Source organism: Streptomyces sp. NPDC002838, assembly GCF_040295365.1.
GTDB lineage: Bacteria > Actinomycetota > Actinomycetes > Streptomycetales > Streptomycetaceae > Streptomyces.
The window spans coordinates 1-114654 of sequence record NZ_JBEOVF010000026.1; the positions used below are offsets into that span (position 1 = coordinate 1).

101 protein-coding genes, 2 tRNA genes, 7 pseudogenes and 1 riboswitch are annotated in these 114654 nt (G+C 70.3%); of the genes and pseudogenes, 73 read left to right on the forward strand and 37 right to left on the reverse strand.

What is annotated here, in order from left to right:
- Window positions 1-163: 163 nt before the first annotated feature.
- Window positions 164-1354 carry a zinc-dependent alcohol dehydrogenase gene (locus ABT063_RS29070; protein ID WP_351062269.1) on the forward strand — a complete coding sequence of 397 codons (1191 nt, stop codon included), beginning with the start codon at window positions 164-166 and terminating at the stop codon, window positions 1352-1354.
- A gap of 1 nt (window position 1355) precedes the next feature.
- Here ABT063_RS29070 and ABT063_RS29075 read toward each other — a convergent pair whose 3' ends face one another.
- Window positions 1356-2423 (reverse strand): ATP-dependent DNA ligase, encoded by a 1068-nt coding sequence (locus ABT063_RS29075; protein WP_351062271.1) that lies wholly within the window; start codon window positions 2421-2423, stop codon window positions 1356-1358.
- Between the two features lie 74 nt (window positions 2424-2497).
- Here ABT063_RS29075 and ligD point away from each other — a divergent pair, with 74 nt between their 5' ends.
- Window positions 2498-3535, forward strand: coding sequence for a non-homologous end-joining DNA ligase (gene ligD / locus ABT063_RS29080; protein WP_351062273.1), 1038 nt, complete (start codon window positions 2498-2500; stop codon window positions 3533-3535).
- Here ligD and ABT063_RS29085 read toward each other — a convergent pair.
- Together ABT063_RS29085 and ABT063_RS29090 are read right to left on the reverse strand one after the other, a co-directional pair.
- Window positions 3522-5684 (reverse strand): OmpL47-type beta-barrel domain-containing protein, encoded by a 2163-nt coding sequence (locus ABT063_RS29085; RefSeq protein ID WP_351062449.1) that lies wholly within the window; start codon window positions 5682-5684, stop codon window positions 3522-3524. The genes ligD and ABT063_RS29085 overlap by 14 nt on opposite strands.
- 44 nt (window positions 5685-5728) lie before the next feature.
- The gene (locus ABT063_RS29090) at window positions 5729-8218 is read right to left on the reverse strand and encodes a ThuA domain-containing protein (protein ID WP_351062275.1); all 2490 of its coding nucleotides are present in this window, start codon (window positions 8216-8218) and stop codon (window positions 5729-5731) included.
- Window positions 8219-8407: 189 nt separating this feature from the next.
- On the opposite strand from ABT063_RS29090, the gene ABT063_RS29095 reads away from it, so the two are divergent.
- A complete protein-coding gene (locus ABT063_RS29095; RefSeq protein ID WP_351062277.1) occupies window positions 8408-9430 on the forward strand; it encodes a multicopper oxidase domain-containing protein in 1023 nt (340 codons plus the stop codon).
- 117 nt (window positions 9431-9547) lie between these two features.
- Complete coding sequence (locus ABT063_RS29100; RefSeq protein WP_351062279.1) at window positions 9548-10585, forward strand: LacI family DNA-binding transcriptional regulator; 1038 nt, start codon at window positions 9548-9550, stop codon at window positions 10583-10585.
- 23 nt (window positions 10586-10608) lie between these two features.
- Here ABT063_RS29100 and ABT063_RS29105 read toward each other — a convergent pair whose 3' ends face one another.
- Entirely contained in the window at window positions 10609-11397 is a 789-nt protein-coding gene (locus tag ABT063_RS29105; RefSeq protein ID WP_351062281.1) for a VOC family protein, read from the reverse strand.
- A gap of 271 nt (window positions 11398-11668) precedes the next feature.
- On the opposite strand from ABT063_RS29105, the gene ABT063_RS29110 reads away from it, so the two are divergent.
- From ABT063_RS29110 to ABT063_RS29120, 3 genes are all read left to right on the forward strand, one after another.
- Complete coding sequence (locus ABT063_RS29110; RefSeq protein WP_351062283.1) at window positions 11669-11914, forward strand: WhiB family transcriptional regulator; 246 nt, start codon at window positions 11669-11671, stop codon at window positions 11912-11914.
- 183 nt (window positions 11915-12097) lie between these two features.
- Complete coding sequence (locus ABT063_RS29115; protein ID WP_351062285.1) at window positions 12098-12313, forward strand: hypothetical protein; 216 nt, start codon at window positions 12098-12100, stop codon at window positions 12311-12313.
- 446 nt (window positions 12314-12759) lie between these two features.
- Window positions 12760-12838, forward strand: a tRNA-OTHER gene (locus ABT063_RS29120).
- Window positions 12839-12858: 20 nt separating this feature from the next.
- On the opposite strand, the gene ABT063_RS29125 is transcribed toward ABT063_RS29120, so the two are convergent.
- The 4 genes from ABT063_RS29125 to ABT063_RS29140 form a co-directional block, all read right to left on the reverse strand.
- Entirely contained in the window at window positions 12859-13836 is a 978-nt protein-coding gene (locus ABT063_RS29125; RefSeq protein ID WP_351062287.1) for an acyl-ACP desaturase, read from the reverse strand.
- Between the two features lie 204 nt (window positions 13837-14040).
- Window positions 14041-14817, reverse strand: coding sequence for a dimethylargininase (gene ddaH, locus ABT063_RS29130; RefSeq protein WP_351062289.1), 777 nt, complete (start codon window positions 14815-14817; stop codon window positions 14041-14043).
- Window positions 14818-14913: 96 nt separating this feature from the next.
- Window positions 14914-17169 (reverse strand): ATP-binding cassette domain-containing protein, encoded by a 2256-nt coding sequence (locus ABT063_RS29135; RefSeq protein WP_351062290.1) that lies wholly within the window; start codon window positions 17167-17169, stop codon window positions 14914-14916.
- A gap of 10 nt (window positions 17170-17179) precedes the next feature.
- Window positions 17180-18802 (reverse strand): ABC-F family ATP-binding cassette domain-containing protein, encoded by a 1623-nt coding sequence (locus ABT063_RS29140; protein ID WP_351062292.1) that lies wholly within the window; start codon window positions 18800-18802, stop codon window positions 17180-17182.
- Window positions 18803-19095: 293 nt separating this feature from the next.
- On the opposite strand from ABT063_RS29140, the gene ABT063_RS29145 reads away from it, so the two are divergent.
- The 3 genes and pseudogenes from ABT063_RS29145 to ABT063_RS52330 all read left to right on the forward strand — a co-directional run.
- Window positions 19096-19746, forward strand: coding sequence for a GOLPH3/VPS74 family protein (locus ABT063_RS29145; RefSeq protein ID WP_351062294.1), 651 nt, complete (start codon window positions 19096-19098; stop codon window positions 19744-19746).
- A 64-nt stretch (window positions 19747-19810) separates the two neighbouring features.
- Complete coding sequence (locus ABT063_RS52325) at window positions 19811-20155, forward strand: isocitrate lyase/phosphoenolpyruvate mutase family protein (protein WP_502990906.1); 345 nt, start codon at window positions 19811-19813, stop codon at window positions 20153-20155.
- A 73-nt stretch (window positions 20156-20228) separates the two neighbouring features.
- Window positions 20229-20468, forward strand: a pseudogene (locus tag ABT063_RS52330) (isocitrate lyase/phosphoenolpyruvate mutase family protein); the annotation flags it as partial.
- A gap of 224 nt (window positions 20469-20692) precedes the next feature.
- Here the strand turns inward: ABT063_RS52330 and ssgD are convergent.
- Window positions 20693-21109 carry a spore wall synthesis regulator SsgD gene (ssgD, locus tag ABT063_RS29155; protein ID WP_351062296.1) on the reverse strand — a complete coding sequence of 139 codons (417 nt, stop codon included), beginning with the start codon at window positions 21107-21109 and terminating at the stop codon, window positions 20693-20695.
- A gap of 244 nt (window positions 21110-21353) precedes the next feature.
- Between ssgD and ABT063_RS29160 the strand changes: the two genes are divergently transcribed.
- The 5 genes from ABT063_RS29160 to ABT063_RS29180 all read left to right on the forward strand — a co-directional run bounded on the left by ABT063_RS29160 (window position 21354) and on the right by ABT063_RS29180 (window position 26631).
- Window positions 21354-22472 (forward strand): WD40/YVTN/BNR-like repeat-containing protein, encoded by a 1119-nt coding sequence (locus ABT063_RS29160; protein WP_351062298.1) that lies wholly within the window; start codon window positions 21354-21356, stop codon window positions 22470-22472.
- Between the two features lie 88 nt (window positions 22473-22560).
- Entirely contained in the window at window positions 22561-22890 is a 330-nt protein-coding gene (locus ABT063_RS29165; RefSeq protein ID WP_351062299.1) for a plasmid stabilization protein, read from the forward strand.
- A gap of 95 nt (window positions 22891-22985) precedes the next feature.
- Window positions 22986-24182, forward strand: coding sequence for a tyrosine-type recombinase/integrase (locus tag ABT063_RS29170; protein WP_351062301.1), 1197 nt, complete (start codon window positions 22986-22988; stop codon window positions 24180-24182).
- A gap of 107 nt (window positions 24183-24289) precedes the next feature.
- On the forward strand, window positions 24290-25150 hold the full coding sequence (locus ABT063_RS29175) for a hypothetical protein (RefSeq protein ID WP_351062303.1): 861 nt from the start codon (window positions 24290-24292) through the stop codon (window positions 25148-25150).
- A 473-nt stretch (window positions 25151-25623) separates the two neighbouring features.
- A complete protein-coding gene (locus tag ABT063_RS29180; protein WP_351062451.1) occupies window positions 25624-26631 on the forward strand; it encodes a tyrosine-type recombinase/integrase in 1008 nt (335 codons plus the stop codon).
- 130 nt (window positions 26632-26761) lie between these two features.
- Here ABT063_RS29180 and ABT063_RS29185 read toward each other — a convergent pair whose 3' ends face one another.
- Together ABT063_RS29185 and ABT063_RS29190 are read right to left on the reverse strand one after the other, a co-directional pair.
- Entirely contained in the window at window positions 26762-28036 is a 1275-nt protein-coding gene (locus ABT063_RS29185) for an ApeA N-terminal domain 1-containing protein (protein ID WP_351062453.1), read from the reverse strand.
- Between the two features lie 226 nt (window positions 28037-28262).
- Entirely contained in the window at window positions 28263-28691 is a 429-nt protein-coding gene (locus ABT063_RS29190) for an 8-oxo-dGTP diphosphatase (RefSeq protein WP_351062304.1), read from the reverse strand.
- Window positions 28692-28974: 283 nt separating this feature from the next.
- Here ABT063_RS29190 and ABT063_RS29195 point away from each other — a divergent pair, with 283 nt between their 5' ends.
- Window positions 28975-29361: a hypothetical protein gene (locus tag ABT063_RS29195; protein WP_351062306.1), complete on the forward strand. Its 387-nt coding sequence runs from the start codon at window positions 28975-28977 to the stop codon at window positions 29359-29361.
- Between the two features lie 63 nt (window positions 29362-29424).
- Here the strand turns inward: ABT063_RS29195 and ABT063_RS29200 are convergent, their stop codons facing one another.
- Complete coding sequence (locus tag ABT063_RS29200; protein ID WP_351062308.1) at window positions 29425-30300, reverse strand: hypothetical protein; 876 nt, start codon at window positions 30298-30300, stop codon at window positions 29425-29427.
- Window positions 30301-30578: 278 nt separating this feature from the next.
- On the reverse strand, window positions 30579-30914 hold the full coding sequence (locus ABT063_RS29205) for a hypothetical protein (protein ID WP_502990907.1): 336 nt from the start codon (window positions 30912-30914) through the stop codon (window positions 30579-30581).
- Between the two features lie 12 nt (window positions 30915-30926).
- Here ABT063_RS29205 and ABT063_RS29210 point away from each other — a divergent pair.
- Window positions 30927-31622, forward strand: a pseudogene (locus tag ABT063_RS29210) (transposase); the annotation flags it as partial.
- Window positions 31623-31745: 123 nt separating this feature from the next.
- On the opposite strand, the gene ABT063_RS29215 reads toward ABT063_RS29210, so the two are convergent.
- From ABT063_RS29215 to ABT063_RS29225, 3 genes and pseudogenes are all read right to left on the reverse strand, one after another.
- Window positions 31746-32027 carry a hypothetical protein gene (locus tag ABT063_RS29215; RefSeq protein ID WP_351062310.1) on the reverse strand — a complete coding sequence of 94 codons (282 nt, stop codon included), beginning with the start codon at window positions 32025-32027 and terminating at the stop codon, window positions 31746-31748.
- Window positions 32028-32442: 415 nt separating this feature from the next.
- Window positions 32443-33534, reverse strand: a complete 1092-nt coding sequence (locus ABT063_RS29220; RefSeq protein WP_351062312.1) for an ISAs1 family transposase — start codon at window positions 33532-33534, stop codon at window positions 32443-32445.
- Window positions 33535-34019: 485 nt separating this feature from the next.
- A pseudogene (locus ABT063_RS29225) lies at window positions 34020-34292 on the reverse strand (YciI family protein); the annotation flags it as partial.
- Between the two features lie 49 nt (window positions 34293-34341).
- On the opposite strand from ABT063_RS29225, the gene ABT063_RS29230 reads away from it, so the two are divergent.
- The gene (locus ABT063_RS29230; protein ID WP_351062314.1) at window positions 34342-35031 is read left to right on the forward strand and encodes an endonuclease V; all 690 of its coding nucleotides are present in this window, start codon (window positions 34342-34344) and stop codon (window positions 35029-35031) included.
- Between the two features lie 75 nt (window positions 35032-35106).
- Complete coding sequence (mmpA, locus tag ABT063_RS29235; protein ID WP_351062316.1) at window positions 35107-35253, forward strand: morphogenic membrane protein MmpA; 147 nt, start codon at window positions 35107-35109, stop codon at window positions 35251-35253.
- A gap of 9 nt (window positions 35254-35262) precedes the next feature.
- Here mmpA and ABT063_RS29240 read toward each other — a convergent pair whose 3' ends face one another.
- Complete coding sequence (locus ABT063_RS29240; protein ID WP_351062318.1) at window positions 35263-36450, reverse strand: saccharopine dehydrogenase family protein; 1188 nt, start codon at window positions 36448-36450, stop codon at window positions 35263-35265.
- A 91-nt stretch (window positions 36451-36541) separates the two neighbouring features.
- Here ABT063_RS29240 and ABT063_RS29245 point away from each other — a divergent pair.
- From ABT063_RS29245 to ABT063_RS29265, 5 genes and pseudogenes are all read left to right on the forward strand, one after another.
- A pseudogene (locus tag ABT063_RS29245) lies at window positions 36542-36650 on the forward strand (MmcQ/YjbR family DNA-binding protein); the annotation flags it as partial.
- Window positions 36651-36808: 158 nt separating this feature from the next.
- Entirely contained in the window at window positions 36809-37957 is a 1149-nt protein-coding gene (locus ABT063_RS29250; protein WP_351062320.1) for a CaiB/BaiF CoA transferase family protein, read from the forward strand.
- On the forward strand, window positions 37954-39096 hold the full coding sequence (locus tag ABT063_RS29255) for an acyl-CoA dehydrogenase family protein (protein ID WP_351062322.1): 1143 nt from the start codon (window positions 37954-37956) through the stop codon (window positions 39094-39096). Before ABT063_RS29250 ends, ABT063_RS29255 begins: the two co-directional genes overlap by 4 nt.
- A 22-nt stretch (window positions 39097-39118) precedes the next feature.
- Complete coding sequence (locus tag ABT063_RS29260) at window positions 39119-40333, forward strand: acetyl-CoA C-acetyltransferase (RefSeq protein ID WP_351062323.1); 1215 nt, start codon at window positions 39119-39121, stop codon at window positions 40331-40333.
- Window positions 40334-40372: 39 nt separating this feature from the next.
- A complete protein-coding gene (locus ABT063_RS29265; RefSeq protein ID WP_351062325.1) occupies window positions 40373-42550 on the forward strand; it encodes a 3-hydroxyacyl-CoA dehydrogenase NAD-binding domain-containing protein in 2178 nt (725 codons plus the stop codon).
- Between the two features lie 57 nt (window positions 42551-42607).
- Here ABT063_RS29265 and ABT063_RS29270 read toward each other — a convergent pair whose 3' ends face one another.
- Window positions 42608-43312 (reverse strand): MerR family transcriptional regulator, encoded by a 705-nt coding sequence (locus tag ABT063_RS29270; RefSeq protein ID WP_351062327.1) that lies wholly within the window; start codon window positions 43310-43312, stop codon window positions 42608-42610.
- Between the two features lie 321 nt (window positions 43313-43633).
- On the opposite strand from ABT063_RS29270, the gene ABT063_RS29275 reads away from it, so the two are divergent.
- A complete protein-coding gene (locus tag ABT063_RS29275; protein WP_351062328.1) occupies window positions 43634-44122 on the forward strand; it encodes a F0F1 ATP synthase subunit B in 489 nt (162 codons plus the stop codon).
- On the opposite strand, the gene ABT063_RS29280 is transcribed toward ABT063_RS29275, so the two are convergent.
- Both ABT063_RS29280 and ABT063_RS29285 read right to left on the reverse strand, forming a co-directional pair.
- A complete protein-coding gene (locus tag ABT063_RS29280; RefSeq protein ID WP_351062455.1) occupies window positions 44082-45011 on the reverse strand; it encodes an arginase family protein in 930 nt (309 codons plus the stop codon). The genes ABT063_RS29275 and ABT063_RS29280 overlap by 41 nt on opposite strands.
- A gap of 45 nt (window positions 45012-45056) precedes the next feature.
- A complete protein-coding gene (locus tag ABT063_RS29285; RefSeq protein WP_351062330.1) occupies window positions 45057-46592 on the reverse strand; it encodes a M1 family metallopeptidase in 1536 nt (511 codons plus the stop codon).
- 198 nt (window positions 46593-46790) lie between these two features.
- On the opposite strand from ABT063_RS29285, the gene ABT063_RS29290 reads away from it, so the two are divergent.
- Together ABT063_RS29290 and ABT063_RS29295 are read left to right on the forward strand one after the other, a co-directional pair.
- The gene (locus tag ABT063_RS29290; protein WP_351062332.1) at window positions 46791-48746 is read left to right on the forward strand and encodes a Xaa-Pro dipeptidyl-peptidase; all 1956 of its coding nucleotides are present in this window, start codon (window positions 46791-46793) and stop codon (window positions 48744-48746) included.
- Complete coding sequence (locus ABT063_RS29295; RefSeq protein WP_351062333.1) at window positions 48743-49987, forward strand: M14 family metallopeptidase; 1245 nt, start codon at window positions 48743-48745, stop codon at window positions 49985-49987. The genes ABT063_RS29290 and ABT063_RS29295 overlap by 4 nt, the downstream gene beginning before the upstream one ends.
- A 41-nt stretch (window positions 49988-50028) precedes the next feature.
- On the opposite strand, the gene ABT063_RS29300 is transcribed toward ABT063_RS29295, so the two are convergent.
- Entirely contained in the window at window positions 50029-50985 is a 957-nt protein-coding gene (locus ABT063_RS29300) for an FAD-dependent oxidoreductase (protein ID WP_351062334.1), read from the reverse strand.
- 66 nt (window positions 50986-51051) lie between these two features.
- On the opposite strand from ABT063_RS29300, the gene ABT063_RS29305 reads away from it, so the two are divergent.
- Together ABT063_RS29305 and ABT063_RS29310 are read left to right on the forward strand one after the other, a co-directional pair.
- Window positions 51052-52071: an oxidoreductase gene (locus tag ABT063_RS29305; RefSeq protein WP_351062335.1), complete on the forward strand. Its 1020-nt coding sequence runs from the start codon at window positions 51052-51054 to the stop codon at window positions 52069-52071.
- A gap of 48 nt (window positions 52072-52119) precedes the next feature.
- Window positions 52120-53760 carry an ABC-F family ATP-binding cassette domain-containing protein gene (locus ABT063_RS29310; protein ID WP_351062336.1) on the forward strand — a complete coding sequence of 547 codons (1641 nt, stop codon included), beginning with the start codon at window positions 52120-52122 and terminating at the stop codon, window positions 53758-53760.
- Window positions 53761-53794: 34 nt separating this feature from the next.
- Here the strand turns inward: ABT063_RS29310 and ABT063_RS29315 are convergent, their stop codons facing one another.
- From ABT063_RS29315 to ABT063_RS29330, 4 genes are all read right to left on the reverse strand, one after another.
- Window positions 53795-54352, reverse strand: a complete 558-nt coding sequence (locus ABT063_RS29315) for a putative glycolipid-binding domain-containing protein (RefSeq protein ID WP_351062338.1) — start codon at window positions 54350-54352, stop codon at window positions 53795-53797.
- A 67-nt stretch (window positions 54353-54419) separates the two neighbouring features.
- Window positions 54420-56789, reverse strand: coding sequence for a Tex family protein (locus ABT063_RS29320; protein WP_351062340.1), 2370 nt, complete (start codon window positions 56787-56789; stop codon window positions 54420-54422).
- A 102-nt stretch (window positions 56790-56891) separates the two neighbouring features.
- Window positions 56892-57023 carry an LPFR motif small protein gene (locus ABT063_RS29325; RefSeq protein WP_266820342.1) on the reverse strand — a complete coding sequence of 44 codons (132 nt, stop codon included), beginning with the start codon at window positions 57021-57023 and terminating at the stop codon, window positions 56892-56894.
- A 277-nt stretch (window positions 57024-57300) separates the two neighbouring features.
- On the reverse strand, window positions 57301-58170 hold the full coding sequence (locus ABT063_RS29330) for an SCO6745 family protein (protein WP_351062342.1): 870 nt from the start codon (window positions 58168-58170) through the stop codon (window positions 57301-57303).
- Window positions 58171-58296: 126 nt separating this feature from the next.
- Between ABT063_RS29330 and ABT063_RS29335 the strand changes: the two genes are divergently transcribed.
- Both ABT063_RS29335 and ABT063_RS29340 read left to right on the forward strand, forming a co-directional pair.
- Entirely contained in the window at window positions 58297-59259 is a 963-nt protein-coding gene (locus ABT063_RS29335) for a GlxA family transcriptional regulator (RefSeq protein ID WP_351062343.1), read from the forward strand.
- Between the two features lie 336 nt (window positions 59260-59595).
- The gene (locus tag ABT063_RS29340) at window positions 59596-60231 is read left to right on the forward strand and encodes a DJ-1/PfpI family protein (RefSeq protein WP_351062344.1); all 636 of its coding nucleotides are present in this window, start codon (window positions 59596-59598) and stop codon (window positions 60229-60231) included.
- On the opposite strand, the gene ABT063_RS29345 is transcribed toward ABT063_RS29340, so the two are convergent.
- The gene (locus tag ABT063_RS29345) at window positions 60218-60973 is read right to left on the reverse strand and encodes an enoyl-CoA hydratase/isomerase family protein (RefSeq protein ID WP_351062457.1); all 756 of its coding nucleotides are present in this window, start codon (window positions 60971-60973) and stop codon (window positions 60218-60220) included. The genes ABT063_RS29340 and ABT063_RS29345 overlap by 14 nt on opposite strands.
- A 297-nt stretch (window positions 60974-61270) precedes the next feature.
- On the opposite strand from ABT063_RS29345, the gene ABT063_RS29350 reads away from it, so the two are divergent.
- Window positions 61271-61780, forward strand: coding sequence for an ATP-binding protein (locus ABT063_RS29350; protein WP_351062459.1), 510 nt, complete (start codon window positions 61271-61273; stop codon window positions 61778-61780).
- 6 nt (window positions 61781-61786) lie between these two features.
- On the opposite strand, the gene idi is transcribed toward ABT063_RS29350, so the two are convergent.
- From idi to galE, 3 genes are all read right to left on the reverse strand, one after another.
- Window positions 61787-62380 carry an isopentenyl-diphosphate Delta-isomerase gene (gene idi, locus ABT063_RS29355; RefSeq protein ID WP_351062346.1) on the reverse strand — a complete coding sequence of 198 codons (594 nt, stop codon included), beginning with the start codon at window positions 62378-62380 and terminating at the stop codon, window positions 61787-61789.
- Window positions 62381-62590: 210 nt separating this feature from the next.
- Window positions 62591-63535: a cation diffusion facilitator family transporter gene (locus ABT063_RS29360; protein ID WP_351062348.1), complete on the reverse strand. Its 945-nt coding sequence runs from the start codon at window positions 63533-63535 to the stop codon at window positions 62591-62593.
- Window positions 63536-63692: 157 nt separating this feature from the next.
- Window positions 63693-64658, reverse strand: a complete 966-nt coding sequence (galE, locus tag ABT063_RS29365) for a UDP-glucose 4-epimerase GalE (RefSeq protein WP_351062350.1) — start codon at window positions 64656-64658, stop codon at window positions 63693-63695.
- A 289-nt stretch (window positions 64659-64947) separates the two neighbouring features.
- Here galE and ABT063_RS29370 point away from each other — a divergent pair, with 289 nt between their 5' ends.
- From ABT063_RS29370 to ABT063_RS29470, 20 genes and pseudogenes are all read left to right on the forward strand, one after another.
- Window positions 64948-66765, forward strand: coding sequence for a DUF5941 domain-containing protein (locus tag ABT063_RS29370; RefSeq protein WP_351062352.1), 1818 nt, complete (start codon window positions 64948-64950; stop codon window positions 66763-66765).
- Window positions 66762-67523 carry a phosphocholine cytidylyltransferase family protein gene (locus ABT063_RS29375; RefSeq protein ID WP_351062353.1) on the forward strand — a complete coding sequence of 254 codons (762 nt, stop codon included), beginning with the start codon at window positions 66762-66764 and terminating at the stop codon, window positions 67521-67523. Before ABT063_RS29370 ends, ABT063_RS29375 begins: the two co-directional genes overlap by 4 nt.
- The gene (locus ABT063_RS29380) at window positions 67511-68572 is read left to right on the forward strand and encodes an iron-containing alcohol dehydrogenase family protein (protein ID WP_351062355.1); all 1062 of its coding nucleotides are present in this window, start codon (window positions 67511-67513) and stop codon (window positions 68570-68572) included. The genes ABT063_RS29375 and ABT063_RS29380 overlap by 13 nt, the downstream gene beginning before the upstream one ends.
- Window positions 68550-69329 (forward strand): CDP-alcohol phosphatidyltransferase family protein, encoded by a 780-nt coding sequence (locus tag ABT063_RS29385; RefSeq protein WP_351062357.1) that lies wholly within the window; start codon window positions 68550-68552, stop codon window positions 69327-69329. The genes ABT063_RS29380 and ABT063_RS29385 overlap by 23 nt, the downstream gene beginning before the upstream one ends.
- A gap of 47 nt (window positions 69330-69376) precedes the next feature.
- Window positions 69377-70222: a glycosyltransferase family 2 protein gene (locus tag ABT063_RS29390; protein WP_502990908.1), complete on the forward strand. Its 846-nt coding sequence runs from the start codon at window positions 69377-69379 to the stop codon at window positions 70220-70222.
- Window positions 70223-70315: 93 nt separating this feature from the next.
- Window positions 70316-71251: an ABC transporter permease gene (locus ABT063_RS29395; protein WP_351062360.1), complete on the forward strand. Its 936-nt coding sequence runs from the start codon at window positions 70316-70318 to the stop codon at window positions 71249-71251.
- Window positions 71244-72032 carry an ABC transporter ATP-binding protein gene (locus ABT063_RS29400; RefSeq protein WP_351062362.1) on the forward strand — a complete coding sequence of 263 codons (789 nt, stop codon included), beginning with the start codon at window positions 71244-71246 and terminating at the stop codon, window positions 72030-72032. The genes ABT063_RS29395 and ABT063_RS29400 overlap by 8 nt, the downstream gene beginning before the upstream one ends.
- Window positions 72033-72419: 387 nt before the next feature.
- On the forward strand, window positions 72420-73322 hold the full coding sequence (hpnC, locus tag ABT063_RS29405; RefSeq protein WP_351062363.1) for a squalene synthase HpnC: 903 nt from the start codon (window positions 72420-72422) through the stop codon (window positions 73320-73322).
- The gene (hpnD, locus tag ABT063_RS29410; RefSeq protein WP_351062365.1) at window positions 73319-74269 is read left to right on the forward strand and encodes a presqualene diphosphate synthase HpnD; all 951 of its coding nucleotides are present in this window, start codon (window positions 73319-73321) and stop codon (window positions 74267-74269) included. The genes hpnC and hpnD overlap by 4 nt, the downstream gene beginning before the upstream one ends.
- The gene (locus ABT063_RS29415; RefSeq protein WP_351062367.1) at window positions 74269-74409 is read left to right on the forward strand and encodes a DUF6380 family protein; all 141 of its coding nucleotides are present in this window, start codon (window positions 74269-74271) and stop codon (window positions 74407-74409) included. Before hpnD ends, ABT063_RS29415 begins: the two co-directional genes overlap by 1 nt.
- On the forward strand, window positions 74406-75842 hold the full coding sequence (hpnE, locus tag ABT063_RS29420; RefSeq protein ID WP_351062370.1) for a hydroxysqualene dehydroxylase HpnE: 1437 nt from the start codon (window positions 74406-74408) through the stop codon (window positions 75840-75842). Before ABT063_RS29415 ends, hpnE begins: the two co-directional genes overlap by 4 nt.
- A gap of 62 nt (window positions 75843-75904) precedes the next feature.
- The gene (locus ABT063_RS29425) at window positions 75905-76972 is read left to right on the forward strand and encodes a polyprenyl synthetase family protein (protein ID WP_351062372.1); all 1068 of its coding nucleotides are present in this window, start codon (window positions 75905-75907) and stop codon (window positions 76970-76972) included.
- Window positions 76973-77092: 120 nt separating this feature from the next.
- The gene (gene shc / locus ABT063_RS29430) at window positions 77093-79081 is read left to right on the forward strand and encodes a squalene--hopene cyclase (protein WP_351062373.1); all 1989 of its coding nucleotides are present in this window, start codon (window positions 77093-77095) and stop codon (window positions 79079-79081) included.
- Entirely contained in the window at window positions 79081-79731 is a 651-nt protein-coding gene (locus ABT063_RS29435; RefSeq protein ID WP_351062375.1) for a 5'-methylthioadenosine/S-adenosylhomocysteine nucleosidase family protein, read from the forward strand. The genes shc and ABT063_RS29435 overlap by 1 nt, the downstream gene beginning before the upstream one ends.
- Before the next feature lie 5 nt (window positions 79732-79736).
- Entirely contained in the window at window positions 79737-80759 is a 1023-nt protein-coding gene (gene hpnH, locus ABT063_RS29440; RefSeq protein ID WP_351062377.1) for an adenosyl-hopene transferase HpnH, read from the forward strand.
- A gap of 4 nt (window positions 80760-80763) precedes the next feature.
- Complete coding sequence (gene ispG, locus ABT063_RS29445; RefSeq protein WP_351062379.1) at window positions 80764-81921, forward strand: flavodoxin-dependent (E)-4-hydroxy-3-methylbut-2-enyl-diphosphate synthase; 1158 nt, start codon at window positions 80764-80766, stop codon at window positions 81919-81921.
- A 27-nt stretch (window positions 81922-81948) separates the two neighbouring features.
- Window positions 81949-83844 carry a 1-deoxy-D-xylulose-5-phosphate synthase gene (gene dxs / locus ABT063_RS29450; RefSeq protein WP_351062381.1) on the forward strand — a complete coding sequence of 632 codons (1896 nt, stop codon included), beginning with the start codon at window positions 81949-81951 and terminating at the stop codon, window positions 83842-83844.
- Window positions 83841-85259, forward strand: coding sequence for an aspartate aminotransferase family protein (locus ABT063_RS29455; RefSeq protein WP_351062383.1), 1419 nt, complete (start codon window positions 83841-83843; stop codon window positions 85257-85259). Before dxs ends, ABT063_RS29455 begins: the two co-directional genes overlap by 4 nt.
- A 69-nt stretch (window positions 85260-85328) precedes the next feature.
- A pseudogene (locus tag ABT063_RS52335) lies at window positions 85329-85933 on the forward strand (XRE family transcriptional regulator).
- A complete protein-coding gene (locus tag ABT063_RS29470) occupies window positions 85930-86052 on the forward strand; it encodes a DUF6126 family protein (protein WP_351062385.1) in 123 nt (40 codons plus the stop codon). Before ABT063_RS52335 ends, ABT063_RS29470 begins: the two are co-directional and overlap by 4 nt.
- A 4-nt stretch (window positions 86053-86056) precedes the next feature.
- Here the strand turns inward: ABT063_RS29470 and ABT063_RS29475 are convergent, their stop codons facing one another.
- Entirely contained in the window at window positions 86057-86854 is a 798-nt protein-coding gene (locus ABT063_RS29475; RefSeq protein ID WP_351062387.1) for a tyrosine-protein phosphatase, read from the reverse strand.
- Between the two features lie 181 nt (window positions 86855-87035).
- Here ABT063_RS29475 and ABT063_RS29480 point away from each other — a divergent pair, with 181 nt between their 5' ends.
- From ABT063_RS29480 to ABT063_RS29495, 4 genes are all read left to right on the forward strand, one after another.
- The gene (locus tag ABT063_RS29480) at window positions 87036-89105 is read left to right on the forward strand and encodes an alpha-galactosidase (protein ID WP_351062461.1); all 2070 of its coding nucleotides are present in this window, start codon (window positions 87036-87038) and stop codon (window positions 89103-89105) included.
- A gap of 305 nt (window positions 89106-89410) precedes the next feature.
- Window positions 89411-89569: riboswitch (cyclic di-AMP (ydaO/yuaA leader) on the forward strand.
- 4 nt (window positions 89570-89573) lie between these two features.
- Entirely contained in the window at window positions 89574-90527 is a 954-nt protein-coding gene (locus tag ABT063_RS29485; protein ID WP_351062389.1) for a M23 family metallopeptidase, read from the forward strand.
- Window positions 90528-90721: 194 nt separating this feature from the next.
- Window positions 90722-91441, forward strand: coding sequence for a DUF6250 domain-containing protein (locus ABT063_RS29490; RefSeq protein ID WP_351062391.1), 720 nt, complete (start codon window positions 90722-90724; stop codon window positions 91439-91441).
- Between the two features lie 145 nt (window positions 91442-91586).
- Window positions 91587-92372: an SGNH/GDSL hydrolase family protein gene (locus tag ABT063_RS29495; protein ID WP_351062463.1), complete on the forward strand. Its 786-nt coding sequence runs from the start codon at window positions 91587-91589 to the stop codon at window positions 92370-92372.
- A 211-nt stretch (window positions 92373-92583) separates the two neighbouring features.
- Here the strand turns inward: ABT063_RS29495 and ABT063_RS29500 are convergent, their stop codons facing one another.
- Window positions 92584-93243: a TetR/AcrR family transcriptional regulator gene (locus tag ABT063_RS29500; RefSeq protein ID WP_351062393.1), complete on the reverse strand. Its 660-nt coding sequence runs from the start codon at window positions 93241-93243 to the stop codon at window positions 92584-92586.
- 845 nt (window positions 93244-94088) lie between these two features.
- The gene (locus ABT063_RS29505) at window positions 94089-95267 is read right to left on the reverse strand and encodes a glutamate dehydrogenase (RefSeq protein WP_351062395.1); all 1179 of its coding nucleotides are present in this window, start codon (window positions 95265-95267) and stop codon (window positions 94089-94091) included.
- A 191-nt stretch (window positions 95268-95458) separates the two neighbouring features.
- On the opposite strand from ABT063_RS29505, the gene ABT063_RS29510 reads away from it, so the two are divergent.
- The 6 genes from ABT063_RS29510 (at window position 95459) to ABT063_RS29535 (ending at window position 101398) form a co-directional block, all read left to right on the forward strand.
- Window positions 95459-96730 (forward strand): MBL fold metallo-hydrolase, encoded by a 1272-nt coding sequence (locus tag ABT063_RS29510; protein ID WP_351062397.1) that lies wholly within the window; start codon window positions 95459-95461, stop codon window positions 96728-96730.
- A 444-nt stretch (window positions 96731-97174) separates the two neighbouring features.
- On the forward strand, window positions 97175-99295 hold the full coding sequence (locus tag ABT063_RS29515) for a sensor histidine kinase (protein WP_351062399.1): 2121 nt from the start codon (window positions 97175-97177) through the stop codon (window positions 99293-99295).
- Window positions 99296-99363: 68 nt separating this feature from the next.
- Entirely contained in the window at window positions 99364-99798 is a 435-nt protein-coding gene (locus ABT063_RS29520) for a roadblock/LC7 domain-containing protein (protein ID WP_351062400.1), read from the forward strand.
- 2 nt (window positions 99799-99800) lie between these two features.
- The gene (locus ABT063_RS29525) at window positions 99801-100172 is read left to right on the forward strand and encodes a DUF742 domain-containing protein (protein ID WP_351062402.1); all 372 of its coding nucleotides are present in this window, start codon (window positions 99801-99803) and stop codon (window positions 100170-100172) included.
- On the forward strand, window positions 100150-100749 hold the full coding sequence (locus ABT063_RS29530) for a GTP-binding protein (protein WP_351062403.1): 600 nt from the start codon (window positions 100150-100152) through the stop codon (window positions 100747-100749). The genes ABT063_RS29525 and ABT063_RS29530 overlap by 23 nt, the downstream gene beginning before the upstream one ends.
- 61 nt (window positions 100750-100810) lie before the next feature.
- Window positions 100811-101398, forward strand: a complete 588-nt coding sequence (locus ABT063_RS29535; protein WP_351062405.1) for a GAF domain-containing protein — start codon at window positions 100811-100813, stop codon at window positions 101396-101398.
- Window positions 101399-101462: 64 nt separating this feature from the next.
- On the opposite strand, the pseudogene ABT063_RS29540 reads toward ABT063_RS29535, so the two are convergent.
- Both ABT063_RS29540 and ABT063_RS29545 read right to left on the reverse strand, forming a co-directional pair.
- Window positions 101463-101570: pseudogene (locus ABT063_RS29540) on the reverse strand (DUF4235 domain-containing protein); the annotation flags it as partial.
- 47 nt (window positions 101571-101617) lie between these two features.
- Window positions 101618-102679 carry a YihY/virulence factor BrkB family protein gene (locus tag ABT063_RS29545; protein WP_351062407.1) on the reverse strand — a complete coding sequence of 354 codons (1062 nt, stop codon included), beginning with the start codon at window positions 102677-102679 and terminating at the stop codon, window positions 101618-101620.
- Between the two features lie 211 nt (window positions 102680-102890).
- On the opposite strand from ABT063_RS29545, the gene tdh reads away from it, so the two are divergent.
- The 7 genes from tdh to ABT063_RS29580 all read left to right on the forward strand — a co-directional run bounded on the left by tdh (window position 102891) and on the right by ABT063_RS29580 (window position 107979).
- Window positions 102891-103919 (forward strand): L-threonine 3-dehydrogenase, encoded by a 1029-nt coding sequence (tdh, locus tag ABT063_RS29550; RefSeq protein WP_351062408.1) that lies wholly within the window; start codon window positions 102891-102893, stop codon window positions 103917-103919.
- 34 nt (window positions 103920-103953) lie between these two features.
- Window positions 103954-105147 carry a glycine C-acetyltransferase gene (locus ABT063_RS29555; protein WP_351062410.1) on the forward strand — a complete coding sequence of 398 codons (1194 nt, stop codon included), beginning with the start codon at window positions 103954-103956 and terminating at the stop codon, window positions 105145-105147.
- 53 nt (window positions 105148-105200) lie between these two features.
- A complete protein-coding gene (locus ABT063_RS29560; protein WP_351062412.1) occupies window positions 105201-106103 on the forward strand; it encodes a LysR family transcriptional regulator in 903 nt (300 codons plus the stop codon).
- 35 nt (window positions 106104-106138) lie between these two features.
- Window positions 106139-106729 (forward strand): helix-turn-helix domain-containing protein, encoded by a 591-nt coding sequence (locus ABT063_RS29565; protein WP_351062414.1) that lies wholly within the window; start codon window positions 106139-106141, stop codon window positions 106727-106729.
- On the forward strand, window positions 106729-107298 hold the full coding sequence (locus ABT063_RS29570) for a GNAT family N-acetyltransferase (RefSeq protein ID WP_502990909.1): 570 nt from the start codon (window positions 106729-106731) through the stop codon (window positions 107296-107298). The genes ABT063_RS29565 and ABT063_RS29570 overlap by 1 nt, the downstream gene beginning before the upstream one ends.
- 30 nt (window positions 107299-107328) lie before the next feature.
- Entirely contained in the window at window positions 107329-107688 is a 360-nt protein-coding gene (locus ABT063_RS29575; RefSeq protein ID WP_351062417.1) for an MmcQ/YjbR family DNA-binding protein, read from the forward strand.
- A 217-nt stretch (window positions 107689-107905) separates the two neighbouring features.
- Window positions 107906-107979: transfer RNA gene (locus tag ABT063_RS29580), tRNA-Pro, on the forward strand.
- A gap of 99 nt (window positions 107980-108078) precedes the next feature.
- Here ABT063_RS29580 and ABT063_RS29585 read toward each other — a convergent pair.
- On the reverse strand, window positions 108079-109296 hold the full coding sequence (locus ABT063_RS29585; RefSeq protein ID WP_351062419.1) for a tyrosine-type recombinase/integrase: 1218 nt from the start codon (window positions 109294-109296) through the stop codon (window positions 108079-108081).
- Window positions 109286-109615 carry a helix-turn-helix transcriptional regulator gene (locus ABT063_RS29590; protein ID WP_351062421.1) on the reverse strand — a complete coding sequence of 110 codons (330 nt, stop codon included), beginning with the start codon at window positions 109613-109615 and terminating at the stop codon, window positions 109286-109288. Before ABT063_RS29590 ends, ABT063_RS29585 begins: the two co-directional genes overlap by 11 nt.
- A 1370-nt stretch (window positions 109616-110985) precedes the next feature.
- Here ABT063_RS29590 and ABT063_RS29595 point away from each other — a divergent pair.
- From ABT063_RS29595 to ABT063_RS29615, 4 genes and pseudogenes are all read left to right on the forward strand, one after another.
- Window positions 110986-111753 carry a site-specific integrase gene (locus tag ABT063_RS29595; RefSeq protein WP_351062423.1) on the forward strand — a complete coding sequence of 256 codons (768 nt, stop codon included), beginning with the start codon at window positions 110986-110988 and terminating at the stop codon, window positions 111751-111753.
- A 98-nt stretch (window positions 111754-111851) separates the two neighbouring features.
- The gene (locus tag ABT063_RS29600; RefSeq protein ID WP_351062425.1) at window positions 111852-112244 is read left to right on the forward strand and encodes a site-specific integrase; all 393 of its coding nucleotides are present in this window, start codon (window positions 111852-111854) and stop codon (window positions 112242-112244) included.
- 57 nt (window positions 112245-112301) lie between these two features.
- Window positions 112302-112852, forward strand: a pseudogene (locus tag ABT063_RS52340) (hypothetical protein).
- A gap of 85 nt (window positions 112853-112937) precedes the next feature.
- On the forward strand, window positions 112938-113456 hold the full coding sequence (locus tag ABT063_RS29615; RefSeq protein ID WP_351062429.1) for a nucleotidyltransferase domain-containing protein: 519 nt from the start codon (window positions 112938-112940) through the stop codon (window positions 113454-113456).
- 542 nt (window positions 113457-113998) lie between these two features.
- Here the strand turns inward: ABT063_RS29615 and ABT063_RS29620 are convergent.
- On the reverse strand, window positions 113999-114598 hold the full coding sequence (locus ABT063_RS29620; RefSeq protein WP_351062431.1) for a sugar O-acetyltransferase: 600 nt from the start codon (window positions 114596-114598) through the stop codon (window positions 113999-114001).
- Between the last annotated feature and the right edge of the window lie 56 nt (window positions 114599-114654).

Here is a 114654-nt window from a genome sequence, read left to right on the forward strand (position 1 = left end):
CCTTTGTGCCCATTTTCTGCCAAAACCCGCCGGTTTGTTATGGCGGGGGGGAAATACACCTACCCGCCATTTTTGGGCGGTGGGCCGGCGGGGCCCCGGGGCCCCGGGCCCCCACCGCAGGACCGAACCGGACACGCGGACGTGACGGAGGGAGCGCTTCGCGATGAAGGCAGTGACCTGGCAGGGCAAGCGGGACGTCCGGGTGGAGGACGTGCCCGATCCGAAGATCCAGGAGCCGACGGACGCCGTCATCCGCATCACCTCCAGCGGGCTGTGCGGCTCCGACCTGCATTTGTACGAGGTGCTCACCGCGTTCATGACACCGGGTGACATCCTCGGCCACGAGCCCATGGGCATCGTCGAGGAGGTCGGCGCCGCGGTGCCGGACCTCGCGGTGGGCGACCGGGTCGTGGTGCCGTTCCAGATCGCCTGCGGCAACTGCTGGATGTGCCTGACGGGGCTGCCGACGCAGTGCGAGACCACCCAGGTCACCAGCGAGGGCATGGGCGCCGCCCTGTTCGGCTACACCCGCCTGTACGGCGCCGTACCGGGTGCCCAGGCCGAGTACCTGCGCGTCCCGCAGGCGCAGTACGGCCCGATCAAGGTCCCTCAGGGCCCGCCCGACGACCGGTTCGTCTACCTCTCCGACGTCCTGCCCACCGCCTGGCAGGCGGTCGCCTACGCGGACGTCCCGCAGGGCGGCAGCGTCGCCGTGCTCGGCCTCGGGCCGATCGGCGACATGGCCTGCCGCATCGCCCAGGTGCGCGGCGCCGGCCGGGTGTTCGGCGTGGACCTGGTGAGCGAACGGCTGCGCCGGGCACGGTCCCGGGGCGTCCAGACGTACGACCTCAGGAGCTTCGACAACGAGAAGGAACTGATCGCGGCGATCCGCGACGAGACCGACGGTCGCGGCCCCGACGCGGTGATCGACGCGGTCGGCACCGAGGCCCACGGCAGCGCCGCCGCCCGGCTGGCCCAGCATGCCTCGTCCCTGCTGCCCCGGAAGATCGGCGGCCCGCTCGCGGAGCGCTTCAGCGTGGACCGGCTCGCCGCCCTGCACACCGCCATCGAACTGGTGCGCCGGGGCGGCACGCTCTCGCTCACCGGCGTCTACGGCGGCATGGCCGACCCCCTGCCGATGCTCACGATGTTCGACAAGCAGATCCAGATCCGGATGGGCCAGGCCAACGTGCGCCGCTGGAGCGACGAGATCCTCCCGTACCTCACCGACGAGGACCCCCTCGGCGTCGACGACTTCGCCACCCACCGGCTGCCGCTCAGCGAGGCGCCGCACGCGTACGAGATGTTCCAGCGCAAGCGGGAGGGCGCGGTCAAGGTGCTGATGACGCCCTGAGTCAGGGGCCCCCGAAGATCTCCTCCAGGTCGTAGCGGACCGGCTCCTCCAGCTGGGCGTAGGTGCAGCTCTCCGGGGTCCGGTCCGGGCGCCAGCGGCGGAAACGGGCCGTGTGCCGGAAGCGCGCGCCGTTCTCCATGTGGTCGTACGCCACCTCGGCCACCCGCTCCGGCCTCAGCGGCACCCAGGACAGGTCCTTCTTGCCCGACCAGCGGCTGGGCGCGCCCGGCAGCCGGGCCGTCTCGTGCGCCGCCTCGTCCGACCAGGCCGCCCAGGGGTGCCCCGCCACGTCGTCCATGCGCAGCGCCTCCAGCTCCTCGACCAGCTCGGCGCGCCGCTTCATGGGGAAGGCGGCGGACACGCCCACGTGCTGGAGGGCGCCCCGGTCGTCGTAGAGGCCGAGGAGGAGCGAGCCGACCACCGGGCCGCTCTTGTGGAGGCGGTAGCCCGCGACCACGACATCCGCCGTGCGCTCGTGCTTGATCTTGAACATGGCGCGCTCGTCCTGGAGATACCGCACGGTGAGCGGCTTGGCGATGACACCGTCCAGGCCCGCCCCCTCGTACTGCTCGAACCACTTCCGCGCCACGTCGATGTCCGTCGTCGCCGGTGCCAGGTGCACCGGGGCCGTCACTCCGGACAGGGCGTTCGTGAGCAGCGGCCGCCGGTCGGCCAGCGGCACGTCCAGCAGCGAGTCGTCCGCCAGCGCCAGCAGATCGAAGGCCACGAACGAGGACGGCGTCTTCTCGGCCAGCATCCGCACCCGGGAGTCCGCCGGGTGGATACGCTCGGTCAGCGCGTCGAAGTCGAGCCGGCCCTCGCGGGCGATGACGATCTCCCCGTCCAGCACACAACGCTTCGGCAACCGCTCCCTCAGCGCCGCCACCAGCTCGGGAAAGTACCTGGTCAGCGGCTTGCCCGTACGGCTGCCCAGCTCGACCTCGGCGCCGTCGCGGAACACGATCGCCCGGAACCCGTCCCACTTCGCCTCGTAGTGCATGCCCGGCGGGATCCTCGCCACCGACTTGGCGAGCATCGGCTTCACGGGCGGCATCACCGGCAGATCCATGGTCCGATTCTGCTCTTGTACGGCGAGAAATGCCCGGTGTGCGAGGTTCGCGCGGTGCGCCTACCGTGGCTCGCATGGGCGAAGCGGTGGAACTTCAAGCGGGCGGCCGGACCGTACGGCTGTCCAGCCCCGACAAGATCTTCTTTCCCGAGCGCGGCTTCACCAAGCTGGACCTCGCCCAGTACTACCAGGCCGTCGCCCCCGGCATCCTGCGCGCCCTGCGCGACCGGCCCACCATGCTGGAGCGCTACCCCGAGGGAGTGACCGGCGAGTCCTTCTTCCAGAAACGGGCCCCGAAGAACATGCCCGACTGGATCCCCACCGCCCACATCACCTTCCCCAGCGGCCGCAGCGCGGACGAGATGTGCCCCACCGAGGAGGCGGCCGTGCTGTGGGCCGCCCAGTTCGGCACGCTCACCTTCCACCCCTGGCCGGTGCGCCGCGACGACGTCGACCGCCCCGACGAACTGCGCATCGACCTCGACCCGCAGCCCGGCACCGACTACGAGGACGCCGTCCGCGCCTCCCACGAACTGCGCGCCGTCCTCCACGAGTTCGGCGGCCTGCGCGGCTGGCCCAAGACGTCCGGCGGCCGGGGCCTGCACGTCTTCGTGCCGATCGAACCGCGCTGGACCTTCACCCAGGTCCGGCGCGCCGCCATCGCCGTCGGGCGCGAGATGGAACGCCGCATGCCGGACCACGTGACGATCAAGTGGTGGAAGGAGGAGCGGGGCCGGCGGATCTTCCTGGACTACAACCAGACCGCCCGGGACCGCACGATCGCCTCCGCCTACTCCGTACGGCCGCGCCCGCACGCGCCGGTCTCCGCGCCCCTGCGCTGGGAGGAGGTGGGCGAGGCCCATCCGCGGGACTTCGACCTCGCGACCATGCCCGCGCGCTTCGCCGAACTCGGCGACGTGCACGCGGACATGGACGAACACCGCTTCTCGCTCGAAGCGCTCCTGGAGCTGGCGCGCCGCGACGAGCACGATCACGGGCTCGGCGATCTGCCGTACCCGCCCGAGTATCCGAAGATGCCGGGGGAACCCAAGCGGGTACAGCCGAGCAGGGCGAAGAAGGCGGTACCTCCTCCGGGACCTACAGCTCCTTGATCCTGATGTCCCGGTACGAGACCACGTCCGTCGTGCCGTGCACCTGGAGCCCGATGTAGCCGGAGGCGAACCGTCGCCCGTCCGTGCCCGGGTCGTCCGAGCGGGGCGGGGTGAAGTCCTGGCCGCCGATGTTGTCGAACTCGTTGATCAGCACGCCGTTGCGGTAGACCGAGTAGTGCTGGTCGACCACCCGGATCTCGTAGTCGTTCCAGGTTCCCTTCTGGGTGACGCCGGCACCGGCGAGCCCCACCCGGTCGAAGCCGTAGACCGAGCCCGTCTTGTACATGTCGCCGTCGGGCCGGTCGAGCACCTGCACCTCGTGCCCGTACTTGATGGCGACCCACTCCGGCCGGGACTCCTCCGGGTGGTCGTGGACCCACGGGAACCGCACGAACACACCGGAGTTGGCGTTCCCGGTGCCCGGAGCGTCGTCACGCCACTGGAGCTTCAGCGAGAAGTCGCCGTACTTGCGCTGCGGGAACCACAGCATGCCCAGGCCCGCCTTGGTGGTGCCGCTGGTGATCGACCCGTCGGCGTTCAGCCCGAACGAACCGCCGCCCACCTGCTGCCACTTGGCGAAGGACTCCGCGCTGCCGTCGAGGATCGTACGGTAGCCCTCGGTCTGGCCGGGCTTGCCGATCCCGGACTGACGGGCGGCCTTCTGGACCGCGTTGAACTCGCGCTGATCGACGATCCCTTCCTCGAGCAGCTTGTCCAGGACGGTCCTCACGTGCTTGAGGAACAGCGCGTGGGACGTCCACTCCTTCTCGTCCTCGATCAACTCGTTGATCCGGCACCGGCTGTTGGTGACCCGGTTCGGCACACCCGAGTCGACCGTGCCGACGATCACCGTCAACCGCTCGTCGTACTCGGGGCAGTTGGGGGCCGGGACCTGGCTCGACACCACCGTGAAGGTCACCGTGCGTGCCGCGGAGGTGTTGCCCGCCTTGTCGGTCGCCCGGTACGCCACGGTGTGCGCACCCGCGCGGTCGACCACCACCGGGATGGTGTATGCGATGTACGGTCCGCCGTCGAGTGAATACTCGATCCGGTCGACACCCGAGCCGCCGTGGTCGTCGGTGGCGCTCACGGTGACCTTGGCGTTCCCGATGTAGGCCCCGTCCGAGTTCTTCGTGCCCTCGACGGTCACGCCCGTCACCGGCGGTGTCGTGTCCTGCGGTGGTGTCGCGACGACCGTGAACTCGACGCTCTTCTCGGCCGCGACGTTGCCCGCCTTGTCGGTGGCCCGGTAGCGCACGGTGTGCGTGCCGACCTGATGCACCATCACGGGGGCGGTGTACGGCTGCCAGGCGCCGGAGCCGACCGCGTACTCGATCGTGTTGACGCCGGAGCCGGTGTCGGAGGCGGAGACGGTCACCGTGGCCATGTCGATGTACGCCCCGTCGGCGTCCCGCTCGCCACTCATCGTCGCCGAGGTCTCCGGCGGTGTGGTGTCGTCGGAGGGCTGTGCGACGACGGTGAACTCGACGGTCTTCTCGGCGGAGGTGTTGCCCGCCTTGTCGATGGCTCGGTAGCGGATCTTGTGGCTGCCGACCTGGTCGACGACGACCGGTGCGGTATACGGTCGCCAGTCGCCCTCGTCGCCGACCGCATACTGGATACCGTCGACGCCGGACCCGCCGTCGTCCGTCGCGCTGACCGTGACGCTCGCCGAACCGACGTACTCACCCTTCGCGTTCTGCGCGCCGGTCACCTTCGCCGCCGTCTCCGGCGGCGTCGTGTCCTCGCCCCCGCCCTCGGTCACCACGAGGATGCCCTGCATCCGGCCGTGGCCGGGGATCGTGCAGTGGTAGAAGTACCGGCCGGGCGTGAGCGTGACCTCGGCGGTGTGGCGGCCGCCCTGTTCGTCGTTCGGGTTGGCCAGGATGTTGAGCTGGACGTCGTTGTTGAACTCGGGATCGCTGGTCACGAACGTCAGCGTGTGCGGCATGCCGATCGTGTTGCCGGTGGCCTCGCTGTTCTCGAAGACGATGGTCGCCGCGCCCGCGACGGCCGTGGCGGGCGCGGACGTGTACTTGTCGATGTCGTTGCCGGCGGTCCAGGTGAGCACCTGGGCGGCGGCCGGCTGCTCAGCACGCTCACCACGCGCGGTCTGAGCGGTGGACGTCGACTGCAGCCCGAGCATCATCAGTACGGCGGCCAACAGGGCCGTCCAGATTCTTCGTTGCCGTCTCACTGCGCCCCCCTGGCCAGCTGGTCGGCGGCCGGCGTCTGGCCGCCACCCCTGTAAGTGACGTGCCACAGCGCCGACTTGGCGTCCGAGGTGAAGAAGCCGCGGCCGTAGTCGAGGACGTACAGCGCGCCGTCCGGACCGAACTTCCAGTCCATGAGGTTCTTGATGCCGTCGTTGCCGACCGGCACGATCTTCTTCAGCGACTCCGCGTGGATCGGCAGACCGCCGGCGCCGTGGTTCTTCGGGTCGGTGATGACCGCGTGGCGCGGCTGGTCGGCGTCGTAGAAGTCGCCGACGAACCACTTGCCGTCCCAGTACGACGGCCACTTGACCTCACTGGTGGCCGAGACGTCGTCGTACCGGTAGACCGGCCCGTTCATCGCGGCCTGGCCGCCGCCCTTGAGCCACGGCAGCAGGTAGGTGGCCTCCTCCTGCTTGTAGGAGGGGACGCCGTTCGCGTCGCGCGGGTAGTCCGGTGCGCCGCCCTGGGGCGAGTACCAGATGTTGTTGCCGGTGACCGGCGGGAGGTTGACCAGGCCGTCGTTGTTCGGTGACTCGTTCTTCGGGTGGTCGCAGTCGTACCAGCCCAGCGGCTGCGTCGGATCGGGCAGATTACGGTCGCGGTAGGGCTGCTTGTTGCCCATGCAGTACGGCCAGCCGCGGTTGCCCGCCTCGGTGATCACGGCGAACGTGTCGTACTTGGCCGGACCCCAGGTCGGGGACGGCGCACTCGCGTCCGGGCCGACCCAGCCCGCGTACAGGACGTCGGTCCGCCGGTCGACGAAGATGCGCGCCGGGTTCCGTACGCCCATCACATAGATCTCGCCGCGGGTCTTCCCGCCGCCCTCCTCGGTCTCCCTGCCGGTGAACAGGTTGCCGTCCGGGAGGGTGTACGTCCCGTCGGGCTCCGGATGGATGCGCAGGATCTTGCCGTTGAGGTTGTTGGTGTTGCCGGAGGTGCGGCGCGCGTCGGCGAAGGAGACGCCCTTGTAATTGGGCTGGGGATTGTTGCCCGAGTAACCGCCGCTGAAGCCGCTGGAGTTGTTGTCCCCGGTGGCGATGTACAGGTTGCCCTTGGAGTCCCAGGCCATCCCGCCGCCCGCGTGGCAGCAACTGTGGATCTGAACCGGCCACTTGAGCAGCACCTTCTCGCTGCTCAGGTCGAGCTTGTTGGTGGCGAGGTCGAGAGTGAAGCGGGAGACACGCCGCTCGGCCATCCGGGTGTCGCGGTTGATCTGCGAGTGGGGCGTGTAGTGCAGATACACCCAGCCGTTCTGCTCGAAGCGCGGATCGAGTTCGATGCCGAGCAGGCCCTCCTCGACCTTGACCAGCTCGTCGCCGCCGCCCTTGTTGCCGAAGACCGTCAACTCGCCCGCGAGCGTGACCTTCTTGGTCTTCGGGTCGTAGACGTGGATCTCGCCCTTGCCCTTGCCGATGTCGGGGTTGTTCCAGTCGATGATCACCGGCTGGGAGGAGTCGGCGCCGCCCCGGCCGATGTAGAGCACGCGGCCGTCGGGCGCGGTGACCAGACCGTGCGGCTCGCCGATCTGGTCGTTCTTCCCCGGCTGGTTGGGCTGGGTGAGCCGCTCCGCCTTGTAGTTGCCGGTGATCGTCGCCTTGCAGTCTGCCTGCACCAGACGGGTGGTCCACATCAGGGCGCCGCGCAGATGCGCACGGAAGTCCGTCTCGTCGTACGACGACACCGTGCCGCCCATGCCCGTGTAGAAGGAACGGCCGCCGTCGTAGTCCCGGCACCAGCTGATCGGATGGTCCCAGCCGTTGGCGCTCGCACCCGGCCGGTATGTCGACTCCCGTACGCGGGCGACCGTATGCACGTCACCCGACGGGTTCTTCACCCAGTTCAGCCACTGGTCGGGGCGCTTCCACTGCACCGGCAGCTCCTTGGTGGCCGGATGCTGCCGATCGCCGACCTCAACGGTCGCGCGCTGCACGGTCGTAGGGCTGGACGCGGCAGGACGGGCGCCGACCAGACCGGTGAACCAGTCCGAGTACGGCTCCGCACGGGCCGCGTCATGGATGCCGACGAAACCGCCGCCGGCCTCCATGTAGGCCTCCAGGCCCGCCTCCTGCTCAGGATCGAGGACGTCTCCGCCGCCGGTCAGGAACACGATCGCGTTGTACCGGCCCAGCTTCGTGTCATTGGTGAAGACCGAGGCGTCGTCGGTGGCCTCGACCTTGAAGCGCTGGTTCGCCGGTCCGGACAGGCCGATCCTCTCGATGGCCTCGATGCCGGCGTTCACGACCGGCGCCTCGTCCCCGGCCGCGGCGGACCCGTGGAAGAGCAGCACCCGTACGTTCGCGCCGCCTGGCGGCGACTTGACGGACATCGTTGTCGGGGACGGTTCGGGGGCCGGGCGGGCGGTGGCCGCAGGGCCAGACAGCAGTCCGGCGGCGACGACCCCGGCGGTCACAGTGGCCGCCCAGGCCCGTCTTCTCGTGCTTGTTGTGCTCAACCCTCGTAAGTGCATGGGCACCTCCTCGGTCACAGCGACGGCGCCAAGGAAGCTAGACCTCTTTGCACCCCTAGCCAATACCTATGACCGCAATGGCACGAACTTTGTCCTGAGTGTGGATAAACAGGAGCGGGGCCGGTACCGTCGCACAGGTTCATCACAGGTACGTCTCCGCAAGTTCCGTATCAGGGTGGGGAGTTCCGCATGGACAGACGCGGATTCAACCGGCGGGTGCTGCTGGGCGGCGCGGCGGTCGTGGGTGGTGGGAGCGTCGCGACATCGTTGTCCGCGGCGTCCGAGGCCGCGAGCGCCGACGGACCGGCGAGGACGGCCCCGGCCGGCGGCCAGGTCAAGCGCATCAAGCTGTACGCCGAGAGGCTCGCCGGCGGACAGATGGGCTACGGCCTCGAGAAGGGGAAGGCGACGATCCCCGGGCCGCTGATCGAGCTCAACGAGGGCGACACCCTGCACATCGAGTTCGAGAACACGATGGATGTCGCGGCGAGCCTCCACGTCCACGGCCTGGACTACGAAGTCTCCAGCGACGGCACGAAGTTGAACAAGAGCGATGTCGAACCCGGCGGCACCCGCACCTACACCTGGCGCACCCACGCCCCCGGCCGCCGCAAGGACGGCACCTGGCGGGCCGGCAGTGCGGGCTACTGGCACTACCACGACCACGTCGTCGGCACGGAGCACGGCACCGGCGGTCTCCGCAACGGCCTGTACGGCCCGGTGATCGTCCGCCGCAAGGGAGACGTCCTGCCCGACCGGACGCACACGATCGTCTTCAACGACATGCTGATCAACAACAAGCCGGCGCACTCCGGCCCCGACTTCGAGGCCACGGTGGGGGATCGCGTCGAGTTCGCGGTGATCACGCACGGCGAGTTCTACCACACGTTCCACATGCACGGTCACCGCTGGGCGGACAACCGTACGGGCATGCTCACCGGCCCCGACGACCCGAGTCAGGTCATCGACAACAAGATCACGGGCCCGGCCGACTCCTTCGGCTTCCAAGTGATCGCCGGGGAGGGCGTCGGAGCCGGGGCGTGGATGTACCACTGCCATGTGCAGAGCCACTCCGACATGGGGATGGTGGGGCTGTTCCTGGTGAAGAAGCCGGACGGGACGATCCCCGGCTACGAGCCGCACGAACACCGAGCCGTGCCCGAGGCCGAATCCCCGCCCGGACCCGGGTCCGGGCGCGAGCACGAACACTGACGGACCATGGGTCGGTGACGCTGCGGGAAGGCCGTGGGTGAGGGTGTCGAGAGCGCTCTCACTCCGGTGGTCGGGCCAGGGCTATCCTGATCCGCACCCACCGACTAGGAGCCCCGAGTGACCGACACAGTGCCTCGCCCCACGCTGGAGGCCGTGGCCGCCCGGGCCGGTGTCTCACGGGCCACCGCCTCCCGCGTGGTCAACGGCGGGGACGGGGTGCGCGAGCCCCTCGTCGAGCGGGTGCGGCGGGCCGTGGAGGAACTCGGGTACGTACCCAACCAGGCCGCCCGCAGTCTGGTGACCAAACGCCACGACGCCGTCGCCGTCGTCGTCGCCGAACCGGAGACCCGTGTCTTCGCCGACCCTTTCTTCGCTCTGCAACTGCGGGGCATCAGCAAGGAGTTGACCGTCCACGACAACCAGCTGGTCCTTCTGCTCACCGAGGGCCGCGACGACCACGCCCGCGTCGGTCGCTATCTCGCCGGCGGTCACGTCGACGGAGCGCTGGTGTTCTCGCTGCACCTCGACGACCCGCTGCCGGAACTGATCCAACGGGCCGGAGTCCCGACCGTGTTCGGCGGCCGGCCCGGTTGGAGCGGCGACCGCCACGGTGTGGTGTACGTCGACAGCGACAACCGCGGCGGCGCCCGCGAGGCCGTACGCCATCTCGTCGGCCTCGGCCGCACCCGGGTCGCACACATCACCGGCGCCCTCGACCAGACCTCCGCGGTGGACCGGCTCGACGGCTACCGGGACGTCATGGTCGACACCGACCCGCGGCTGATCGTCGAGGGCGACTTCACCCCGGCCGGCGGCGAGCGGGCGATGCGTGAACTCCTCGACCGCCGCCCGGACCTGGACGCCGTCTTCGCCGCGAACGACCTCGCCGCCTCGGGAGCCCTGCGCGTGCTGCGCGAGCGCGGGCTGCGGGTGCCCGAGGACGTCGCCGTGATCGGCTTCGACGACATGCTGCCGGTCGCCGAGCAGACCGATCCACCGCTCACGACGGTCCGTCAGGACATCGAGGAGATGGGCCGGTTGATGGCCCGCCTGCTGCTGCGCGGCCTCGACCGGCGGAACACCCCCCAGGAGGCGGGAGCCACACCGTCCGGCGTCGTCCTGCCGACGACACTGGTACGCCGCGCCTCGGCGTGACCGCTACTCGGTCATGTACTCGGTCACGTCTGCGGTGGCGAGCTCTTGATCACCGCGAAGCGTGCTCCGTACGGGTCGGCGAGTTCGGCGATGCGGCCGACGTTCTCCAGGTCCGTCGCCGGCAGACGGACGACGCCGCCCCGCTCCTGCGCCGCGGTGACCGTGGCGTCCGCGTCCAGGACCTCGAAGTAGGGCAGCCAGGCCCCGGCCTTCTCCTTGGTCGCATCGTCCTCCAGCGGGACGATGCCGCCGAACATGGCATCCGACTCGATCCCCGCCGGGTGGACGGTGGTGTACGTGATCCCGGCGAACGTGAGGGCGGTGGTCTCCCAGCCGAACAACCTGTTGTAGAACCCGGCGGCCGCCGGGAGGTCCGGCGTGTACAGCTCCAGCCAGCACAGCGATCCCGGTTTCTCCACGACCTCCAGGCCCTTGTTGGCAGCGGGCTGCCAGATACCGAAGGGCACGCCCGCCTGGTCGGCGAGGATCGCCGTACGGCCCTGGTCCAGGACGTCCATGGGCTGCATGAGCACCGAGCCGTGCGCCTGCTCGGCCGACTTCGCCGTGGCGTCCGCGTCCGGGGTCTGGAAGTACACCGTCCAGGACGGCGGGCCCTGGTCCGGGGTGGTCTGCATGCCGCCCGCAGCCGTCCTGCCGTCGAGCTGGAAGAAGCCGTAGCCCCCCGTCTCGGGACCGCCCGAGCGGAACTCCCAGCCGAAGAGGCCGCCGTAGAAGGAGGAAGCGCCGTCGATGTCCGGTGTGCCGAGATCGAGCCAGTTCGGAGCGCCGGTGACAAAGCGGGTGGTGAGCATCTCTGCCCTCCTTTGAGAGGTCCCGGTCTTTGACGGGTCCCGTTGCCTGCACTGCCGAGTCTTGCACCGCCCACTGACAATCGCGCGGGCTTACTGCCCGGCCCTGATCACAGTGGGTGATCATAGAAGTTCATATCGTCGTCACATCCTCCCGCGCGCCGCCGTGCGCCCAGGTGCCCGACCGCGCCATGATCGGACGGCCGGAGGCCCTCAACGAGGCGTTGATCGGGCGTTGATCGAACGTTTTTCGCCGCCCGGCACGATTTCGCTCATGCACATCGACACGATCACCCCGGCCGACCTCGCCTGGCAGACGCAGGCGCTGTGCGCGCAGACCGGGGCGGACTTCTTCTTTCCCGAGCCGGGCAGTTCGGTGCGCGAGGCGAAGCGCATCTGCGGCATGTGCGAGATGCGCTCCGCCTGTCTGGAGTACGCGCTGGCGAACGACGAGCGCTTCGGCGTCTGGGGCGGCCTGTCGGAGAAGGAGCGGCTGCACCTGAGGCGTACGCCCCATTAGCCCGGCCCTCCTTGCGCTCCCTCTCGGCTGCAACGGCATCACCACGCAAGGCGCCTGCCGGATCGCCGACCGGCTGCGGGCTTCTCCGCAGGCGCAGGTCGTCACCGGTGTCTGGCTCAAACGCGATCCGTTGGGCAGCGGGGAGGGCGGGCGGCGGCCGAACTCCTCGGATCCCCACGGTCGTTGCGCACCCTGGGCCTCGTCCGGACGAGCCTCGACGCGGCGGGTGCCGCCGTCCTCGCCGACGGGCTACTGGCGGCGGCCGCGGGCGGGCGCGGTATCGAGCGGCTCTTCGTCGGCGGTAGTCCGCTGGGAGAGGACGGTGCGGAGCCGCCGGCCGAGGTGATCGCCGCGGGCGCGATCGACGAAACCGTACGTCTCCGCGGCCCGGTTGGGTGACGCCGGCGCTCTGCGCCTCGCCGACGCCCTGTAGCGGGCGCCGTACGGACGGCTCACCCGGCTGTCCGTCGCGAGCAACGGCATCGGTTCGCGGGCGGCGGCCCGGCTCGTGTCGGCGGCGACGGTGGCCGGGGTCACCCTGCTGGACCTTCGCCGGGTACGGGCGGCGGCGGTGCTCGGCGCGACCGAGAACCACATCGACCTGGCAGCCGCCGAGACGATCGCCGAGGCCCTCGCGGGCACTCCCCACCGCCTCCTCGACACCGCGCCCCGCACCATCAACCCGCTCAGTGCTGGGCCGGGGCATCGCCGCGAGCGTCAAGCGCCGCCTGGAGGCGCTCAGCGCGCACGTGCCCGCCCTGCCGGTCCCGGCCGACGTGGCCGCCGTACGCGGCGTGCACCGGACCGCCCACGAGGAGCGGCCGGTTCACCGAGCTGCCGTCAAGGGCGGGGTCGCAGCGCGGAGGCAGGCGCGCCGGTCTCCCAAAACTGGGACACGCTGGTTCGAATCCAGTCGCCCCGCCTCCCTGGACGGCACGGCAGTGTCAGGCGCTCGCCCGCGCCGCCATCCGCGCCTTGCGCGCCGCCAGCTTCTCGTCGAACTTGGAGGCCTCCGAGTCCAGGCCGCCCATGTACAGGCCGAGTTCTTCCTGCGCCTTGAGGCCCTCCGGGCCGAGACCGTCGATCTCCAGGACCTTCAGGAAGCGCAGCACGGGCTGGAGGACGTCGTCGTGGTGGATGCGCATGTTGTAGATCTCACCGATCGCCATCTGCGCGGCGGCCCGCTCGAAGCCGGGCATGCCGTGACCGGGCATGCGGAAGTTCACGATCACGTCGCGCACCGCCTGCATCGTCAGGTCGGGCGCGAGGTCGAAGGCCGCCTTCAGCAGGTTGCGGTAGAAGACCATGTGGAGGTTCTCGTCGGTCGCGATGCGCGCCAGCATGCGGTCGCAGACCGGGTCCCCGGACTGGTGGCCGGTGTTGCGGTGGGAGACGCGGGTCGCCAGCTCCTGGAAGGCGACGTAGGCGACCGAGTGCAGCATCGAGTGCCGGTGGTCGTGCTCGAAGCCCTCGCTCATGTGAGCCATGCGGAACTGCTCCAGCTTGTCCGGGTCCACCGCGCGCGAGGTGAGCAGGTAGTCCCGCATCACGATGCCGTGCCGGCCCTCCTCGGCCGTCCAGCGGTGCACCCAGGTGCCCCAGGCGCCGTCACGGCCGAAGAGGCTGGCGATCTCGTGGTGGTAGCTGGGGAGGTTGTCCTCGGTGAGCAGGTTCACCACCAGCGCGATCCGGCCGATCTCGGTGACCTTGGACTGCTCCTTCTCCCAGGCCTCGCCGTCCTCGAAGACGCCCGGGAAGTTGCGGCCGTCGCTCCACGGCACGTACTCGTGCGGCATCCAGTCCTTGGCGACGTTCAGGTGCCGGTTGAGCTCCTTCTCGACGACTTCCTCCAGCGCGTACAGCAGGCGGGCGTCGGTCCAGGCGGAGGACGGGCTGCCGAGGTGAGGGGAAGTGATCGTCACGGGTACTCCAGGGGACGCGGAAATGGGGTACGAGTCGGCGAGCGGTGCCGGCAACCTACGGAATCGTAGGCTACGAATCCGTAGGTTACGAAGCCGTAGGTTAAGTGTGGTGTAAAGACCCCTGATCAGCCGTGTTCCCCGGGCATGGCAAACGGCCCCGGGAACCGCAGGTCCGGGACCGAAAAGGGCAGTGTGCTCACTCTGTCACGCATACAAATCCCGCAGCCGCACCGAGAGGCATGTCACACAGCCCTCGAGCTTCTCGAACTCGCTGATGTCGACCACGACCGGCTCGTGGCCGAGGTCGGCGAGCAGCTCCGCCGTCTTCGGCGCGCTCGCCGCCATCAGCAGCTTCTCGCCGCCCAGCAGCACCACGTGCGACCCGGACTCCTCCGGCACCGACAGGAAGCGCGGGAACAGCGACGGCTTGTCCACCTTCGGGATGTGTCCGATGACCGTCCCGTCGGGCAGCGCGGTGACCGACGACTTCAGGTGCAGCACCTTGCTCACCGGCACTGCGACGATCCGCGCCCCGAGCGGCTCGAACGCGGCCCGCAGCTGCTGGACGCCGGCCGCGTTCGTCCGGCCGCCCCGGCCGACGTAGATCGTGTCGTCGATCTTCAGCACGTCGCCGCCGTCCAGCGTGCCCGGCTCCCATATCCAGTTCACCGAGCAGCCCAGGCGGGCCACGGCCTCCTCGACACCCAAGGTCTCGTCACGCCGGGACCCCGCGCCCGGCCGGGTGATCAGCGCGACGTTCTTGTACATGACGACCGTGTCCTCGACGAACACCGAGTCGGGACAGTCGTCGGCCGGGTCCACCTCGATCGTCTCCCAGCCGTGCGCGCCCAGGGCCTCGACATACGCCTCCCACTGTTCGAGCGCGAGGTCGGCATCGACCTTCTCCCGCTCGATGTGCGTCACCAGACCTTCGGCGAGACGCGGGCTGGGGCGGCGGACGAGGGCCTTCTTGCTGGGCACGAGGGAACTCCGTATCGGCGGGGCAGGTCCGGCGCCGTGTCGCGGCGCCGATCAGCCATCATGCAGCGCCGGTCCGCCCCGGCAAAACCCTCGTTGTCAGGCTGTGGCCCTCCTGAGATGCGCCGCCGTGTGGGAGCCCGGTGCTGTCAGAAGCTGTCGTGGGGTCCCCTCGAAGATCACCCGACCCCCGTCCCGGCCTCCGTCCGGGCCGAGGTCGATGATCCAGTCGGCGTGCGCCACGACGTCCAGGTTGTGCTCGACCACCACCACCGTGTTGCCCGCGTCGACCAGCCGGTCCAGCAGGGCCAGCAGCCCCTCGACGTCCGCCATGTGCAGCCCGGTCGTCGGTTCGTCGAGCACATACACCGCCCCGGTCCGGTGCAGCCGCGTGGCCAGCTTGATGCGCTGCCGCTCACCGCCGGACAGCGTGGACAGCGGCTGGCCGAGCGTGAGGTAGGTGAGTCCGACGTCACGCAGGGCCCGCAGCCGGCGCCGCACGCCCGAGTCGTCGAAGTGGCCGAGTGCTTGGTCGGCCGTCATTTCCAGTATGTCCGCGATGGAGCTGCCCCCGACGGTCAGCCGCAGCACCTCGTCCCTGAAGCGCCGCCCCTCGCAGTCGTGGCAGGTCGTCGTCACCGGGTCCATGAAGGCGAGGTCGGTGTAGATGATCCCGCGACCCTCGCAAGTGCCGCACGCGCCGGTGGAGTTGAAGCTGAAGAACCCCGGCTCGGCCCCCGTCTCGCGTGCGAAGACCTTCCGTACCGTGTCCATGATCCCGATGTACGTCGCCGGAGTCGACCGCGCCGAGATCCCGATCGACGACTGGTCCACGACGACGGCGTCCGGATGGCCGTCGGTGAACTCCGCGACCAGCGTGCTCTTCCCGGAACCGGCGACCCCGGTCACCACGGTCAGCACCCCGGTCGGGAACTCGACGGTCACGTCCCGCAGGTTGTGCCGGTCGGTGCCCTTCACCCACAGCCCGCCGGTCGCCGTACGCGTTTCTTCCTTGAGCGCGGTACGGCGACGCAGGCACCGCCCGGTCAGGGTGTCCGTCCCGGCCAGCTCGTCCGGCGTCCCCTCGAACACCACCCGCCCGCCCTGCGCACCGGCGCCCGGCCCCATGTCGACGACGTGGTCGGCCAGCGCGATGACGTCCGGGTCGTGCTCGACGACCAGCACGGTGTTCCCCTTGTCGCGCAGCCGCAGCAGCAGCTCGCCGAGTCGGCCGACGTCCCGCGGGTGCAGGCCGACGCTGGGCTCGTCGAAGACGTACGTCATCCCGGTCAGGCTGGAGCCCAGGTGCCGCACCGTCTTCAACCGCTGTCCCTCGCCGCCGGAGAGCGTGGCGGTCTCGCGGTCCAGGCTGAGATAGCCGAGGCCGATCACGTCGATGCGTTCGAGCGCCGTGATGGCGGCCCTGGCGATGGGGGCGGCGACCGGGTCGTCGATCTCCTTCAGGACGGCGACGAGGTCGGTGACCTGCATCCGCGTGCAGTCGGCGATGTTCCGGCCGCCGATCCGGGTGGCGAGCGCCGCCTGGTTGAGGCGTGCGCCGTGGCAGACCGGGCAGGTGCCCTCCGCCAGGAAGTCCCGCACCAGGTCACGGGTCTTCTGGCTCATGGCGGACAGGTCGCGCTTGAGGTACAGCCGCTCGAACCGGTCGGCGAGCCCCTCGTACTCCGTGGTCCAGGTGCCGCCGCTGCCGTTGACGGTGACCTTGCTGCCGGGCCGGCCGCGCATCAGGAACTGGTGCTCGGCGGCCGTGAACTCACCGACCGGCTTGTGCGGGTCGAGCTCGTCGGTGTTCGTGTACGCCTGTCCCTGCCAGGTCCCCGCCGCGAACGGCGGGAAGCGGACCGCCCCGTCCGCCAGCGAGCGGTCGGGGTCCAGGACGCGGTCCCAGTCCGGCCGTACCGTCCGGCCCAGGCCGTCGCACCGCGGGCACATGCCCGACGGGTCGTTGAACGAGTACGCCGTCGCCGGACCGGCGCTCGGGGTGCCGTGCCGGGAGAACAGCACCCGCATCACCGAGTAGATGTCGGTCATCGTGCCGACCGTGGACCGGGAGTGCCCCCCGATCGGCCGCTGGTCGACGACGATGGCCGGCGTGAGGTCCTCCAGCGCGTCGGCGTGCGGCCGCTCGTACTTGGGCAGCCGGTTGCGCACGAACCAGGTGAACGTCTCGTTCAGCTGGCGCTGCGACTCGACCGCGATCGTGTCGAAGACGACGGACGACTTTCCCGATCCCGAAACACCGGTGAACACGGTCAGCCGGCCTTTCGGGATGCGGAGGGTGACGTCCTTGAGGTTGTTCTCCCGGGCTCGGGTGAGGGTGATGAATTCGGGCATGCACCCGACGCTAGGCGGGATACCCGACAGCTTCTGGCGTGATTTCCTGGAGTTCTCCGTCCAACAGCAGCCAGCGCGTGATGCCGATCGACCGCAGGAACGGCAGGTCGTGGCCGGCCACGATCAGCGCCCCCTCGTACGACTCCAGGGCCGTGGTGAGCTGCCGTACGCTCGCCATGTCCAGGTTGTTCGTCGGCTCGTCCAGCATCAGCAGCTGCGGTGCCGGCTCCGCCAGCATCAGCGCGGCCAGCGCCGCCCGGAAACGTTCGCCGCCGGACAGCGTCGCCGCCGTCTGGTCGGCGCGGCCACCCCGGAACAGGAAGCGGGCCAGCCGTGCCCGGATCCGGTTGTTGGTGGCGCCCGGTGCGAACCGGGCCACGTTCTCGGCGACGGTCAGCTCGCCGTCGAGCACGTCCAGCCGCTGCGGCAGGAAGCGGAGCGGGACGTACGCCTTCGCCTCGCCCGACACCGGCTCCAGTTCTCCGGCGATCGTCCGCAGCAGCGTGGTCTTGCCCGCGCCGTTGCGCCCGATCAGCGCGATCCGCTCCGGACCGCGCAGGTCGAAACCGCCCGCCACGCGTGCGCCGTACGCCAACTCCAGGTCCTGGAGCGTGAGCACGGTACGGCCCGGAGGTACGGCCGTGTACGGCAGGTCGACGCGGATCTCGTCGTCGTCCCGTACGGCCTCCGCCGCCTCGTCGAGCCGGCCCTTGGCCTCGGCGAGCTTCTCCTCGTGCATGATGCGGTGCTTGCCCGCGGAGACCTGGGCCTCCCGCTTGCGCGCTCCCATGACGATCTTCGGCTCGCGCTTCTGGTCCCACATCTTCTGGCCGTACCGCTTGCGGCGGGCCAACTTGGCCTGGGCGTCGATCAGTTCACGCTTCTGCTTCTTCAGATCGGCCTCGGCGACCCGCACCATCCGCTCCGCCGCCTCCTGTTCGGTGGCGAGCGCCTCCTCGTAGCCGGAGTAGTTGCCGCCGTACCAGGTGATCTCGCCGGAGCGCAGATCGGCGATCTGGTCGACCAGTTCCAGGAGTTCGCGGTCGTGGCTGACGACGACCATGACCCCCGGCCAGGCCGCCACGGCCGCGTACAACCGCCTGCGCGCGTACAGGTCGAGGTTGTTGGTCGGCTCGTCGAGCAGCAGGACGTCCGGCCGGCTCAGCAGCAGGGCGGCCAGTCGCAGCAGCACCGACTCACCGCCCGAGACCTCGCCGATGGTGCGGTCCAACTCGACGTGGCCGAGCCCGAGTTCGCCGAGCGTGGCGAGGGCTCGTTCCTCCACGTCCCAGTCGTCGCCGACCGTCTCGAAGTGCTCCTCGGCCACGTCCCCCGCCTCGATGGCGTGCAGCGCGACCCGCTGTGCGGCGATGCCGAGCGCCTCGTCGACGCGCAGCGCGGTGTCGAGCGTGACGCTCTGCGGGAGGTAGCCGACCTCGCCGGCCACGCGGACGGTGCCGTCGGCCGGAGTGAGTTCTCCGGCGATCAGCTTCAACAAAGTTGATTTTCCTGAACCGTTGACGCCGACGAGCCCGGTCCGGCCGGGGCCGAAGGCGACGTCGAGGTCCTCGAAGACGGGGGTGCCGTCGGACCAGGTGAAGGACAGGGACGTACAGGTGATGGAAGCAGGCATGCGGGCCTCCGCGGTTGCTCGACGTGATCAGGGGCAAACGCGTATCGAGACACCGGCGACCAACGGGGGAGAAGCCTCGGGGCATGAGAAAAGCCCTGCTCCGGAGGACGGCTCGAACGCCGAGGTCGCACGCGGCGCACACACCTCGCGGGTGTGACGCGGTGTCTCAGGACCTCAGACGAGCAACGTCCTTCTCCAATCGACGGCAACAGGACCGCTGTACACCGTAGGAGCCGCCTCTGGGGCTGTCAACGCATTAACGTGAGCCCCCCTCACCACGCCAAGGAGGCCCCGTGCCCAACGGCTCGCTCTCGCTGCCGGCCCGGCTCTACCTGCTGGCCTGGGACACCGCGAGGCAGGAGGCAACGGACGCCGCCGGCCTGCACCACCTGGTCCGGGCCGGCGCGCTCACCGAACTGGTCCGGCGCGGCCTGCTCACCGACGAGGACGGCATCGCCACGCCGGTGGACCTGGACGCCCTCACCGGGGACGCCGTCCTGGACGGGTTGCTGGAGCTCGTCCGGGAGTCCCGCCCGCACCGGTGGCGGGCCTGGGTGACGCTGCGGGCACGGGCCACCCAGGACGCCGTACGGGAGCAGCTGACCGCCGAGGGTTACCTGCGCGCGGAGAAGAGCCGGGTCCTCGGGGTCTTCCCGACCGTGGAGTACGTCCTGGAGCGCGTCGCCGACGTGCGGGCGTTGCAGGAGGAGGCGCGCCGGGTTCTCCGGGGTCCGGTGCCGGTCGCGGAGGTCTCCGACCGGGACGCGGCCGTCGTGGCCTTGGCCGCCGCGGCCGAGCTGCGCACGCTGCTGCCGGGCAAGGACCGCACAGGCCGCAGGCAGCGGCTGGAGGAGCTGACCGAGCGGAGCGGGGCGGCCTCGCCCGTGCTGCGGAGGGTCCTCCCCGAAGTGCTGATGGCGGTGTCCGTACCTGCCGCTGGCTGAGCCCGCCCGTCGATGTCGGATTCCTGCCAGCCGGCGGCCGGTCACGGCTGGTTGGGAGAACCGCATGACGGACCAGGACGCCCTGCGCGAGCGCGCCCTCGCCTTGCGCTCCCTGCACGTTCCGGAGAGCCCGCTCCTCCTGCCGAACGCCTGGGACACCGTGAGCGCCCGTCTCGTGGAGGATGCGGGCGCCGCCGCGGTGGCGACCACGAGCGCCGGGCTCGCCTGGACTCTGGGCGCGGCGGACGGCGACCGGATGGAGGGCGACCGCGCCCTCGACGCGGTGGCGCGCATCGCCGCCGCGGTCGACGTGCCCGTCAGCGCGGACATCGAGAGCGGCTACGCGAAGGACCCGGAGGGCGTCGCCGACACCGTCCGGGCGGTGCTCGCGGCGGTGCGGTCGGGGTGAACATCGAGGACGCGCTGTATGAGGTCGGGGGAGACCCGCTGCGGCCGGTCGCCGAGCAGGCGAGCGAAGCGAGATGGGGGTCCCCCCGGACGGAGTCTGGGGGAGGATCGCCGCCGCCCGCGAGGCCGCCGACGCTGAGGGGGTGCCGCTGTTCGTCAACGCCCGTATCGACACGCTCCTGCGCGGCGCCGGGGGAGTGGACCTCACCCTGGAGCGGGCCGCCGCCTTCCTCGCCGCGGGCGCCGACGGGATCTTCGTCCCCGGGGCCGTCGACCCGGGGACGGTGAAGCTGCTCGTCGACGGCGTCGACGGACCGTTCAACGTCATGACCGGTCCCGGCGCACCGCCGGTCGCCGAGCTGGCCGCACTCGGCGATGGGGGTGCCTCCCGCTCGAGCGAAGTCGGGAGTGGGGGAGCGCGTGAGCGTCGGCTCGGGCATCACCCAGACCGCGCACGCCCTGGTCCGCCGCGCCGCGCGGGAGCTGCTGGGCGCGGGGACGTACGAGTCGCTGCTGGGGCCGGCGCTTTGGCGGAACTTCAGCAGGCGTCCCGCATCAGCTCCGCCAGGTCGTGGTCCAGGTCGAGCTGGAGGTGCTCCAGGCCGACGGGCACCAGCTCGCCGGTCGCCTGGAGGAACCGCCGCAGCTCGCCCGTGCGGACGTGCACGACGGCGGTGCCCTCCGGAGCGTGGAACTCCAGGACGGTGCGGTCGTAGCCGTACGGCCGCACCCGCACGTCGCCGTGGCCCTCGGGCTCTTCCAGGCCGGCCGTGAGCAGTTCGCGGCTGAAGGTCCAGCAGACCTCCACGCCCTCCAGCGTGGCCGGGGCCGGGAAGGTCATGCGGACGGCGAACGGGTCACGCCGGTCGTAATGCAGCGTGGCGGGAATGCTCGGCATCCGCGGCGCGGCGGCGACGAGACGGGCCTCGACGGGATGCTCGATGACGATGGACAACGCCTTGCTCCCTTGTGACGGCGGGACGGACTTCCGGAGATGAGGCCGGGCACTGGAAGAGACGACGGAATCAGCCAATCCGTGCGCACGAATGTCGAGTGACCTCTGTCACGGCGTTCATTCACTGAAGTGGCGTAGCTCTCCTCCCGGGATCCGAAAGGCACTTGTGGCGAGCGAGGCACCGGTCCCAGCACGGTCGAGGGCATCTGGACGGCACCGGGGCGGTGGGCTAGCTTCGCCCGCCATGAGGCGCTTGGGGAACACGCGACGGACGAGACGACGGACGAGACGTACGAGCCGGACCATTGCCGCGGGGGCCGCCTGTACGGCCGCGCTGGCCGTCCTGACCGCCGTACCGGCACAGGCGGCGCACGGACCGCGACACCGGACGCCGCACTGGGAGCTCAAGGACAGCGGCAGCCCGGACGTGCGGTTCCGGGGCCTCGCGGCCGTCAGCCGGAACACCGCGTGGGTCGCGGGCACCCGGGGCACCGTCCTGCGCACCACCGACGGCGGCGCGAGCTGGCGGAACGTCTCCCCGCCGGGCGCCGCCGAACTGCAGTTCCGCGACATCGAGGCGTTCGACGCGCGGCGCGCCGTCGTGCTGGCCATCGGCGAGGGCGAGGCGTCCCGCGTCTACCGCACCGACGACGGCGGCGAAACCTGGACCGAGTCCTTCCGCAACACCGACGCGCGGGCCTTCTACGACTGCCTCACCTTCTTCGACCGCCGCCACGGCCTCGCGATGAGCGACCCGGTGGACGGGAAGTTCCGCATCCTGTCCACCGGCGACGGCGGCCGTACCTGGAAGGTGCTGCCGAGCGAGGGCATGCCGGCCGCGCAGGACGGCGAGGCGGGGTTCGCCGCCGGCGGCCAGTGCCTGGTCTCGTCCGGCCCCAAGGATGTCTGGCTGGCCACCGGAGGGGCCGCACGCGCGCGCGTGCTGCACTCCGCCGACCGGGGGCTGACCTGGACGGCCTCCGACACGCCGATCCCGGCCGGTGATCCGGCCCGTGGCGTCTTCGCGCTCGCCTTCCGCGACCGCACGCACGGCCTCGCGGTCGGCGGCGACTACCGCGCGGACCAGACCTCGCCGCAACCCGCGGCACGCACCGCCGACGGTGGCCGCGGCTGGCAGCCCGCCGCCGAGCCGCCGCCCGCCTACCGATCCGGCGTGGCCTGGCTCCCGTACAGCCGGACGGCCGCCCTCGCGGTGGGTCCCACCGGCACGGATCTGACGACGGACGGCGGCCGAACCTGGCGGACGGTGGACACCGGCTCGTACGACACCGTGGACTGCGCGCCGGACCTTGGCTGCTGGGCGTCCGGCGAGCAGGGGCGGGTGGCTCGCCTGGAAAGCTGAGAACTTCCGCGGAGCGGACAGCGTGCGGTATGCCGCATTCGCCGGAATCCGGGTACCCGTTCACCGAACGTGAGAGGAGTGAGCGGACATGCCACGTGGTTCCGGCTCCAAGAGAGAGCGCCAGTACGGGCACATCAAGAAGAGCGCCGAGGACCGCGGCGAGAGCACCGGCCGCGCCAAGGAGATCGCGGCGCGGACGGTCAACAAGGAACGCGCCCGGTCCGGCGAGTCGAAGAGCGCCGGCCGCACCTCGACCAAGGACATGTCGTCCGGCCGGCGGGGCGGCCAGCGGTCCGGCAAGGGATCCCAGGGGCCCACCTACGACCAGCTCTACGAGGAGGCCAAGCGGCGCGGCATTCAGGGCCGTTCGGACATGAACAAGAGCCAGCTGCAGCGCGCGCTGGGCGGAAAGAGCTGACCGCTCAGCCGGCGGTCTCCCGGTATTGCTCTGTTGACTGCACCATCCTCGCCTCGTTGGTCACGGCGTAACAGGCCGCGATTAGGGAGCAAGCGATGGGTGTACGCGATGAGTTGATGGAGGGCCGACAGGCCATCCCTCGCGTTGGACGAGTGGTGGAGGTGAACCGGGCACATCCGCCGTACGCGATGCTCGATGTGACGGGGGCCGAGGTCGAGCCGGTCACCGCGTTTCTGCGGGACCTGGCGCTTGGGGATTCCAGCCCGCTGACCTGCCGCAGCTACGGCTACGGGATGCTGCGGTGGTTCCGCTTGCTGTGGTTGCTGGGCACCGGGTGGGAGCGGGCGACGGAGTCGGAGGTCGCGGTGCTGACGGGTTGGCTTCGCTCGGCCGCCAACCCGCAGCGTCAGCGGCACCGGGCCGATGCTGCGGTGGCCGGGGCGGTCAATCTCCGCACGGGCAAGGCATCCCTGTGCGCCGGGTACGCGCCGCGCACCATCAATCATGCTCTGGCGGTGATCAGCGGGTTCTACGAGTTCCACGCCCATCACGGCCGCGGCCCGGTCGTCAACCCGGTGCCGCACTCGGCTCAGCGGCGCCGCACACTGGGGCACCGCAGTCCGCTGGAACCTACCCCGGTGGTGGGCCGGGCCCGGCTGCGGCAGCGAGTGTCCGACCGGTCGCCGCGGTCGATTCCCGACCGGCTGTGGGACGAACTGTTCACCGCGATGAACTGCGACCGGGACCGGGCACTGCTGGAGATCTTCGTCTCCAGCGGTGCACGCGCCAAGGAACTCCTCGGCATCACCGTCGGCGACATCGACTGGTCCGGTCAGCGGATCTATGTGATCACCAAGGGCACCCGGGCCAGGGAAGCGGTCCCGGTCTCCCCGCAGGGCTTGTTCCGCCTGGCCCTCTACCTCGACGCGGCCGGCACACCCGCCGATGGCGGACCACTCTGGAGGGCCCGCCGAGGCCCCGACCGTCCGCTGACCTACTGGGCCAAGCGCCGAGTCATGCAGCGGGCAAACTCCCTGCTGGGAACGAACTGGTCCCTGCACGATCTTCGGCACACCGCCGCCTACCGCATGGCCAACGGCGGAAAACTCACGCTGCCCGAGGTCCAGACGATCATGCGGCACGCCGACATCCAGACCACCAACCGCTATCTGGCCGTCCACATCGAGGAACTCTTCGACAAACTCACCGAGCACTACGCCACGCCCCGACCGGCCAGGCACTACCCCGCGGGCTACGCCGCCGCGGACCTCGAGGCGGTGTTCGGTGCCTGACCTCGCCCGGCCCACCACCGGAGTCAGCCGCCGCCACACCCACGCCGTCGACAAGCGGGCCTTTGCCAGCAGCTCCGCCTCCCAGCCAGATCGAGGCCCGACCGGCCTTGGCGACCACCGTGCCGCGCCTCTTCGGGGATCTGTCCGCCGCCACGCCACAGCTCATCGGCCAACTCGCTTACGACGCCTCGCCGGCAGCCTCCGCACGGACCGCCGAACAGCACCGGGCCTCCACCCGGCGCGTCCTGTCCTACCTGGGCGGGTTCGAGGGCAGCACCTGGCAACAGCGCTGGGATGCCAGCCCCCTCGGCCGCGGCGAGATCACCGCCGCTGAACTGGGCACCAACCGGACCGGGCAGAAGTACAGCGTCGGGATCAGGGCGCTGTTTTGCCTCCGCGTCGTCCAGCCGACGCTGCTGGTAATGAAGAAGCACAACTTCAACGGATTCCCCGACCAGTTCATCGCTGCCCAGAACGACCGCCTGCTGGAGAAGTACGCCGCCCGGGTCGCTCACCATGACTTCTCCTGGCCCCACAAACGCGAAGCGCTCTTCGACGTGTGCTGCCTGATGGCGGTCCAAGGTATTGGCTTCGCCGACCTAAGCCCGGCGGCCCTGCTCCACCACGCCCACGCCTCACGCACGGCGAAGGCTGTTCTGCGGCCCGGTAAAAGGGACGCCAACGTGTTCGCCGGGCACGCTGCCTGGAATGTTTTGCACGGGATGGGCCACTTCCCGCCCAGCACACCCGGCACCCTGCGTCAGGCCCTGCACCGCGGCCAGCTCACGCTCGAGGAACTCGTCGACCGCCACACCATCCGCAACCAGGGCGTCCGCCGGCTCCTGCTCGACTACTTCCACCGCCGCAAGTCCGACACCACTACGCCTCCCTGGTCAACCTTGTCCGCAACGTCGCCCACCACTTCTGGGCCCGCATCGAAGAGATCAACCCCGGGCAAGCCGATCTGAACATTCCGGCCGACGTCTACAGCGCCTGGCGCCGGCAGATCGGCGTCCGCCACGACGGCAAGCCCCGTATCGGGGTCGACACCGTCGTCATCGCCGTCCGCAGCTTCTACTACGACCTGCACACCTGGGCCGCCGACGAACCCGAACGGTGGGCTCCGTGGGTTGCCTCATGCCCGGTCCCGCCCAGCGAACTGCGCGGACTGGCCAAGCGTCGGCGCCGGATCAACGAGCGGTCTGCCGACCGCACCCGTCTGCGACAACCACTCCTGCCGCTCCTCGTCCGACATGTCGAGGAGCGCTACGACCGTGCCCGCACGCTCCTAGAACACGCCTCAGCAGCCGCCACCAACACGCCGTTCACCCACGGCGGCCGCACCTACCGCCGCGTCCTGACCGAGGAAGACCTCGCCCCCGCCCGCGGCGGCCACCGCACACCCGTCCGCGTCCGGGACGACACCGGACAACTGGTCCACATCGAAGCAGAGGAAGAGACAGCCTTCTGGGACTGGGCTGCGGTGGAAACCCTGCGTCACTCAGGCGCCCGCATCGAGGAGATGTGCGAGGTCAGCCACCTCAGCATCCGTCACTACCAGCGCAACAGCGGCGAGATGGTCGCCCTCCTGGTCATCAGCCCGTCCAAGACCGACCGCGAGCGCGTCATCCCGATGTCCGCCGAACTGTTCCACGTCATCGCATCCGTCATCCGACGGCACACCCGCGACGGCAGGCCGGTCCCGATGCTGCGCCGCTTCGACCTACACGACAAAGTCTGGAGCCCGCCAATGCCGTTCCTGTTCCAGCGCAAGATCGGCTCCACTCGCAGCGTGATCAGTCCCGTGACCGTCCTCAACATGCTCGCGCGACGCTGCACGGACCTCGCTGAACAGCATCCCGCGTTCCGCTCGGTCAAGTTCACCCCACACGACTTCCGCCGCATCTTCACCACCGAGCTCGTCAACAGCGGACTGCCCATCCACATCGGCGCCACCTTGCTCGGCCACCTCAACATCCAGACCACCCGCGGGTACGTCGCCGTGTTCGACGAAGACGTCATCCGCCACTACGTCGCCCATCTCAACGAACGCCGCCAGCTCCGCCCCGACCACGAATACCTCGATACCACCAGTGACGAGTGGGATGAATTCGAAGAGCACTTCGACAAGCGCAAGGTCGAACTCGGTGCCTGCGGACGCCCCTACGGCACCCCATGCCAGCACGAACACGCCTGCATCCGCTGTCCGATGCTCCAGGTCAGCCCGAAAATGATCAGCCGACTCGACGAACTCGAAACGGACCTCATCAACCGCCGCGCTCAGGCCGAAGCCGAAGGATGGCGCGGCGAAATCGAAGGCATCGACCTGACCCTCACCCTCCTGCAAACCAAGAGAGACGAGGCCAGGCGGCGCCTTCATCGCCCCATCGTCAATCTTGGCATTCCTCTCCCACGCACCACCGCAACATCGCAGGAGGCCACACCATGACCCCCTCCGCGTCCCTGGCCGAAGCCAGCAGTTCTGCCGTTGGCAGGCCCCTGCTTAGCGGGAGGCTTGCGCTCACGAAGTTCTGCAGCTACAGCAACGTCGCCAAAGTCAATGGCTTTCGCTCTTGCACCTATCCAATCTGCTCCACGGCAAAGGTGAAGGGCGCTTTACTGAGGGCTCGCTCGTAGGCATCAGGTACGCCGAGCTCGGCCAGAAGCCGAGCTCGCATGACCCACAGCAAAACCTCGCCATGCCAGTGGAGAGCGACTGGAGCGAGGGGGCTTTTGCCGCCACCGTGAGAAAGTGCCGATCGCGCCGAAGCAACCGATTTGGCGAACTGAGGGTCCTGCTCCAGGATGGCTTCGCCCATCTTGCCAGTGGAGTCGACTACCTCCTTGACCCGCTGCTTCAGCGGCTTATCGTTGCGCCCCAGGAGCACCGACTTGGCCCAGCCAAGGGTCTCCTCTTCGAGGCCAGCTTGGCCAAACGTCTTGATCACCGCAGCCACTCGCCGCTTGTGCTGCTCTTTCGTCACATCCGTGCTGTCATACAAATCCTTGTCCTGGTGAAGGGCTTCCAGGGCTTGAAAGATGGAGACAAACCTATGCTCTGAGTAAGTGAAAGGGGCGAAAAATGGGGTCAGCAGTGGAAGCAGTACGGCTTTAAACCGTCGACGAAAATGGAACCATGAGGTTACGAGTTCGGCGAGGTCGATTGAGCTGTCGCTGCCCAGGAGCAACGTTGGGGCAGCGTAGTTGCGGATCGAGCCGGTTGTTTTCTTCGGCCGGAGGGTGTCAAAGTACGCTTCACACAGTGGGCGCTTTTCGCCAACGGCCGGGCGCAAGTAGAAGGAATTCATCGCCAGCGGTCGCCCCAACGCCAGAATCATGAGGTCATGCAGTGGCCTCACTTGCTCGGCCAACATGCTCTGCCAGTCCATCGGCGTCTCCGTGCTGACAGTGAACATGCAGTACTGATCGAGATGCACACTGTCCTCACTGACTCTCCCGTGCGCCCCCAAAATGACCTTCACAGTGGAGTCGCCAGTTTCGGCCTGCATCAACTCTGCAGTCTGCGTAGACAAGGAGATGTCTCTTCCTTGCCGCTTCGTAAATGGTGGTGAATCCATCCAGTCGGCCAGGTGATCAATTTCGAATCGAGCCTCGGAGAAATCGGCCCGCGAGACGTGGCCGCCAATCAGGGCCAGTTCTGGCCGATAGGTTTCCTCCTCGGCTGGAAGGTCTGGCAGGTAACCACCACGAGCGTTGATCAGACTGATGTCGCGCCGATCCCGCAAAGTTCCGAAGACCAAAGGCTCAGTTACCCAGACGAGCTCCAGCGGTGTCAGTCCACCGGGCTCCAGTGCTTCGACGGCGTGAAGTGATCCGTAGGTGGTGAGTTTCAGCCATCCGGATCAAAGATCAGCTTGCCAACGACGGCTTCTGCCTGCCGGCCCGGCAGCCACCACATACCTTCGGCATCGAAAAAGTCCATACCCCATGTTCCACCCGCGGAGGGGCCTTAGCTTAGTACTGCGGCGGAAGATGTTTGAGTGACCGCCAGACGCTCGCACTACCGGCGGCGAGACGAGCCGGTCGGATGATGCCGGCGCCACGCCCGTCGCCGCGGTGTCAGGCGGCCCCCTCGCCGAAGTGGGCCTCGGCCACGGTCTCGCAGTCCTCGGCAAAGGTGATCTCGGCGGTCACACGCTCACCGGCCAACACCCGGGGCAGCCACAGCCGGGCATCGTCCCACATCTTCGTCAACGGCAACTCGTTGAAGGAAAACCACTCCGGAGCGATCTCATCGGACTCCACGGCCTGGCCGCTGAACTGGTCGGCGCCGAACACCGACACCATCGAGTCCCACTTCGAGCGCGCGGGGAAGCGGAACGTCACGAGACCGAGCTCACGCAGTTGCGAAGGATCGACCCGGATGCTCGACTCCTCCGCGACCTCCCGCACCACCGCCTGCGCAGGAGACTCACCGGGCTCGACATGACCGCCCAACCCAACGATCTTTCCAGCACCGAAACCAGTCTTCTTCACCCCCAGCAGCACCTCAGGCCCCGCGGCCGACTCTCGGGTCAGGTAACACAGGCACATCGACGTCAAACTCATCGCACCAGTATCAACGACCGACCTGAACCCACCCTGCCGACCGTCACACCCACATCTTCCGCCGCAGTGTCAGCCAGCCTCTGGTAGCGCTCCTCACAACTGCTACTTGCCCGTGTGGACCCGTCCACACTGTCGTAAGGGCCAGCGACGGCGGCCCCGAGCCGCCGCACCGCGCGAGTGAGCGCGTACACAAAGCGGCGAGCGAGGCACTCGTTCAGGTGAAGTGCAGATAAGCACCGACTGCTGGAAGGCGGCGCGCGACGCCGACACCGAGTCCAAGGAGGAGTGGTTCGCGGCCAAGCGCGCCGCCGAGCAGGATGCGGCCGTCGCCTGGACGAAGCAGTTCGACATGCCGCAGTTGGAAGGCCCGGCCAAGGCCCTGGACTGGAGCGAGCGCTCCCGCCACCAGCTAATGACGGCCGCGCACACAGCGCTCGTCGTGGAAGGGACCTGGGACGAGGCGGACTGGGCGGAACTGGAGGAGAAGGCCCGCGCCATCACCCGCGCAGGATGGTGGATCGACCAGCGCGACGCAGACGGCGCTGACCTGCTCGAACTCCTGGAGGTCGCCACCGAGGCGAACACGGGAACGGAGAACCCGTTCCGCTGATCCCCCCCGCTGAAGAGAAGCCTTCTCCAGCGCAGAACGCTCAACGCCTGTACGGCAACCGGTCTAGCTCACCTGCTGCTTGCGACGCTCCTCGGGAATAGTTTCCAGGAGGCGGTCAGCCACACCATCGGCATAATAGCTCCACAAACCAGCCTCCGTGATCAGACGGCGATATCGAGTGAAGTCAGCTTCGGGGTTCGCGGAGATCAGGCCCTCAAGGCGCTTCAATGTCAGATGGACCTCGCGCGCTTGACGTAGCGCAAGATGGAGCTTCTCACGCAGGTGATCTTCAGGGCTCGGGTATGTAGGCGGCGGCGTAAGATCGAAAACAGCGCGATCACCCTCTGTCAACGCCCCATTGATTATTAGCGGGATGAATGAGCAGTCTCTGTGGTGTTGTTGAAGGGCTTCCATTACTTTCAGGTGGTCATCCCTGAATTCCGTGCTGATCCATACAGCGTGACTGGCTTCCACTTCTGCGGCACAGGTGATCAGACGTCCGAGATGGTCCGCGTCCGTACGTTCCAGCTGGTTCTCGATGACCACAAAGCGTTCGCGATCACCTACTTGAGTCTTGGCAAGAATGTCGATGCGATAGCCGGCAACCTTCTGCTCTGTGCCCACGAGCGTGAGTGGGTTTTCGAACCAAGCTGCGCGCTGCACGATCCCCAGCCGCCGGGCGAGCCAGGGGGTAAAGTCAGCCGCCTCGTGCCCGAAGTAGGTTCGTATGTTTTCGACGGTACGGAGCCACTGAGCACGTCTCTCGTCGGTTCCGTCCGGTTCGATAGCGTCAACTACCGCTGGTTCTACAGGAGTTGTCTGCTCGGCCTCTGCCTCATCCGGGAGAAGGTAGTCACTGGAGTCAAGCTCGGCGTGGGCAGCGGCGAAGGACTGACCCAGCATGGTCCAGTCAAGTGCGGGGGAAGTATCGGTGGTCATGCTGCAGAACGCTAGCCGTTGCCACTGACAATGCCCGCTGGAGCTCCGTAGAACGATGCCCTGGCTCGCCGACAGCGAAGTGTTCGAGCTATCAAGCCGCGCCGCCGTACCGGGCAGGCTGGTGGCTCTGTCCGCAACCGCTCGGCGACTGCTCACCACCCGCCCCGCACCGCCGTCCACGCCCCGGGCCGCGGCGGCACAACACTGATCTCGCGGATAAGGAATCGTCTCTGTCCGACCACCAGGGCTATTGCATGATCGAGATATGTCCGGGTTCGTCATGTGAGTCCGAGGGTCCGCAGGGGCCGGCGGTAGTCGCGACTTGCGTGGCGGAGGGCGGCGGCGATGTTGGTCTGGCCGTCCTGGCGTAGAACGCTGATGGCGAGGTTGCGCAAGGAGGCCATTGCGCGGGGCAGGGTGCCGGTGCGGACCTTGGAGTCGTCCTCGCGGAAGCTGCGGTCCCGCACGTGGTGCAGGAGGTTCTCGATGCCCCAGTGGCCTCTGATCCAGGTGGCGAGTTCGGCGCAGGTGGCGTCGAAGACGCTCAGGCTCGTGATCAGGTAGACGCGCTCCATGGTCAGCTTGCCGGCGCTCAGATCGCGGCGCCAGCGCACGACTTGGATCGCCTGACGGGCCCCGGGGTAGTCGATCGCCTCGGGACCGTTCGGCTCACCCGATGGCTGCGCGCCCGCGGCGTCCGCAGCCCCGAGGAGCTCGCGAGGAAGGCGGTGGAGGCCGCAGAGCGGCAGCACACCGCCGTTCCCGGCGAGGCTGTGATCGCCCAACTCGTTCGGACGCTCGCCCAGGAGGTCCGGGCTCTGAACGAGAAGGTCGCCGAGGTCGACCGGCTCATCGAGGCCCGATTCCGCGCGCACGAACTGGCCGAGATCGTGGCCAGCATGCCCGGCATTGGCCCGCTGCTGGGCGCCGAGTTCCTTGCCGCGATCGGCCCCGACCTTGCGGGCTTCGCCGGCCCGGACGGGCTGGCAGCATTCGCCGGCCTGGCGCCGGCACCGAATGATTCCGGGAAGCGCAGTGGCAACCTGCACTGCCCCCGCCACTATCACCGGGGCCTCCAGCGCATCTTCTACGTGTCAGCCCTGACGAGCGTCCGCTACGACCCCAACTCCCGGACGTTCTACGACCGCAAGCGCGCTGAGGGGAAACGCCATGCCCAGGCCGTGATCGCCCTCGCCCGCCGCAGAGTCAACGTGCTGTGGGCCCTAATCCGGGACCGGCGCCTCTGCCAAGTCATCCCGCCGCCGCGACGTCATGTGGCGACCACCGCCGAATGCGCCAACGGTGTCCGCCGCGTGGTGTAGCAGCGATCACCTCTGCGGACACGCTCGTACCAACGCTGAGTTCAGCGGGGGTGCCTGCCGGCGGCAGGCACCCCCGCTTGAGCGCTCTGCGGGGTACAACCCCTCCCGCTCTACGCCTGTCTCCTACTTGACCTCGGTCGTGTAGACCGTGCAGGTCTCGCAGCCCTTGTGCTGGGCCTTGCGGAACTTGCCGTTCGGGCTGGTGAGCTTGACGTGGCCGTCGCTTTCGTGACGCCAGGCTCCCCACGAGTCTCCGAGCACCCGGAGCCAGGCGTGCCCCGCACATCCGTCACCGGACTTCGTACTCGACGCCCACGTCGTGTAGACATACCCCTTGTAGGTCGACCCGCAGTTCCGCACCCAGCGGATATGGTTCCCGTCGTCGCCGATGATGTCGTCTGCCACGGCATTCGTCATCGTCAGCATCAACACAGCCGTGGACGCCCCCAGCACGGTTGCTATACGCCTACGCATCCGACTTCCCTCCCGTAAGGCGGGCCCATCCGGCCCGCACCCCGACTGACTTCACGCCCTACCATGCAACGGAGCGATCATCGCGCGGCACCAGCCGTACCGGCCACACTGTTGCAGCGGAGCGCAAACAACCAGTTCAGCCAGGGGAGATGACAGCTCGCAGAATGCGTTGTGGCAAGAGAGCTCAGACTGCCTGATCGTGCTCTACAGGGGAACCTGAAACCTTGCAGGGTCATCCCGCACTACATGTTCAAGCTTCGATGGCACACGCTCATGGTTCCGTGTTACAGGACCGTGACTGTGCGCCCCACAGGGCTATTGCATGATCGAGATATGTCCGGGTTCGTCACGTGAGTCCGAGGGTCCGCAGGGGCCGGCGGTAGTCGCGACTTGCGTGGCGGAGGGCGGCGGCGATGTTGGTCTGGCTGTCCTGGCGCAGAACGCTGATGGCGAGGTTGCGCAAGGAGGCCATTGCGCGGGGCAGGGTGCCGGTGCGGACCTTGGAGTCGTCCTCGCGGAAGCTGCGGTCCCGCACGTGGTGCAGGAGGTTCTCGATGCCCCAGTGGCCTCTGATCCAGGTGGCGAGTTCGGCGCAGGTGGCGTCGAAGACGCTCAGGCTCGTGATCAGGTAGACGCGCTCCATGGTCAGCTTGCCGGCGCTCAGATCGCGGCGCCAGCGCACGACTTGGATCGCCTGACGGGCCCCGGGGTAGTCGATATGGCGGAGCACTGCGACCTTGAGCCGGCGGATCTCGTCGCGGTGATGGGCGCGGTCGCGGGTGCGGTGCCCGAGCGAGTTCTCCCGCCAGGGCAGCCCTTTGACCTGGGCATAAAGGCCGGGGTGGTTCTTCTTGACGACAGCCACGTAGTGGGCCCCACGACCGGTCAGGTAGGCGCCGTGATGGTGCTGAGTGTGCAGGGCGTCGGCGGTCAGCACGGTGTTCTTCAGGTCCAGGGTGTCCAGCAGGGGCTGGAAGGAGGGGATTTCGTTGCTCTTGGAGGCGATCTGCCGTTGGGCCAGGACCACGCCTTGATGGTCCATCGCCGCCAGCAGCTGGATCGCCGCGGCAGTCTTGGTACGCGAGCCGCGCACCACCTTGCCGTCGACCGCGATCACCCGCCTCACCAGCTGCTTCTCCTCTGGCGAGGGTGGTGGCAGCACTCTGGCCTGCAGATACGCACTGATCGCCGCGTCCAGCGCGCCGCCGTCGACGCGTTGCAGCAGACGCCGCACCGTGGCGGCGTGCGGCACGGGCCGCAGGCCGGTGAACGGGTCGATGCCGAAGCCGAGAGTGCCCAGGACGTGCTGCGGAGCATCCGCGACCCACTCACTGATCGCGATGAGCGAGCGGGCCCCGGTCAGCACCGCCGCGACGGCCGCGCACAGTAAAGCGACCGCCGGATACCTCCGCCCCCGCACATCACGGGGATCGGGCACCAGGCGCAGGAAACGACACAGGTCAACAGCATCGCTCGGGGCAAGGGAAGTGGTCTGGGAGCCCAGTTGTTCCATGGCGGAAGGGATGGGCGATGATGTTCGGGCAGGCACGGTCTCGCTCGGTCCTCATGGGTCTCGACAACCACATGATCACCAGCACCGTGCCTGCTCTGCTGCCCCGGCACCCATGTCTCACAACGGACATGACACCACGTCACTCACGAGACCGGCGAACCAGACGAACCCCGTTCACGCAATGCCCCTGGTCCGACCACTTCCGCTTCGGTACCGATCCCGACCACGACTTCGTGGTCGCCGTTACCCCGCACACCTGGCCGACTGGTTCCTGGTCCGTGAACAGTTCGGCCCGGTCCCCGAGATCCTGCCTGTACTAGCTCCACCAGCCCGAGCAGGATGACGTCCGCGGTACCCGCCACGCCGCGCTCGACGTTCGCCGACACGGATACGAGTGAAGTGCAGAGAAGCTCCAACTCCGGTGCCGTCTTCGTGGCGGCGAACTCGGTGATGCGGTAGGCGCACACCCCGGCGGTGACGAACGGGTCGCCCGCCGCGATCTCCTCGATAGCCGCGCGGTCCTCCGCGACGGCGACGATCACGCCGCCGTCGCGGGGGTTCTTGACCCCGGACGCCAGGAAGACGCCCTTGTCGTACTGCTGGTCGAGCCATGCGATGTGCGCCTCCAGCGCGGCGTCGACGGCATTCAGCCGGGCGGTGTAGGTCAGCTCCAGTACGAACATGATCGCGAGCCTACGCGGCCCGGTGGCGGGTCGTAGGCTCGTCCCCATCATGACGACCGTACGCATTCCCGCGGGCTGGCCCGCGACCGAGGAGCAGGCCCGCGCGATCCAGGACGAGTTGCGCGAGCGGGTGGTCCTCGACGAGCCCGGACCGCCGCCGGGCACGGGACACGTGACCGGAGTCGACGTGGCCTACGACGACGAGCGGGACGTCGTCGTGGCCGCCGCCGTCGTGCTGGACGCGGCGAGTCTCGCCGTCGTCGCCGAGGCCACGGCCGTCGGCCGGATCTCCTTCCCGTACGTGCCCGGCCTGCTCGCCTTCCGCGAGATCCCCATGGTGCTCGCCGCCCTGGACGGTCTGCCCTGCCCGCCCGGCCTGGTCGTCTGCGACGGCTACGGCCGCGCCCACCCGCGCCGCTTCGGCCTCGCCAGCCACCTCGGCGTTCTCACCGGCCTGCCGACGATCGGCGTCGCCAAGAACCCGTTCACCTTCACGTACGACGACCCGGACGCCCCGCGCGGCAGTACGTCCCCCCTCCTCGCCGACACCGAGGAAGTGGGCCGCGCCCTGCGCACGCGGGACGCCGTCAAGCCGGTGTTCGTCTCCGTCGGCCACCGCGTCGATCTCGACAACGCCTGCGCCCACACGCTCGCGCTGACCCCCGAGTACCGCCTGCCGGAGACGACCCGCAGGGCGGACGCGCTGTGCCGGAGGGCACTGCGGGAGGCGACCCTCTGAGTACCTCTTCTGAGTATTGCGTCTGAGTACCTGTACGGATGTGGGGACACCGGGCAGATCGACAGGCTGGGCCCCATGACGACGCACCGTGCCCCCAAGCCCCTTGCCGACCCCGACCGGCCCGTCGAGCGCGCCGTGACGGCCGCGTTGGTTCTCGCTGTGCTCGCCGGGCTCGGCTGGATCGGCGGGATGATCTACACGGTGGTGGGATGGTCCGTGTAGGCAGGCCGGTCAGCGGCCGGCCGCGACCCGGAACGTGATCCCCGCCCGCCGCAGCCGCTCCGTCAGCGCGTCGCCCATCGCGACCGCCGTCGTGACCTGACCGGCCGTCGCCGGGAGGTCGTCGAAGGCCAGGGACAGCGCAGACTCGGCGAAGATCTTCGCCGTCTCGCCGTACCCCGGGTCGCCGCCCGCGACCTCGGTGTACACACGCCGGCCGCCGCCCTCGCCCACGAAACGGACGGAGAACCAGCTCTTCGCGCGCATCTCCGGGCCAGGCCCCTCCCCGGGCTTGAGCCGGTCGGACAACCAGCGTCGGGCGGGCGGCAGTTGGGCGGCGGCGAAGAGCGCGCCCACGGCCGCGACCCCGCCCAGCGCGACCGGCAGGCGCCGTACCGCCGCGTACTCGCGGTAGCGGAAGTCGGGGCCGTACCGCTCCAGGGCCTGCGCGGACCGCCGGACGATCTGCGCGTCGATGGTCGGCAGGGGCAGCGCCCAGGCACCGACCTCCGGAGCGAACCGGGGCGCGCCGGTCGGCGCGGACGTCCGCCGCCCCACCGGGCGCGGCTCGTGCCGCGCCCGGTCCCGCGCGGCGGCCAGCATCCGCCGCCCCCGCGCGAACTGGTTCAGCGCCGAGGCGAACGTACCGCCCGAGAAGGTCGCGTCCGCGGTCACGAAACCGTCGACCGTGAGCGGCACCCCCTCCGGCAGCTGCCGGACCGTGAAGTACACCCCCAGGTCGTGCGGGACGGAGTCGAAGCCGCACGCGTGCACCAGCCGCGCACCCGTCTCACGCGCGCGTGCGTGGTGCCGGACGTACATCAGGTCCACGAACTCCGGCTCACCGCTGAGGTCGAGATAGTCCGCGCCGGTGTCCGCGCAGGCGGCGACCAGTTCCTCGCCGTACGTCACGTAGGGGCCCACCGTCGTGGCCACCACGCGCGCGTGCTCGGCGAGTTCGCGCAGCGAGCCCGGATCGGCCACGTCCGCCCGCAGCACCCCGATCTCCGTGCCGCCGGGCAGCCGCTCGCGCAGTGCTCGGAGCTTGTCCTCGCTGCGGCCGGCGATCGCCCAGCGCAGTCCCTCGGGTGCGTGCGCTGCGAGGTACTCCGCGGTGAGCGTCCCCACGAAGCCGGTGGCTCCGAAGAGCACGATGTCGTACGGACGGTCCGCACGGTCCGCCTTGTTCAGCCTGTTCATGTCACCTCTCGGGTCCGCCGCACGCGCCGTTGTCGGTGGCCGAGGCTAGCGTGAACGGTGCGGAGCCCGATGACGAGCCCGGAGGTGTCAGGTGGCCGTGCCCAGGAACGCGCTGAAGAAAGTGGGAGAAAGTGCGCGAGTTCGCCCTCGGGATGCCCGGTGCCACGGAGGAGTTCCCCTGGGGCGAGACCGTAAAGCGGCGGGCAGCGGAGCTGGACGCGCGCTGATCCCACCGTCTGCGGTACACCTGGACTAAGCGCTTGCTCGTCAAGTCTGGTGTCAGGTCTTGTGCCCGCTGGAACACGTTCTTAGCATCGCTGGTGTTACAGCGGTTGTGTCACACACATCTGGGGGCCGAATGGCAACGACGTCAGCGCAGGGCCCGCTCAGCGGCGTGCGCGTGGTCGAGCTGGCCGGCATCGGGCCCGGCCCGTTCGCCGCCATGCTCCTCGCCGACCTCGGCGCCGACGTCGTGCGCGTCGACCGCCCCGGCGGCTCGGGGCTCGCGATCGACCCGGAGTACGACGTCACCAACCGCAACAAGCGCTCGGTGATCGTCGACCTGAAGTCGCCCGACGGTCCGTCCCGCGTCCTCGACCTCGCCGCACGCGCCGACGTCCTGATCGAGGGCTACCGCCCCGGCGTCGCCGAGCGCCTCGGTGTCGGCCCCGAGGCCTGCCACGCCCGCAACGCCCAGCTCGTCTACGGCCGGATGACCGGCTGGGGCCAGGACGGTCCGCTGGCCCAGCGCGCCGGCCATGACATCGCGTACATCGCGCTCACCGGCACCCTCGGCATGATCGGCCAACCGGACGAGCCTCCGGCCGTACCGGCCAACCTGGTCGGCGACTACGCGGGCGGCTCCCTCTACCTCGTCGTCGGCGTCCTCGCCGCCCTCCACCACGCACGGGCGACCGGCACCGGCCAGGTCGTCGACGCCGCCATCGTCGACGGCGCCTCCCACCTCGCCGCGATGATCCACGGCATGCTCGCCGCCGGCGGCTGGCAGGACCGGCGCGGCGCCAATCTCCTCGACGGCGGCTGCCCCTACTACGGCACCTACGAGACGGCCGACGGGAAGTACATGGCGGTGGGCGCCCTGGAGCCGCAGTTCTACGACGAGCTCCTGAACCTGCTCGGCATCCCGGAACACGCCGGGGCCCGCAAGGACCTCGCCCGCTGGGACGAGCTGCGCGCCGCCGTCGCCGCCCGCTTCAAGTCCCGTACGAGGGACGAGTGGACGGCCGTCTTCGAGGGCTCCGACGCCTGCGTGGCCCCCGTCCTGTCCCTGCGGGAGGCCCCGCACCACCCGCACCTCGCCGCCCGCGGCACCTTCACCGACCATGGCGGCATCACCCAGCCCGCCCCCGCGCCCCGCTTCTCCGCGACCCCCACGGCCGTCCGCGGCGGCCCCGCCCGGCCGGGCGCCGACACAGCGGCCGTGGCGCGCGACTGGGACGTACCCGACCTCATGACGGGCCCGAACCTCATGAAAGGCGCTGAATGAAGCGGAAGATCTTCGCCCCCGAGCACGACGCGTTCCGCGACACCGTGCGCAGCTTCCTGGCCAGGGAGGTGCTGCCGTACTACGAGCAGTGGGAGAAGGACGGCATCGTCTCCCGCGAGGCCTGGCGGGCGGCGGGCAAACAGGGCCTGCTCGGACTCGCCTTGCCGGAGCAGTACGGGGGCGGCGGCACCGCCGACTTCCGCTACAGCGCCGTACTCGCCGAGGAGTTCACGCGCGCGGGCACGCCCGGAATCGCCCTCGGACTGCACAACGACATCATCGGCCCGTACCTGACCGGGCTGGCCACCGAGGAGCAGAAGCGGCGCTGGCTCCCCGGCTTCTGCGACGGCACGCTGATCACGGCCATCGCCATGACCGAGCCCGGCGCCGGATCCGATCTCCAGGGCATCCGGACCCATGCCGAGGACCGGGGCGACCACTGGCTGCTCAACGGGTCCAAGACCTTCATCTCCAACGGCATCCTCGCCGACCTGGTGATCGTGGTGGCGAGGACGACACCCGAGGGCGGCGCGCACGGCCTGTCCCTGCTCGTCGTCGAACGCGGCATGGACGGCTTCGAGCGCGGCCGCAACCTCGACAAGATCGGCCAGAAGGCGCAGGACACGGCGGAGCTGTTCTTCCACGACGTGCGCGTGCCCAAGGAGAACCTGCTCGGCGAGCTCAACGGCGGCTTCGGGCACCTGATGACGAACCTCGCCCAGGAGCGCCTGAGCATCGCCGTCTCCGCGATCGCCGCCGCCGAGCACCTGCTGGAGATCACCACCGAGTACGTCAAGGAGCGCGAGGCTTTCGGCCGGCCGCTGGCGAGCAAGCAGCACATCCGCTTCGAGATGGCCGAGATGGCCACCGAGTGCGCCGTCACCCGCGCCTTCCTCGACCGCTGCACAGAGGACCACACGAACGGCGGCCTCGACGCCGTGCACGCCTCCATGGCCAAGTGGTGGGCGACCGAACTGCAGAAGCGGGTCGCCGACCGCTGCCTCCAACTGCACGGCGGCTACGGCTACATGACCGAGTACCCCATCGCCCGTGCCTTCACCGACGGCCGCATCCAGACCATCTACGGCGGGACCACCGAGATCATGAAGGAGATCATCGGCCGTTCCCTGCTGGGCTGACCCTCCCCGAAAGGCTTTCCAAGTGAGCACCGAAGCGTACGTGTACGACGCGATCCGCACCCCGCGCGGCCGCGGCAAGGCCGGCGGCGCCCTGCACGGCACCAAGCCCATCGACCTGGTCGTCGGCCTCATCCACGAGATCCGCGACCGCTTCCCGGGCCTGGACCCGGCGGCCGTCGACGACATCGTGCTCGGCGTCGTCGGCCCGGTCGGCGACCAGGGCTCCGACATCGCCCGGATCGCCGCGATCGCCGCCGGGCTGCCGGACACCGTGGCGGGCGTGCAGGAGAACCGCTTCTGTGCCTCGGGCCTGGAGGCGGTCAACCTGGCCGCCGCCAAGGTGCGCTCGGGCTGGGAGGACCTCGTCCTCGCGGGCGGCGTCGAGTCCATGTCCCGGGTGCCGATGGCCTCGGACGGGGGCGCCTGGTTCAACGACCCGATGACCAACCTGGCCGTCAACTTCGTGCCGCAGGGCATCGGCGCCGACCTGATCGCCACCATCGAGGGCTTCTCCCGGCGGGACGTCGACGAATACGCGGCCCTCTCCCAGGAGCGCGCGGCCACGGCCTGGAAGGAGGGCCGCTTCGACCGGTCCGTCGTGCCGGTGAAGGACCACAGCGGGCTCGTCGTCCTCGACCACGACGAGCACATGCGCCCGGGCACCACCGCGGACTCCCTCGCCAAGCTGAAGCCGTCCTTCGCGGACATCGGCGAACTGGGCGGCTTCGACGCCGTGGCGCTGCAGAAGTACCACTGGGTCGAGAAGATCGACCACGTCCACCACGCGGGCAACTCCTCCGGCATCGTGGACGGCGCCTCGCTGGTCGCGATCGGCTCGCAGGAGGTCGGCCGGCGCTACGGGCTCAGCCCGCGCGCGCGGATCGTCTCCGCCGCCGTCTCCGGCTCCGAGCCCACCATCATGCTCACCGGCCCCGCGCCCGCCACCCGCAAGGCGCTGGCCAAGGCCGGGCTGACCATCGACGACATCGACCTCGTCGAGATCAACGAGGCCTTCGCGGCGGTCGTCCTGCGCTTCGTGAAGGACATGGGCCTGCCCCTGGACAAGATCAACGTCAACGGCGGCGCCATCGCGCTCGGCCACCCCCTCGGCGCGACCGGAGCGATGATCCTCGGCACGCTCGTCGACGAACTGGAGCGCCAGGACAAGCGGTACGGCCTCGCCACGCTGTGCGTGGGCGGCGGCATGGGCGTCGCGACCGTCGTCGAGCGCATCTGAACCCCGGCGGATTCAACAGACTTCTACGGAGACCCTGTCATGACACAGAGCACCACCATCCGCTGGGAACAGGACCGCACCGGCGTCGTCACCCTCGTCCTCGACGACCCCGGCCAGTCCGCCAACACCATGAACCAGGCGTTCCGCGACTCCCTGGCGGTGATCACCGACCGTCTGGAGGCCGAGAAGGACACCGTCCGGGGCATCATCTTCACCTCCGCCAAGAAGACGTTCTTCGCCGGCGGCGACCTGCGCGACCTGATCCGCGTCACGCCCGAGACCGCGCAGGAGGCCTTCGACGCGGGCATGGCCGTCAAGCGCGACCTGCGCCGCATCGAGACCCTGGGCAGGCCGGTCGTCGCGGCGATCAACGGCGCGGCCCTCGGCGGCGGTTACGAGATCGCGCTCGCCTGCCATCACCGGATCGCCCTCGACGCGCCCGGCTCGAAGATCGGCTGCCCCGAGGTCACCCTCGGCCTGCTGCCCGGAGGCGGCGGAGTCGTCCGTACCGTACGCCTGCTCGGCATCGCCGACGCGCTGCTGAAGGTCCTGCTCCAGGGCACCCAGTACAACCCGCGGCGCGCCCTGGAGAACGGCCTGGTCGACGAAGTGGTGGCCACTGAGGAGGAGCTGCTCGCCAAGGCCCGCGCCTTCATCGAGGCCAACCCCGAATCCCGGCAGCCCTGGGACAAGCCGGGGTACCGCATCCCCGGCGGTACGCCCGCCAACCCCAAGTTCGCGGCGAACCTGCCCGCCTTCCCGGCCACCCTGCGCAAGCAGACGGGCGGCGCCCCCTACCCGGCCCCGCGCAACATCCTTGCCGCGGCCGTCGAGGGCTCCCAGGTCGACTTCGAGACCGCGCAGGTCATCGAGGCGCGCTACTTCGTCGAGCTGGCCGCCGGTCAGACGTCCAAGAACATGATCCAGGCCTTCTTCTTCGACCTCCAGGCCGTCAACTCCGGCGCGAACCGCCCCAACGGCATCGAGCCGCGCCAGGTCCGCAAGGTGGCCGTCCTCGGCGCCGGGATGATGGGCGCGGGCATCGCCTACTCCTGCGCCCGCGCGGGCATCGACGTGGTCCTGAAGGATGTGTCGGCCGAGGCCGCCGCCAAGGGCAAGGGCTACTCCGAGAAGCTGTGCGCCAAGGCCGTCTCCCGCGGCCGTACGACCCAGGAGAAGGCGGACGCGCTGCTGGCCCGCATCACGCCCACGGCCGACCCGCAGGACGTGGCCGGCTGTGACGCGGTCATCGAGGCCGTCTTCGAGGACTCGGCGCTCAAGCACAAGGTGTTCCAGGAGGTCCAGCACCTCGTCGAGCCGGACGCGCTGCTGTGCTCCAACACCTCCACGCTCCCCATCACCGCGCTGGCCGAGGGCGTGGAGCGCCAGGCCGACTTCATCGGGCTGCACTTCTTCTCGCCCGTCGACAAGATGCCGCTCGTCGAGATCATCAAGGGCGAGCGCACCGGTGAGGAGGCGCTGGCCCGCGCCTTCGACCTGGTCCGGCAGATCAAGAAGACGCCGATCGTCGTCAACGACTCACGCGGCTTCTTCACCTCACGTGTCATCGGGCACTTCCTCAACGAGGGCGTCGCGATGGTCGGCGAGGGCATCGAGCCCGCGTCGGTCGAACAGGCGGCGGCCCAGGCGGGCTACCCGGCGAAGGTCCTGTCGCTGATGGACGAGCTGACGCTCACGCTCCCGCGCAAGATCCGGGCCGAGACGAGGCGAGCCGTGGAGGAGGCGGGCGGCACCTGGACGGAACACCCGGCCGAGGCCGTCATCGACCGCATGGTCGACGAGTTCGGCCGCACCGGCCGCAGCGGCGGTGCGGGCTTCTACGCGTACGGAGAGGACGGCAAGCGCGCCGGGCTGTGGCCGGGCCTGCGCGAGCACTTCACCCAGCCCGGGCACCAGATCCCCTTCAAGGACATGCAGGAACGCATGCTCTTCTCGGAGGCGCTCGACACCGTCAAGCTCCTCGAAGAGGGCGTGCTGACATCCGTCGCCGACGCCAACATCGGCTCTCTCTTCGGTATCGGCTTCCCCGGCTGGACGGGCGGCGTGCTCCAGTACATCAACGGCTACGAAGGTGGCCTGCCGGGCTTCGTGGCACGCGCGCGTGAACTCGCCGAGCGCTACGGGGAGCGGTTCACTCCGCCGACGCTGCTGGTGGAGAAGGCGGAGAAGGGGGAGACCTTCAGCGACGAGCGGTGACCGCGAGGTGCGGGCAGCGGCTGTCCGACCGGGCAGCCGCTGCCCGCGCTGGACGGGTCACCGCGGCTGAGACTCCGTCAGCCACTCGCGCAGTTCCTCCTTCAGGGACCGCTGGAAGGTCGTCAGCAGGGCCTGCACCACCAAGGGGTGCATGTGCTCGGACAGGGACCTGACGTCCCGCGCGTCGCGTTCCGACACCTCGCCGCGGAAGAGCCGCGCCAGCTCGTGGGCCGCCGCGCGCGAGTGCTCGATGAGGACCTGCCGGGACGCGAGGATCGCCTCCTGCGACAGCGGTACGTCGAGCAGCTGGACGCCGAGCCGGAGCAGACCGAGGTCGACACGGTAGGAGCCGTCGTCGACCTCGACCACGTTCATCGCGGCGAGCCGCTCCACATCGCCGTCGCTCAGCGCCCGCCCCGCCCGCCGCTCCAGCTCCTCCCGGGTCACCGTCTCCGTGGCGTCCGGCGCCCAGGACGCCACCACCGCCCGGTGGATCGCGAGGTCGTGGGCGCTGAGATCCGGCGGCAGCTGCTGGAGGTAGCGCTCGATGGCCGACAGCGTCATGCCCTGGTGCTGCAACTCCTCGATGAGCGCCAGCCGGCCCAGGTGCTGCCCGCCGTAGTGCCCCACGCGCCGCGGGCCGAGCACCGGCGGGGGCAGCAGACCCTTGGTGCCGTAGAAACGGACCGTGCGGACCGTGACACCCGCCCGCGCGGCCAGCTCGTCGATCGTGAGGGTCGGCTCGTCGGTGTCGGTCGTCATATGCAGCAGTATCGCTGTCTCACCAAAGGTGTGAAACCTCTTGGGCACCCCTTGATGACCTTGTGAGATGTCACGCTGTGTGACACGCGCCACCGCGTACGAGGCGGTTTCCCGGGGGAAGGCGTCCCCCTGGCCTGTGCAATCGGCCGCCGCCCGCAGCGACACGGCCGGGCCGCCGCCCGCGTTAACGGGCGACGCCGACTACAGGGAGGGCCCTTGGCCCGCCACACGAAGGTGCGCGCTCTACACGCAGGCACCTTTTCGGCCAAGGTTGGCGCAGACGCGTGATCACTCGCACGGATGAGCGGGTAAAGCATCGGCATGGAGCTCATTCCCGTGGAGATCGGCCCGCTGAACCCCCGGGTCCAGGACATGGTGATCGCGGCGGTCCTGTTCGCTGTCAGCTTCTTCGCCATCACGCGGCTGCTTCGCCGGGTCAACCGTGTCCTGGAGGCCCGCGGGCAGGCGACCGAGGGAGTCGCCCGACAGGCGGAGGAGGTGCGAGCCCAGGCCGAGGCCAAGCGGGAGGAAGCGCACGCCCTGCTCGCAGAGGCCCGCCATGACGCGGCCCAGATCCGGCAGCGGGCTCACGAGGAGGGCGCCGCGCTGATCGCCGCCGCGCGCGCCGACGCCGTACGCCGGCGCGACGGACTGCTCGCCGAGGCCGGCGCTCGCATCGAGGCCGAACGAGCAGCGGCGGAGGCCGAACTGCGCCCGCACGTTTCGGAGCTGGCCGCCCAGCTGGCGAGCCGTGTGGTGGGCGAGCCGATCAGCCCTCCGTCGCGAACGCCCGCAGCAGACACTCGGTGAGCCGCGCGGCGATGGCCCCTTGCGGGTCCAGACGGGGGTTGAAGATCGCGGCGTCGAATCCGATGGCTCCCGGGTCGGACAGCGCTGTCCGCAGCACGGTCTCCAGCTCCTGCCAGGTCAGCCCACCGGGCTGCCGGTAGTCGACCGCGGGCATGATGGCGTCGTCCAGGACGTCGACATCGAGGTGGATCCAGTACCCGGCGCTGACGCCGTCGCCGAGCAGGCCGACCGCGCTGTCCGCCGCCCGGGCCGCCCCGAGGACGCGCACCTCGTGGAGGTCCATCGCGGTCAACCCGTCCGGCAGCGGCTGCATCCCGGCCGCCGTGGACTCCTCCGTGTCCCGGAAGCCGAAAGCGACGACATCCTCGTCAAGCACCAGTGGCCCCCGGCCCTCCAGGTCGGCCAGCACGGTGGGTCCGTGGCCCGTGGCCAGGGCGAGCTCCATGGAGGCCACCTCGCCGACCGGTTCCGCCGCCGGCTGGTAGAAGTCGGTGTGGCCGTCGAGGAAGAGCAGACCGTGACGGCCCCTGCGGCGCAGCGCGAGCAGACTGCCGAGCAGGATGCTGCAGTCGCCGCCCAGGACCACGGGGAACCGGCCCTGGTCCAGGACCTCGCCCACGGCGTCGGCCAGCGCGCCGGAGTACGCCGCGATGCCGGCCGGGTTGAGGACCCCGGTGTCCGGGTCACGCTCCGGGTCGTAGGCGGGCGGCTCCACCCGGCCCGCCCGCACCGCCCCGAGGCCGGTGGCCAGACCGGCGTCGAGCAGCGCCTCCGGCAGCTCCTCGACCCCGGTCGGCCGCAGCCCCAGCACGGACGGTGCCTCGATGATCGCCACGTTCCGCACGTCCGACTCCCTCGTCAGCCCGGCGGCGCCGGCCGGCCCACGCATCCGGCGCACAGGCCCACCGTAAGCCGCCGGGCGGGACGAAGCGCGTCAGCGCCCGTGCTCGGCTTCGTGCGCGTGCTCATGCTCGTGCACGCCATTCGTCGCCGCGATCTTCTTCCACGACTTCGGCTGCGCGGGCGCCCCCTGCGTCCCCAGGGCCCGAGCCGAGATCGACGCGTCCTTCGCCGCGGGCGCCGCGGGCTTCGACGGCTGGAACAGCCACGTGTCGAACAGCGCGGCCAGCGGCTTCCCGGACACCTGCTCGGCATACCGCTGGAAGTCGGCGACCGACGCGTTGCCGTGCGCGTACTTCTGCGGCCAGCCCTTCAGCAGCGCGAAGAACGCCTCGTCGCCGATCTCGTTGCGCAGCGCCTGCAGGGCCAGCGCGCCCCGGTCGTACACGGCGACATGGAACTGGTTCTCCGGCCCGGGATCCCCGGGCTTCACCGTCCAGAACGGGTCGTCGGCCGGATGCGAGGCGTAGACGTGGTCGGCGAGTTCCTGCGCCGTGCCCTCGCCCTCGTGCTCGGACCACAGCCACTGCGCGTACCGCGCGAAGCCCTCGTTGACCCAGATGTCCTTCCACCCGGCGACGGACACGAGATCGCCGTACCACTGATGGGCCAACTCGTGTACGACCACGGAGGTGTTCGACCCGTTCGCGAACTGCCGCGGGCTGTAGAAGGGCCGCGTCTGCGTCTCCAGCGCGTACCCGGTGGTGGTGTTCGGCACATACCCGCCGAGCGCGTTGTACGGATACGGCCCGAAGAACTCGGTCAGCCAGTCGGCGATCTCCCCGGTCCGCTCGATACTGGCCCGAGCCGCGCCGTAGCTGTCGCCCAGGTCCTTGCTGTAGGCGTTGACGACCGGAATGCCGCTCTCGGTCTTCCCGGTCGTCACGTCGAACCTTCCGACCGCCAAGGTCGCCAGATACGTGGCCTGGGGTTTGTTCGACCGCCAGCTGTAGCGGGTCCAGCCGGCCTGCGAACTCGTCGACTGGAGCGTGCCGTTGGAGATGGCCTGGTTGCCGTCGGGCACCTGTACGGACACGTCGTAGGTGGCCTTGTCGAGCGGGTGGTCGTTGCTGGGGAACCACCACCAGGCCGCCTCGGGCTCGTTCGCCGCGACCCCGCCGTCCGGCGTGCGCAGCCAGCTGGTGAAGCCGTACGCCTGCTTCGACGACGGCACCCCGCGGTAGCGCACCACGACGGTGACCTCGGTGCCCTTCGCCAGCGGCGTCTTCGGGGTGATCTCCAGCTCGTGCTCGCCCGAGGTCGCGAACGACGCCTTGGCGCCGCCCACTCGGACCTCGCTCACATCCAGCAGAAAGTCCAGATTGAACCGCGTCAGGTCCTGCGTGGTGCGGGCCAGGAGGGTCGCCGTGCCTTCCAGCTCGTCCGTTTCCGGCTGGTACTTCAGCCGGAGGTCGTAGTGGGAGACGTCGTATCCGCCGTTGCCGTAGTCCGGGTAGTAGGGGTCGCCGATGCCCGGCGCACCGGGGGAGGGACTCGCGGCCGACGCCGGGATCGCCAGCATCAAAGACGCCGCAGCCAGTGCGCCCGGCGCGATGATTCTGCGGTGCACGAAAGCTCCAAGTCGTAGGGGCACGAAGTCTGTTCGCAGCCTATTGAGTCCCTGTGTGCCCGGACGTGTCCACCGCCGCCGCTGTCACACGATCGCCATTCGGCCGTCATGAGCGAACCGCCCCAGCGACTCCACCGGCCTCATGAGCGTCCGGTTGCCCTCTTCTGCACGGGAGTTGACCGATGTACCGTCCGGCGCATGCCGACACGCATGCGCTCAACGACCTGGAGACCGCTCGCAACCGCGGCCGTCACCGCCCTCTTGGCCGCCCTCGTCACCCCGACCGTGGCCCACGGCACCCCACAGGAGAGCCGGCCCGTCCACTCGTACGAGAACGCCGTCCGCGAGGCCGTCTGGGTGGACACCCGACTCGACGGCGACGGCGACGGGACGACGGACCGCGTCGCCGTCGACATCGTCCGGCCGCGCGAACCCGCCCAACAGGGCCGCAAGGTACCCGTGATCATGGACGCCAGCCCGTACTACTCCTGCTGCGGGCGCGGCAACGAGAGCCAGAAGAAGACGTACGACGCCGACGGCGATGTCGCCCAGATGCCGCTGTTCTACGACAACTACTTCGTGCCGCGCGGCTACGCCTTCGTGGGCGTCGACCTCGCCGGCACCAACCGTTCCGACGGCTGCGTGGACGTCGGCGGCCGCTCCGACATCCAGTCCGCCAAGGCCGTCGTCGACTGGCTGAACGGGCGTGGCAAGGCCTACACGACCCGCACCGGCACCACACGCGCCAAAGCCGGCTGGACCAACGGCAAGACCGGCATGATCGGCAAGAGCTGGGACGGCACCATCGCCAACGGCGTCGCCGCCACCGGAGTCGAGGGTCTGGAGACCATCGTCCCGATCAGCGCCATCTCCACCTGGTACGACTACTACTTCTCCAAGGGCGCCCCGCTGTACAACTCGGGCCCCGACTGGCTGTCCAACTACGTCAACAGCCCCGACGCCCGCGCCAAGTGCGGCGCCGTCCAGCAGAAGCTCGTCGACGGCGCCCCGCGCACCGGCGACTGGACGCCGGTGTGGACCGAGCGCGACTACGTGAAGGCCGCGAGCAAGGTGAAGGCGAGCGTCTTCCTGGTCCACGGCATGCAGGACCTCAACGTCCGTATGCAGCACGTCGGCCCGTGGTGGGACGCCCTCGCGAAGAACGGCGTCGAGCGCAAGATCTGGCTCTCCCAGACCGGCCACGTCGACCCCTTCGACTTCCGCCGCGCGGATTGGGTCGACACGCTGCACCGCTGGTTCGACCACGAACTCCTCGGCTACGACAACGGCATCGACCGCGAGCCCATGGCCGACATCGAGCGTCACCCCGACCAGTGGGTCACCTCCACGGTCTGGCCGCCGCGCGGCACCGGCACCACCACCCTGCGCCCCGCCGAGGGCACTGAGGAGGGCGTCGGCACCCTCGGCCTGCGCAAGGGCACCGGCACCGAGACCTTCACCGACAACCCGGAGCTGAGCGAGACCGACTGGGCCGCGCACATCGACACGCCGACCCCCGAGAAGGCGGGCTTCGCCACCGGGCCGCTCACCCGCGACCTGCGCCTGTCCGGCTCCTCCAAGGTCACCGTGACCGCGACCCCGACCACCTCGACGGCCCACCTGTCCGCCGTCCTCGTCGACCTCGGTCCCGACACCATCCGCGACTACGCCGACACCTACGAGGGCATCACCACCCTCACCGACCGCACCTGCTGGGGCGTCAGCACCACCGGCGACAGCGCCTGCTTCAAGGAGACGCGGGCGAAGAACGCCGACGTCGACTACACGATCGTCAGCCGCGGCTGGGCCGACCTCGGCAACCACGCCTCCGACCTGAAGGGCGCCCCGCTCACTCCGGGCAAGCCGTACACCATCGCCCTCGACCTGGGCGCCACGGACCATGTCGTCCCGGCCGGACACCGCCTCGCGCTGATCGTCGCGGGCACCGACAAGGACCTCATCGACCCGCCGTCGACCACGCCGACGCTGAAGCTCGACCTCTCCCGTACGTCGGCACGCGTCCCGTTCGTCGGCGGTACGGCCGCCTTCGCCCGCGCGATCGCCGGGTCCGCGGCCGCCGGACCCGAGGCCACGCCCCTCGATGGAGTCCAGGCACCGCGCACCGTGCAGCGCGTGCCGGAAGGAGGCCGATGATCCGCGCCCTGACGCTCACCACAGCGGCCCTCGCCGCCTCCCTGGTCGCGGTCCCGGCCCACGCGGCCGACACCCCGCCGCGCACCGGCTTCGAGGAGTCCGACGGCGCCCGCTGGACCAGCCGGTCCGAGGAACAGGACTTCCTCGCGGCCGTCGACCGGGCGAGCTCCCGGGTCTCCGTCGCCCGCATCGGTACGACGAAACAGGACCGGCCCCTCCAACTGGTGAGGGTCGGCGCACGGCACGCCCTGAACAAAGTGTTGCTCGTGTGCGGCCAGCACGGCGACGAACCCTCGGGCCGCGAGGCCTGCCTGACCACCATCCGCGATCTGGCATACGCGAAGGACCGGCAGACCCGCCGCTTCCTGGACCGCACCACCGTGCTCGTCGTCCCCACCGCCAACCCCGACGGCCGCGCCGCCGACACCCGAGGCAACAGTGACGGCGTCGACATCAACCGCGACCACGTCGCCCTGCGGACCGCCGAGGGACGCACGCTGGCGGCGGTCATCCGCGACCAACGCCCCGACGTGGTCTACGACTTGCACGAGTACGGCGCCACACCGCCGTACTACGACAAGGATCTGTTCGACCTGTGGCCGCGCAACCTCAACACGGACGCGGCCGTCCACGACGAGGCCGAGACCCTGTCCCAGGCGTACGTACGTCCCGCCGCGCAACGAGCCGGGTACTCCACCGGCACGTACGGCATCTGGACCGACCCCGTCACCGGCGAACCGATCCGGCAGGTCGCCGGGGACGGTCAGGAACGGATCCTGCGCAACATGTCCGGCATCAAGCACTCGGTCGGCCTGCTCATCGAGAGCCGGGTGGAGCCGCTGACGGACGTCGACGAAGCGGTCAACAACCGGCGCCGGGTGAACTCCCAGCTCGCCGCGCTGAAGGGCTTGTCCGGGTTCACGGACGAACGCCGAGGGCGGATCGAGGCCGCGACGGGCAAAGCCCGGCTGGAGGGCTACGCCGACGCCGGTCCCGTCTACGTCGGCGGCGCCGACAACGACCCGCCGGAACCGGCCGAGGTGATCCAGGACCCGCCCTGCGGGTACCGGCTCACCCCCGGGCAGTACACGGAGGTGAAGGACGAACTCGCCCTGCACGGAGTGACGACCAGGGGCACCTACGTCCCGCTCCGCCAGTCCCTGCGCGCCCTCGTCCCGCTGCTCCTGGACGAGCGTGCGCCGTACCACCTCACGGCCGGTGAGCCGGTCACCGACTGCTGAACCCGCTCACGCGTCATACGTCACGCATGACGCCTGATGCGTCATGGGGAGGCGGCGGCCAGTCCCGCCGCCTCCTCCGCACAGCCCCAGGCCACCGTGATCCCGGCGCCGCCGTGACCGTAGTGGTGCACCAGCACCCGCCCGTCGGGCAGCGGTTCACGCTCCAGCCGGACCGCGTCCCGCGTCGGCCTCAGCCCCACCCGGTGGCCCAGCACCCGCGCCCCGGCGATCTCGGGCCGCAGCGCCGCACACCGCCGTACGATCGCCTCCGCCACCGCCGGATCCGGCTCCAGTGACCATGCGTCCTCGTCCGCCGAACCGCCCAGCAGCAGTCGGCCGGGCTGCGGGAAGAAGTACGCCGGCTGCCCGTCGGGGGCCGTGGAGACGACCCAGGTGCGGATGCCCGGGTTCTCCACGACGACCAGCTGCCCGCGCACGGGCCGCACCGACGCGTCCGGCACGAGTTCGCGGGCGCCGAGACCGGTGCAGTTGACCACGACCGGCGCCGGGACCTGCGCGAGGTCGGTGACCGTACGCTCCTCGATGGCCCCACCCGCTGCGAGGAACCGCTCCCGCAACCACGGCAGATGAGTCGACATGTCGATGAGCGGCAGCCGCGCCCACACCCCCGTGCCCGCGTACTCCTCGGCCGTCGTCGCCCGCAGCCCCGGCAGCCGTACGGTCGCCCAGGCATCGGCGCCGTCCAGATCCGCCTCGCCCAGTACCCCTTCGACCATGCGTACGCCGGTCACCTCGGGCCGTGCCGCCAGTTCCTCGTACACGTCCAGCGAGCGCAGCGCCCACGCACGGGCCCGCGCGACCGGTTCGATCCGGTAGGGCCACCACAGCGCCCCGGCAACCGCCGAGGTGGTCCGCTCCACGGGATCCCGCGTCCACACCCGCACCCGCCGGCCGCGCTCGGCCAGCACGACGGCCGTCGTCAGTCCGATGACGCCGCCGCCGACCACGACGACGTCGTCCGCCAGTTCGTTCTCCACGCGGGGACGTTAGCGGAATATGTCATGCCGTGCTCAGACCGGTCCCGTTCTGGGGATACTCACAGCATGTCTGCCGAGTACGCGACCTTCGGCCTGGCACCGGCGATGCGTGCCGGTGGAGTCCTCGCCAACGGTGACTTCCAGATCCACCGGGACTTCGTGGACTTCGTCGTCGACGGACGCCCGCTGCTCTTCCAGCTCTCCGACCTCGACGCCGTCTCCCCGCTCGCCTCCGACGTCCCACCCGCGATCTTCACCGCCCAGGTCCACAGCCTGCTCCTGGAGACGGAGCCGCCGCTGCCCGACGGCCGCTACGTCATCTACGGCTGCCCCGAGTGCGAGGACCTCGCGTGCGGCGCGGTCACCGCGGTGATCGAGCGCGACGGCGAGGACTTCCTCTGGCGGGACTTCGCCTGGCAGACGGACGAACAAGCCGACCTGGAGCTCAACGGCTACCACGGCATAGGGCCCTTCCGCTTCCACGGCACCCAGTACCGGGAAGCGCTGGACTCGCTGCTGAGTGGCTCCGTCGGCACACGCCGCCGTGTCCTGCTCATCGGCGCCCGGGTGGCCCTCCTCGCCAAGCTCGCCGCCGCGCTGCGCATCATCGGCATCGGCGCCGACATCACCCGCGACGCGCACGACGTCCCCGCCGACGAACTGCGCGGCTACGGCGCCGTCGCCTTCGGCCGCGCGGTCACCGAGGAGGAACGCGCCGCCGTACGCCGCTCCTTCGAACGCGCCGGCGTCGACGTGACCTACGTCGACGGCCTCGCCCCGATCGTCCCGCTCCTCGTCGCCCAGATCGAACACGCCCTGGACCGCAGCCCCGTCGAACGGCGCCGCCTCACCCGCCTGGTCGCAGCCGACGGCGAGGCGGGCGTCGAGGTCACCTCCCCGTGCCGGGTCCGCCTCACCGCGTACCGCCTCGACCGGCTCTACCGCACTCACGTCCACGAGGTCTTCGACGGCATCCTGGAACCGGGCCGCCACCGCATCGCCCTGGACGCCAAGGCGGTCAAGGGGGAGTCCTTCCTGGTGGCGCGGACCTCGGGAAGCGTGCTGGTGGAGGCGATGGCGCACTGAGAACCGGGACGCGGACCGCCGGCGCCGGCCATTAGGATCGGCGGTCTGATGACTGCCACCCTCGTCGCCAAGAACCTCGCCGCCGGGCACGGCGACCGCTCGCTGTTCACCGGGCTCGACCTCGTCGTCGCGCCCGGGGACGTCATCGGGCTGGTCGGAGCCAACGGCGCGGGCAAGTCCACGCTGCTCCGGATGCTCGCCGGACTGACCACGCCCGAGGAGGGAGAGCTGCGGCTCTCCCCGCCGACGGCGACCGTCGGCCACCTTCCGCAGGAGCCCGAACGGAGGCCCGGCGAGACCGTGCGGGAGTTCCTCGCCCGCCGCACCGGTGTCGCCGAGGCCCAGCGGGCGATGGACGAGGCGACGCAGGCCCTGGTCGACGGCGCGCCGGGCGCGGACGACGCCTACGCGACGAGCCTGGAGCGGTGGCTCGGGCTCGGCGGCGCCGACCTCGACGAGCGGGCCGAGGAGGTCGCCGACTCGCTCGGTCTGGCCGTGGACCTGGACCAGCCCATGACGTCCCTCTCGGGCGGCCAGGCGGCGCGCGCCGGTCTCGCCTCACTCCTGCTCTCCCGGTACGACGTCTTCCTGCTGGACGAGCCCACGAACGACCTCGACCTGGACGGCCTGGAACGCCTCGAACGCTTCGTGAGCGGCCTGCGCGCCGGCACGGTGGTCGTCAGCCACGACCGCGAATTCCTCACCCGCACCGTCACCAAGGTCCTCGAACTCGACCTGGCCCAGCAGCAGATCACCCTCTACGGCGGCGGCTACGAGGCCTACCTCGAAGAGCGGGAGGTCGCCCGCCGGCACGCCCGCGGCGACTACGAGGAGTACGCCGACAAGAGGGCGGCCCTCCAGGAGCGGGCGCAGATGCAGCGTTCCTGGATGGACAAGGGAGTGAAGAACGCGCGCCGCAAGGCGAGCAACGACAACGACAAGATCGGCCGCAAGTTCCGCAGCGAGGCCAGCGAGAAGCAGGCCGCGAAAGCCCGCCAGACCCAGCGCATGATCGAGCGCCTCGATGCCGTCGAGGAGCCGCGCAAGGAGTGGGAGCTGCGCATGGAGATCGCGTCGGCCCCGCGCTCGGGCGCGGTCGTCGCGACCCTGCGGGACGCCGAGGTCCGGCGCGGCGACTTCGTGCTCGGACCGGTGTCGTTGCAGATCGACTGGGCGGACCGGGTCGCGGTCACCGGAGCGAACGGCTCGGGCAAGTCCACCCTCCTCGGCACCCTGCTGGGCCGCGTGCCACTGGACGCGGGCGCCGCCGCCCTGGGCTCCGGTGTCCTGGTCGGAGAGGTCGACCAGGCGCGCAAGCTGTTCCACGGCTCGGAATCCCTGCTGGACGCCTTCTGCGCGGCGGTCCCGGACACCGAGCCGGCCGAGGTCCGCACCCTCCTCGCCAAGTTCGGCCTGAAGTCCGACCACGTCCTGCGCCCGGCGTCGTCCCTCTCCCCGGGCGAGCGCACCAGGGCGGCCCTGGCGCTGCTGCAGGGCCGGGGCGTCAACCTGCTGGTCCTCGACGAGCCCACCAACCACCTGGACCTGCCGGCGATCGAACAACTGGAGTCGGCCCTCGACGCCTACGAGGGCACCCTGCTCCTGGTCACCCACGACCGGCGCATGCTGGACGCGGTCCGGGTGACCCGCCGCCTGGAGGTGGCGGACGGCAAGGTGACTGAACGCTAGGACCCGTCCGGCGGATCAGCTCGCCGCACAGGCGCTAGGCGGAGGTCAGCCGCGCGGCCAGGCCCGGATAGTCGACGACGCATCCGTCCGCGTCGAACACGAGGTCGCTGCGGAAGTCGCCGGAGGTGAAGCGCACCAGCCCGCGCCCGAGGTGCGTGTAGGTCTGCCGGGACGGCTCCACGGTCAGCTCGGGCACGGCCACCCACGCCATCACGAACTCCCGTTCCCCGGGTGCCCGATGGAGGCCGTGCCGGAGCACGGGCATGGTGTTGGTGAGGGGACACAGACCGAGGTCGCAGTCGAGTGCGCCGTCGACCTGAGAGACCCGCTCGCCGTTGGTCGTCCAGCGGCCCTCGCCGTCGTGGCGCAGGTCCAGGACGCGGGTGCCGCGCGCGGTGGCGGCCTCCACCAGCAGCCGACGCGTCACGAAGCCGTCGGTCGTGTCGAGCGCGTACGAGATCCAGTACGGCTCCGGGGTCGTCCCGACCGCACGGCCGCGCGCCCTCAGAGCTTCGCCGTCGAACTCGATCCACGCGGTCTCGAGCCCCTTGCTCTCCGACACTTCCCAGGTGATCACACGCGAGGTCGACATATCGTCACCTTACGGGCGAAGCGGCCCGGACCCTCCGTGCCGTACCGGAGGATCCGGGCCGGGTGTCTCAGCCCCTGCCCTTCTTCTGGTCGAGCAGACCCGCCCGGCGCAGGGCGTCGGCCATCGCGCTGTTGGCGGGCGGCGGAGCCTGGCGCGAGCCGCCGCCACCGCCGCGGTTCTGCCGCTGCTGCGGCGGACGGCCGCCCCGCTGCCGACGCTCGCCGCCTCCTGTGCCCTGCTGCCGCTCCTGCGGCGCGGCCTCGTCGTCCAGCCGCAGCGTCAGCGAGATCCGCTTGCGCGGAATGTCGACGTCCAGCACCTTCACCTTGACGATGTCGCCGGGCTTCACCACGTCCCGCGGGTCCTTGACGAACGTCTTCGACATCGCGGAGACATGCACCAGGCCGTCCTGGTGGACACCCACATCGACGAACGCGCCGAAGGCCGCCACGTTCGTGACCACGCCCTCCAGGATCATCCCGGAGGACAGGTCGGAGATCTTCTCGACGCCCTCCTTGAAGGTGGCCGTCTTGAACGCGGGCCGCGGGTCGCGCCCGGGCTTCTCCAGCTCCCTGAGGATGTCGGTCACCGTCGGCAGACCGAATGTCTCGTCCACGAACTCCTGCGCCTTCAGCGAGCGCAGCACACCGGTGTTGCCGATGAGCGAGGCGACCTCCTGCCCGGACGTCTTCACCATCCGCCGCACCACCGGATACGCCTCCGGGTGCACGCTGGACGCGTCGAGCGGGTCGTCGCCCCCGCGGATGCGCAGGAAGCCCGCGCACTGCTCGTACGCCTTCGGGCCGAGCCGCGCCACGCCCTTCAGCTGTGTGCGCGACTTGAAGGGGCCGTTGGAGTCCCGGTGCGCCACGATGTTCTCGGCGAGCCCGGAGGTGATGCCGGAGACCCGGGCCAGCAGCGGGGCCGACGCCGTGTTGACGTCCACCCCCACGCCGTTCACACAGTCCTCCACCACCGCGTCCAGCGAACGCGACAGCTTCACCTCGGACAGGTCGTGCTGGTACTGGCCGACACCGATCGACTTCGGGTCGATTTTCACCAGCTCGGCCAGCGGGTCCTGGAGCCGGCGGGCGATCGACACCGCGCCGCGCAGCGACACGTCCATGTCGGGCAGCTCCTGGGAGGCGAACGCGGAGGCCGAGTACACCGAGGCACCCGCCTCGGACACCATCACCTTGGTGAGCTTCAACTCCGGGTGCTTGGTGATGAGTTCACCGGCGAGCTTGTCGGTCTCCCGGGACGCCGTGCCGTTGCCGATCGCGATCAGCTCGACCGCGTGCTCCTTCGCCAGCCGGGCCAGCTTGGCGATCGCCTCGTCCCACTTGTTGGCCGGGACGTGCGGGTAGATCACGTCCGTGGCGACGACCTTGCCGGTCGCGTCGACGACGGCGACCTTCACGCCCGTACGGAAGCCGGGGTCCAGGCCCAGCGTCGCGCGCGTGCCGGCCGGGGCGGCGAGGAGCAGGTCGCGCAGGTTCGCCGCGAACACGTTCACGGCCTCGTCCTCGGCCGCCGTACGCAGCCGCAGCCTGAGGTCGATGCCGAGGTGCACCAGGATGCGGGTGCGCCAGGCCCAGCGGACCGTGTCCTGCAGCCACTTGTCGGCCGCACGACCCCGGTCGGTGATCCCGAACCGGTGTGCCACCATCCCCTCGTACGACGAAGGACCGTCGGTCGGCTCCTCGGGCTCCAGGACCAGGTCGAGGACCTCTTCCTTCTCGCCGCGCAGCATCGCGAGGATGCGGTGCGAGGGCAGTTCGGTGAACGGCTCGGCGAAGTCGAAGTAGTCGGCGAACTTGGCGCCCGCCTCCTCCTTGCCCTCCCGCACCTTCGCCGCCAGCCGTCCGCGCACCCACATGCGCTCGCGCAGCTCGCCGATCAGGTCGGCGTCCTCCGAGAACCGCTCGGTGAGGATCGCCCGGGCGCCGTCGAGCGCGGCCTGCGGATCGGCCACGCCCTTGTCGGCGTCGACGAACGCGGCTGCCGCGGCGAGCGGTTCGACGGTCGGATCGCCGAGCAGCCCATCGGCCAGCGGCTCCAGGCCCGCCTCGCGCGCGATCTGCGCCTTGGTGCGCCGCTTGGGCTTGTACGGCAGGTAGATGTCCTCCAGGCGCGCCTTGGTCTCCGCCGCCCGGATCCGGGCCTCCAGCTCCTCGGTGAGCTTGCCCTGCTCGCGCACCGAGTCGAGGATCGCCGTCCGCCGCTCCTCCAGCTCCCGCAGATAACGCAGCCGCTCCTCGATCGTGCGCAGCTGCGCGTCGTCGAGCATCTCGGTCGCTTCCTTGCGGTAGCGGGCGATGAAGGGAACCGTGGAACCGCCGTCGAGCAGCTCCACGGCAGCCTTGACCTGCCGCTCCCGTACGCCGAGTTCCTCGGCGATCCTGCCTTCGATGGACCCTACGAGGGGTGTCGTCACGATCCCGTACCGCCTTCTCCACTGAGGTTGCGCGGCAATTGTGGCAGGTGGCACCGACAACCGGGGATCAGGGCGGCTACCGGCGGGGCGGGGGCGGCCGCATCAGACCCTGCGGCTGCGGGTCGAGCCCGAAGCGCCGCCGAAGAGCCGGGCCAGCGCCCGGAAGGGCAGCGTCACGACGGTGGCGACGGCGCCACCGATCTGGCGCAGCACGTCTGCGATTGCACGGAACACGAGTTTCCCCTTTCCTCTCCCGGCCGCGCCGGCCGGGACAGTCCGGGTACCTCGGCAACGGCCCGGCATGCGCCGTCGCATCCGGGCCGGTCATCCAGTGGCGGACCAGGAGGCCGCCGGGACCGCCGTTCAGCGTCGGCCGGCAGGTCCGCCGGGCGTGTTGTGCGGCGTCGGCCGGGGAGCCCGCCGGGGGCATGTCGTTCAGCGCCGGCCCGGGCCGTGGTCCGGGCCGGGCTCGCCGTTCAGCACCGTCCAAGAGGGGGCGCCGCGCCGCCGTTCAGCGTTTGCCGAGAAGATCCGCCGGAAAGGCGCCCGCGGCCAGCGCGGTGCGTGCGAAGCCCGTGCCGAGCTCCGTCAGACGCGCGACGCCGTCCGCGCCCAGGTGCTCGTACGGGGCCCGGTCCAGCCGATCGGTCTCCCGCTCGATCCCCTCGCGCAGCGCGACCCCCTGCTCCGTCAGCTCACCGTCCTCGCCCAGCAGCCCGCGCTCCCGCAGCCGCCCGCTCGCCGCGTCCCAGTCCTCTCGGGTCCAGCCGCGGGTGTCGCTCACCCACTTCGGTGTCATGCCCTTGCCGGTCGCCGTATGGGTCACCACCGCCTCCAGGCCGTCGAGCCCCGCGGACATCAGGGCGGCGAGATGGCCGTCGCCCCGGTGCTCGCGCAGCAATGTGGCGGCGTGCCAGTAGGCCAGGTGCGGCTCCTCGGGCACCGGCAGATCGGCGTGCGCGGAGTACAGCGGCCGGGCGCTGCGCGAGCAGGCCTCGGCGGCGCGCAGGGCGAGCCGGGCCGCCTGCGCCATCTCGGCGGACGCCAAGGCCTCCTCGCCCAGCAGGCGGCGCAGGGTCGCGTCGACGGCACGCGCGCGTGCCGCCAGGACCTGCTCGGGCGTGGCCGTGGCCCACACCGCGGGCACGTGCCGGGCCACGAGCTCGTGCTTGTAGTTGTAGAAGGCCGCCGTCACCGTGCCGGCCCCCACCGGTCCGAGCGCGGCCGCCCGCACCGCGAAGTTGACGGCCCGGGGCTGCGTGACGCCGAGCGCGCCCAGCTCCCTGCCGAGGTCGGGGGAGAAGTAGTGCGTCGCGTGCAGGGAGTTGAGCACGTTGTGGCAGCGGCGGCCCGCGCGCGGGTCCAGGGCAACGGTGGTCATGGCGCGCACATTACCGACCGGTTGGTATCTGATCCAGGTGTCGGCGTCCCGTAGCCGGCCCGTGCGGCAGGAAAGGTGGGGAACTCGTCATTGCGGCCATCCGTCCCTCGCCCAAGAATCGAGGGCATGGCGCAGCGAACCGTTCTTGTCGTCCTCTTCGACGACGTACAGAGCCTCGATGTCACCGGCCCCGTGGAGGTGTTCGCCGGGGCCGAGAAGCACACTCCGGGGACGTACCGCATCCGTACGGCCTCGCCGGACGGCGCCCCGGTGCGCACCTCCGGCGGCCTGACCCTCGTCCCGGACGGGGCCCTCACCGACGCACCCGGCCCGCACACGCTCCTCGTCCCCGGCGGCCAGGGCACCCGGCGCCCGAACCCGCGCCTGACGGACTGGCTGCGCGAGCACGGCCCGCGCGCGGAGCGCCTGGTCTCCGTCTGCACCGGTGCGATCCTGCTCGCCGAGGCGGGCCTGCTGGACGGCCGCCGCGCCACGACCCACTGGGCGTACTGCGACAAACTCGCCCGTGACCATCCGGCGATCGAGGTCGACGCCGAGCCCATCTACGTACGTGACGGACACGTCTCCACCTCCGCCGGCGTCACCTCGGGCATCGACCTCGCGCTGGCCCTGGTCGAGGAGGACCTGGGCCGGGACGCTGCGCTCGCTGTCGCCCGCCACCTGGTCGTCTTCCTGCGCAGGCCCGGCAACCAGGCCCAGTTCAGCACCCAGCTCGCCGCCCAGACCGCGCAGCGCGAGCCGCTCCGCGAGGTCCAGCGGTGGATCAGCGAACACCCCGCCGACGACCTGACCGTCGAGTCCCTCGCCGGACGCGCCCGCCTGTCACCCCGCCACTTCGCCCGCGCCTTCCTGGCCGAGACCGGCATGACCCCCGGCCGCTACGTCGACCGTGTCCGCCTCGAACACGCCCGCCGCCTCCTGGAGGACACCGGCGACGGCGTCGAGGAGATCTCCCGCGCCAGCGGCTACGGCACCCCCGAAGCCATGCGCCGCGCCTTCGTCAAGGCGCTCGGGGCGGCCCCGGCCGAATACCGCCGCAGATTCCGCCCAGCGGCACCCGCCCGCTGACTCCGCCACCGATCCACTGACGCGCGCCACGCGTCCGCGAGGTCGGCCGCCGGCTTGCTGGCGTCCGTCAGGCGCCGGTTGATGGTCGGCGTCTGACCGTTGGCTTCGGCCACTGGTCCGCTGGCGCGTGCCACGCGTCCGCGAGATCGGCCGCCGGTCTGCTGGCGTCCGCCAGGCGCCCGACTGATCTCCTCCTCCACCGCCGGCGCCTGCCACGTGCTCGCTGACGCCCGGCGCCCGCCTGCTGACCTCCGCCACCTGCCCGCTGACGCCCGGCACCCACCCTCCGACGCCCGCCCGCCCGTTGGCGCCCGCCCCACCCACCGAAAGGCCCCCATGCAGATCGCCATCGTCCTCTACGACCGCTTCACCGCCCTGGACGCCGTCGGCCCGTACGAGACCCTCGGCCGCCTCCCCGACGCCGAGACCGTCTTCGTCGCCGAGCGGACCGGACCCGTCCGTAACGAGACCGGCGACCTCGCCCTCACCGCCGACAAGACGCTCGCCGAAGTGACCCGCCCCGACATCGTGGTCGTCCCGGGCGGTCCCGGTCAGGGCCCGCAGATGGAGAACGGCATCCTCCTGGACTGGCTGCGCACCGCCGACGCCACCAGCACCTGGACGACCTCGGTGTGCACCGGCTCCCTGCTGCTGGCCGCCGCCGGACTCCTCGAGGGCCGCCGGGCGACCTCGCACTGGCTCGCCCTGGACTTCCTGAAGCAGTTCGGCGTCGAGCCGACGGGGGAGCGGGTGGTGACCGACGGCAAGTACGTCACCGCGGCCGGCGTCTCCTCCGGCATCGACATGGGGCTGACCCTGCTCGGCCGGATCGCGGGTGACGCCCACGCCCAGGCCGTACAGCTGGTCACCGAGTACGACCCGCAGCCGCCCTACGACGCCGGGTCGCCCGAGAAGGCGCCCGCGCACATCGTCGACCGGCTGCGGGCCCGCAGCCGCTTCATCCTGACGTAGGCACGCCCCAGGTGAAGCGCGGCGGTCTGCGCTCCAGGAACGCGGCGACGCCCTCCGCGGTGTCGCCGCTGCCGCGTGCCTGTGCGGACCAGTACGCGTCCCGGTCGGTGCGCCCGTTCGCGAACTCCTTCGCCGCCGCCTGCGTCAGCTGCGAGCGGGAGACCAGGACCCGGGTGAACTCCGCGACCCGCTTGCCGAGTTCCCCCGCGGGCAGCACCTCGTCCACCAGCCCGGTACGCAGCGCCCGCACCGTGTCGATCAACTCCCCGGAGAACAACAAGTACTTGGCGGTCGCCGGACCCACCAGCGCCACCAATCGCCGGGTCGCGGAAGCCGGATACACCACGCCCAGCTTGGCCGGCGTCACGCCGAACAGCGCGCCCTCCTCGGCGAACCGCAGATCGCAGGCCGCCGCGAGCTGCGCCCCGCCGCCCACACAGTGACCGCGGATCGCCGCCAGCGTCGGCTTCGGGAAGGCCGCGAGGGCATCCTCGGCGCGCACGGCGAGCCCCTGCGCCTCCTCCGGCGACCCCCGGAGCGTGGAGATGTCGGCCCCCGCGCAGAACGTCCCGCCCTCGCCCGTCAGCACCAGCGCCCGTACGCCCGGATCGGCCGCCAGCGTGTCGAGCAGCGGCGGCAGCGCCCGCCACATCGCGGCCGTCATCGCGTTGCGCTTGGCCGGATGATGGACGACGACGGTGGCGACCGAGTCGGTGACGCTGTGCAGCAGCTGCGGCTCCATGCGGCGGATGCTATCCACCGCACCGACCGTACGATCCAGAAGTGCCCCGCTCCGAGGATTGCTGACCGGCGGCAACGGAGCGGATCGGGCACCCCGGCCGGCAAACCCGTACAACCCGACTAGTTCGGGAAGTCGGCGTGAGCGGGACAGGAGCGGTCCCACAACTGACCGTGTCATACGCCAACGGTCAGAAGTGCTCGATACCGGCTGACTTCTGTTCAGGACTCTGGGCCGGAGGGGTCGATTGCCAACACTCGACGTGTGGTGACAATCGAGTGCAAGGGTGGCGACCGGACGATGGAGAACCACGGGCGCGGGCCCGACCCACGCCCAGCGGGCGGAACGGACGAACCCCTCGACGCGGTGCCGCCGGATCCCCTGCCGTACGAGGGCGTGTGGCGGTTCACCGCCCCCGCCGTCGACGCCTCCGTGCCGCAGGCACGACACGCCGTACGGGACCTGCTGTACCGCCAGGGGGTGCCGGTCTCGGACGACCTGGTCCAGGGACTGCTGCTGATCGTCTCGGAGCTGGTCACGAACGCCGTGCGGCACGCGGCGCTCCTTTCGCCGATGCTCGCCGTGGAGGTCGCCGTCGGTGCCGAGTGGGTGCGGGTGTCCGTGGAGGACAACCACCCCTACCGCCCGACCGCCCTGGAGGCCGACCACGGCCGGACCGGAGGCCGCGGACTGCTCCTGGTCACCGAGATCGTCCGGGAGGCGGGCGGGGTGTGCGACGTCGAGCACACCGCGAGCGGCGGCAAGGTGATCTGGGCCGCCCTGCCGCTCAAGCCCGCGCGGGTGCCGTGACTGTCGTCACCAGCCGGCGGACTCGCCCGTCAGCTCCCTGACCGCGGGACGGGCCGCGTCCAGCACGGTCATGAACCAAGAGGAGAAGGTGTCCTTCGCGTGCCGCTCCGCCAGCTCGGCGGCGGTCACGAAGGCCGTCGCGCCGACCTCCTCCGCATCCGGCCTGAGCGGCGCCTGGACGAGCCCCACGAAGAGGTGGTTGTACTCCTGCTCGACCAGGCCCGAGTCCGGGTCCGGGTGGTTGTAGCGGACCGTCCCCGCCTCGGCGAGCAGCGACGGCGAGACACCGAGCTCCTCGTACGTGCGCCTGGCGGCCGCCGCGAAGGGCGCCTCACCGGGGTAGGGGTGGCCGCAGCAGGTGTTGGACCACACACCGGGGGAGTGGTACTTGCCCAGCGCCCGCTGCTGGATCAGCAGCCGACCGCGCTCGTCGAAGAGGAACACGGAGAAGGCGCGGTGCAACTGCCCCGGCGGCTGGTGCGCCGCGAGCTTCTCCGCGGTGCCGATCGTCACACCGTTCTCGTCGACCAGTTCCAGCAAGATCGCGTCTGCGGTGCCGTTCGACGGACTGTGCGTCGCGGTGGCAGGTGTGATCGGCATACCCATCCTTCACATCGGTCTTCGCGCCCCAAGTGTGCCGTACAAATACGGCACTCCCGGCAGTTGATCGTGCCCGGCGCGGCGGGCACGGAACCGTCCGGAGCGGGGCTGTGAGCAGGAGGACGCAACCGTGTGCCGGATCGCTGCGTTCCGTCACATCCGCATCGCCGGCGCCCCGTACAGGTGTCGGTCAGTGGCAGGCCGCGTGGGTCAGTGGCACAGCCGCGCCTCGTGCTCCGCGTGCCCGCTCGGCTCCAGCTGGAAGGTGCAGTGCTCCACGTCGAAGTGGTCGCCGAGGCAGCCCTGGAGCTCGTGCAGCATCTTCTCGTTGCCGATCGCGTTAAGGACGTCGGAGCGGACGACGACGTGCGCCGACAGCACCGGCATGCCGGAGGTGATCGTCCAGGCGTGCAGGTCGTGGACGTCCTCGACGCCGTCCAGCGCGAGTATGTGGGCGCGGACCTCCGCGATGTCGACGTCCTTGGGGGCCGCCTCCAGCAGCACGTCGAGCGTCTCGCGCAGCAGCTTCCAGGTGCGCGGCACGATCATCAGGCCGATGACGAGCGAGGCGATCGGGTCGGCGGCCTGCCAGCCGGTGGTCAGGATCACCGTCGCCGAGATCAGCACCGCGAGCGAGCCCAGTGCGTCCGCGGCCACCTCCAGAAAGGCGCCGCGCACGTTCAGGCTCTCCCGCTGCCCGCGCATCAGCAGCGTCAGCGAGATCATGTTCGCCACCAGACCGATCAGACCGAACACGACGGTCAGGCCGCCCTCGGTGTCGGCGGGCGTGATGAACCGCTGGATCGCCTCGTACAGGACGTAGCTGCCGACCCCGAGCAGCAGCAGGCAGTTGGCGAGGGCGGCGAGGATCTCCGCGCGGGCGTAGCCGAAGGTGCGCCGGTCGCTCGGCGGACGGCTCGCGAAGTGGATCGCGAGCAGCGCCATGCCCAGGCCCAGCGCGTCCGTCGCCATGTGCGCCGCGTCGGCGACCAGCGCGAGCGAGTCGGCGAGCACACCGCCGACGAGCTCGACCACCATGACGGTGAGCGTGATCGACAACGCGACCCGCAGCCTGCCGCGGTACGCCGCGGTCGCCGTACCGCCCGCCGGCGTGCCGTGCGCATGCCCGTTCCCGTGATCGTGCCCAGCCCCCATGAAGGCGTCCTCCTGCGTTCGCTCGGGATCACAGTGAACTACGGGAGGGGGGTATGGGGCAACGCGGCACTGAACATCGTTGTCATGTGCTCTGACCTGCAGAAACGATCCGCAGGTCAGAGCTCCGGGTGATCATCTGCCGTGGTGCAGCAGCCGATCATCCGCCGCGGTGCAGCAGCCAACCCCGCCAGGCCGAGTCGACCATCTCACGCACCCCGCGCCGGGCCGTCCAGCCGAGTTCCTCGGCGGCCCGGGCGGCCGAGGCGACCGCACGCGGCGCGTCGCCGGGGCGCCGGGCCTCGACGACGGGCGGACGCCGGTCGCCGGTCACCTCGCCGATCACCGTGATCAGTTCGCGCACCGAGACGCCCTCGCCACGGCCGATGTTCACCGTCAGGTCGCCGCTGCGGTCATCGAGCCGCCGGGCGGCGGCCAGGTGCGCCTCGGCCAGATCGGCGACATGGATGTAGTCACGGACGCAGGTTCCGTCCGGCGTCGGATGGTCGTCGCCGAAGATCCGCGGCGCCTCGTCCCGCGTGAGCCGGTCGAAGACCATCGGGACGATGTTGAAGACCCCGGTGTCCGCCAGCTCCGGCGCGGCGGCACCGGCGACGTTGAAGTAGCGCAGGCACACCGTCGAGATGCCGTGCGCCCGGCCCGCCGACCGCACCAGCCACTCCCCGGCGAGCTTGGTCTCGCCGTACGGGTTCACCGGAGCGCACGGGGTGTCCTCCGTGATCGGATCCACACCGGGGTCGCCGTAGACCGCCGCCGACGAGGAGAAGACGAAACGCTCGATCCCGGCCTCGGCGACCGCCTCCAGGAGCGTGGCGAGGCCGCCCACGTTCTCGCGGTAGTACCGCGTCGGCTGCGCCACGGACTCGGCGACCTGCTTGCGCGCTGCCAGGTGCAGCACACCCGTCACCTCGTGCTCGGCCAGCAGCCGCTTCAGCAGGCCGGCGTCCATCGTCGACCCCTCGACCAGCGGGACGTCCGCCGGGAGCCGCTCGGGGATTCCGGCCGAAAGGTCGTCCAGCGCGAGAACGCGCTCCCCTGTGTCGGTCATGGCCCGCGCCACATGGGCCCCGATATATCCGGCACCGCCGGTGATCAGCCATGTCATGGTCGCCCACCCTATGTCGAGCCGGCCGCGTCCGGCGCAATGTCCTGGATGCCCGGTGTGTGGTGCGCGGTTTGTGGGCGGGGCACCGGATCCCTGATGATGATCGCGGCAAAGGCAGGGGCAGACGATGTTGATCGGCCCGTGAACGGGCGGTGAACGCGGCCTTCCGGGGATCCGATAGCCTCTGCCGACATGCCGCCCGCCTGGTGCAGCCAAGCCACACCGAGGCGGGCGCCCCCACCATGTACATGACCGGCGCCGTGCGTCGGCACCCAGGGAGTGAGTTCGGTTGTCGACCGCCATCCTCACCGGTCAGCCGGTCCCCGGATCGTCGATCGAAGGCGATCTGCGGTCCCTCGGCTTCGACGTACGGATCGCCTCCGACGCCGCCGACGCCGAGACGCTCCTCGCCCAGGTGCCCGGTGACCAGCGCGTCGCCGTGGTCGACGCCCGCTTCGTGGGCCACGTCCACGCGCTGCGCCTCGGCCTCACCGACCCCCGATTCCCGCTCGCCGCCGTGCCGGGCGCCGTGACGGCCCAGCCGGCCGGCCGCCAGGCCCTGACACGAGCGGTGGCGCGCGAGAACTCGGCCGGCGGCGGCACGGTCGTCGCCGTCGACAGCCTCGCCGACCGCATCGTCACCGCCCTCGACGACGACGGTGCCGACGTGCACCGCCCCGAGCTCGGCAGTCTCGTCGCCGAGGTCCCCGCCGGCCCCCAGGCCCGCAACGAGGCACGGCAGGCCGTCGCCGCCGTCGACGACGAGGCCGTACGCCTGAAGTCGGCCGTGAAGTCCCGCGACGGCTTCTTCACCACCTTCTGCATCAGCCCGTACTCGCGCTACATCGCCCGCTGGTGCGCCCGCCGGGGCCTGACCCCGAACCAGGTCACCACCGCCTCGCTCCTCACCGCCCTGATCGCGGCGGGCTGCGCGGCCACCGGCACCCGCGGCGGCTTCATAGCGGCCGGCGTCCTGCTGCTCGCGTCCTTCGTCCTGGACTGCACCGACGGACAGCTCGCCCGCTACTCCCTGCAGTACTCCACGCTCGGCGCCTGGCTGGACGCCACCTTCGACCGGGCCAAGGAGTACGCCTACTACGCCGGCCTCGCCCTGGGAGCCGCCCGCGGCGGCGACGACGTCTGGGCGCTGGCCCTCGGCGCGATGGTCCTGCAGACCTGCCGGCACGTCGTGGACTTCTCCTTCAACGAGGCCAACCACGACGCCACCGCCAACACCAGCCCCACCGCGGCCCTTTCGGACAAGCTCGACAGCGTCGGCTGGACGGTCTGGGTACGCCGGATGATCGTCCTGCCGATCGGCGAGCGCTGGGCGATGATCGCGGTTCTCACGGCGGCCACGACTCCCCGCATCACCTTCTACGCGCTGCTCATCGGGTGCGCCTTCGCGGCGACGTACACGACGGCGGGCCGGGTGCTGCGCTCGCTGACCCGTAAGGCGGTGGGGGTCCCCCCAGGCGTTAAGCACTGGGGGAGCACCGACCGGGCGGCGCAGGCGCTGGCGGACCTGGCGGACAACGGGCCGCTCGCCTCACTCGTGGGGCGTGCCACACGCGCCCGCATCGGCGCCCCGCTGCTGGTGGCGCCGGCGGGGACGGCCGTCCTCACCGTGTCCCTCTTCTCCGGGGTTACTTGGGCGCCCGTCGCGGGCGCGGTCGTTTACGCGGTCACCGCCGGTCAGGCGCTGTACCGACCTCTGAAGGGCGCCCTCGATTGGCTCGTCCCCCCTCTCTTCCGCGCCGCCGAGTACGGCACCGTCCTGGTACTCGCAGCCAAAGCGGACGTGAACGGAGCCCTTCCCGCGGCCTTCGGGCTGGTGGCGGCGGTCGCCTACCATCACTACGACACGGTGTACCGCATCCGCGGCAACGCCGGCGCGCCCCCGGCCTGGCTGGTGCGCGTCATCGGGGGGCACGAGGGACGGACGCTGCTCGTCACCGTCCTGGCCGCGGCGCTCTCCGCCTCGCAGTTCAAGGTCGCGCTCACGGTCCTCGCCGTGGCTGTGGCTCTGGTGGTGCTCGTCGAGAGCATCCGCTTCTGGGTGTCCTCCGGGGCTCCCGCCGTACACGACGAAGGAGAACCCGCATGATCGGCCTCGTGCTGGCGGCCGGCGCCGGACGGCGTCTGCGCCCCTACACCGACAGCCTGCCCAAGGCCCTGGTGTCGGTAGGGTCCGCTGGGCCGACGGGCATAGAGGACTCGATCACGGTGCTCGACCTCACCCTCGGCAACTTCGCCGAGATCGGCCTGACCGAGGCAGCGATCATCGTCGGCTACCGCAAGGAGGCCGTGTACGAGCGCAAGGCGGCCCTGGAGCGGAAGTACGGCCTCAAGCTCACCCTCATCGACAACGACAAGGCCGAGGAGTGGAACAACGCCTACTCCCTGTGGTGCGGCCGTGACGCCCTCAAGGACGGCGTGATCCTCGCCAACGGCGACACCGTGCACCCGGTCTCCGTCGAGAAGACGCTGCTCGCCGCCCGCGGCGACGGCAAGAAGATCATCCTTGCCCTGGACACCGTGAAGTCCCTGGCCGACGAGGAGATGAAGGTCGTCGTCGACCCCGGCAAGGGCATGACGAAGATCACCAAACTCATGGACCCGGCCGAGGCCACCGGCGAGTACATCGGCGTCACGCTCATCGAGGGCGACGCCGCCCCGGAGCTGGCCGACGCGCTGAGGACCGTGTGGGAGACCGACCCGCAGCAGTTCTACGAGCACGGCTACCAGGAACTGGTCAACCGGGGCTTCCGTATCGACGTCGCGCCGATCGGCGACGTCAAGTGGGTGGAGATCGACAACCACGACGATCTCGCCCGTGGACGGGAGATCGCGTGCCAGTACTGACGAGGCTGATTCCTTCGCCGGTCGTCGTGGACATCCGTCCGGGTGCCCTCGACGACCTGGGCTGTGTGCTCGCCGACGAGCGCATCTCGCACTCCGGCAAGCTCGCCGTCGCCGTCAGTGGCGGCTCCGGCGCCAGACTCCGTGAGCGCATCGCCCCTTCGCTGCCCGGCGCGACCTGGTACGAGGTCGGCGGCGGCACCCTCGACGACGCGGTCCGGCTGGCGAGCGACATAAAGGCCGGCCACTACGACGCGGTGGTCGGCCTGGGCGGCGGCAAGATCATCGACTGTGCCAAGTTCGCGGCGGCACGCGTCGGCCTCCCGCTGGTCGCCGTACCCACGAACCTCGCGCACGACGGCCTGTGCTCGCCGGTCGCGACCCTCGACAACGACGCAGGCCGCGGCTCGTACGGCGTACCGAACCCGATCGCGGTCGTCATCGACCTGGACGTCATCCGCGACGCCCCGGTGCGGTTCGTACGGGCCGGCATCGGCGACGCCGTCTCCAACATCTCCGCGATCGCCGACTGGGAGCTCGCCAACCGCGTCAAGGGCGAGAAGATCGACGGCCTCGCCGCCGCGATCGCCCGGCAGGCGGGCGAGGCGGTGCTCAGACACCCGGGCGGCATCGGCGACACCGGCTTCCTCCAGGTGCTGGCCGAGGCACTCGTCCTCAGCGGTATCGCCATGTCGGTGTCCGGTGACTCACGGCCGTCCTCCGGGGCGTGCCACGAGATCAACCACGCCTTCGACCTGCTGTTCCCCAAGCGGGCCGCGGCCCACGGCGAACAGTGCGGCCTCGGCGCGGCCTTCGCGATGTACCTGCGCGGGGCCCACGAGGAGTCGGCGTACATGGCCGAGGTGCTGCGTCGGCACGGGCTGCCGGTACTACCGGAGGAGATCGGCTTCACGACGGACGAGTTCGTCAGGGTCGTCAAGTTCGCTCCGGAGACCCGGCCCGGCCGCTACACGATCCTCGAACACCTCGACCTGACCACCGAACAGATCAAGGACATCTACGCCGACTATGTCAAGGCCATCGGTAGCTGAACTCCGACCGGTCGTCCACCCCGCAGGGGTGAAGGACCGGCGCAGCGGTGAGCACTGGGCAGGACGCCTGTACATGCGGGAGATCTCGCTGCGGGTGGACCGGTACCTGGTGAACACGCGGGTCACGCCCAACCAGCTGACCTACCTGATGACCGTCTTCGGCGTGCTCGCGGCCCCGGCCCTGCTGGTGCCGGGGATCGCGGGTGCCGTGCTCGGCGTGCTGATGGTCCAGCTCTATCTGCTGCTCGACTGCGTCGACGGCGAGATCGCGCGCTGGAAGCAGCAGTTCTCGCTCGGTGGGGTCTACCTGGACCGGGTCGGCGCCTATCTGACCGACGCCGCGGTCCTGGTCGGCTTCGGCCTGCGCGCCGCCGATCTGTGGGGCTCCGGGCGGATCGACTGGCTCTGGGCCTTCCTCGGCACGCTGGCCGCCCTCGGCGCGATCCTGATCAAGGCCGAGACCGACCTCGTCGGCGTCGCCCGCCACCAGGGCGGGCTGCCGCCGGTCAAGGAGGCGGCGTCCGAGCCCCGCTCGTCCGGCATGGCACTGGCCCGAAAGGCCGCCGCGGCGCTGAAGTTCCACCGGCTGGTGCTCGGAATCGAGGCGTCCCTGCTGATCCTGGTCCTGGCGGTGCTGGACACGGTCCGGGACGACCTGTTCTTCTCCCGGCTCGGCGTGGCGGTACTGGCCGGCATCGCGCTTATGCAGACCTTGCTGCACCTCGTGTCCATCCTCGCGTCGAGCAGGCTGAGGTGAGCGCCGTGGCTTCCTCCTCACCGAAGGTCGGCGCGGTCGTCATCACCATGGGCAACCGTCCCGACGAGCTGCGCGCCCTGCTCGACTCCATCGCCAAGCAGGACGGCGACAAGGTCGAGGTGGTCGTGGTCGGCAACGGCTCGCCCGTCCCGGACGTCCCCGACGGCGTCCGGACCATCGAACTGCCCGAGAACCTCGGCATCCCCGGCGGCCGCAACGTCGGCATCGAGGCCTTCGGCCCGGGAGCCCGCGACGTCGACATCCTGCTCTTCCTCGACGACGACGGCCTCCTGGCGCACCACGACACCGCCGAGCTGTGCCGCCAGGCCTTCGAGACCGACCCGAAACTCGGCATCATCAGCTTCCGCATCGCCGACCCGGACACCGGCGTCACCCAGCGCCGTCACGTGCCCCGTCTGCGCGCCTCCGACCCGATGCGCTCCTCCCGCGTGACCACCTTCCTCGGCGGCGCCAACGCCGTCCGTACCCGGGTCTTCGCCGAAGTCGGCGGACTTCCGGACGAATTCTTCTACGCCCACGAGGAAACCGACCTGGCATGGCGGGCCATCGACGCGGGCTGGATGATCGACTACCGGTCCGACATGGTGCTGTACCACCCCACGACCGCGCCCTCGCGGCACGCGGTCTACCACCGCATGGTCGCCCGCAACCGGGTCTGGCTCGCCCGCCGCAACCTGCCCCTGCTCCTGATCCCGGTCTACCTCGGCGCATGGCTGCTGCTCACCCTGCTGCGCCGCCCCTCGCGGCCTGCCCTGAAGGCGTGGTTCGGCGGATTCCGGGAAGGCTGGAGCACGCCGTGCGGGCCGCGCCGGCCCATGAAGTGGCGTACGGTGTGGCGGCTGACCCGACTGGGCCGGCCCCCTGTCATCTGACAAGCTCGTTCCTGAGAGCACCGGGGCCGCGAGGTTCCGGGCTCATGCCATGCCCGCACAGGCTGCGCATCTCGAAGACGAAAGTTTCCACTAGTGAGTGAGACAACACACGACGGCACGGTCGCGGTGAGCGCGCCCGCGCCGCCCGACGAGGGCCTCACGGCGGCACAGCTCGCCGCCAAGCACGGGCTCACCGTGAGCGGCGCCCGGCCCTCCCTCGTCGAGTACGTCCGTCAGCTCTGGGACCGGCGCCACTTCATCCTCGCGTTCTCGCGGGCGAAGCTGACCGCCCAGTACAGCCAGGCCAAGCTCGGACAGCTGTGGCAGGTGGTCACCCCACTGCTGAACGCGGCTGTGTACTTCTTCATCTTCGGCCTGCTCCTGGGGGCACGGAAGGGCATCCCGAACGACATCTACGTCCCGTTCCTGGTGACGGGCGTGTTCGTCTTCACCTTCACCCAGAGTTCGGTCCTCGCGGGCGTACGCGCCATCTCGGGCAACCTGGGCCTGGTGCGTGCGCTGCACTTCCCCCGGGCCTCCCTGCCGATCTCGTTCGCGCTCCAGCAGCTGCAGCAGCTGCTCTACTCGCTGATCGTGCTGGTCGTGATCATGCTGGCGTTCGGCAGCTACCCCGGCCTGTCCTGGCTGCTGGTGGTGCCCGCGCTGGTCCTGCAGTTCGTCTTCAACACGGGCCTCGCGCTGACCTTCGCCCGCATGGGCAGCAAGACGCCCGACCTGGCCCAGCTGATGCCGTTCGTCCTGCGTACCTGGATGTACGCGTCCGGCGTGATGTTCAGCATCCCGGCGATGCTCGAGGACAAGAACGTGCCGGGCTGGTTCACCGACGTCCTGCAGCTGAACCCGGCCTCGATCTACATGGACCTGGTCCGCTTCGCGCTGATCGACGGGTACGGCTCCTCGTACCTGCCCCCGCACGTATGGGCCTTCGCGCTGGGCTGGGCCCTGCTCGTCGGCGCGGTCGGCTTCGTGTACTTCTGGAAGGCGGAGGAGAGGTACGGCCGTGGCTGAGCGGAAGACCGACGAGCGCATCCCCACCGTCATCGCGGACGACCTGCACATCGTCTACCGCGTCAACGGCGCCAAGACCGGCAAGGGCAGCGCCACCGCCGCGCTCAGCCGCATCCTCAAGAGGGGCTCCGACGACGCGGAACGCGGCGTACGCAAGGTGCACGCCGTCCGCGGCGTCTCCTTCGTCGCCTACCGCGGCGAGGCCGTCGGCCTGATCGGTTCCAACGGCTCCGGCAAGTCGACCCTGCTGCGCGCCATCGCCGGCCTGCTCCCGGCCGAGAGCGGCAAGGTCTACACCGACGGCCAGCCGTCCCTGCTCGGCGTCAACGCGGCCCTCATGAACGACCTCACGGGCGAGCGGAACGTCATATTGGGCGGGCTCGCCATGGGTATGTCCCGCGAGCAGATCAAGGAGCGCTACCAGGAGATCGTCGACTTCTCCGGCATCAACGAGAAGGGCGACTTCATCACGCTGCCGATGCGGACGTACTCCTCCGGCATGGCGGCCCGGCTGCGTTTCTCCATCGCCGCCGCCAAGGACCACGACGTCCTCATGATCGACGAGGCGCTGGCCACCGGTGACCGCAAGTTCCAGAAGCGTTCCGAGGAACGCATCCGCGAGCTGCGCAAGGAGGCCGGCACCGTGTTTCTGGTCAGTCACAACAACAAGTCGATCCGTGACACCTGCAACCGCGTGCTGTGGCTGGAGCGCGGCGAGCTGCGCATGGACGGTCCGACGGACGAGGTCCTCAAGGAGTACGAGAAGTTCACGGGCAAGTAGTCCACCCGGACCCGGGCGAAACGGCCCACCCCGCTTACCGGGGCCCCGCCGGAACTGCTCCGGCGGGGCCCCGCGTCTGCAAAGGAAACGTCAACTTCGGCCCGCCTTAGGAATCTTGGGGCCAATCGGTGTGTTCTTGTGATGCGCAGGACACCCCGACGATCCACGACGCGTTGTACAACGTAAGCTGTACCGGTCCCGAAACACGGCAAGTAGGGCGATAATGCGCGACACCCCCTGCCGGGGCGGCCGTGCGGACGGCCGGGCGGCGTGTCCGAAATAGTGTGTATTGGATCGTCGGTGTAGAACGGGAGATGTGACGGCAATGGCTACGGAAACTCCCCAGCTCCACGCAGCATGTGCCGTCCCCGCCCCGGGCAGTCAGCGGTGACGGGAACCGGCATGACGCGCCCCGGTGCCACGGAGCGCGGCACGCTCGACAAGGCCGCGGCGGAGAACTTCCCCGTGGCCCCCTTCTTCCTGCCCAGGGCCTGGCGCACCGATCTCATGGCCGTCTACGGCTTCGCCCGCCTCGTCGACGACATCGGCGACGGCGACCTGGCCCCCGGCGGTGCCGACGCCCGCCTGCTCGGCGTCTGTCCCGAGGAGGCCGGGGACCGCCTGGTGATGCTGGACGCCTTCGAGGCGGACCTCCACCGCGTCTTCGACTCCACCCCGAGCCACCCGCTGCTGCGCCGACTCCAGCCGACCGTCCGCCGCCGCTCGCTGACCCCCGAGCCCTTCCTCGGCCTGATCGCGGCCAACCGCCAGGACCAGCTCGTCACCCGGTACGAGACCTACGACGACCTGCTCGCCTACTGCGAGCTGTCCGCCAACCCCGTCGGCCGCCTGGTCCTCGCCGTCACCGGCACCTCGACGCCCGAGCGGATCCGCCGCTCCGACGCGATCTGCACGGCCCTGCAGATCGTCGAGCACCTCCAGGACGTCGCCGAGGACCTCGGCCGCGGCCGCGTCTACCTGCCCGCCGAGGATATGAAGCGCTTTCACGTCCAGGAGGCGGATCTCGCCACGAAAACCGCGGGCGCGTCCGTGCGCGCACTGGTTGCATACGAAGCACAACGCGCCCGCGACCTCCTGAATGAAGGCGCCCCCCTGGTGGGTAGCGTCCACGGCAGGCTGAGGCTGCTGCTCGCAGGGTTCGTGGCGGGGGGAAGGGCGGCGATCCACGCGATCGCCGCCGCCGAATACGACGTACTTCCCGGCCCGCCCAAGCCCGGCAAGCTCCAGTTGCTGCGCGAGGTGGGCGTGACTCTGCGAGGAGAGGGGTGATCCGGACCGTGGAGTCGGAAGCGCACATGTCCGCACCGGTACTCGCCGCCTACAGCTACTGCGAGGCCGTCACCGGACAGCAGGCCCGGAACTTCGCGTACGGCATCAGGCTGCTGCCGACGCCCAAGCGCCGGGCGATGTCGGCGCTCTACGCGTTCTCCCGGCGCGTCGACGACATCGGCGACGGCGCCCTGGACGCCGGCGTCAAGGTCGCGAGACTCGAGGACACCCGGGCGATGCTGGCCCGGGTGCGCGACGGTTCGGTCGACGAGGACGACACCGACCCGGTGGCCGTCGCGCTCACCCACGCCGCCGCGACTTTCCCGATCCCGCTCGGCGGCCTGGACGAGCTCATCGACGGCGTCCTGATGGACGTACGCGGCGAGACCTACGAGACCTGGGACGACCTGAAGGTGTACTGCCGCTGCGTGGCGGGTGCCATCGGGCGGCTCTCGCTGGGTGTGTTCGGTACGGAACCGGGGGCGCGCGGCGCCGAGCGTGCGCCGGAGTATGCCGACACGCTCGGGCTGGCGCTCCAGCTCACCAATATCCTGCGGGACGTCCGCGAGGACGCCGAGGGCGGGCGCACCTATCTGCCCGCCGACGACCTCGCGAAGTTCGGCTGCTCGGCCGGGTTCAGCGGGCCGAAACCGCCGGAGGGCGCCGACTTCGCGGGCCTCGTGCACTTCGAAGTGCGTCGGGCCCGCGCCCTTTTCGCCGAGGGCTACCGGCTGCTCCCCATGCTGGACCGGCGCAGCGGCGCCTGTGTCGCCGCCATGGCCGGCATCTACCGCCGCCTGCTGGACCGCATCGAGCGCGACCCGGAGGCCGTGCTGCGTGGCCGGGTCTCGCTGCCCGGGCGGGAGAAGGCGTACGTCGCCGTGCGCGGCCTGTCCGGCCTGGACGCCCGGCATGTGACCCGGCGGACCGTCAGGAGGCGCGCCTGATGGACAACCTGGACCAAAGTGACGTCAGCGGCGAAAAGCGGCGGGCAACCCTCCGGTGGCGGGCGGCGTCCCTGACTGAGACGGTCGGTCGTGAACCGTTCAAGCAGCACGGCCGCCGCGCAGGGGAGGGTGCACGATGACCCACGGCACACGGTCCGACGGGCCACTCGCCGACGGCCCGGACAACCCGGTCGCGTCCGGGAGGCACGCCGTCGTGGTGGGCGGGGGGCTCGCCGGCATCACCGCCGCGCTCGCGCTCGCCGACGCCGGAGTGCGCGTCACCCTGCTCGAAGGCCGACCACGCCTGGGCGGACTCGCTTTCTCCTTCCAGCGCGACGGACTGACCGTCGACAACGGCCAGCACGTGTATCTGCGCTGCTGCACCGCCTACCGCTGGTTCCTCGACCGCATCGAGGGAGCGGCGCTGGCTCCGCTGCAGGATCGTCTCGACGTGCCCGTACTCGACGTCGCCCGCCCCGAGGGCCGGCGGCTCGGCAGGCTGCGGCGCGACGCGCTGCCCGTGCCCCTGCATCTGGGGCGCAGCCTCGCGGCGTATCCGCATCTCTCGCTCGCCGAACGGGCCAAGGTGGGGCGTGCCGCGCTCGCGCTCAAGGGGCTCGACCTCGCCGATCCGACCCTGGACACACAGGACTTCGGCAGCTGGCTGACCGCGCACGGTCAGTCGGCGCGTGCCGTCGAGGCCCTGTGGGACCTGGTCGGGGTCGCCACCCTCAACGCGGTCGCGGGCGACGCCTCGCTGAGCCTCGCCGCGATGGTGTTCAAGACCGGTCTGCTGTCCGAGCCGGGCGCGGCCGACATCGGATGGGCGCGCGTCCCGTTGGGCGACCTGCATGACCGGCTGGCCCGCAAGGCGCTCGACTCCGCGGGCGTGCGTACCGAGGTCCGTACACGCGTCACCTCCATCTCTACTGACGAAAACGGGCGCCTACGCGTTCAGGTTCCCGGCGAGACGCTCGAGGCGGAGGCGGTGGTGCTCGCCGTAGCACAGCGCGAGGCCCACGACCTGCTGCCCGCGGGGGCGCTCGACGCTCCCGGAAACCTGCTGGAGATCGGCACCGCGCCCATCCTCAACGTCCATGTCGTCTACGACCGCAAGGTGCTCGGCCGGCCCTTCTTCGCGGCCCTCGGCACCCCGGTGCAGTGGGTGTTCGACCGCACCGAGGCCTCCGGACTGACGGACGGCCAGTATCTGGCGCTGTCCCAGTCGGCCGCGCGGGACGAGATCGACGAGCCCGTCGCCGTACTGCGCGAGCGCTACCTGCCGGAGCTGGAACGGCTGCTGCCCCGCACGCGGGGGGCCGAAGTGAAGGACTTCTTCGTGACCCGGGAGCGCACGGCGACGTTCGCTCCCACCCCCGGCGTCGGACGGCTGCGGCCCGGCGCCCGCACCAAGGCCCCCGGCCTCTATCTGGCCGGAGCGTGGACCGCCACAGGGTGGCCCGCGACCATGGAGAGTGCGGTCCGCAGCGGTGTGAACGCGGCGTCCGCCGCGCTCGGCGCCCTGGGCCGGCCCCGCCCCCGCCACCTCTTCGAGATCGAGGAGGCGGCCTGATGCTCGATCAGCACGGCACGGCCGACCCCCGCACCTCCGGTACCGCAAAAAGAGGAGAGACTGTGCCCACTGTGCCCCCGGCCTCGACGGCTGCCGACGCGGTGGACGTGACCGCGCTCCTGGAGCGCGGCCGGACCCTGGCCACACCGGTACTGCGGGCGGCCATCGACCGCCTGGCACCTCCCATGGACACTGTCGCCGCCTACCACTTCGGCTGGATCGACGCCGAGGGCAACCCCGCGGACGGTGACGGCGGCAAGGCCGTCCGTCCCGCTCTCGCGGTGCTCTCCGCCGAGGTCACCGGCGCCGCACCCGAGGCCGGTATCCCCGGCGCCGTAGCCGTCGAACTGGTCCACAACTTCTCGCTGCTGCACGACGACCTGATGGACGGCGACGAACAGCGCCGCCACCGCGACACCGTCTGGAAGGTGCACGGCCCCGCCCAGGCCATCCTCGTCGGCGACGCCCTGTTCGCCCTGGCCAACGAGGTGCTCCTGGAGCTCGGCACCGTCGAGGCGGGCCGTGCCACCCGACGCCTGACCACCGCCACCCGCGCCCTCATCGACGGGCAGGCGCAGGACATCTCCTACGAGCACCGCGACCGCGTCAGCGTGGAGGAGTGCCTGGAGATGGAGGGCAACAAGACCGGCGCCCTGCTCGCCTGCGCGAGCTCCATCGGTGCCGTACTCGGCGGCGCCGACGACCGCACCGCGGACACCCTGGAGAAGTACGGCTACCACCTCGGCCTCGCCTTCCAGGCCGTCGACGACCTCCTCGGCATCTGGGGCGACCCGGTCGCCACCGGCAAGCAGACCTGGAGCGACCTGCGCCAGCGCAAGAAGTCCCTGCCGGTCGTGGCCGCGCTCGCGGCGAGCGGTGCCGCCTCCGAGCGGCTCGGCGAGATCCTCGCCGCCGACGCCAAGAGCAGCGACTTCGAGAACTTCTCCGAGGAGGAGTTCGCGGCCCGTGCCGCCCTGATCGAGGAGGCGGGCGGCCGCGAGTGGACCTCCGAAGAAGCACGCCGTCAGCACACCATCGCCATCGAGGCCCTGAACGCCATCGACATGCCCGACCGGGTACGGGCGCGGTTCACGGCGCTCGCCGACTTCGTCGTCGTACGAAAGAGATGATCATTATCGGTCGAATAGCCCTCGCGTAGTCGCCGGCAGGTATCGCGGGAAGACGAGCACCGGCCGACGGCGGACCCACAGCAGACGCACACCACTTGCATACTGCACGAAGGGGAAGCCATGACAGCGACGACCGACGGAAGCACCGGGGCCCTGCGCCCCCGCGCTGCCGCGGCCAGCGAAACCGACAACACCCCCGTGGCGGCCGGGGTGCACGACGCCGCCGTACGCGCCGTGAAGCGCGCCACCGACTTCCTGCTGGCCAGGCAGGATGCCCAAGGCTGGTGGAAGGGCGACCTCGAGACCAACGTCACGATGGACGCGGAGGATCTGCTGCTGCGTCAGTTCCTGGGCATCCGCGACGAGAAGACCACGCAGGCCGCCGCGTTGTTCATCCGCGGCGAGCAGCGCGAGGACGGCACCTGGGCCACCTTCTACGGCGGGCCGGGCGAACTCTCCGCCACCATCGAGGCGTACGTCGCGCTCCGCCTGGCCGGCGACGCCCCGGACGCGCCGCACATGGCGAAGGCCTCCTCCTGGATCCGCGAGCAGGGCGGGATCGCCGCCTCCCGCGTGTTCACCCGGATCTGGCTGGCCCTGTTCGGCTGGTGGAAGTGGGAGGACCTGCCCGAACTCCCGCCCGAGCTCATCTACTTCCCGACGTGGGTGCCGCTCAACATCTACGACTTCGGATGCTGGGCCCGGCAGACCATCGTTCCGTTGACGATCGTCTCCGCGAAGCGGCCGGTCCGGCCCGCGCCCTTCCCGCTCGACGAGCTGCACACCGATCCGGCGCACCCGAATCCGCCCAAACCCCCTGCGCCCGTGGCCAGTTGGGACGGTGCCTTCCAGCGCCTGGACAAGGCCCTGCACGCGCTGCGCAAGGTCGCGCCGCGCAAGCTGCGCAGAGCCGCGATGAACAGCGCCGCCCGCTGGATCATCGAGCGGCAGGAGAACGACGGCTGCTGGGGAGGCATCCAGCCGCCGGCCGTGTACTCGGTCATCGCCCTGCATCTGCTCGGCTACGACCTCGAACACCCCGTGATGCGCGCGGGCCTGGAGTCGCTGGACCGTTTCGCCGTGTGGCGCGAGGACGGGGCCCGGATGATCGAGGCCTGTCAGTCGCCGGTCTGGGACACCTGCCTGGCGGCCATCGCGCTCGCCGACGCGGGGGTACCCGCCGACCATCCCCAACTGGTCAGGGCCGCCGACTGGATGCTCGGTGAGCAGATTGTGCGGCCCGGTGACTGGTCGGTGCGCAGACCCCAACTGCCGCCCGGCGGCTGGGCGTTCGAGTTCCACAACGACAACTACCCCGACATCGACGACACCGCCGAGGTCGTCCTCGCGCTGCGCCGGATCAAGCACCACGACCCGGCGCGGGTGGAGAGGGCGATCGGGCGAGGGGTGCGCTGGAACCTCGGCATGCAGTCGAAGAACGGCGCGTGGGGCGCCTTCGACGTCGACAACACCAGCCCGTTTCCCAACCGGCTGCCGTTCTGCGACTTCGGCGAGGTGATCGACCCGCCGTCGGCGGACGTCACCGCGCACGTCGTCGAGATGCTCGCGGTCGAGGGGCTCTCGCACGACCCGCGCACCCGGCGCGGTATCGAGTGGCTGCTCGCCGAACAGGAGGCGGACGGCTCGTGGTTCGGACGCTGGGGTGTCAACTACGTCTACGGCACCGGGTCCGTCGTACCCGCCCTGACCGCCGCCGGGATCCCCGGCTCGCACCCCGCGATCCGGCGGGCGGTGGCCTGGCTGGAGTCCGTGCAGAACGACGACGGCGGCTGGGGCGAGGACCTGCGCTCCTACAAATACGTCAAGGAATGGAGCGGCCGGGGCGCCTCCACCGCCTCGCAGACGGCCTGGGCGCTGATGGCCCTGCTGGCCGCGGGGGAGAAGGACTCCAAGGCCGTCGAGCGCGGCATCGAGTGGCTCGCGAGCACCCAGCGGGAGGACGGTTCCTGGGACGAGCCGTACTTCACCGGCACCGGCTTCCCGTGGGACTTCTCCATCAACTACCACCTCTACCGGCAGGTCTTCCCGCTCACCGCCCTCGGCCGGTACGTCCACGGAGAGCCGTTCTCCGGGGCCAAGGGGGGCTGATGAGCACCCAGCCCGCCCCGGCCCCGCTGCTGATCGCCTGCGCGCTCGGCATCGAGCGCCTCGCGCTGCGCAGCGGCGACCGCGGCGCCCGCGGCGGCGCCGGCGGGCCGGTCACCGTGCTCCGTACGGGCATGGGACCGCAGGCGGCCGAGCGGTCCGTCACCCGGGCCCTGGCCGATCCGGCGTACGGCGAGGCCGCCGTGCTGGCCACGGGCTTCTGCGCGGGGCTCGCCCCCGGGATGCACCCGGGTGACCTGGTCGTCGCCGAGGAGACCCGGGACCCGCGCGGCACCGTGCCGTGCGTCGGCACCGAACTGCTCGTCAAGGAGCTGGTACGGGCCGTGCCCGGGCGCACCGTCCACACCGGACCGCTCACCGGCTCCGATCACGTCGTACGCGGTCACGAACGGTCGGATCTGCTTGCGACCGGCGCGATCGCGGTCGACATGGAGTCCGCGGCCACGCTCCTGAGCGCCGTACGCGCGGACGAGCGCCCCGTTGCGGCCGTCCGGGTGGTCGTGGACGCTCCAGAACATGAACTCGTCCGGATCGGCACGGTGCGGGGTGGAATATCAGCCTTCCGCATACTTCGCTCGGTCCTTCCTGCTTTCTACGAATGGCACCGTTCCTTGCTGCTCCCCAGGAGGTGAGCCAGATGGCCATGCCGCTGCGTCAGTCCATCAAGGTCGCTACATACTTGGCCGAACAGAAGCTCCGCAAGCGGGAGAAGTTTCCGCTCATCGTCGAGCTGGAACCGCTCTTCGCGTGCAACCTCAAGTGCGAGGGCTGCGGCAAGATCCAGCACCCGGCCGGAGTGCTCAAGCAGCGTATGCCGGTGGCCCAGGCCGTCGGGGCGGTGTTGGAGTCCGGTGCGCCGATGGTGTCCATCGCGGGCGGTGAGCCTCTGATGCACCCCCAGATCGACGAGATCGTGCGGCAGTTGGTGGCGAAGAGGAAGTACGTCTTCCTGTGCACCAATGCCATGCTGCTGCGCAAGAAGATGGACAAGTTCAAGCCCTCCCCGTACTTCGCCTTCGCGGTGCACATCGACGGGCTGCGCGAGCGGCACGACGAGTCGGTGGCGAAGGAGGGCGTGTTCGACGAGGCCGTGGAGGCCATCAAGGAGGCAAAGCGGCGCGGCTTCCGGGTCACCACCAACTCGACCTTCTTCAACACCGACACCCCGCAGACCATCATCGAGGTGCTCAACTTCCTCAACGACGACCTCGAGGTCGACGAGATGATGATCTCGCCCGCCTACGCCTACGAGAAGGCGCCCGACCAGGAGCACTTCCTGGGCGTGGAGCAGACCCGCGAGCTGTTCAAGAAGGCCTTCGCGGGCGGCAACCGGCGCCGCTGGCGGCTGAACCACTCGCCGCTCTTCCTGGACTTCCTGGAGGGCAAGGTCGACTTCCCCTGCACGGCGTGGGCGATCCCGAACTACTCGCTGTTCGGCTGGCAGCGTCCCTGCTACCTGATGAGCGACGGGTACGTGCCGACGTACCGCGAACTCATCGAGGAGACCGACTGGGACAAGTACGGCCGCGGCAAGGACCCGCGCTGCGCCAACTGCATGGCGCACTGCGGCTACGAGCCCACCGCCGTCCTCGCCACCATGGGCTCCCTGAAGGAGTCGCTGCGCGCCATGCGTGAGACGGTCTCCGGAAACCGGGAGTGATGCCATGACCGCCGTCTCCCTGGGCGTCCCGGAGGTCCCGGTCCGGCCGATCGCCGAGCGGCGCGTGTCGCGGCGCATCGAGGTCGGGCCGGTGCCGGTCGGGGGCGGGGCCCCGGTGTCGGTGCAGTCGATGACGACGACCCGTACGTCGGACATCGGCGCCACGCTGCAGCAGATCGCGGAACTCACCGCGTCCGGCTGCCAGATCGTCCGCGTCGCCTGCCCCACGCAGGACGACGCGGACGCCCTCGCGACCATCGCGCGCAAGTCGCAGATCCCGGTGATCGCGGACATCCACTTCCAGCCGAAGTACGTGTTCGCCGCGATCGAGGCCGGCTGTGCCGCCGTACGCGTCAATCCCGGCAACATCAAGCAGTTCGACGACAAGGTGAAGGAGATCGCGCGGGCCGCGAAGGAGCAGGGCACGCCGATCCGGATCGGGGTCAACGCGGGCTCGCTCGACAGGCGGCTGCTGCAGAAGTACGGCAAGGCGACTCCGGAGGCGCTGGTGGAAAGCGCTCTCTGGGAAGCGTCCCTCTTCGAGGAGCACGACTTCCAGGACATCAAGATCTCGGTGAAGCACAACGACCCCGTGGTGATGGTCAACGCCTACCAGTTGCTCGCCGAGCAGTGCGACTACCCGCTGCACCTGGGTGTCACCGAGGCCGGTCCCGCCTTCCAGGGGACCATCAAGTCGGCCGTGGCCTTCGGGGCGTTGTTGTCACGAGGGATCGGGGACACCATCCGGGTGTCGCTGAGCGCCCCGCCCGCCGAGGAGGTCAAGGTCGGCATCCAGATCCTGGAGTCGCTGAACCTCAGGCAGCGCCGGCTGGAGATCGTGTCCTGCCCGTCCTGCGGGCGCGCCCAGGTCGACGTCTACCGGCTGGCCGACGAGGTCACCGCGGGCCTGGAGGGCATGGAGGTCCCCTTGCGCGTCGCGGTCATGGGCTGTGTGGTGAACGGACCCGGCGAGGCACGGGAGGCCGATCTGGGAGTCGCCTCCGGCAACGGCAAGGGGCAGATCTTCGTCAAGGGGGAGGTCATCAAGACCGTGCCCGAGTCGAAGATCGTTCAGACCTTGATCGAGGAGGCGATGAAGATCGCCGAGCAGATGGAGCAGGACGGCGTCGCGTCGGGGGAGCCGGCCGTCACCGTGAGTTGAACAGCACGGACCTGGAGGGGGCCCGACGTGACGATTCTGGAGAACATCCGGGGACCACGCGACCTGAAGGCGCTGTCCGAGACGGAACTCGGTGAACTGTCCGAAGAGATCAGGGAGTTCCTGGTGCACGCGGTGGCCAGGACCGGCGGACACCTCGGGCCCAATCTGGGCGTGGTGGAACTCTCCATCGCGCTCCACCGGGTCTTCGAGTCGCCGGTCGACCGCATCCTGTGGGACACCGGCCACCAGAGCTACGTACACAAACTGCTGACGGGCCGTCAGGACTTCTCCAAGCTGCGCGGCAAGGGCGGCCTGTCCGGCTACCCCTCGCGCGAGGAGTCCGAGCACGACGTCATCGAGAACAGCCACGCCTCCACCGCCCTCGGCTGGGCCGACGGGCTCGCCAAGGCCCGGCAGGTGCAGGGGGAGAAGGGGCACGTCGTCGCGGTCATCGGCGACGGAGCGCTCACCGGCGGTATGGCCTGGGAGGCGCTGAACAACATCGCGGCCGCCAAGGACCGGCCGCTGATCATCGTCGTCAACGACAACGAACGGTCGTACGCGCCGACCATCGGCGGCCTCGCCAACCACCTGGCCACCCTGCGCACGACCGACGGCTACGAGAAGGTCCTGGCCTGGGGCAAGGACGTACTGCAGCGGACCCCGGTCGTGGGCAACACGATCTACGAGTCGCTGCACGGCGCCAAGAAGGGCTTCAAGGACGCCTTCGCGCCCCAGGGCATGTTCGAGGACCTCGGTCTGAAGTACGTCGGCCCGATCGACGGGCACGACCTCAAGGCCGTCGAGTCGGCGCTCCGGCGCGCGAAACGCTTCCACGGACCGGTGCTGGTCCACTGCCTGACCGAGAAGGGGCGCGGCTACGAGCCCGCCCTCGCCCACGAGGAGGACCACTTCCACACGGTCGGCGTGATGGACCCGCTGACCTGCGAGCCGCTCGCGCCCTCGGGCGGGCCGTCCTGGACCTCGGTGTTCGGCGACGAGATCGTCCGGATCGGCGAGGAGCGGGACGACATCGTGGCGATCACGGCGGCCATGCTGCATCCGGTGGGGTTGGGCAAGTTCGCGGCCCGCTTCCCGGACCGGGTGTGGGACGTCGGCATCGCCGAGCAGCACGCCGCCGTGTCCGCGGCCGGCCTCGCGACGGGCGGGCTGCACCCGGTCGTCGCCGTCTACGCCACCTTCCTCAACCGGGCCTTCGACCAGCTCCTGATGGACGTGGCGCTGCACCGCTGCGGGGTCACGTTCGTGCTGGACCGGGCCGGCGTGACGGGTGTCGACGGCGCCTCGCACAACGGCATGTGGGACCTGTCGGTCCTCCAGGTCGTGCCCGGCCTGAGGATCGCCGCGCCGCGCGACGCCGACCAGCTGCGGGCGCAGCTGCGGGAGGCGGTCGCGGTGGACGACGCGCCGACGCTCGTCCGTTTCCCGAAGGAGTCGGTGGGACCCGAGATCCCGGCGGTCGACCGGGTGGGCGGCCTGGACGTCCTGCACCGTGCGGACCGGCCCGAGGTGCTGCTGGTCGCGGTCGGCGTCATGGCGCCGGTGTGCCTGCAGGCCGCCGAGCTGTTGGAGGCCCGGGGCCTGGCGTGCACCGTCGTCGACCCCCGGTGGGTCAAGCCCGTCGACCCGGCACTTCCGGACCTGGCGGCCGAGCACCGGCTGGTCGCCGTCGTCGAGGACAACAGCCGTGCGTCCGGGGTCGGGGCCGCCGTGGCCCTGGCGCTGAGCGACGCCGAAGTCGACGTGCCCGTACGGTGGTTCGGGATCCCGGAGCAGTTCCTCGCGCACGCCAAGCGCGGGGAGGTGCTCGCGGACATCGGTCTCACCCCCGTCGAGGTCGCCGGGCGGATCAGCGCGAGTCTGGCCGTCAAGGAAGAGCTGTCCAAGGAGCAACAGGCATGACCACCGCCAAATCCGCGTCGTCCTCCTCGCAGGCCGGGGAGTTCGACCTCGGCGCGCTGCTGGCCGAGCGCGGAGCCGAGCGCTACGAGCTGCACACCAGACACCTCAACCACCAGCTCCCGCGCATGCTGCACACCATCGGCTTCGACAAGGTCTACGAGCGTGCCGAGGGCGCCTACTTCTGGGACGCGGACGGCAACGACTACCTGGACATGCTCGCCGGTTTCGGGGTGATGGGCCTGGGCCGCCATCACCCCGTGGTCCGCAAGGCGCTGCACGACGTCCTCGACGCCTCTCTCGCCGACCTCACCCGCTTCGACTGCCAGCCGCTGCCGGGTCTGCTGGCCGAGAAGCTGCTCACCCACAGCCCGCACCTGGACCGGGTGTTCTTCGGCAACAGCGGTACGGAGGCGGTGGAGACCGCGCTGAAGTTCGCCCGGCGCGCCACGGGCAAACCGCGGATCCTGTACTGCGATCACGCCTTCCACGGACTGACCGCCGGGTCGTTGTCGGTCAACGGCGAGGACGGCTTCCGTGACGGCTTCGCCCCGCTGCTGCCCGACACCGGCGTACCCCTCGGTGATCTCGGCGCCCTGGCACGAGAGCTGAAGAAGGGAGACGTCGCCGCCCTGATCGTCGAGCCGATCCAGGGCAAGGGCGTGCACGAGGCCCCGCCCGGACATCTGCGCGCCGCCCAGGAACTGCTGCACAAGCACAAGGCGCTGCTCATCGCGGACGAGGTGCAGACGGGGCTGGGGAGGACCGGCGACTTCTACGCCTACCAGCACGAGGAGGGCGTCGAGCCGGATCTGGTGTGCGTGGCCAAGGCGCTCTCCGGCGGCTATGTGCCGGTCGGCGCCACGCTCGGCAAGGACTGGATCTTCAAGAAGGTCTACTCCTCGATCGACCGGGTGCTGGTCCACTCGGCGAGCTTCGGCTCCAACGCACAGGCCATGGCGGCGGGGCTCGCCGTGCTGTCCGTCATGGAGAACGAGCAGATCGTCGCCAATGCCCGGGCGACCGGAGAGCAGTTGAAGTCCCGGCTCTCGGCACTGATCGACAAGTACGAGCTGCTCGCCGACGTCCGCGGTCGGGGCCTGATGATCGGCATCGAGTTCGGCCGGCCCAAGTCGCTGAAGCTGCGCAGCCGTTGGACCATGCTGCAGGCCGCGCGCAAGGGCCTCTTCGCGCAGATGGTGGTCGTACCGCTGTTGCAGCGACACCGGATCCTCACCCAGGTCTCCGGCGACCACCTGGAGGTGATCAAGCTGATCCCGCCGCTGATCGTCGGCGAGCGGGAGGTGGACCGCTTCGTGGACGCCTTCACGGACGTGATGGACGACGCCCACCGTGGCAGTGGGCTGATGTGGGACTTCGGCAAGACACTGGTCAAGCAGGCGGTGGCGAACCGCTGACCAGACGGGGTCTTGCCCCCTGAGGCAAAAAGTTTGCCCCAAGGGCAAGACCCCGGCTGAATGGGGAGCATGAGCTCTCCCGAGTCCGAGCCTTCGGTGGAGGCGGTCCCGCTCGTCGCGCCCCAGCTCCGTGCCCTGCGCCGCCGGGCCTCCCTCACCCTGGAGTCCGCCGCCCGCGCCGCCGGCCTGTCGCCCGCCCCGGCCTGACTGGCATGGAGCCCGGTCCTACGCTCCGTAGCGCACCTGATACGCCCGGTGTGTCGTTGGGGGCGACAATCAAGTCCCCGACTACGAGCGAATCCCCGCACTTGCTCCGGCGGCTGGAAGGGTCGTCGTCGGACAGGCATGACCTGTCAAACTCCCCGGAGCGATCCAGGGGAGAGTCTCCCGGGCCGCCCGGGAGAGAACTTCAAGGTACGACCGTCTCGGAGCCGATGAGACAGTTGCCGACGGGGACGCGGCATGCAGGCACTGCCTCCGCGTCCCGTCCGGCACCTCGGCGGGACACCACGCACCGACTCGCGCCGGGCGACAGCGCGCACTCCGACTCGCTGACCCCGCACCGCATCGCCGCCGAAGACCGCGACGGCGTCGAGCTCCTGTTCGTCCACACCCTGCTGCAGAGCCCCACGGCCACGCTGTGCCTGGGCCCCATCCCTGGAGAGACGCCATGAGAGACATGGAGGAGAAGTTCCCCCGCGCCCTGTGGGTGCGCCTCATCATCTACATCGCGGTGGGGCACCTCTTCGCGGCCTTCATCTACCTGCTGTTCGAGGTCGGAGTGAAACGGTGAGCGCTCAGTCGAGCAGCCGCTCCCGCAGGCGCTCCCGGAGCTCCGGGGAGACCCCGAGGCCCTTCTCCAGGTAGGTCTCGACGCCGCCCCAGATTTCCTCGATGGTCTCGAAGGCCGCCGCCAGATACTCGGCGCGCGCCTCGAACAGGGGGCTGAGCAGCTCCATGACCTCGGGGGAGTAGGCCGAGGCGGAGTTGCCGCTGCGGTGCACCTTGTAGCGGCGGTGCTTGGCGTTCGACTCCAGGTAGTCGGCGAGGATCGCCTCGCGCTCGACGCCCAGGGTGAGCAGCGTCACGGCTATCGACAGACCCGCGCGGTCCTTGCCCGCCGCACAGTGCATCAGCGCCGGGACGCTGTCCTCGGCGAGCGAGCGCAGCACCTGCGTGTGCTCGGCGGTGCGCTCCTTGATGATCGCGCGGTACGCGGTGATCATCCGGTTCGCGGCCTTGCCGTCCGACAGGATCGCCCGCAGCTGGTCGAGGTCGCCGTCGCGGACCATCTTCCAGAACTCGGCGCCGTCCGCGGGGTCGGTCAGCGGCAGGTTCACATTGCGCACGCCCGGCAGCTCGACGTCGGGCCCCTCCAGCTTCTGGTCCGCCGCGTTGCGGAAGTCGAAGATCGTGTGCAGGTCCAGGGAGGCGAGGAAGGCGGCGTCCTCCTCGGTCGCGTGTGCGAGATGGCCGCTGCGGAACAGCACTCCGTGCCGCACCCGCCGTCCGTCCACGGTCGGCAGCCCGCCCACGTCCCGGAAGTTGCGCACTCCGGTCAGCTCGGGCTCGGTCGACGGGACCTGCTGCGTCACGAGAGCTCCTCCCCTTCGATCCCGCCTGCGCGGCTCGGCGGCGGGCACGCACTCGACCATACGACATGGATTCCTGGGGCAATGAGTTGTCCACAGGCGTTGCACCGCGGGCTCACGGCCCTTGATGATGTTGACGCTTGAGCGCACCTGTTCGTGTCTGTTCGTATCTGTGAGGGACTGGATGCTGGAGATCGCCGAGAACGGCCGTACGTGGATTCTGTCCGGGCCGGCCAGCAGTTACGCCGTCCATCTCACCGACGGCGACGAGCTGCTCCACCTGCACTGGGGGCCACGGATCGCCCTCGCCGACGCCGAGGCGCTCGCCGTACGGCCGCTGCCGGACTACTGGGCCTTCGAGTCCCCTCTCGACGGACGCGAGGAGTACCCGGTCGAGGGCGGCCCCCGCTTCGTGCGTCCCGCCCTGTCGGTGCGCGCCGAGGAGGGGCGCGGCACCGAGTGGCGTTTCGAGGCGTACGGCACCGAGGGCGAGGAGCTGCGGCTGCGGTTCCGTGACGGCGGGCTGGCGATCACGCTGCACTACCGCATGCGGGAGGACGTCGTCGAGCGTTGGGTGACCCTGGACAACGAGGGACCCGCGGTGGAACTCCTGCGCGCCGACTCCGCCACCTGGACCCTGCCCGACCGCGACGGCTGGCGGCTGTCCCAGTTGCACGGCCGCTGGGCCGCGGAGTCCCGGCTCGTGCGCTCCCCTCTCACCTACGGCGAGAAGGTCATCGGCAGCCGGCGAGGCCACACCGGGCACCAGCACCTGCCCTGGGTCGCGCTCGACACGGACGCGACCGAGGAACGCGGTGAGGTCTACGGCTGTGCCCTCGGCTGGTCCGGCTCCTGGCGCATCGCCGTGGCCCAACTCCCGGACGCGCGCGTGCAGATCACCGGCGGGACCGGGTACGACGACTCCGGTCTGCTCCGTCTGGAGGCGGGGGAGTCCTTCACCACGCCCGTCTTCGCCGGCCTGTGGAGCGACGGCGGCCTCGGCGGGGCGAGCCGGGCCTGGCACGCCTACCAGCGCGCGCACGTCATCCCCGACGCGGACCGGGACCGGCCGGTCCTGTTCAACTCCTGGGAGGCCACGGAGTTCGACATCTCCGAGGAACAGCAGCGGGTGCTGGCGCGGCGGGCCGCGGCGATGGGCGTCGAGCTGTTCGTGGTCGACGACGGCTGGTTCGGGGCGCGTACCAGCGACCGCGCCGGACTCGGTGACTGGACGCCCAACCCGGACCGCTTCCCCCGCGGCCTCAAGCCCCTCGGCGACTACGTGCACGGGCTCGGCATGCGGTTCGGTATCTGGGTCGAGCCGGAGATGGTCAACCCGGACAGCGACCTGTACCGGGCCCATCCGGACTGGGTGCAGCACCAATCGGGACGAAAGCGGACGGAGTTCCGCAATCAGCTCGTACTGAACCTCGCGCGCGAGGACGTTCAGGAGTACCTCTGGGAGCAGCTCGACGAGCTCCTCTCCAGCGCCCCGATCGACTACGTGAAGTGGGACTTCAACCGCTGCTTCACCGACGCGGGCTGGCCCGGCGAGCCCTACCCGCAGCGCCTGTGGGTCGACCACGTGCACGCCCTGTACGGCCTCCTGGACCGGCTGCGGGCCGCCCACCCGGGCGTCGCCTTCGAGTCCTGCTCGGGCGGCGGCGGCCGGATCGACCTCGGTGTCATGAGCCGTACGGACCAGGTGTGGACCTCCGACAACACCGACCCGCTCGACCGGCTCACCATCCAGCATGGCTTCAGTCAGATCCACCCGGCCCGGGTCATGGCGGCCTGGGTCACCGACAGCCCTAACGCCATGCTCAACGGCCGGGTCAGCTCGCTGCGCTTCCGGTTCGTCAGTGCCATGGCCGGGGTGCTCGGGGTCGGCGGCGACCTCGCCCGGTGGACCGAGGAGGAACTCGCCGAAGCCCGCGACTGGGTGGGTCTCTACAAGGAGATCCGGCCCCTCGTGCAGCGCGGCGACCTCTACCGGCTGCGGCCTCCGGAGGGCGGGCTGAGCGCGGTGCAGTACGTGCTCGGCGACGAGACGGTCGTCCTCGCCTGGCTCCAGGCGCAGCGTTACGGCGAGCCCGTTCCGGCGGTGCGGCTGCGCGGCCTCGACCCGACAGCGTCGTATGAATGCCGCGAAACGGGCGAAGTTCACCGGGGTGCGGTGCTGCTGCACCACGGGATGCGGACGGGGCTGCGGGGTGACCTTGATGCGACGGTTCTCCGGCTGCGTCGCATCTGAGGCTTCTGCCCGAATTAGCGTCCTTCATTCCAACTCCTTCTGGAATTAAGGGAGCTGAGAGGGTCACGTGAGGAGTGTCATATTCGTGACCGAGCGTCGCCCGTCATGTTCACGTAATTTACGTGGTTTTCAAGGGCGTTTGACCAAAAGAGAGGTTCGGAAATTCACGCAGGGTGACGGGGAATTCTCGTAACGGATCAACTCGGACGCATTCACAGGCAACCTCTACTTGTCCCTGTGCGTCTGGGTCGCTTACGTTCACCACCGATCCGGACGGACGCCCAATCCTGCCGCCGCCCGGAGCCCGCACACAATCACCCGTACACGGCAGGAGCGGGGGACCCACAGGCACAACCGCCTGCTCCGGTCTCCGGAACAGGCTAGGGGTAAAGCCGCGCTTCGGCGCGGCCGGGCATCTCCAGTCCGCACCCGACAGCTCACCTCGTAGGCGCCGGAGAGGAATTCGCCATGCCCGCGAAGGGTAAGCACCGCCGTCCCAAGTCCCAGCGTTTCACCCGCTCCATCGCCGTCGCCGGAACCGGCGGCGCCGCGCTCGCCCTCCCGCTTCTGGGGGCCACCGGCGCCCATGCCGCGACCGGTCAGTCCGTTTCGGAAAAGGCCGTTCAGTCGTCCGTTCCGGCCACTCGGAAGGCCGAAAAGGTGGTGGCTGAAAAGAAGCAGGCCGCTAAGGCCGAAGGCGTGAAGACCTATTCGGTGAAGGCCGGCGACTATCTCGCCAAGATCGCCGATGAGCAGAACGTCAGCGGTGGCTGGAAGAAGCTCTACGCCGACAACCGTGAAGTCGTCGGCGACGACCCGTCGCTGATCCACCCCGGCCTGAAGCTCACGCTCGGCAAGAAGGCGACGACTGGCACCACCAAGGCGCCGTCCGCCCCGTCCTCTTCCTCCAAGGCGTCTGGTTCGTCGGATTCGTCCGCGGCGCCGAAGTCGTCCTCCTCGGCGAAGTCGAACTCGACGGCCGCCGAGCAGAGCTCCGAGGCCACCGGCACCTCCAGCGGCTTCAGCACGCCCGTGTCCGGCGCCGTGAGCACCGCCTACCGCGTGGCGGGCAGCATGTGGTCCAGCGGGTACCACACCGGCGTCGACTTCGCGGCCCCGACCGGCACCTCGCTCAAGGCCGTGGGCGCGGGCACGGTCGTCTCCGCCGGCTGGGGCGGTGCGTACGGCAACCAGGTCGTCATCAGGCTCGCCGACGGCCACTACGCCCAGTACGCCCACATGTCCTCGATCTCCGTCTCGAACGGTCAGTCCGTGACCGCGGGCCAGCAGATCGGCCTCTCGGGCGCGACCGGCAACGTGACCGGCCCGCACCTGCACTTCGAGATCCGCACCGGCCCGGGCTACGGCTCGGACGTGGACCCGGTCGCCTACCTGCGCTCCAAGGGCGTCTCCGTCGGCTGACGCCCCACCCGACCGCCTGCCTGACACGCCGCCGAAGGCCGGACCCCGATCCCCGGGTCCGGCCTTCGGTGTGTCGCGGTGTCAGGGTGTCTGGGGTGTCTGGGGTGTCGACAGGGAGGGGATGGAGGGAACAAAGTGAACTCCGTAGCACTGCAAGCGCTTTCTGCTACCTTCTGCGACCTATGGAGGTTCCCGTGACGACCACACGCAGAGCTTTCGGAGCCTTGACGGCCGGTGCCGCCCTCGCGGCCCTCGCCCCCACGCCGGCGACCGCGACGCCCGGCCACCGACGCGGCCGGCTCATCGCCCGCGACGACTTCCGGCACGGACTCGACCGGTGGGCCGTCGAACTCCAGGGCGGTGGCACCGTCGCCGCGTCCCGGGGCGTGCTGGAGATCGACGTGCCGAGTGGAGCGACGGTCTGGTTCAAGAAGAGACTCGAAGGGCCGTACATCCTGGAGTACACCGCCACGCCGGTGTCGGAGGGCGGCGTCAACGACCGCGTCTCGGACCTCAACAACTTCTGGAACGCGGTCGACGTCCGCTCCCCGGACGACCTCTTCGCCACACCGAGGAGCGGGGCGCTGGCGGAGTACGACCACCTGAAGACGTACTACTCCGGATACGGCGCCAACTACAACACCACCACCCGGCTGCGCCGATACGTCGGCGAGGCGGGCGTCCGCCCGCTGGTCCACGACTACACCGAGCCGCTGCTCGTGGCCAACCGGCCCCACCGCGTCCGTATCGTCTCCGACGGCTCGACGGTCCAGTGGTGGAACAACGGGCGGCTCGTCTTCGACTACACCGACCCGGAGCCGTACACGGAAGGGCACTTCGCCTTCCGGACGGTGTGGAGTCACTTCCGGATCAGGGGCTTCCGGGTGTGGCGATGGATGCCCCAACACCGCTGATCAGCGGCCTATTCCGGGCTTGACCAATCCTTGAAGAGTGGCTTATCTCACCGCCCGTCAACCCTTTCCTACGGTCGCGTAGCTCACATCCGAAGGGGAATCATGATCCGACGTGGCAGACGATTCGAAGAATGACAACAGTTCAGTGATCGGGTCGTACGTGGCGGTGGGGGACAGCTTCACCGAGGGCGTCGGCGACCCCGGACCCGACGGGGCGCTCGTCGGCTGGGCCGACCGGTTCGCGGTACTGCTCGCGGACCGGCGGCCCGAGGGCGACTTCAAGTACACGAACCTCGCCGTGCGCGGCAGGCTGCTCGACCAGATCGTGGCGGAACAGGTCCCGCAGGCGATCGAACTGGCGCCGGACCTGGTGTCGTTCTGCGCCGGGGGCAACGACATACTCCGGCCCGGCACCGACCCCGACGAGGTCGCCGAGCGCTTCGAGCGGGCGATCGTCCGGCTCACGGCCGTCGCGGGCACGGTGCTGGTGACGACCGGCTTCGACACTCGTGGCGTTCCCGTGCTCAGGCACCTGCGCGGCAAGATCGCCACCTACAACGGGCATGTGCGGGCCGTCGCCGACCGGTACGGCTGCCCGGTCCTCGACCTGTGGTCCCTGAAGACCGTGCAGGACCGCCGGGCCTGGGACGACGACCGGCTCCACCTCTCGCCCGAGGGGCACACGCGCGTGGCGCTGCGCGCCGGACAGGTCCTCGGCCTCGAGATCCCGGCCGACCCGGACCAGCCCTGGCCCCCGCTCCCGCAGCGCGGCACGCTCGAGGTGCGGCGGGACGACGTCCACTGGGCGCGCGAGTACCTGGTGCCGTGGATCGGCCGCCGGCTGCGCGGGGAGTCGTCGGGGGACCATGTGACGGCCAAGGGCACGCTGTCGCCGCACGACATCAAGACGCGGATAGCTTCGGTGGCTTGAGGGGCTTCGGATGCCCGGACGGCACCGGCCGGGCATCCGGGTTCCGAGGGTGGGGCGGCACCGCCCTTGCGGCGCTGGATGCGGAGACCAGGACGGCGAACGCGCTGCTGATGGTCGTACGCGAGCAGGATGCGGCCGAGAGCGACCTCCGCACCGAGAACTTGTCTCGAGCCGGCCCCTTTTGCCGGGGAGGACCCGGTGACGGCCAGGGTCAGCGCGGTGTAGTGGCTGGACCGACCGCGGGCAGGGAGCTCACCGGTCCCTTCGTCAACGCCTCTCGCCCCAGCCCCAGTTCCCGGGCCAGCGCCTCGTCCACCCACTCCTGCGCCCGCGCCCGCGACACCGCACCCGCGTAGGACGTCAGCTGCACGGCGAGCCCGTCGAGCAGGGCCGTCAGGCGCAGGGCCGTGCCGCCCGGGTCGGGGCAGCGGAACTCGCCCGCGGCCACGCCCTCGGCGATCACGTCGGCGATCGCCGCCTTCCACCGTCTGTCGAGGTCCCGCGTGACCTCCTGCAGCGCGGGCTCCCGCAGCGCCGCAGCCCAGCCCTCTATCCACAGCCGCCAGCCCTTGGCCTGACCCGTCGGGGCGTACCAGCGCACGGCCGCGCGCAGTCGGCGCAGCGCCGTCGTACGGCGGCCCAGCAGCTTGCGCAGACGGGCGAGATCGTCCTCGGCCGCGTACGTGAACGCGGCGGCGACCAACTTCTCCTTGGTGGAGAAGTGATAGAGCACCAGGGCGTTGCTCACGCCGAGCGCCGAGGCCACGTCGGCGATCCTGACCGCCGCCACGCCCCGCGCCTCGATCTGCTCGATGGCGGCCCGCAACAGCTCCTCACGCCGCTCCGCCACGCTCAACCGCACTCTCACCACGCGGTCAGCCTATTCCGTCGGCGGCGACGGTGGCGGAGGGAGGCCGGCTGCTTCGGGGCGGGCGGATCGGGGCACGGGCCTGCGGGCGCAGCCCCAGTGGGGCCGGCGGGAGCTCCGGCGTGGCCGGGGCGAGGCCGCGGGATCGGGAGCGGAGTCCCAGTGGGGGCAGGGCAGGCCCCGGCGGGGTCCAGGGGGTGAGCGGAGCCCAGTGGGGTTCGGGGGCGGAGCTCCTGCAGGGGGCGGGAGCGGGCCCCAGGAGGGGTGCAGGGGCGGAGTCTCCGGCGGGGTCTGGGGGCGGGCCCCTGGGTGGGGTTCGGGGAGGCGGGGCCAGTGGGGTTCGGGGTCGGAGTTCCGGCGGGGTTCGGGGCTGGAGGCTCCTGCGGGGGCGGGAGCGGGGCCCTGGGAGGGGTGCAGGGAGCAGGGCCCTGGGAGGGGTGCAGGGGGCGGGCCCCTGGGTGGGGTTCGGGGAGCCGGGGCCAGCGGGGTTCGGGGTCGGGGCTCCGGCGGGGGTCGGCAAGCGGGGCCCTGGGAGGGGTGCAGGGGGTGGAGTCTCCGGCGGGGGTCTGGGATGGCGGGACCCGGTGGGGTTCGGGGATCGGGCCTCAGCGGGGTTCGGGGGTCGGAGCCCCAATGGGGGGCCGGGGCTGGAGCCTCGGCGGGGGCGGGAGCGGGGCCCTGGGAGGGGCGCGGGGGGCGGAGTCCCCGCCGGGGTCTGGGCGGAGCCCCAGGGCGAGGGGTCACCTCATGGCCGACCGAGTCGGGTGGCGGTGGGTGAAGGACAGGGGGGGCCGGCGGGACGGAGCCCCCTGGCCGGGCCGAAGGGGCAGAGCCCCGGCGATCCCGCCTCACCGGTACCACCCGAACCGCTCGGCGATCACCGGCAGCCGGTCCGCGACCAGGGCGTGCGCGGCGGCCCTGGGTGTCGTGCCGTCGGCCTCCGCGCGGGCCAGCATCTGCTCGACCAGGGCGCGCATCGAGCGGCGCGTGTGGGCGAACGCCGCCTCCGCGTCCGCGCCGATGTCTCCGAACAGCGTCCACCACCACCAGGCGTTCGTCCCCGAGTTGACGACCACGTCCGGCAGCACGGTGACGCCACGCGCGGCCAGCAGCTCCTCCGCCTCCGGCAGGACCGGCATGTTGGCCGCCTCGACGATCCAGCGGGCGCCGATCCGCTCCTGGTTCGACGTGTCGATCGCGTAAGAGACGGCCGCGGGCACCAGCACCTCCGCGTCGGCGGACAACCAGGCCTCACCGGGCAGCTCGCGGTCCTCGGGGCGCAGTGCGGAGCGGTCCACGGTGCCGTACGCGTCCCGCGCGGCGAGCAGCGCCTCGACGTCGAGCCCGGCCGGGTCGGCGATCGTGCCCTTGATGTCGGCGACGGCCACGACCGTGAGTCCCGCGCGCGTGAGGAAGCGTGCCGTGGCCCCGCCCATGGTGCCCAGGCCCTGCACGGCGACCCGCGTGCCCGCGTACGGCACACCGGCCCGGTCCAGGGCCGCGAGCACCGACTCGGCGACCCCGCAGCCGCCGACCAGTTCGTCGAGCCCGATGCCGTCCACCTCGACCGCGAACGCGTCCGCCAGCCGCCGCCGTGCCGCGGCCTCGTCGTCGAGGAGCGGATACACGGCCTGGACGGACGACACGAGTCCCGCCTCGATGGCCGCCCGGTCCACCAGGTCCTGGGTCAGGCCGAGGTCCTCGCCCGTGGTCCACATGCTCTCGATGTACGGCCGCATGGCGCGCAGGTACCGCACCAGGAGTCCGTACGCCCCCGGATCCTGCGGATCGCAGTCGATGCCGCCCTTCGCTCCGCCCAGGGGGACGTAGCGGCCCTCGGGGTTGTAGTGCAGGGCCTCCTTCATGGTCATCCCGCGGGCGAGCCCGGTGACCTCCTCCAGCGTGCAGCCCGCGCGCATGCGCAGCCCGCCGCTGGACACGCCGCGCACCAGCCGGTCGACGACCAGGAAACCCTGACGACCGGTGAGGTGGTCGGTCCAGGTGAGGGACATCACAGGGGCGGTCATGCGGTCTCCCGGGGACGACGAGCCTCCGGGGCCGCGGGCTGCCCGTCACAGGCTGGTTACTGAATGACGAGTCAGTATCCGGAGCGGCGTCCCGTCCTGTCAATGTGCCGAACGATCACAAGGGGGCAATCCGGTTGTCAGAGCGGCCGACCATAATGGAATGCCTCACCGACTCCACCTGGAGGTACACCGTGACCGGTTTCCGTCCCCCGAGCTCCGGGCTCCGTGCGTTGCGGCCCGCGGCCTTCGGCGCGGACCCGAGCGGTGAGCGCCTGGCGCGCATCCGCAGATCGCCCCATTTCAAGGACGGGGTCTTCCAGAACCCCGGGGGCACCGCCCGCACCCGGCCCTCCGGTTCGATGCTGGAGTTCGCGAAGGTCTTCTTCGACAAGGACCAGCGGCCCCGCCGTGCCCCGAAGGGCACAGTCCCGCTGCACGCCACCACGCTCGCCGACATCGCCGAGCCCCCCGCCACCGGCCTGCGCCTGACCTGGATGGGGCACTCCAGCGTGCTCGCGGAGATAGACGGGCAGCGCGTGCTCTTCGACCCCGTCTGGGGCGAGCGCTGCTCCCCGTTCCCCTTCGCCGGGCCCAAGCGGCTGCACCCGGTGCCCCTGCCGCTGGCCGCGCTCGGCCCGGTCGACGTCGTCGTCATCTCGCACGACCATTACGACCACCTGGACATGCCCACGATCAAGGCGCTGGCCGGCACCGACACGCTGTTCGCCGTGCCGCTCGGCGTCGGTGCCCACCTCGAGCGCTGGGGTGTGTCCGCCGACCGGCTGCGCGAGCTGGACTGGCACGAGGCGACGAAGGTCGGCGGGCTCACCCTGACCGCCACGCCGGCCCGCCACTTCTGCGGCCGCGGCCTGCGCAACACCCAGCACACGCTCTGGGCCTCCTGGGCCGTCGCCGGGGACGAGCACCGGATCTACCACAGCGGTGACACCGGCTACTTCGAGGGCTTCAAGGACATCGGTGCCGAGCACGGCCCCTTCGACGCCACGATGATCCAGATCGGCGCCTACAGCGACTTCTGGCCCGACATCCACATGACGCCCGAGGAGGGCACGCGCGCCCACCTCGATCTCCAGGGCGGCGAGCCGCACGGCGTGCTGCTGCCGATCCACTGGGCCACCTTCAATCTGGCCACCCACCCGTGGGCGGAGCCCGGCGAGGGCACGCTCGCGGCTGCCCGCGCGGCGGGTGCCCCGATCGCCCTGCCCCGGCCCGGCGAGCCCTTCGAGCCCACGGCGGAGACGGTCCCGGCCGAACCGTGGTGGCGAGGGGTGGCCATGGCGCCGACCGGCGGGTGGCCGGCGGCCGAGGTGCTCACCGAGGTGGCGATCAAGAAGACGACCGACTCGGCGGCGGGAGAGCAGGCCAAAGCCGATACGGACAGTGACATTCGGAAGGGTGCGGGCGAGGGGACGGGAGACCCCGAAACCGTCCCGGCGGGCTGAGCGCGGACGGAGATTAGTGAAACGGCGAGGGCCGGAGAGCGAGGAGCTCTCCGGCCCTCGCCGTTTTCCGTGACCGCTTCTGACCAGGTCTGATCGATGACTTGTTCTTCGGAGGCGTATCGATGAGGGGTTTATCGGTCTGTCGTACGAAGCCTCATACCAGAGCGGGAAGCTCTCCGTATGAGTTTGTCAACTGCCCACCGCACATGATGCAGGTGCGACTACTGTGAGTGTCCGTCGGGCGACGCAGGGCCGAGTCGGCTCTCTCGACGGACCGGATCAGGAAGCGGGGCTGGCAGACGCAGCCGCGCGGCGCAGGAGGGAGTCGACACGATGGGGGCCGCCCCTGTTCGACCGCAGCGCACCGGGACCGGCGAACCCGACAGGACTCACCCGAGGCCCCCCGGCCATCAGGCCCGACGGACCAGTACGACGAGGACACCGATGTCTCACCTCCGCGCCCCGGCCGCACGCGCAGACCGCCGTGAGAGCGGGCGGCACGGCCGGCCGGCCGCCCGCGCCGTCACCGCGCTGCCCGAGACCCACATACGGCCCCAACTGCTGCGTCTCGCCGTGCTGCCGCCCGTCGCCGTCGCCCTCAGCGGCTGCGCCGCCGTCCTGTTCACCGTCCGCTCCACCGGAGCACGTCCCAGCCTCACCCTCTGGGGTGTGCTGGCCGGAGCGGTCTCGGTGACCTGCGCGGGCATCCTGATCGCCGCCGTGGCCGCCGATCGCGCCGCCCGGTCCGTGAGCGACCGCGTCGCCGCCCTGCGCCGCAGCAGCGCTCGCGGCGAGGCCGATCTGCGGGCCCTGCTCGAGGCACTCAGGCGCGGCGACGGACCGCCCCAGCGCAAGTCGCGCAGCGGCCCGCCCGAGGACGCCGACGACTTCGAACTGCTCGCCGCCGACCTGGCCCGCGCCCACGACGGCGCCGTCACCGCCGTCGTGCAGGCCGCCCAGCTCTCCAGCCAGGCGGGCAGCGAGCAGAAGCTGGAGGTCTTCCTCAACCTCGCCAGACGGCTGCAGTCGCTCGTGCACCGGGAGATCTCCATCCTCGACGAGCTGGAGAACGAGATCGAGGACCCCGACCTGCTCAAGGGCCTCTTCCACGTCGACCACCTCGCCACCCGCATCCGCCGCCACGCCGAGAACCTCGCCGTGCTCGGCGGCGCCGTCTCGCGCCGGCAGTGGAGCAACCCGGTGTCCATGACCGAGGTGCTGCGCTCGGCCATCGCCGAGGTCGAGCAGTACTCCCGGGTCAAGCTCGTGCCGCCGATCGACGGCGAGCTGCGCGGCCACGCCGTCGCCGACGTGATCCACCTGCTGGCCGAACTCGTCGAGAACGCCACGGTGTTCTCCGCCCCGCACACCCAAGTGCTGCTGCGCGCCAACCTCGTCACCTCGGGACTCGCCGTCGAGGTGGAGGACCGCGGGCTCGGCATGCCCGTCGGTGAGCAGCACCGTATGAACGCCCTGCTCGCCGACCCGGACCAGGTCAACGTGGCCAGCCTGCTGGCGGACGGCCGCATCGGGCTGTTCGTGGTCTCGCAACTCGCCAAGCGGCACGGCATCCACGTCCGCCTGCAGTCCAACATCTACGGCGGGGTCCAGGCCGTGCTGGTCGTGCCGCAGGCACTGCTGGGTACGGCGCCGGCCGCCCCCGGAGCCGTACCGCGGCCGCAGGACACCACGGCGGGCGGGCCCGAGCCGACCGCGGCGGCGCAGCAGCGTCCGCAGCCCGGAACCGAGGCGGGAGGCCGGGGCACGCCGTCAGTCCCACCCGCCGTGCCGCGTCCGCGGCAGCGGGACACCCAGCCTCCGACGGCGGGGGAGGCCGTCCGGACCACGCCCCCGGCGCCCAGCAGCGGAGGACCGGCGCCGCTGCCCGTGCGCGGGGTCCACCAGGAGCGGCCCAATCCGGCCGAGGCCCGGCCCGGCATCAGGCCCGACCACCGGCGGATCGTCGCGGAGAACACGGCCACACCGCCCACCCCCCGCAACGGCGCCGTGCGCGGCACCATGGGCAAGCCCCAACTTCCCCGGCGCCGGGCCCAGGAGCACATCGCGCCGCAGCTGCGCGACGGACCGGCGCCGCGCCAGGACTCCGAGTACCTGGCCGGCCACGACCCGGGTCTGATGGCGGCCTTCCAACGGGGCATCGACCTCGCCGAGGCCCAGCAGCACCTGGAGCCGACGTACGACGAGCCGACGACGCGAACGGGGTCGGTCCACCGGGAGACGGCGCGTCTCGAATCGGCACATGACTCGACACACTCGACACATGGGGGCACCGCACATCGCGGGGCGATTCCCCTGGGGCCGGCGCCCATGGGTTCAGCCCACACAGACGTCAGTTCAGCCTCCCTGGACCGGGGATCGGCCTCCACGGGGCCCGTGCACATGGATTCCGCGCACACGGAGTCGGCCCACATAACCGAGGCGCGCCCTGGGCACGGGCCCGCGTCGCACGAGGCGCGCGGCCTGCGGGGCAGCGTCCCCGCGCCCGGTCTCGACCTCGACCTCGACCACACCACCCGGCACGACGGGAGCGCACCCGCCGGATGATGACCCCCGCTTCCACCCCCACCCCCAGCGCTCCCGCAGACCTTCGTACCTCAAGGAGTCGATCCACCATGGCGAGCGAAGCGCCGACCGGCCATGTATCCGATCTCGACTGGCTGATGAGCGGCCTCGTGCAGCGCGTACCGCACACCATCAGCGCGGTCCTGCTGTCCAGCGACGGGCTCGTGAAGTCGGTCCACGGCCTCGACCCCGACAGCGCCGACCACATGGCCGCCCTGGCCTCCGGCCTCTACTCCCTCGGCCGCAGCGCCGGCGTCCGCTTCGCCGACGGCGGCGACGTCCGCCAGGTCGTCGTCGAACTCGACTCGACCCTCCTGTTCGTCACGACCGCCGGCTCCGGCACCTGTCTCGCCGTCCTCGCCGGCCGCGAGGCCGACGCGGCCGTGCTGGGCTACGAGATGGCGATGCTGGTCAAGAGCGTCCGCCCCTACCTGGTGACCGCACCCCGGCAGCACTCCGTCGAACCCACGGCGATGAGGCCTTGAGCGTGACGGCGACCGGCGACGGGCCCTGGCTCGATGAAGCGGCCGGACGGCTGGTGCGCCCCTTCACGGTCAGCAACGGTCGCACCCGGCCCACCATCGCGTTCGACCTGTTGTCGCACGTGATGGCCACCGGAGCCACCCCCCTCGGCTACCTCGGCCCCGAGCACGCGCAGGCGCTCGACCTGTGCCGCGCCCCGGTCTCGGTCGCCGAGGTCGCCGCCCACCTGAAGCTGCCGGCGGTGGTCACCAAGGTGCTGCTGTCGGACCTCGTCGACTGCGGGGCGCTGACCACCAAGCTCCCCGAGTTCCACCAAAACCCGACTGACCGGGCCCTTCTGGAGGCAGTGCTCGATGGACTACGACGACAGCTCTGACCCCTTCCCCACCGCACTGAAGATCCTGGTGGCGGGAGGGTTCGGAGTCGGCAAGACGACCTTCGTGGGCGCGGTCAGCGAGATCGCGCCGCTCAGTACGGAGGAACTGCTCACCACGGTCAGCGCCGCGACCGACAGCCTCGACGGCATCGAGAACAAGGTCGAGACGACGGTGGCCATGGACTTCGGCCGCATCACCCTCGACCAGGAACACGTCCTGTACCTGTTCGGCACGCCCGGGCAGGAGCGGTTCTGGTTCATGTGGGACGAGCTCTCGGAGGGTGCGCTGGGCGCGGTCATCCTCGCCGACACCCGTCGCCTGGAGGACTGCTTCGCCGCCGTCGACTTCTTCGAGCAGCGTGGCCTCGGCTTCATCGTCGCGATCAACGAGTTCGACGGCTCGTACCGGTACGACCCCGAGGAGGTCCGCGCCGCCATCGACCTCCCCGAGGAGATCCCCATCGTCCGCTGCGACGCCCGGATCTCCAGCTCCGGGGTCCAGACCCTGCTCACCCTCGTACGACACCTCATCGCCCACAGCCCGGCCGTCGCGCCCAGCCACGGCGCCCACATGTGACCCACGCACACACCGCCACGGAGCCGCATATGACCTACGTCCACCGCGACGGAGTTCGCCCATGAGCTACGACCTGCCCCGCCCGGCCGGTCGACTGCTGCTCACCCCCGAGGACAGGGAGGCCGCCGCCCGGGTACGGCGCCTGCGCCGACTGGGGCTGGGAGAGCACCCGGAGCCCGCCCTCGACGCCTTCGCGGCCCGCCTCGCCGAGTGCGCGGGGACGCCGTACGCCATGGTCAACTTCATCGACGAGCACCGGCAGTTCTTCGCGGGCCTGCACGTCCCGGCCATCAGGCCGACCGTCAGGCTGTCGGCGGACACCGAGGAGAGCACCCCGGAGCTGGGTCGCCACCTGGAGCGCGACCACGGGTTCTGCCCCCATGTGGTGGTCCGGCGCAAGGCGTTGGTGCTGGAGGACGTACGCGACTATCCGCGGTTCGCGGGCAACCCCATCGTCGACGAGTTCGGCATCCGCTCCTATCTCGGCGCGCCCCTCGTCGACAGCACAGGCATGGTGCTGGGTACCGTGTGCGTCGCCGACATCGAACCGCGGCCCTGGGGCAGATCCGGCCTGGAGACCATCAAGTCGGCGGCCGCCGAGCTCGTCGTACGGCTGGAGCGGCGGGAGGACGGCGGACTCTTGATCTGACGCTCCGCCCCCGGGCCGGGGCAGCGGCGGACGTCGACGGGAGGGCCAGCCGGGCCCGGTGCCGGGTGAGGCGGCGGGCGCCGACGGTACCGCCGCGGTCGACGGCGGCTTTGACACCGACGAAGATCTTTCCCTCAAGGACCGCTGCCGACAGGACCTCGCGCCAGGTGCGGTCCCCAGGGCCCTCTCCCATCGGGCCGGGGTCGGTGACCCACCACCTCAGGACTCAAGGCGGCGGCGGTCCTCCTCGTCCCACTTCCGGGTGTCGCGCGGCTGCACATACGGCTCCTTCTCGGCCGGGTGACCGCCCGCGACAGCGCGCTGGCGAGACAGCTCCGCATCGAACTCCAGACCGAGCAGGATCGCCAGATTCGTGATCCACAGCCACACCAGGAAAACGATCACACCGGCGAGCGTGCCGTAGGTCTTGTTGTACGCGGCGAAGTTCGCCACGTAGAACGCGAACCCGGCCGAGGCGATCATCCAGATCACCAGCGCCAGGAAACTGCCCGGCGTGATCCAGCGGAAGCCGCGGACCTTCGCGTTCGGCGTCGCCCAGTACAGGATCGCGATCATGATCGTGACCAGGAGCACCAGCACCGGCCACTTCGCGATCGACCACACCGTCAGCGCTGTGTCACCGACCCCGAGCGCGGTACCCACCTCCCGTGCGAGACCGCCGGTGAACACCACGATCAGCGCACTGACCACGGTGAGGATCATCAGCACCACGGTCACCCCGACCCGTACCGGCAGCACCTTCCACACCGGACGGCCCTCGGGGACGTCGTAGACCGCGTTCGCGCTCCGGATGAACGCGGCGACATAGCCGGACGCCGACCACACCGCGACCACCAGACCCACGATCGCCATGACCGAGCCGATCCCGGCATTGCCCTGCAACTGCTCCACCGCGTTGCGCAGAACGTCCTGCGCCGCGCCCGGGGCGAGATTCTGGATGTTGTCCAGCACCTGCTGCGTCGCCGACCGGCCGACGACACCGAGCAGCGAGATCAGCGCGAGCAGTGCCGGGAACAGCGCCAGGATCCCGTAATAGGTCAGCGCCGCGGCCCGGTCGGCCAGCTCGTCCTTCTTGAACTCCTTGAGGGTGCCTTTCAGCACCGCCCCCCAGGAGCGCCTGGGCAGATCGGTCGGAGTGTCCGGCGCCTGCTGCTCCACCCGCTCGTCCGGCCCCGTCTCCGGTGCCTCCCGTGCCCGCACGGCATCGGCCTTCTGGCCGGCCGCGCCGTGCCTTCCATGCCGTTTCAGTGTCCGTATCATTCCGCCCGAGTATCCGGCTGAGCACCACACATACGCGCAGGGAGAATCCATCGGTGCCCGCGTGAAGGAAAGCTGTGGCGCCGCTTAAGAAAACCTCGATGGACCGGGGGCGGCCTCGTACGGCAGATTGCCAGTCGATACCACCCCTCTCCCCGAACGCGGGCTCCTTCGGCATGCCCGGGTCCGGGGTCTCACCTCAGGAGCCGTAGCGTTGAAGGCGCTGGTCAAGGAGAAGGCGGAACCCGGGCTGTGGCTCGCGGACGTGCCGGAGCCGGTGGTCGGCGCCGGTGACGTACTGATCAAGGTGCTGCGCACCGGCATCTGCGGCACCGATCTGCACATCCGGTCCTGGGACGGCTGGGCGCGGCAGGCGATCCGCACCCCGCTCGTGGTCGGGCACGAGTTCGTCGGCGAGGTCGTCGAGATCGGCCGGGACGTCACCGATGTCAAGGCCGGCGACCGGGTCAGCGGCGAGGGCCACCTGGTGTGCGGCAAGTGCCGCAACTGCCAGGCCGGGCGGCGGCATCTGTGCCGGGCGACCGTCGGACTCGGTGTCGGTCGTGACGGGGCGTTCGCCGAGTACGTGGCGCTGCCCGCGTCCAATGTGTGGGTGCACCGCGTCCCGGTGGACCTCGATGTGGCGGCGATCTTCGACCCGTTCGGCAACGCGGTGCACACCGCGCTGTCCTTCCCGCTGGTCGGCGAGGACGTGCTGATCACGGGCGCCGGCCCGATCGGGCTGATGGCCGCCGCGGTGGCCCGGCACGCGGGCGCCCGCAATGTCGTGATCACCGATGTCAGCGAGGAACGCCTGGAGCTGGCCCGCAAGACCGGCGCGAGCCTCGCGCTGAACGTGTCGCGGGCGACCATCGCCGACGGGCAGCGAGAACTCGGTCTGCGCGAGGGCTTCGACATCGGGCTGGAGATGTCCGGCCGTCCCGAGGCGCTGCGCGACATGATCGCCAACATGACACACGGCGGCCGGATCGCGATGCTCGGCCTGCCGTCCCAGGAGTTCCCGGTCGACTGGGCTCGGATCGTCACCTCGATGATCACCATCAAGGGCATCTACGGTCGCGAGATGTTCGAGACCTGGTACGCGATGTCGGTCCTGTTGGAGGGCGGCCTCGACCTCGCCCCCGTGATCACCGGCCGGTACGGCTACCGCGACTTCGAGGCGGCGTTCGCCGACGCGGCGAGCGGCCGCGGCGGCAAGGTCATCCTCGACTGGGCCGCGTAACTCCCTTACGGCCTAAGCACTTAGGAGTTTCCCCATGTTCGACTCCGTGCGCGACGACCTGCGCACCACCCTCGACGAGATCCGCGCCGCCGGCCTGCACAAGCCCGAGCGCGTGATCGGCACCCCGCAGTCCGCGACCGTGCACGTCACCGAGGGCGGTCGCCCCGGCGAGGTGCTCAACTTCTGCGCGAACAACTACCTCGGCCTCGCCGACCACCCCGAGGTCGTCGCCGCCGCCCACGCGGCCCTGGACCGCTGGGGCTACGGCATGGCCTCCGTGCGCTTCATCTGCGGTACGCAGGAGGTGCACAAGGAGCTGGAGGCGCGGCTGTCCGCCTTCCTCGGCCAGGAGGACACGATCCTGTACTCCTCCTGCTTCGACGCCAACGGCGGTGTGTTCGAGACGCTGCTCGGGGAGCAGGACGCGGTGATCTCCGACGCGCTGAACCATGCGTCGATCATCGACGGCATCCGGCTGTGCAAGGCCCGCCGCTTCCGGTACGCCAACCGCGATCTGGCGGATCTGGAGGCCAAGTTGAAGGAGGCCTCCGACGCGCGTCGCCGTCTGATCGTCACCGACGGCGTGTTCTCCATGGACGGCTATGTCGCGCCCCTCCGCGAGATCTGCGACCTCGCCGACCGCTACGACGCCATGGTCATGGTCGACGACTCGCACGCCGTCGGCTTCGTCGGCCCCGGCGGCCGCGGCACCCCCGAACTGCACGGCGTGATGGACCGCGTCGACATCATCACCGGCACCCTCGGCAAGGCGCTCGGCGGAGCCTCCGGCGGCTACGTCGCCGCCCGCGCCGAGATCGTCGCGCTCCTGCGCCAGCGCTCACGGCCGTACCTCTTCTCGAACACCCTCGCGCCGGTGATCGCCGCCGCCTCCCTGAAGGTGCTCGACCTGCTGGAGTCGGCGGACGACCTGCGGGTCCGGCTGGCCGAGAACACCGCCCTGTTCCGCCGCCGGATGACCGAGGAGGGCTTCGACGTCCTGCCCGGCGACCACGCCATCGCGCCCGTGATGATCGGGGACGCGGCGAAGGCGGGACGTCTCGCGGAACTGCTGCTGGAGCGCGGCGTGTACGTGATCGGCTTCTCGTACCCCGTCGTGCCGCAGGGCCGGGCCCGGATCCGCGTGCAGCTGTCCGCCGCGCACTCCACGGACGACGTGAACCGCGCGGTCGACGCGTTCGTGTCGGCGCGGGCCGAGCTGGGGGACTGACCGGTCGGGCAGGTGAAGACCGACCGGCCGGACGTATTGCGATAATCGTTCGCATGATCGAAGCGCGGCGGCTCCACATTCTCCGTGCGGTGGCCGACCACCGCACGGTGACGGCGGCTGCCGCCGCGCTGTACCTCACGCCGTCGGCGGTCTCGCAGCAGCTGACGGCCCTGGAGCAGGAGACGGGCCACCGGCTGGTCGAGCGCGGCGCCAAGGGCGTACGGCTGACCGCGGCAGGCGAGATCCTGCTCAGTCACACCAACGCCGTGCTCGCCCAGCTGGAGCGGGCCGAGGCCGAACTCGCGGCCTACGGCTCGGGCGCGGCCGGCACGGTCACGGTCGCCTCCTTCGCGACCGGCATCGCCCTGGTCGTCGCACCCGCGGTGGCCCGCCTCGCCGAGTCGGCGCCGGGCATCCGCATCCGCGTCCACGACGCCGAAGGGGACGCGAGTCTGCCGATGGTCCTTGACCGCCAGGTCGACGTGGCGGTCGCCGTCGAGTACCGCGGAGCCCCGCCCGCCGACGACCCGCGCCTGTCCCATGTCCCCCTGTACGCCGAGCCCTTCGACGCGGTGGTCCCGGTCAGCCACCGCCTCGCCGACGCCGACGAGGTCCCGCTCGCCGAACTGGCCAAGGATCCGTGGATCGGCCCGTACCCCGGCAACCCCTGCCACGACGTGGTCGTCCTCGCCTGCGAGAGTGCCGGATTCCAGCCCCGCCTCGAACACTCCTCCGACGACTTCCGCGCCGTGGTGGCCCTGGCGTCCGCCGACGCGGGCGTCGCGCTCGTGCCCCGCTCGGCGCTGCGCGGCATGGACCTCGCGGGTGTGGTGATCCGCCCCGTCGACGGTGTCGCGCCCACTCGCCGGGTCTTCGCGGCCGTACGCCGGGGCGCGGAGGAGCACCCGTTGATCCGGCCGGTGCTGGAGGCGCTGGAAGGAGCGGCTCGGATGTAACCCAGGCGTTTCATTTCTGGGATATCGTCCCGGATGTGAGAAATACTGCAGCGGAGGACACTCTGGAGCCCGACCCCGTCGACACCCGGCTCGGCGCCCGCCTCGCCGCGCTGCGGGCCGAGCGCGGCTGGTCGTTGGGGGAGTTGGCGGAGCACAGCGGAGTCAGCCGTTCGACCTTGTCCCGGGCCGAACGGGCGGAGATCAGCCCCACCGCCTCCCTCCTGAACCGGCTCTGTCACGTCTACGGACGGACCATGTCCCAGCTCCTCAGCGAGGTCGAGGCCGAGCCGGCGCTGCTGGTGCGGGTCGCCGAGCAGCCGGTGTGGCAGGACCGCACCTCCGGATTCGTGCGACGGTCCGTGTCCCCGCCGGCCCCGGGGCTGCGCGGCGAACTCGTCGAGGGACGGCTCGCCGCGGGCGCCGACATCGGCTACGACCGGCCGCCCGTGCCCGGCCTGGAGCAGCACATCTGGGTGCTGGCGGGGGAGCTGGAGGTGACGGCGCAGGACATCGAGCATCACCTGGAGACCGGGGACTGCCTACGGCTGCGGGTGTGGGGGCCGACGCGCTTCCGGTGTGCCGGCCCGGACGAGGTGCGGTATGCGCTGGCGGTGGTGCTGCCGTGATCGTGACCCGGGCGCAAGGAGCCCAACTGGCGGCGAATGTAGAGGAGTTGGCCGATCTGCTGGTCGACACCGTCGATGGCGGAGCCTCGGTCGGATTCCTCGCGCCGCTCGACCGGGCGGCGGCCGTCGCCTGGTGGAGGGGGCGCGTCGCCGCCGTGGCCGCCGGGCAACTCGCCGTGTGGACGGCGCGCGACGGGGACCGGACGGTCGGCACGGTCAGTCTGGCCTTCCCCGACAAACCCAACAGCCGCCACCGCGCCGAGCTGGTCAAGCTGATGGTGCACCGGGACGCCCGCGGACAGGGCCTCGGCCGCACGCTTCTGACCACCGCCGAGGAAGCGGCGGTGGGCGCCGGCGTAACCCTCCTCCACCTGGACACCGAGACCGGCAGCCCTGCCGAGCGCCTCTACCGCTCGTCGGGCTGGATCCGGGCCGGAGTGATCCCCGACTACGCGGCGAGCCCGGCCGGGGTGCTGCGACCGACGACGCTCTACTACAAGCACGTGGGCGCGGGCGTGGCGTACGTGGAGAACCCGGTGGAGGCGGCGGCGGAGGCTCTCACCAGGTGATTGTCAGTGCGAGCGGCTACGGTGCCTGTCATGCCGGATGCCGAAGACGTACGCCGAATCGCCCTGTCGCTGCCGGACACGACGGAGAAGATCGCCTGGAGCATGCCCACGTTCCGGGTGGCGGGGAAGATGTTCGCCACGCTGCCCGAGGACGAGACCTCCATCGCCGTGCGCTGTCCCAAGGAGGAGCGCGACGAACTGGTGCTGGCCGAGCCGGAGAAGTTCTGGATCGCCGACCACGAGGCGCAGTTCGCCTGGGTGCGGGCCCGCCTCGCCGCGCTGGAGGACGAGGGAGAACTGCGGGACATCCTCACCGACTCCTGGCGCCAGGCGGCCCCGCCCCGACTGCTCGACGCCCACCCCGAGTTGGGCCTGCCGGCCGCGGACTGAAATCCCTTCGGCGTTGTCAGTGCCGCGTGGCATGATCCGAAGCAGCGTGGGAGCCGGGGCGGAGGGGGCTTCGGCTACCACGGACTCTTGTGGGGCTCGGGCTCACGGGGCGCTGAGGGGGGCGCCTCCCCGAATAAAGCGGTGCGCGACCACCGACTCGAGTGCGGTATGGTTTCCATGCACGTCCGGCCAGGGAAACCCCAGGTCAGACGGGCACCGGGACGTGGCGCAGCTTGGTAGCGCACTTGACTGGGGGTCAAGGGGTCGCAGGTTCAAATCCTGTCGTCCCGACTGAAGACGGTCGCAGGTCAGGGCCGGTTTCGGAGGTGTCCGAAACCGGCCCTTGATCATTCTTGGGGACCAGTTGGGGACCGGCGCCCTTGACCGGGGTCAGCGGGTCACAACGATCGGGCTCGGCAGCGAGCGAGGTGCGCGGAGCACGCTGAGGTGTGCGGAGAGCGCCGCCCCGGCGGCCGTGATCTTGTGTACGTCGGGGTGTAGGTAGCGCTGGGTGGTGGTCAGGGAGCCGTGGCCGGCGATCCGGCGGAGGACGTGTACCTGGACTCCGGCGTCGGCGAACCAGGTCAGTCCGGTGTGCCGGAGGTCGTGGCGGCGCAGGTGCTCGTAGCCGAGCTTAGTGACCACGTCGTCCCAGTGTGTCGCGTCGCGCAGGACGGCGGTGGAGATGCGTCCGCCGCGAGGGCCGGTGAACAGGCGGGCATCGGGATTCGGGCCGGCGGACAGGACACGCTGAGCGACGAGGGGACGGATCTCCTCGACGATGGGAACCTTGCGGGCCCGCTTGCCCTTGGTGCCCTTGTCGGTCAGCCCGCCGGGCGCGGGTGTGGTCTGGCGCCGTACGGTCCAGATCCACTGGTTGGTGTCGATGTCCCCGACGTGGCAGCCTGAGACCTCGCCGATCCGTGCGGCAGTGCACGCGGCGAAGACGACCACGTCTCCCCAGCCGCGGTACTGGTCGTGGGAGGCGGCAACGAGCGCGTCGGCCAGCGCGACGAGGGTCTCCCAGTCGGGCAGGGCCAGCGCCCGTGGGTCGTGGAGTTCGTCCTCGGCCTGCTTGTAGAGCTTCTGCCAGCCGGTCACCCGGGCGGGGTTGACCTTGATGATGCCGTCGCGGACTGCCTGCTCCATGACGCGGACCAGGACGGCGATCGTGTTCTTCACCGTGGAGCGGCTGTGCTCGTCGGCGATCCAGTTCTGCACGGTGCGGTCGACGACACCATTGGTGATCACCCGCACCGCGAGGTGGCCCAGGGCGGGGACAACGCGCATCCGCCACCCCGACAGGTAGGGGTCCAGCGTTTTCAACTCCAGGCCGCGCAGGGCGAGGTCCATGTTCGCTTCGCCGTATTCGGCGAGCTTCATGGTGGCCAGCGACGGGCTCAGGCCGGCCTCTGCGGCCTCGATGATGGCCTGGAGCCATTCCTGGGCCTCTTCTTCGCTGTCCTTTCCCTCGGAGAGTGACTGGCGGCGCTTGCTGGTCGGATCGGTCCACCGGACACGCGCCCGATACGGAGTGGGGCGGTCAGGACGGTACTCGATATCGGTCGAGAGCCGGACACCGACAGGAATGTTGGTCTTATCGGCCATTGAGTCCGTTGGTCGGGACGGTACGTCGGTGGCGCAGCCATTCCTCGACGTCAAGGGCGCTGTACATGACGACGCGTTCCGAGACCGTGACGAATGGCGGCCCCTGGGGTGGCTGGGCGGTGCGCCAGCGGCGCAGGGTTGAGGCGTCGACTCTCAGGCAGGCAGCGAGGTCACTGGTTGAATACCAGGCGCTGGTGAGGAGAGGCGCTCGGCTATCAGGTGATACGGCATGATGGTGAGCAACTGCAGGGTCCGCTGTGGACTCCTTCTCGCGATGCGGTTCGGCGTTGGCAATGGTTGCTATCGGTTCATTGAGCAAGTGCGGCTATTCTCCGGGGAGTACGGAACATTAGACGGATTTGCGGAAGAGTCCAGAGACGGACAGCACAGTTCGCGAACGGAGAACGCGCGGCAGATTTCCAGCAGGCAGCGGCGACGCGCCTTCGCCATCGCTTCGATCTGTGGTTGTGCTCGGGTGCGGACGTTGGTCATAAATCGTCTCCGGAAACGCCGGTTTGGCTAACCGGCGTTTCCCGGCTATGTTGCCGCCGAGTCGGACGGCGGTAGGCGGTCATTCGGATGTTTCACTGCCATGTCCATTGACGCAGCCGGAAGTCCCAGGAGGGTCCCACAGGACTCCTGCCGTCGACGGCCGCTCTTTCTCTGCTACGCAGGGTGAGTGGGGGCTGGGAAGCGACAGGACCGGGAAACTGAGTGCCGGGAAAATGACGCTGGGCCTATGAGCCCATTCCCTGCTGGACCGAGGCCCGTTGACCGTCAGCTGGAGCAGTGGGACGACGTCCCGCCGAGTGGTGTATCGGCGATCATGTCTATCGCCTTGTCCGTACCACGGTGCTGGTCGATGGACTGCTTGTGAGCGGCAAGATCGGCCCGTTACGCCTTGGGTGCCCGGGCGCGAGCGGTTTCCGGAGATACCAATGGGCGCCGAGGGTGGGCGACCCTCTGCGTGGGGCTGTTCGTTCCTGATGGTCAGTTGTCCCGGAAGAGACCAGCCGACCCTCTGACCTGCCACGCTGGGCGACTGTGCCCCGCTGACCTGCGCAGATGGCCTTTCGGCTGTTTCACGCTCGTGCCCGTTGATACAGCCGGAAGTCCCAGAAAAGTCCCAGGAGACTCCCACGACCCACGGCCAATCTTTCGGCTCTATGCAGTGTGAGGGGGCGCGGTGTGGGCTGGGGCTCGTGCATCGGTGGTCCGCCCCGAACGAACCGCAGCGCGCGCTATTCGAACGGCTCGCGGCCGGTGAAGAGCCTGGATCCTGGGCGCCGGGGCCTTGGGCCGCGGCGTGCAGCACCTGCCACGACGTCAGCTCGATGGACCGGGAGGGCGCGTACAAGTGCGCAAAGTGAGTCATGGCGCAGAACCGGCCACACGGGGACCGGAGGGGACCAGCGGCGTCGGAAGCGTGCAGAATGTCCGACAATCCGCACTCGTCAACCGGGTGCCTCCCGAATTCCCTCGTGCCGGGGGATGTTCGAATGGGTCAGCCGGGCAGTCATGCCCCGCCGATCATAAGGAGGCGGGAATGGGCCCGAACAAACATCACGGGGGTGCTACACCAGACCCCGAAGAGCCGGCGGACCGACCCTCGGTGCAGCCGATTGGTGTTGAGCGGCAGGATCGGGACAGCCGGGCACGGATCTGGCGGGCGAGTTCGGGGCGGAGCTGGTGTGGGCTATCCGCGCGGGCCTGGCTCAGGGCGCCAGCCCCATGTACGGCCCGCGCGGGCCGTCCAAGCTGAGCGTGTATGCCTTCGCGACCGAGTACGCGCGGGCGCATTGGCCCGGCCGGGCGGCGAAGACCCGGGACGAGGTCAGCGACGCACTGACAGCCATCACGTTGGCGATGTGCTGGGACCTTCCTGGCCGGTCGAACGGGCAGTTGCTGCGCCGTGTCCTGCGGCACTGGGCCTTTGTCGTACCCGGGCCGGGACAGGGGGAGATGCCGGCGGAGGACCGGCTGGTGCTGCAGTGGGTGGCGAAGGCGTCCCGGCCGCTGGTCGACCTGCATGATCCGGTCCTGGCGCGGGATGTGCTGGAGTCGCTGCGCCGCAAGCTGGACGGCGGTGAGGCGGCGGTGGAGACGATGCGCCGTAAGCGCAAGGTGCTGGTGCACGCGCTCCACTACGCCGTGGAGCGGGGCGAGCTGGGCAGTCATCCGCTGGAGAAGATCCGGTGGCGGGTGCCCAAGCCGTCGGTCTCGGTGGATCCGCGGGTGGTGGCCAACCCTCACCAGGCACGGGATCTGCTGAGCGCCGTCTCCTACGTGGGCGGCTATCGGCGAGCCCGGGGCCGTCGGCTGGTCGGGTTCTTCGCCGGCATGTACTACGCGGGTCTGCGTCCGGAGGAGGCGGTCGCGGTGGCGCTGCCGGACTGCCGCCTGCCCCGAACCGGTTGGGGGCGTCGGGGCTGCACCGCACCTGCCGCAGGCGGGTAAACGGTGGACCGACACCGGCCGGAACCACGACGAGCGCGGGCTGAAGAACCGTCCGCCGGGAGAGACACGGGTGGTGCCGCTGCCCCCCCCCGCATCTGGTGGCCCTGTGGCGCGAGCACGTCGCCACCTTCGGCACGGCGGATGACGGCCGGCTGTTCTTCAGCGAACGCGGCGGAGTCCTCGCCTACACCACCTACCACCGCGTCTGGCACGAGACCCGCGCCCTCGCCCTGCCGCCCGCCCTCACCAACACGCCCCTCGCGAAGCGGCCATACGACCTGAGGCACTCGGCGCTGTCCACCTGGCTGTGCGCGGGCGCGGACCCCGCCGAGGTCGCCCAGCGGGCCGGCAATAGCGTCGAGGTCCTGCTGAGCCGGTACGCGAAGTGCCTGTACGACCGGCAGTCCATCAACAACCAGCGCATCGAAGGACTCCTCAGAAGCTGTTGTCTTTCCGGCCTTGAGGACTGCGTTTTCGCTGGTCAGGCATAGGTCGGCGATCCCGTGGGAGTGGTGGCCATTGTGTCGTCGCTCCTGTGGAGGTCGTGGATGCCGTCGGTCGTGGGGCTGCTGGAACAGCGCGAGCTCGCCGCTCGCCGTCGGGTGGACGAGCTGCGGGAGGAGGCCGACCGTATCCAGGCCGAGCTGGCCCTGGCCGAGCGGGACTGGAAGGAATGGGCCATCGCCCGCTCGCGGGTCGGCGAGGTGCTGGCCCCGGTCGGGGAGACCGAGCACGGCCACGACCAGGCCGGCCGGACAGCGCCGACCACCGGTGGATGGGCTGAGCAGACGTCGTCGTGGCGGGGGCTGCGAGGCCCGAGTCGCAGGTGCCCATGTGGCGTGAGGGACTGGCCTGGTCGGTGCTGTCGGCGGACTACCAGCGCATCCTGCAGGTGCTCACGGACCGGCACCGGCTCGGCCAAGGACCCCTCAGCTGTCAGGAGATGACGGCCGCCTTCGGCCTGGACCCGGTGCCGGCCAAGGTGGAGGCGCTGCGGTCGAAGGCAAAACGTCTGGTCGCGCGCGGCTGGCTGGCCGCGCGGCAGCCGGGGCGGTTCACGCTCGCACAGGGCGTGACCGGGCCAGGCGGCGCGTCATGAGCAGGATCATCGACCAGTAGATCATCGCCTCGGCGCTGGCGGTGCACCGCTCGAAGTCGCGGACCAGGCGACGGGTGCGCATCAGATGCGCGAAGAACCGTTCGACGATCCACCGTTTGGGCAGCACCACGAAGCCACGCATGTCGTCGCTGCGCTTGACGATCGCCAGGACCAGGGCGAAGGCGGCCAGGCAGTTCTCGACGGTGCTGCCGGTGTAACCGCCGTCGGCTCAGATCAGGGCCAGGCGGTGATGGGCGTCGGCGAAGCCGCTGTCATGGCAGCCTTGTCTGGTATGGGTTTCGCAGAGAGCCTCGACTGGCGGCCTATCCGGTTCGTCGTAACGGATCTGGACGGCCGAGAGATCGACCTTCACCCGCTGGTCTTCGCCGAGGACGGCTCAGCAGCGCAGGCATCGTTTGAACCGGAGCGACCGTTCATGTATCCCTCCTCGTGCTTTGTGACGGGCGTCATCAGCGGAACGACCGTCCCGTGTCTCTCAGCTGAGCAGCAGGTTTACTTCCACCAGGGTTATGAGCCAACCGATCGTGACTGTCACGACATGGCCCAACTCCGCCGAGTCTTCGGGATCTCCACTCATTTTTGATCCGGTCAGCGAGACGAGCATCGCTTTCCCAGCGCCTGTCGCCATTGACGTTCGGCCCCCGGTCTTCCCTCAGCGAGGCAACTTCGATGAGGGATCGTCATGGCATCGGTCGCACGCAGCGTGCAGGCTTCACGGAAGTTGATCCAGGGCCCGAGATGTGACAGCGCCCGAGCCTCGTCGGTGCCGTTTCCACCGGCAGGCCCTGCCGACCGTTCGGTGGCATGCTTTGCTCTTGTCCTCGTAGGCGGCGTCCGCTTGCCGGGGGTGGCTGGCATCGGTCAGGCGGAGCGGGTCAGACGGTCACGCGGTCGTGATTGCTGAAGGTGACGAGGCCATGAGGTGCGGAAGGAGGTCGTGGACCCCTTCAACGAGGAGCAGCTCTCCGTGATCAGCCTCACCAACTGCTTCAACCGCATCCGCACCACCATTGAGGAGCCCCTCGGCACCACCTGGTGACCGGCGCTATGACCTGCCGTCAGGGCCCAAGGTGCTTGCCCGTCCCGAGTGACGGTGCTGGTGGTCGTGGTCCTCCGCCACCGGCACTAATGGGCGGTACGTGTGGTGAGGTCCTCGTCCGTGATGGGGCGGACCACCCGGCAAGGGGTTCCGACCGCGACGGTCATCGGGGGAATGCTGCGGCTGACGACGCTGCCGGCACCGATGACCGACCCGTATCCGATACGGACGCCGGGCAGGACCACCGCGTTGCTGCCGATCCACACCTTGTCCTCGATCACGATCGGCTCCGAGAACCGTCCGAAGTCAGCGCGTCGTGAGGGATGCACCGGGTGCCCCGTCGTGGTCAGTGTCACGCTGGGCGCGATCATGACACCGTTGCCTATGCGGATGTCCACGTCGTCGACGAACGTGAGGTTCACGTTCCCGAAGAAGTCGTCGCCGATGTGGACGTTGCTGCCGAACCCGGCGTGAAACGGCGGCAGCAGCACCGTGCGTTCACCGACCGAGCCGAAGATCGCGACGAGCAGCGACCGATGCTTCTCCGTTTCGCTCGGTGGTGTGTGGTTGTACTCGAAGATCTGCTCGGTGCGGCGCCGAGGGGCCTGGAAGGCCGCTTCGGACTCGGTGTAGACGAGCCCCTTGGCGATGCGGGCCAGGACTTCTTCCTCGTGAGCATGCGTCACAGCGGAACGCTCCCTTCGTTCAATCCCTCGGGTACAGGTCCGGCGCGCCCCCGGTT

Excerpts from the sequence above, each read along its gene's own strand:
- idi (WP_351062346.1), bottom strand. The coding sequence starts at position 62,380 with ATGCCGATCACACCTGCCACCGCGACGCACAGTCCGTCGAACGGCACC.
- ABT063_RS29555 (WP_351062410.1), top strand. The coding sequence starts at position 103,954 with ATGTTCGACTCCGTGCGCGACGACCTGCGCACCACCCTCGACGAGATC.
- ABT063_RS29275 (WP_351062328.1), top strand. The coding sequence starts at position 43,634 with ATGGAGCTCATTCCCGTGGAGATCGGCCCGCTGAACCCCCGGGTCCAG.
- ABT063_RS29485 (WP_351062389.1), top strand. The coding sequence starts at position 89,574 with ATGCCCGCGAAGGGTAAGCACCGCCGTCCCAAGTCCCAGCGTTTCACC.
- ABT063_RS29345 (WP_351062457.1), bottom strand. The coding sequence starts at position 60,973 with ATGGAGCCGCAGCTGCTGCACAGCGTCACCGACTCGGTCGCCACCGTC.
- ispG (WP_351062379.1), top strand. The coding sequence starts at position 80,764 with ATGACCGCCGTCTCCCTGGGCGTCCCGGAGGTCCCGGTCCGGCCGATC.
- ABT063_RS29270 (WP_351062327.1), bottom strand. The coding sequence starts at position 43,312 with ATGACGACCGACACCGACGAGCCGACCCTCACGATCGACGAGCTGGCC.
- ABT063_RS29515 (WP_351062399.1), top strand. The coding sequence starts at position 97,175 with ATGTCTCACCTCCGCGCCCCGGCCGCACGCGCAGACCGCCGTGAGAGC.
- ABT063_RS29105 (WP_351062281.1), bottom strand. The coding sequence starts at position 11,397 with ATGCTCACCACCCGCTTTGTCACCGGCGCTCCGAACTGGCTCGATCTC.
- ABT063_RS29305 (WP_351062335.1), top strand. The coding sequence starts at position 51,052 with ATGTCTGCCGAGTACGCGACCTTCGGCCTGGCACCGGCGATGCGTGCC.
- ABT063_RS29265 (WP_351062325.1), top strand. The coding sequence starts at position 40,373 with ATGACACAGAGCACCACCATCCGCTGGGAACAGGACCGCACCGGCGTC.
- ABT063_RS29330 (WP_351062342.1), bottom strand. The coding sequence starts at position 58,170 with ATGACCACCGTTGCCCTGGACCCGCGCGCGGGCCGCCGCTGCCACAAC.
- ABT063_RS29070 (WP_351062269.1), top strand. The coding sequence starts at position 164 with ATGAAGGCAGTGACCTGGCAGGGCAAGCGGGACGTCCGGGTGGAGGAC.
- ABT063_RS29315 (WP_351062338.1), bottom strand. The coding sequence starts at position 54,352 with ATGTCGACCTCGCGTGTGATCACCTGGGAAGTGTCGGAGAGCAAGGGG.
- ABT063_RS29535 (WP_351062405.1), top strand. The coding sequence starts at position 100,811 with ATGAGCTACGACCTGCCCCGCCCGGCCGGTCGACTGCTGCTCACCCCC.
- ABT063_RS29095 (WP_351062277.1), top strand. The coding sequence starts at position 8,408 with ATGGACAGACGCGGATTCAACCGGCGGGTGCTGCTGGGCGGCGCGGCG.
- ABT063_RS29250 (WP_351062320.1), top strand. The coding sequence starts at position 36,809 with ATGGCAACGACGTCAGCGCAGGGCCCGCTCAGCGGCGTGCGCGTGGTC.
- ABT063_RS29385 (WP_351062357.1), top strand. The coding sequence starts at position 68,550 with ATGTCAAGGCCATCGGTAGCTGAACTCCGACCGGTCGTCCACCCCGCA.
- ABT063_RS29255 (WP_351062322.1), top strand. The coding sequence starts at position 37,954 with ATGAAGCGGAAGATCTTCGCCCCCGAGCACGACGCGTTCCGCGACACC.
- galE (WP_351062350.1), bottom strand. The coding sequence starts at position 64,658 with ATGACATGGCTGATCACCGGCGGTGCCGGATATATCGGGGCCCATGTG.
- ABT063_RS29585 (WP_351062419.1), bottom strand. The coding sequence starts at position 109,296 with ATGGCCGATAAGACCAACATTCCTGTCGGTGTCCGGCTCTCGACCGAT.
- hpnE (WP_351062370.1), top strand. The coding sequence starts at position 74,406 with ATGACCCACGGCACACGGTCCGACGGGCCACTCGCCGACGGCCCGGAC.
- ABT063_RS29170 (WP_351062301.1), top strand. The coding sequence starts at position 22,986 with ATGGGTGTACGCGATGAGTTGATGGAGGGCCGACAGGCCATCCCTCGC.
- ABT063_RS29165 (WP_351062299.1), top strand. The coding sequence starts at position 22,561 with ATGCCACGTGGTTCCGGCTCCAAGAGAGAGCGCCAGTACGGGCACATC.
- ABT063_RS29295 (WP_351062333.1), top strand. The coding sequence starts at position 48,743 with ATGATCCGCGCCCTGACGCTCACCACAGCGGCCCTCGCCGCCTCCCTG.
- shc (WP_351062373.1), top strand. The coding sequence starts at position 77,093 with ATGACAGCGACGACCGACGGAAGCACCGGGGCCCTGCGCCCCCGCGCT.
- ABT063_RS29090 (WP_351062275.1), bottom strand. The coding sequence starts at position 8,218 with ATGCACTTACGAGGGTTGAGCACAACAAGCACGAGAAGACGGGCCTGG.
- ABT063_RS29390 (WP_502990908.1), top strand. The coding sequence starts at position 69,377 with ATGGGCAACCGTCCCGACGAGCTGCGCGCCCTGCTCGACTCCATCGCC.
- ABT063_RS29360 (WP_351062348.1), bottom strand. The coding sequence starts at position 63,535 with ATGGGGGCTGGGCACGATCACGGGAACGGGCATGCGCACGGCACGCCG.
- ABT063_RS29200 (WP_351062308.1), bottom strand. The coding sequence starts at position 30,300 with ATGACCACCGATACTTCCCCCGCACTTGACTGGACCATGCTGGGTCAG.
- ABT063_RS29135 (WP_351062290.1), bottom strand. The coding sequence starts at position 17,169 with ATGCCCGAATTCATCACCCTCACCCGAGCCCGGGAGAACAACCTCAAG.
- ABT063_RS29160 (WP_351062298.1), top strand. The coding sequence starts at position 21,354 with ATGAGGCGCTTGGGGAACACGCGACGGACGAGACGACGGACGAGACGT.
- ABT063_RS29375 (WP_351062353.1), top strand. The coding sequence starts at position 66,762 with ATGATCGGCCTCGTGCTGGCGGCCGGCGCCGGACGGCGTCTGCGCCCC.
- hpnH (WP_351062377.1), top strand. The coding sequence starts at position 79,737 with ATGGCCATGCCGCTGCGTCAGTCCATCAAGGTCGCTACATACTTGGCC.
- ABT063_RS29560 (WP_351062412.1), top strand. The coding sequence starts at position 105,201 with ATGATCGAAGCGCGGCGGCTCCACATTCTCCGTGCGGTGGCCGACCAC.
- ABT063_RS29335 (WP_351062343.1), top strand. The coding sequence starts at position 58,297 with ATGGCGCAGCGAACCGTTCTTGTCGTCCTCTTCGACGACGTACAGAGC.
- ABT063_RS29310 (WP_351062336.1), top strand. The coding sequence starts at position 52,120 with ATGACTGCCACCCTCGTCGCCAAGAACCTCGCCGCCGGGCACGGCGAC.
- ABT063_RS29230 (WP_351062314.1), top strand. The coding sequence starts at position 34,342 with ATGACGACCGTACGCATTCCCGCGGGCTGGCCCGCGACCGAGGAGCAG.
- ABT063_RS29505 (WP_351062395.1), bottom strand. The coding sequence starts at position 95,267 with ATGACCGCCCCTGTGATGTCCCTCACCTGGACCGACCACCTCACCGGT.
- ABT063_RS29140 (WP_351062292.1), bottom strand. The coding sequence starts at position 18,802 with ATGCCTGCTTCCATCACCTGTACGTCCCTGTCCTTCACCTGGTCCGAC.
- ABT063_RS29085 (WP_351062449.1), bottom strand. The coding sequence starts at position 5,684 with ATGATGCTCGGGCTGCAGTCGACGTCCACCGCTCAGACCGCGCGTGGT.
- ABT063_RS29530 (WP_351062403.1), top strand. The coding sequence starts at position 100,150 with ATGGACTACGACGACAGCTCTGACCCCTTCCCCACCGCACTGAAGATC.
- ABT063_RS29575 (WP_351062417.1), top strand. The coding sequence starts at position 107,329 with ATGCCGGATGCCGAAGACGTACGCCGAATCGCCCTGTCGCTGCCGGAC.
- ABT063_RS29110 (WP_351062283.1), top strand. The coding sequence starts at position 11,669 with ATGCACATCGACACGATCACCCCGGCCGACCTCGCCTGGCAGACGCAG.
- ABT063_RS29350 (WP_351062459.1), top strand. The coding sequence starts at position 61,271 with ATGGAGAACCACGGGCGCGGGCCCGACCCACGCCCAGCGGGCGGAACG.
- ABT063_RS29470 (WP_351062385.1), top strand. The coding sequence starts at position 85,930 with ATGAGAGACATGGAGGAGAAGTTCCCCCGCGCCCTGTGGGTGCGCCTC.
- ABT063_RS29520 (WP_351062400.1), top strand. The coding sequence starts at position 99,364 with ATGGCGAGCGAAGCGCCGACCGGCCATGTATCCGATCTCGACTGGCTG.
- ABT063_RS29480 (WP_351062461.1), top strand. The coding sequence starts at position 87,036 with ATGCTGGAGATCGCCGAGAACGGCCGTACGTGGATTCTGTCCGGGCCG.
- ABT063_RS29240 (WP_351062318.1), bottom strand. The coding sequence starts at position 36,450 with ATGAACAGGCTGAACAAGGCGGACCGTGCGGACCGTCCGTACGACATC.
- ABT063_RS29415 (WP_351062367.1), top strand. The coding sequence starts at position 74,269 with ATGGACAACCTGGACCAAAGTGACGTCAGCGGCGAAAAGCGGCGGGCA.
- ligD (WP_351062273.1), top strand. The coding sequence starts at position 2,498 with ATGGGCGAAGCGGTGGAACTTCAAGCGGGCGGCCGGACCGTACGGCTG.
- mmpA (WP_351062316.1), top strand. The coding sequence starts at position 35,107 with ATGACGACGCACCGTGCCCCCAAGCCCCTTGCCGACCCCGACCGGCCC.
- ABT063_RS29435 (WP_351062375.1), top strand. The coding sequence starts at position 79,081 with ATGAGCACCCAGCCCGCCCCGGCCCCGCTGCTGATCGCCTGCGCGCTC.
- ABT063_RS29340 (WP_351062344.1), top strand. The coding sequence starts at position 59,596 with ATGCAGATCGCCATCGTCCTCTACGACCGCTTCACCGCCCTGGACGCC.
- ABT063_RS29455 (WP_351062383.1), top strand. The coding sequence starts at position 83,841 with ATGACCACCGCCAAATCCGCGTCGTCCTCCTCGCAGGCCGGGGAGTTC.
- ABT063_RS29280 (WP_351062455.1), bottom strand. The coding sequence starts at position 45,011 with ATGCGTGGGCCGGCCGGCGCCGCCGGGCTGACGAGGGAGTCGGACGTG.
- ABT063_RS29290 (WP_351062332.1), top strand. The coding sequence starts at position 46,791 with ATGCCGACACGCATGCGCTCAACGACCTGGAGACCGCTCGCAACCGCG.
- ABT063_RS52325 (WP_502990906.1), top strand. The coding sequence starts at position 19,811 with ATGACGGACCAGGACGCCCTGCGCGAGCGCGCCCTCGCCTTGCGCTCC.
- ABT063_RS29075 (WP_351062271.1), bottom strand. The coding sequence starts at position 2,423 with ATGGATCTGCCGGTGATGCCGCCCGTGAAGCCGATGCTCGCCAAGTCG.
- ABT063_RS29615 (WP_351062429.1), top strand. The coding sequence starts at position 112,938 with ATGCGCGAAGAACCGTTCGACGATCCACCGTTTGGGCAGCACCACGAA.
- ABT063_RS29545 (WP_351062407.1), bottom strand. The coding sequence starts at position 102,679 with ATGATACGGACACTGAAACGGCATGGAAGGCACGGCGCGGCCGGCCAG.